The sequence below is a fragment of the Pseudoflavonifractor sp. MSJ-37 genome (genome assembly GCF_018917965.1).
Classification (GTDB): Bacteria; Bacillota; Clostridia; order Oscillospirales; family Oscillospiraceae; genus Pseudoflavonifractor_A.
Genome location: NZ_JAHLPP010000005.1, coordinates 1 through 113929, shown reverse-complemented (window position 1 = coordinate 113929; position 113929 = coordinate 1). Strand labels below are relative to the sequence as shown.

Below are 113929 nucleotides of genomic sequence, written 5' to 3'. Positions count from 1 at the left end.
AGATGTCGGTGGAGGGGTTCTTGATGCCGGCCTCGAACTTGCTGTACCGCTGGCGCACATCGGCCCAGTAGTCGGAGAGGCTCTGGAGCTTGACGGGATCCAGGCCCGTGTCCCGCTCCTGGCCCTGGAGGGCGGAGACCACCGCGTTCAGGGAGGGCTGGCTGGTCATGGAGGACATGGAGTCGATGGCGCAGTCCACGATGTCCACGCCGGCCTCGGCGGCCATCAGATAGGCGGCCACCTGGTTGCCGGAGGTGTCGTGGGTGTGCAGGTGGATGGGCAGGGACACCTCGTTCTTCAGGGCGGTGACCAGCTTCTTGGCCGCGTAGGGCTTCAGCAGGCCGGACATATCCTTGATGCACAGCAGGTGGGCGCCACGGCGCTCCAGTTCCTTGGCCATCTTCACATAGTAATCCAGAGTGTACTTGTCCCGCTTGGGATCCAGGATATCGCCGGTGTAGCACAGGGTGGCCTCACAGAGCTTGCCCTGGTTCAGCACCTCGTCCATGGCGACCTCCATACCGGGGATCCAGTTCAGAGAGTCGAAGACGCGGAACACGTCGATGCCGGTCTTGGCGGCCTCCTTCACGAAGGCGCGGATCAGATTGTCGGGGTAGTTGGTGTAGCCCACGGCGTTGGCGCCCCGGAGGAGCATCTGGAAGGGGATGTTGGGGATCTTCTCCCGCAGGAGCTCCAGCCGCTCCCAGGGGGACTCGTGCAGGAAGCGGTAGGCCACGTCGAAGGTGGCGCCGCCCCACATCTCCAGAGAGAAGCAGTCGTTCAGGATCTCAGCGGTGCCCTCGGCGCCCTTCAGCATATCGCGGGTACGCACCCGGGTGGAGAGGAGGGACTGATGGGCATCCCGCATGGTGGTGTCGGTGATGAGGAGCTTCTTCTGATCCCGCACCCAGTCCCGCACGGCCTCGGGCCCCTTCTGGTCCAGAAGCTGCTTGAGGCCGGTAGTCTGGGGCGGCGTGTGCGCGAAGGCGGGGAAGCGGGGGATGTCCAGCTGCTTCCGCTCGGCGGAGGGATCGTCCACCTGGATCTGGGCGATGTACTTGAGCACCTTGGTGGCGCGGTCGCGGCTGTTCTCCAGCTCGAAGAGCTCGGGCGTCTCATCGATGAACTTGGTGTGGCACTTGCCGGCCCGGAAGGTGGGGTGGTTCAGGATGTTGGTGACGAAGGGGATGTTGGTCTTGACGCCCCGGACGTGCTCCTCGCTGATGGCGCGGAGGGCCTTGCGGCACACGGCGTCGAAGGTCCGGTCCCAGGAGGTGACCTTGACCAGCAGGGAGTCATAGTAGGGGGAGATCACCGCGCCGGTGTAGGCGTTGCCGCCGTCCAGACGGACGCCGAAGCCGCCGCTGGAGCGGTAGGAGGTGATCTTGCCGGTGTCGGGGGCAAAGTTGTTGGCCGGGTCCTCGGTGGTGACGCGGCACTGGATCGCGAAGCCGTCCATCTTCAGGTCGGACTGCTTGGCCATGCCGATCTCAGGCACGGAGAGGGGCTGGCCCTCGGCGATCAGGATCTGGGCCCGGACCAGGTCCACACCGGTGACCATCTCGGTGACGGTGTGTTCCACCTGGATGCGGGGGTTCATCTCGATGAAGTAGTGGTCGCCGTTCTTGTCCACCAGGAACTCCACGGTGCCGGCGGAGACGTAGCCCACGTGCTTGGCCACCTTCACAGCGTCCTCATACAGGGCCTGGCGGGTCTTTTCGGACACGGACCAGGCGGGGGCGAACTCCACGACCTTCTGATAGCGGCGCTGGAGAGAGCAGTCACGCTCGCCCAGATGGACCACGTTGCCGTACTGGTCGGCCAGGATCTGGACCTCGATATGCTTGGGCTCCACCAGATACTTCTCGATGAAGATGTCCTCGTTGCCGAAGGCTTTCTTGGCCTCGCTCTTCACCAGCTCGAAGGCGGGCTTGACCTCCTCCGGCGTGTCACAGCGGCGCATACCGCGGCCGCCGCCGCCGCCGGCGGCCTTCAGGATCACGGGGAAGCCGTAGGAGACGGCCTTCTCCAGCGCCTCGTCTCCATCCTTCAGAGGGGCGGAGGAGCCGGGGATGGTGGGCACGCCGCAGGCGTGGGCGATGGCCTTGGCGGTGAGCTTGTCGCCCATCTGGGCCAGGATCTTGGAGGAAGGACCGATGAAGGCGATGCCCGCGTCCTCACAGGCCTTGGCGAAATCGGCGTTCTCGCTCAGGAAGCCGTAGCCGGGATGGATGGCGTCCACATGGCGCCGCTTGGCCAGGTCGATGATGGCGGGGATGTCCAGATAAGCGCCCAGAGGGCTCTTGTTCTTGCCGATGAGATAGGCCTCGTCCGCACGGGTGCGGAAGAGACTGTAGGTGTCCTCGTTGGAGTAGATCGCGACCGTGTGGAGGCCAAGATCGTAGCAGGCCCGGAACACGCGGATGGCGATCTCGCCGCGGTTCGCCACGAGCACTTTGTCGAAGGAATGTCCAGCCATGGGAGATACCGTCCTTTCTCGTACTAAAATGAAGGGATCCCTGCGAAAAACTGCGGGGCGGGAGCGCCCGACGAAGGAAAACAGCCGCAGGGGCCTTGAAAACGGCGGTCTAAGTGATTCCGATTATAATACACGGGCTTTGATTTTGCAATCGTTTTTGCTGTAAATTGCATTTTTGGCGGAAGGGACAGGAAAACAGCGGGCGCTCTGCGCTCCCCTCGGCAGACTTGACAAGGGGGACTTGCAGGGTCCTCTTAAGACTCGGACTCCCCCTCCGCCGGGAGGGGCCGGTCCAGGCCGGAGATATGGATCCACCGGCCCCGGTGCCAGCGCAGGGCGCACAGCACGCCCCGGAGCATCAGGTCGATGCTCATGGCGGTCCAGACGCCTGCCAGCCCCAGATGGAAGCGGTGGACGAAGATGGGAGCCAGCACGATCCGCACGCCCCACATACACACCAGCCCGACGATCATGGGATAGCCCACGTCGTGGGCCCCCCGCAGGTTGCTGGACAGGACGATGGAGACGGCGAACAGTGGCTCGGCGAAGCAGACGATCCGCAGCATCCGGGCGGACTCGGCCACTACGGCGGCATCGGAGTTGAACAGGGCAGCCAGGGCGGGCGCGCCCAGATAGAGCAGAGCGGCCAGCACGGCGCACATCCCGGCCCCGGTCCAGGCGGTGAGAGAGCCATAGGCCCTGGCGCTCTCCCTGTCCCGTGCCCCCACCGACTGGCCCACCAGGGCCACGCTGGCGTAGGAGATGCCGTAGGCCGGGAGATAGCACAGGCCCTCGGCGGTGTTGGCGATCTGATGGGCGGCCAGGGCCACGGTGCCGATGGAGGCCACCAGAGCGGTGACGGCCAGCTGGCCCAGATTGATCGTGGCCCGCTCCAGCGCGGAGGGGACGCCCAGCTCCACCGCCTTGCGGATGATGGTGGCGTCGGGCCGGAAGCCCTCCCGGAACCGGACCCGATAGCGGTCTCCCTGATGGATGCCGATATAGAGGAGCATGATGCCGGCGAAGGTCCAGGCGATGGCGGAGGCGATGGCCGCACCGGCCACCCCGAGCCCCGCCCCCGGCACCGTCACAGCCGCCCCGAACAGGGAGACGGTGCGGGTCTCATAGATCAGGAGGAAGTTGAAGACCAGGTTGATCAGATTGGCGGAGAAGTTGAAGACCAGCGGCGTCTTGGTGTTGCCCATGCACCGGAGGATGGCGGAGAAGATCGCGCTGGAGGCACAGAACGGCAGACAAAGGGCGTAGCAGCGCAGATAGGCGGTGGCGGCAGGGCGCACGGAGGCCTCCGCCCCCAGCCAGACGGGGATATGTCCCGCTAGGAGCTGGAACAGCACCAGAGAGAGGAGGCCGCACACGGCGGAGGCCAGGATCCCCTGCCGGATGACCCGGCGGGCCCGGTGGTCATCCTGGGCGCCGATGGCGTTGGACACCTGCACGGAGTAGCCCACCCCCACCCCGGCCAGGATGCCGTTGACGAGCCAGATGGAGGAGGCGTTCACCGACACGGCGGCGGTGGCCTCCGCCCCCAGAGCGCCCACCATAGCGGTATCCGCATAGCTGACCATGGTAGCCAGGAGCTGTTCGATGATGGCGGGCCAGGAGAGCTGCCACATGGTGCGCATCCGGTGCTCGCGGTCCAGAAGTCCAGAGGGCATAAACGCATTCCTCCTCGTTGAAGTCGCGGGGAAAATGACGAAACGTTATCGGGAACGGGGGTCAAACGCCGGTCAGATCGAAGGCAGGGATGAAGGCGCTCTCAGCGGAGGCCGGCTCCTGGACGAAGCCCTCCAGCCCCAGATCGGACATATAGGCCGCCGCCGCCCGGGCCTCGGAGGGGCGGACCCGCCGGTCGATCTCCGGGAACTCCTGAGCCCGGGCCCAGGGGACGTACTGGCTCATGAGGGAGAAGAGGACCTCCCCCGGCTGGAACTGCTCGGAGATCCAGTCCATGACCTCCTTGGCCTCCGCCAGCCGGCCGGGGAGGAGGAGGTGGCGGACGATCACGCCCCGCTCCAGCAGACCGTCCGGCCCGTAGACGCAGGGACCGGTCTGGCGAAACATCTCCAGGATGGCGGCCTTGGCGGCCTCCGGATAGTCCGCCGCGCCGGAGTAGCGCTCCGCCGTCTCGGACCGGCTGTATTTCAGGTCGGGCAGGTAGATCTGGACCAGGCCCTCCATGGAGCGGAGGGTCTCCACCCGGTCGTAGCCGCCGGAGTTCCAGATCACCGGCACGGGCAGGGGCTCGGCCAGTACCCGCCGCAGGACATGGGCGAAGTGGGTGGGGTCCACCAGGTCGATGTTGTGGGCCCCCTGGGCGATCAGCTCCAGGAAGATGGCCCGGAGCCGCTCCTCGGAGACAGCTTTGCCGAAGTCCTGATGGCTGATGGCGTCGTTCTGGCAGAACACGCACCCCAGAGAACAGCCGGAGAAGAACACGGTCCCGGCCCCGCGGGTGCCGGAGAGGGGCGGCTCCTCCCACATATGGAGGGCGGCCCGGGCCACCACCGGCCGGGCGGGCATCCGGCACAGGCCCTCCCCTTCGGTCTCGGTCCGCAGGGCCCGGCACCGGCGGGGACATTGTTCACAGATCATAAAAGACACCTCTTGGCACTTCGGGCATGGAGCCGGTCCGCGCAGTCGTATGGGAAAGATAGCAGGACGCCGGCCTCAGGGCTCTGTCGCGGGACACTCGAAACAGGGCCGGGAGACCGGCGTCCAAGAGGGATGGGGGGTCAGTCCATCGCGTAGAGCATGGCGGCCACCTCAGCCCGGGTGATGGTCTTGTTGGGAGAGATCTTCCCGCCGTAGCCGGAGACCACGCCCTGCCCCACCAGGGAGCGGACATAGTCCGCCGCCCAGGCGGGCACGCTGGAGGCGTCCGAGGCGGTGAGGGCAGGGGTGGGATAGCCCTTGGCCTGCGTGCGGCCCAGGATGGTCATGACCTCCACCCGGCTGATGTTGGCCCCGGCGTTCAGATAGAGCTTCCCGCCGCTCTCACTGCCGCTGAGGATGCCCAGAGCGTACATGGCCCGGATCTCGGGCAGGGCCCAGGCAGGGGCCTGGTCCGCGTCGGCGAAGGGGAGGGCCGTGCCGGCGTACTGGTCCAGATCCAGCCCGAGCCAGCGGGCAGTCAGGGCGAAGAACTCGCCCCGGGTGATGTTCCGGTCGGGGGCGTAGGTCAGGGTAGAGCCCGCCTCGCCGGTGCCGGAGGTGACGCCGGAGGTGTAGAGGTAGGAGGCGGCCTTGGCACCCCAGTGGCCGTCCATGTCGGCGAACACGTTGGCATAGTCCGCGTCGGGGGCGATGTCCACCGAGGACCGGGCCAGGTTGCCGGCGGCATCGCTGGCGGTGACGGTGATCCGGTGGGCCTTCCCCTCGGAGGCGGGGAGCGTGGCGGTGAGGGAAGCGGTCCCGGCGTTCCAGGTCTTGTCGATGGCCTTGCCGTCATAAGTGACGGTCACATAGGAGGCGGGGACATATTTGGTCAAGTTGTCGGAGACGGAGGCGGTGAGCTGGGTGCCGGAGCGCTTCACCGTCACAGTGGGAGCGGTGGTGTCCGTCACCTGCTGGTTGGCGGTGGCGAGCTGATCCAGCCACACCGTGCCGGTGGGAGTGGAGCCGCCTCCGGTGACGCCGATCCCGGACAGGGTGGACGCCCCGGCGGGGATCGGGACGCTGACGGCCTTCCAGCCGGAGAAGTCCAGAGCGGTCAGGGGGACGCTCTGCTCCCCGTCGCTGCCGGTGAACTGGGCGCTGAGGACGTTACCGGACCGATCGCCGTACACCCACAGGCTGAGCTGGGTCTCGCCGTCGGCCAGCTCCAGGGCGCTGTCCACCCGGACGGAGCCGGAGGAGACATCATAGGTGAGCCTGGCGCTCTGGCGGCCGTATTTCACATAGCTCTGGGCCGTCTCCACGGAGAGGGAGGCGGAGCTGGTGGAGGAGAAGGCGGACACGCCCTCCTCGAAGTTCTCCAGTCCACGGGTGTGTCCGGCGATGCTGACGGGGATGGAGATGCTCTTGCCGCCGGCGCTGACGGTGATGGAACCGGAGGCGGCGCTGCTGGCGGCGGTGAACACACCGTTGGGGTCGATGGTGCCCACCGCTGGGGTGCAGGTCCAGGTATAGCTGGTGTCCTGGGAGACCAGGGCCAGCTTCCGGTAGGTGGCGCTGGCCTTCAGGTCCACCTGCTGTTTGGGGGCGGCGTCGAGGCTGGTGACGGTCTTGCCGGTGGCGGCATTGCTGACGGTGATGGTCTGGGGGGTCTTGACCACGGTCATGGTGGTGGTGCCGGATACCTTGCCGCTGGCGGCGGTGACCTGAGTGGTGCCGCTCTCGCTCCCGGCGGTGAAGAGACCGTCGGCAGTGACGATGCCGTCTCCGTTTTGGATATACCAGTCCACCGGCTCAGAGCTGGTCATGGGATAGTAGGCGGTGTCCAGCGGCGTGGCCGAGAGCTGGACGGAGCTGCCGGACAGGACCATGGCGTCGCTGGGCTTCACATAGTAGGACCCCAGCGTCCCGGTGGCGGAGAGGGTGGTGGTCAGGAAGAGGGCGGTGCTGTTGGAGCGCTGGCTCCCGCCGGATGGCTTGTTGACCACCCCCAGGGTGCTCTGGCCGGGATAGGTAGCGCCCAGAGTGGTGGAGCCGCCGCCGTCCAGGGCCACGGCCTCAGTACAGCCCAGCTCGATCAGGCGCATGGCCACCTGCTGGAGGGTACAGCCCACGCTGTAGCCGGACTGTTCGCCGTCGATGGTGTAGAAAAGGACGGTGCCGTCGGGCTTGATGCCGATGGCGGTGCGGGCCCGGCGGGTCTTGGCGTTGGAGTCGCCGCTGAAGCTGGCGGAGTCCACGGCGCCGTCCTTCACCAGACGGCTGGGGGCGCCGGTGGCCTCCACCGCGTCGGCCCAGCGGCTGTCCGGAGAGGTGAAGTCGATGTCTACTGTGTCGCCGGGGCTGAGGGCCTTCAGGGCGGAGGTGGAGGCGGCGCCGCTCTTGTTGTTGACGGTGAGGACATACTTGCCCGCCGGGATGGCGATGGCGGAGCTGGAGTCCTGTACCTTGTCCACGGTGAAGCTCATGCGGCCCATGACCGTAGGGGCGTCAGACTGGGTGAGCTGGATCCCGTCCTCCCGGGCCACGGTCTGGCCCACGTTGGTGGTGACGGGGGTGAGGATCACGTCCACGCCGGGGCTGGTGTTCTGGGTGGTGGTGGCGAAGTCACTGTTCAGCAGGACATAGCCGTTGGTCTCGCCCCGGACCTTGTTCAGACCGCCGGTGACGCTGTGGGCGGCGCCGTGGAAGGTAGCCCGGATCGAGATCTTGGGCTGGCCGATGAAGGCGGAACCGTCCTCCTGGAAGCCGATGCCCCAGTACCAGCCGCCGCTGCCGGAGGCGCTGTCCGCCGAGGGGGCGGAGCGGAGGACCCCGTCGGAGATGACGATCCCGTCCGGGGCGCCGGTGGAGAAGGAGTAGTAGCCACCGTTGATGCCGCCCACCACTCGCTTGCCCTGATCTTCCAGCCGTTTGGCCATGCCGGTGAGGGTGTCCCGGCTGGTCAGGTACCAGCCGTAGGCCATGGTGGGGATCACGTCCCGGCTGGGGGCATAGCTGAGGTAGTTCTCGGTGCGCAGGTCGGAATAGGTGTCGCTCCAGAAGATATCGAAATCGACGCCGGTGCCGGGGGCCAGCCCCACGCCGCCGCTGTGGATATCGTGGCCCAGTGCGTCCGAGGCCGAGGCGGCGGTGCCGGTCAGCATGGTCAGGGCCAGGAACGCGGCCGCCGCCCGCTTCATCCGTTTCGTCATATGTAAAAAGACCTCCTTGGTGCCTATGTGCCGGAACGGTCCGGCACATATCTCAGAAATGACATCCTCCTGCCCTCTCCGGGCAGACAGGACCGGCCGCCTGAGGGCTCACGCGGGAGACAGACGGCCGGCTTTCGCTCATGTTAACATAAACGTCCCGCAATGTAAACAGGACCGTTTTTTTCAGTTTTTTCCACCGGGCCCATCCTCCTGATGATGGAGGTCGCCGGGGGCGGTGCGGCGGAGACGGGGCAGGAGGGTGTCCAGCGCCGCCTTCTCCTGGATCTCCAGCAGCTCACCGATGAGCTGGTTGGAGACCAGGAAGCCGGTGGGGGTGAAGTACCACCGGCGGTCCTGGCGGGCCGCCCAGCCGTGGTGCTCGTATTCCTCCAGCTTCTGCTCGATGGGGTCGAAGTTCATGAAGTACTCCCGGCGGTATTCCCACTCCTCGATGCCCCGGGTGGTGCGGAGGCGGAGCATCAGATATTCGCCGCCCCGCTCCCGCTGGGGGATCAGCTCGGACTCGTCCACGATGTTCCCGCCGTGGAGGATCCCGTCGATATAAGCGTCCAGGTCCCGGACGAAGGAGTAGCGCCGCCCGCCGAAATCGGAGTGCGCGCCGGGGCCGAGACCGATGTAGGGCCGGCCCATCCAGTATTTCAGATTGTGCCGGGACTGGAAGCCGGGCCGGGCGAAGTTGGAGATCTCGTACTGCTTATAGCCCGCCTGGGCCAGCCGGTCTACCATCCAGAGGTACATATCCGCCTGCTGGTCGTCATCGGGCATGGCCTCGCCCCGTTCGACCCGGCGGAAGAGAGGGGTGCCCTCCTCCACCTTCAGGCCGTAGCAGGAGAGATGCTCCGGCTCCAGAGCGATGGCGGCCTCCACGTTGGCCTTCCAGCGCTCCATGTCCTGATGGGGGAGGCCGTAGATGAAGTCCAGACTCACATTGCGGATCTTAGCCTCCCGGGCGGCCTGGACGGCGGCCCTGGCCTGGGCGAAGTCGTGGGGGCGGTGCAGATCGGCCAGATCCTCGTCCCGGCAGGACTGGACGCCCAGAGAGATCCGGCCGACCCCCGCCCGGCGGAGCCGGCTGAGCATCTTCTTGTCCACGCTGTCCGGGTTGCACTCCACGGTGATCTCGGCCTCCCGGGACAGATCGAAGCGGCGGCCGATCTCGCTGAGGATGGCCCGCAGACGTTTCTCCCCGAAATAGCTGGGAGTGCCCCCGCCGAAGTAGACCGTGTCCACCTGATAGCCGCGGGCCAGAGCGGCGGTCTCCCGGATGTGGACCAGGAGCGCCTTGAGATAGTCGTCCATCCGTCCCTCCCGGCCGGCCAGGGAGTAGAAATCGCAGTAATCGCATTTACTGCGGCAGAAAGGGATATGGATGTAGATACCGAGCTTTCCGGGCATAAGGTCCACCTCATCGCTGTGTTTTGCGTTTCTATAACTAAGATATTATAGTCCTTTCCGGCGAGATTGAAAATAGGGGGAGCGGGATTTTCCGTCCTTTATCATGAAACTTGACATCCGGGCCCGGCGTGATATGCTGGTGACATCGACCCAAAACAAGGAGGAGGGGATGGTGATGGAGCGATGGACAGAGCCCCGGCGGCTGACGCTGACAGTGGAGGAGGAACAGGATGGACAGACGGTGGATACGCTCCTCCGGCGGACGCTCCGGCTGTCCGGCACCTCGGTGAAGCGGGTTAAGCGGGCGGAGGACGGCATCCGGCTGGACGGCGTGCCGGTCTATGTGACGGCCCGGGCGGCGGCGGGGCAGATCCTCTCCGTGCTGGTGGGGGACACGGAGGGGGAGACCGGCCTCACGCCTACGCCGGGGGACCTGCCCATCGTCTATGAGGACGGGGACCTCCTGCTCCTGGACAAGCCCGCCGGGAGGCCCGTCCATCCGGGACCGGGCCATTTCGACGATACGATCGGGAATCTTTTGACCTATTATTACAAAAAGACCGGACAGACCGTCAAATTTCGGCCGGTGAATCGGCTGGACCGGGGGACCTCCGGCCTCATGTGCGCGGCCAAGCACGCCCACGCCCACGAGCGGCTGAAGGAGCAGCTCCACAGCTCCGCCTTCCGGCGGATCTATCTGGCGGTGTGCGACGGCGTTCCGCCGGAGGAGGCGGGGACGGTGGACGCCCCCATCGGCCGGGCGGAGGGCTCTCTCCTGGCCCGGGAGGTGCGTCCCGACGGCGCGCCCGCCCGGACCCGGTATCAGGTGCTGGGCCGGCATCAGGGCCGGAGCCTGCTCCGGCTGGAGCTGGACACCGGGCGGACCCATCAGATCCGGGTCCATATGGCGTGGCTGGGCTGTCCCCTCACTGGGGACTTCCTGTACGGCACCGAGGACAGGGCCCTGATCGGCCGGACGGCCCTCCACTCGGCCGGTCTGTCCCTGATCCACCCGGTGACGGGAGCACCCGTCATCCGGACCAGCCTGCTCCCGGCGGATATGGCCGCCCTGATCGGTCCGCTGGCGCTTGAAGCGGCTGGGCGTATATGGTAGAATGGCAGACGAACGACACCCACCGAAAACGGAGGTCCCCAGTGAACGAACTCGAACAGCTCCCCATCCCTCTGCTCCAATGGTTCCAGGAGCACGCCCGGACCCTGCCCTGGCGGTCCGACCCCACCCCCTACCACGTCTGGGTCTCGGAGATCATGCTCCAGCAGACCCGGGTGGCGGCGGTGCTGGACTACTACCGCCGGTTCATGGAGGCCCTCCCCACGGTGGCCGACCTGGCGGCGGTGGACGACGACCGGCTCATGAAGCTCTGGCAGGGGCTGGGCTATTACAGCCGGGCCCGGAACCTGAAAAAAGCGGCGGGCCAGATCATGGACCGCTTCGGAGGGCGGTTCCCCGACACCTATGAGGACATCCTCAGTCTGTCTGGAGTGGGAGAGTATACCGCCGGGGCCATCTCCGCCATCGCCTTCGGCATCCCGGTGCCGGCGGTGGACGGCAACGTCCTCCGGGTGGTGGCCCGGATCACCGGCGACCGGGGGGACATCGGGAAGCCCGACACCAAGGCCCGGATGCGGCAGGCCCTGCTGGAGACCATGCCCAGGCAGTTCCCCGGGGCCTACGATCAGGCCCTCATGGAGCTGGGAGCTCTGGTATGCCTCCCCAACGGCGCGCCTCTGTGCGCCCAGTGTCCGGCGGCGGACTTCTGCACCGCCTGCCGGGAGGGACTGACCGCCGAGATCCCGGTGAAGGCGCCCAAGAAGGCACGGCGGGTCGAGGAGCGCACGGTCTATCTCATCCTCCGGGCGGGGCGGATCGCCCTCCGCCGCCGGGCGGCCAGAGGTCTGCTGGCGTGCCTGTGGGAGTTCCCCAACGAGCTCCGGGGGGACCGGGGAGCCCTGGACCGCTGGGGCATCGCGCCCCTCCACATGGACCATGGAGGGAGCGGGAAGCATATCTTCAGCCACATCGAGTGGCGCATGGAGGGCTTGGTGGTCCACACGGACACCGAGGTCCTGCCGGAGGGCTGGGTGTGGGCGGACCGCGCCGCCCTGGCCGAGACCTACGCCGTGCCCAACGCATTCCAGTCCTTCCTGCCCCTGGCGATAGGGGCACTGGAGGGGGAACAGGAGTCTCTATGGAACTGACCAGCCAGATCGACGCCCAGCGGAGCTTCTTCCATCTGGGCTATACCCGAAGCGTGTCCTTCCGCAGGACCATGCTCCACCGGCTCAAACAGGGCCTGGACCGGCACGAGGCCGCCCTGCTGGCGGCGCTGGAGCAGGATCTGGGCAAGTCCCGCTTCGAGGCCTATGAGACCGAGCTGGCGGTGGTCCGCTCCGAGCTGAAGGATGCCTGGGAGCATCTGGAGCGATGGGCCAGGCCCCGGAAGGTCCGCACGCCTCTGGCCCTGGCCCCCGGCTCCAGCCGGATATACCGGGAGCCATACGGCGTGGCCTTGATCATGGCCCCCTGGAACTATCCGGTCCAGCTGACGCTGGTACCGCTGATCTCCGCTCTGGCGGCGGGGTGTACCGCCGTGGTGAAGCCGTCGGCCTATGCCCCGGCATCGTCACAGGCGGTGGCGGACCTGATCGCCGACGTGTTCGAGTCCAACTATGTCTGTGCCGTCCAGGGGGGACGGGCGGAGAACACCGCTCTTTTGAAGGAGCGGTTCAACTTCCTCTTCTTCACCGGCAGCACGGCGGTGGGGCGGACCGTCATGGCCGCGGCGGCGGAGCGGCTGACCCCCGTGGCCTTGGAGCTGGGGGGCAAGTCCCCGGCGATCCTGGCTCCGGACGCGGACATGGATCTGGCCGCCCGGCGGATCGTGTGGGGCAAGGGCCTGAACGCCGGACAGACCTGCGTGGCCCCGGACCATGTGTGGGTGCCGGAGGAGGCCCGTGACTACTTCGTGGAGCGTCTGGGCCGGTATATCCGGCAGTTCTATGGAGAACAGCCGCTGGAGAGCCCGGACCTGCCCCGGATCGTGAACGAAAAGCACTTCCGGCGGCTGGAGGGCCTGATGGCCTCCGGGCGCGTCGCGCTGGGGGGCGGGCGGGACGCGTCACGCCTCAAGATCGCCCCCACGGTGCTGGTGGATGTGGACGAGGGCGACCCGGTGATGGGGGAGGAGATCTTCGGCCCGATCCTGCCGGTGCTGACCTACGACGGGGACATGGAGGCGCTGATCGGCCGCCTCCAGCAGAAGCCCAGGCCCCTGGCGCTGTATCTGTTCACCAAGGACAGCGCCCTCATGCGGGAGGTCCGGGAGCGGATCCCCTTCGGCGGAGGGTGCGTCAATGACACGGTGATCCATCTGGCCAACAGCGCCCTGCCCTTCGGGGGTACCGGAGAGAGCGGCATGGGCCGCTGTCACGGAGAGGCGGGCTTCCGTACCTTCTCCTATGAGAAGTCGGTCTACCGGAAGTTCCCGCCGGATGTGCCCGTCCGCTATCCGCCCCACGGAGGGAAGGGGCTGGGCCTGCTGAAGCGGCTCATGGGCTGATCACGATACCGAACACGAGGAGAGAGAACGGATGGCAAAGCTGTATTTCCGCTATGGGGTCATGGGGTCCAGCAAGACCGCCAATGCCCTGATGGTGCGATATAATTATGAGGAGCGGGGGCAGGACGCCCTGCTGGTGAAGCCGGAGCTGGACCAGCGGGACGGGGCCCGCTTCGTGGCTTCCCGGGCGGGGCTGAGCCACCCCTGCATCTATTTCAGCGATCTGAGGAAGATGAGCCCGGAGGACCTGCGGGCCTATGCCTGCGTCATCGTGGATGAGGCCCAGTTCCTCACCCGGGAGGAGGTCCGGTATCTGACCGACCTGGTGGACGAGCACAACGTCCCGGTGATCTGCTACGGCCTGCGGGCCGACTTCAAGGGGGAGCTTTTCCCCGGCTCTCAGGAGCTGCTGGCCTGCGCCGACATCATCGAGGAGATCAAGACGATCTGCTGGTGCGGCAAGAAGGCCACCTGCAACGCCCGCTTCGACGCCCACGGCCGGGTGCTGAAGGAGGGGGCTCAGGTGGAACTGGGGGCCAACGACCGCTATATCGGCCTGTGCCGCAAGCATTGGAAGGCCGGCGACTTGGGCCCCGGTCCCCACGGGGACGGTCCCGACACGGCTGAATGAGGAGGAGATCCATGTACCGGCTCATCGCATTGGATATCGACGGGACCCTGATCCCGCCCCACGGGACCTCTGTGAGTCCCGCCGTCCGGGAGGCCATCGCCGCCGCCCGGGCCGCGGGAGTGAAGGTGGTCCTCTGTACCGGCCGCTCCTGGCAGGAGTCGGAGGAGCTGGCTGACGAGGCCGGCTGTGACCGGGTCATGGTGGCCCAGGGCGGCGCGGCTCTGGCCGATCTGGACCTGCGGCGCAACACCCGCCTGTGGGAGTTCCCCACGGAGGTGGGCCGGGCCCTGGTGGCTGAGCTGGAGGACGCGCCGGTGGGTCTCATGCTCTTCGCCGGGAGCCGCCTGCTGGTGAACGAGATGGGGGTAGAGGTGTTCAAGACCTACCCCAGCCAGGGGTTCCACCGGTGCAAGGAGATCGTGGAGCGGCCCTCGGACTATCTGCGGGCGGAGGATCTGCCGCTGAGCAAGGTATACGCCCAGGGAGATCCGGCGGTGTTCCCGCCCCTGATGGAGCGGGTGCGGCAGTTCCCGGAGGTGGAGCTGACCACCTCGGCCCCCTACAACTTCGAGATGGTCCCCGTGGGGGTGGACAAAGGCACCGGTCTGACCGTGCTGGCCGGAGAGCTGGGGATCCCCATGGAGGAGGTCATCGCCATCGGCGACAGCGACAACGACCGGGGGATGCTCACCGCCGTGGGGATGCCGGTGGCCATGGGCAACGCCACGGACCAGATCAAGGCCATCGCCCGGCACATCACCGCCTCCGCCTGGGAGGACGGCGTGGCCCGGGCCATCCGCGATCTGCTGGAGCTGTGACCGTGTCTTTCCCCGGGATCTCTTCCACTGCGTGTTTGGGCATCCCCACGCTTCCGATCCTACACTACACTTGTAATTCCCCGAAAATATGGTATACTGGAGCATAGACGTTTACATCTGCGCCCGCTGGTCCGTCCAGCGGGCGCAGGTGCGTACCGGGCTCTGCCCGGTGAAATAAAAGAGCAAAGGATCCGAGAAATTATGACATTCCGTGAACTCGGCCTGATCGAGCCCATCCTGGGGGCCCTGGCCGAACTGGGCTATGAACAGCCCTCCCCCATCCAGGAAAAAGCCATCCCGCCGGCGCTGTCCGGGCGGGACGTGCTGGGCTGTGCCCAGACCGGCACCGGCAAGACCTGTGCCTTCGCATCCCCCATCCTCCAGCGGCTCTCCGCCGCAAAGCCCCAGGGCCGGCCGATCCGCGCCCTGATCCTCACTCCCACCCGTGAGCTGGCCCTTCAGATCCAGGAGAGCTTCGAGGCCTATGGCAAGCATCTGCCCCTGCGCTCCACCGTCATCTTCGGCGGCGTGGGCCAGGCCCCGCAGGTGGAGCGCCTCAAGCGGGGCGTGGACGTGCTGGTGGCCACACCCGGCCGTCTGGCCGACCTCTACCAACAGAAACTGCTGGACTTCTCCCATCTGGAGATCTTCGTCCTGGACGAGGCCGACCGGATGCTGGACATGGGCTTCATCCACGACGTGAAGAAGATCCTCCGGTGGCTCCCCGCCCAGAAGCAGACTCTCTTCTTCTCCGCCACCATGCCCCGTGAGATCTCCGACCTGGTGGACTCCCTCCTCCATGACCCTGTGAAGGTGGCCGTGGACCCGGTGTCCTCCCCGGTGGAGGTCATCGACCAGAAGCTCTACTATGTGGACCGGGGCAACAAGACCAAGCTCCTGGCCTCCCTCCTGGGCGACGACGTGAAGAACGCGCTGGTGTTCACCCGCACCAAGCATGGCGCCAACAAGGTGGCCGGCGACCTGGTGAAGAGCGGCATCACCGCCGCCGCCATCCACGGCAACAAGAGCCAGACCGCCCGCCAGCAGGCGCTGGCCGACTTCAAGAGCGGCAGAGTCAAGGTCCTGGTGGCCACCGACATCGCCGCCCGGGGCCTAGACATCGAGGAGCTCTCCCATGTGTTCAACTACAACCTGCCCGATGTGCCTGAGACCTATGTCCACCGCATCGGCCGTACCGGCCGGGCCGGGCACGGCGGCACCGCGATCTCCTTCTGCGACATCAACGAGAAGAGCGACCTGAAGAGCATCGAGAAGCTCCTCCAGCGTTCCATCCCCGTGGTGGAGGACCATCCCTGGCCCATGGAGATCTTCGAGCCCCTGCCCAAGGATAAAAAGGGCCGGGTGGTCAACCCCGAGGATGCCGAGGCCCGCGCCGCCGCTAAGGAGCGCCGCCGCGCCCGGGATGCCGCCAACAAGGCCGCCGCGGAGGAGCGCAAGGCCCGCGCCGCCCAGAAGATCATGGGATCGGACGCCGAGTCCGCCCCTCGGAAGAAAGCGTCCGCCCAGGAGGAGGTCCCTGCCGCCGCCCGGAAGAAGCGGGCCCGCGGCTATCGGGCCAGCGCCACGCTGGAGGAGGCCCTCACGGCCACCGCTCCCGCGCAGCCGGTCCGGGAGGCGCGGAGCCGCCGGACGGAGGACTTCCACCACGCCGACCCTCTGGCCGGCGACACCATCATGGACGCCACCGCCCGCCTTCTGGCGCCCCGTCCCCGGACCCTGAGCCAGAAGCAGGAGCGCGATCATGGCGGCCGGGACCGCCGGCGCAAGTCCGCCCGGGGCCATGAGCCCCGAAAGGCCGAGACCGTCCATGAGGCCCCTAAGAGCGAGGAGCGCTCCGGCCGGAAGAAGGGCTCCACTCCCGTGAAGGCTCTGGACGTGCTCAACGGCGGCAACGCGCGGAAGAAACGCAAGGCTCGCGGCAGCGGCGGCGGCCGTCCCCGTGAGACGGTCCTCCGTACCGATGGCGTGAAGGACTCCACGGAGCTCTCCGCCAGCCTCATGAAGCCCTATTACCTCAGCGACGAGGACTGATCGAAACGATGACGCCCGCCCAGCTCCATTCCGGAGCAGGGCGGGCGGTCAGCGTATGGGCCGAGTTCGGCATGCTCCTCAGGAACGCTGGCCCGTCCTCTCTCCCCCCGACGTTCCTTGACCGCACGTTTGGACGTTCCATTTCCTTGACTTTTGTTGCTTTTTGCCCAAAGATCCGGTATACTGAAAGCACCGTTTCAGTCATACTGAGATCTGGGGGAACCTTCCAGCCCGCTCCGTCGTCTACGGAGGAGAAGGGCGAAACAGACCTTTCATCATGATGGAGGTGCAGATATATGAAGAAACAACGACTGCTGGCTGCGGCTCTGACGGTCTCCATGACCGTGGGCATGGGGGCGGTCCCCGCCTCGGCGGCGAGCTTCAAGGACCTGAAGGGCCACTGGGCCAAGACGGACGTGGAATATCTGGCGGACCAGGGACTGGTCAGCGGATACAGCGACGGGAGCTTCAAGCCGGACGCCGCCATGAGCGCGGTGGAGGCACTCCTCTTCTGCGCCCGGGTGGCGCGGATCGACGCCGCTGTCAAGGCCAAGATCGCCAATGCCTGGTCGGACACGCTGGCGGACATCATCCCCTATGATATGCGCTCCTGGGCGGGTCCCGACCTGTCCGTCTGTCTGGAGATCGGCGTGGTGTCGGTGTCGGAGCTCCAGAGCCTGGCCAACAACAACGGCCTGCTCGGCGCCATCCCCCGGGAGAAAGTGGCCCTCTATCTGGCCCGGGCCATGCAGCTCTCCGACGCGGCAGACAGCCTGGACGGCTACTCCCTGAGCTTTCGGGACAAGGACGAGATCGACCGCTCCCTCCGGCCCTATGTCTACCTGTTGAGCCAGTACGGCATCGTGAAGGGCGATGAGCAGGACCGCTTCCTGCCCAAGAGCAGTGTGAACCGGGCCTCCATGACCTCTCTCATGCGCCGGGCCATGGACTTCATGACCCTCCACGGCATCACGATGGATCTGGCGGACTACACGGATTATGAGTGGACCGGCGGCACGATCACCAGCGTGTCCGCCAACGCCAGCGGCTCCGCGCGGATCGGCCTCACCGATCCGGTGAACGGGGCTCGGACCCTGACGGTGCCCAGCTACGCGGTGATCTATCAGAACAACATGAGGGCGGACCAGAGCGCCCTCAAGACCGGAGTATACGCCAAGGTGGAGCTCAATAAGAGCGGCACCCCCACTGCCGTGCGTCTGGGCAGGCAGCCCTCCACCGTCACCGGCACGATCAGCAGTCTGTCCAAGACGGCGGTGGTCCTGAAGGTGGACGGCTCCGCCAAGACCTACAAGGCGGACCGCTTCACCGCTGTGAAGGCCGGGGACAAGACCGGCGGCACCGAGCTGCTGGACAAGAGCAGGGACTACACCGGCGCGGTGTGTCTGGTGGACCGGGACGACCATCTGGCCGCCGTCCAGCTCACCGGCGGCACCAAGACCACCGTGGGCCTGATCGCCGATGTGAAGGCCAGCGGGAGCAGCTCCATGAAGCTCCAGGTCCTGGCCATGGACGGTACCAAGACCAGCTACACGATCCCCGGCTCCGCGGCGGTGTCGGTGAACGGCTCCAAGGGCAAGCTCAGCTCCACACAGGTGGGCGACTACGTGGTCCTGACCGTCTCCAACGAGGACGAGAGCAAGATCACCGGCGTGGAGGTGGACACCAAGACCACCTATGTCCGGGGTTCTGTGCGGAGCACCAGCAAGAGCCGGGACGAGATCACCATCCAGGATTTCGACAAGCGGAAGAACGTGACCTATAAGGTCCCCAGCGGCATCGACATCACCTATGAGGGGGAGAAGATCAGCCTCTCCAAGCTGGACAGGGACGACTATGTGACCATGCAGGTCTCCAAGACCGAAGCCGTGTCCATCATGGCCTATCCCGGCTCCACCAGCGATGAGGGCACCATCCGCTCCATCACCTACGGCACCACCACCGTGCTGGAGATCGTCCGGGATGACGGTACTGTGGTGAGCTACGACATCGACATGGATGACCTGCCCACGATCTACCGGGGAGATGAGAAGAGCACCATCGACCGGCTCAAGAGCGGCGATGAGGTGGAGATCACCATCCGGTACAACGAGGTCAGCGCCATCGACGCCACCCCCCAGAGCGCCAACGCCAAGGGCACCATCCAGAAGGTGAGCCTGGACACCTCCGGCACCACTCTGGATGTCCAGCTCTCCGACGGCTCCACCGTCTCCTACCGGGTGAGCTCCAGCGTGTCCGTGACCCAGGACGGCAAGTCCGTGTCCATCGACACCCTGAAGCCCGGCTTCAAGGTCAGTCTGGTGCTGGAGGGGGATCAGATCCTCTCCATCGAGGTGGACAAGAGCGCCGCCATGGCCAACCAGGTCCAGGGCGAGGTGCTCTATGTGAACCGCTCCGCCGGGGAACTGCTGATCCAGAAGAGCAGCGACAGCAGTGTGGTGACGGTGAACGTGGCCAGCGCCAGCATCCTCACCTCCGGCGGCAAGACTCTGGCACTGAAGGAGCTGTCCAGCGGCGACTACATCACCCTCTACGGCGCGTATGACGGCCTGACCTTCAAGGCCACTCTGATCATCCGGCCTTGACTTTCACCGGATGAATGGATAAAATGAGAACAAATACTGTCGGAACGACAGAAAAAGGATCGAGGTAACTTATGGCACAGGACAAGAAGCAGGTGGAGCAGATCACCGACATGGAGGTGGACTTCACCCAGTGGTACACGGACGTGTGCAAGAAGGCGGAGCTGATCGACTACTCCTCCATCAAGGGCATGTTCATCTATCGTCCCTATGGCTATGCCATCTGGGAGAACATCCAGAAGGAGCTGGACGCGAAGTTCAAGGAGACCGGGCATGAGAACGTGTATCTGCCTGTGCTGATCCCGGAGTCCCTGCTCCAGAAGGAGAAGGACCATGTGGAGGGCTTCGCCCCTGAGTGCGCCTGGGTCACCATGGGCGGCGGCGAGAAGCTGGAGGAGCGCTACTGCATCCGGCCCACCTCCGAGACGCTGTTCTGTGAGCACTATAAGAACATCATCCACTCCCACCGGGACCTGCCCAAGCTGTACAACCAGTGGTGCTCCGTCCTGCGCTGGGAAAAGACCAGCCGTCCCTTCCTGCGCCACCGGGAGTTCCTGTGGCAGGAGGGCCACACCATGCACGCCACCGCCGAGGAGGCCCGGGAAGAGACCATGCGGATGCTGAACATCTACGCGGACTTCCTGGAGAACGTGCTGGCCATGCCCGTGGTCAAGGGCCGCAAGACCGATAAGGAGAAGTTCAACGGCGCGGAGGAGACCTACACCGTGGAGTGCATGATGCACGACCGGAAGGCCCTCCAGTCCGGCACCAGCCACTACTTCGGCGACGGCTTCGCCAAGGCCTTCGGCATCACCTTCACCGGAAAGGACAACCAGCTCCATTATCCCCATCAGACCTCCTGGGGCGTGTCCACCCGCATGATCGGCGGCATCATCATGACCCACGGCGACAACAACGGTCTGGTCCTGCCTCCCCGCATCGCCCCCATCCAGGCCATGGTCATCCCCGTGGCACAGCACAAGCCCGGCGTCCTGGAGGCCGCTGGCGCCCTGCTGGACCGCCTGAAGGCCGCCGGCATCCGGGCTCAGATGGACGACTCCGATCAGTCCATGGGCTGGAAGGCCGCCCAGTATGAGATGAAGGGCGTGCCCCTGCGGGTGGAGATCGGCCCCAAGGACATGGAGAAGGGCCAGTGCTGTATCTGCCGCCGGGACTCCGGGGAAAAGATCTTCGTGTCTCTGGATCAGCTGGAGACCGTGGTGCCCCAGCTGCTGGACGCGGTCCACGAGGGCCTGTACGAGCGGGCCAAGAAGAACCTGGAGGCCCACACCAAAGTGTGCCGCACGCTGGAGGAGGTCAAGGAGTTCGAGGCCAGCGAGGGCGGCTTCGCCAAGACCATGTGGTGCGGCGACCTGGAGTGTGAGCTCAAAATGAAGGAGCAGGCGGGCGTCACCTCCCGCTGTATGCCTCTGGAGCAGGAGAGCGTGGGCGACACCTGCGTCTGCTGCGGCAAGCCCGCCAAGCACATGATCTACTGGGGCGTGGCGTACTAAAAAACGCAAAGCGAAAAATGGGACCGGGCGGAGTGATGCTCTGCCCGGTCCTTTTCCTACTTCCGCTTAGTTTTCCGCCCACGGGGCGGGACGGGGGATATGTCCTCGCCGGACGGGCCGCCTGCTCGGCGGGAGCCCCATTTCTTTTTCTGAACGTCAGAAAAAGAAATGGGGGAAAGAAAAAGAACGCCAGAGGGGGCGGACCTCCCCTCTGGACACCCCCTATGCCCTCGCTCGGACCATATCCGTATGGGATGCTCTTCCAACGCCGCAGTCTCCACGCATACCTGTGGGGGCCGAACCACCGATGCCCGCCGCGTACGGGGCGGCGTCCCTGCCGCCCCTCGGAGGGCCATCGGTAGGACGCTCCACGCGACTGCCGGAGGAACGGGCGACCACAGAGGCCTGCCCTTGCGCCGGAAGCGGAGAACGGCGCGATAGGGGGAGTCCAGAGGGGAGGCCCGCCCTCTCTGGGCCTTTCTTTCGACCCTTTCTTTGGCAAAGAAAGGGTCCGCCGCCCGCGCAGGGCGCCCGTCCGGCGAGGACATATCCCCCGTCCGCCTGTGGGCGGAAACAAAGATCCCGCCCGCTGACGGAGAAAACTATAATAGTGGGTTGAAGATCCGCTGAGACTATGATACGATAGCGACGGAAAATGGATGATGCGGCAGGCCGATACTGCACCGAAGGACTGTGCCGCACGCTCCATCACCTCGTCTCTCCCGGCCCGCCGGGGTGGACAACGAAAAAAGAGGAGGAACCTGACATGAAACTGCACCGGGCGCGCGATTTTGCGGCCGGAGTCCTCGTGGCGACTCTGGCCATGGGCGTGGCCGTCCCCGCCGGGGCGGCGGCGCTGACCGGGAAGAAGATCGACGTCCTCCAGGGGATCGAGATCTTCGTGGACGGGGTCCGTCTGGACCCCAAGGACGCCAACGGCAAGAGCGTGGAGACCTTCGTCTACAACGGCACCACCTACATCCCCCTCCGGGCTGTGAGCCAGGCCCTGGGCAAGGCCGTCAACTACGACGGGAACACCAAGCGGGCCTACATCGGAAGCTCTCCCATGACCACCGGGAGCTACCGGATGGAGGACGTCTGCAAGCCGTATCAGAAATCGGGCTATGTGCAGATGCTCACAGCCAGCCAAACTGTAAAAATGGGCGGAAACGAGTACGGGAACGGGCTTAGCGTGTATGCCTATGGTGGTAGTGATCAATATGCTCTATTCAATCTCAATGGCGCCTATAACAGCCTGACGCTGGACCTCGGGCATATCGACGGTGGAGGCAGTTCCAATACCGAGGTGGTCTTCTACGTGGATGACGTGCGGGTAGCCAGTTACACAGTGGAACCGGAAGCCCTTCCCCGGAAGATCACGGTCCCCCTGAACCACGGGCTACAGATGAAAATCGAGACGAAGGGTGCATGGCTTACGACTGTCGGCCTCGGCAACATGATGTTCCAGTAAACGGAAAACGACAGACCAACGAAAACGGCCTCTCCCGGTGTCGGGAGAGGCCGTCAGTCTGTCAAAAAAGTGATCTCTCACGGGGAACGATGCAAGAGCCTCGCAGAGTTCCGTCACCCGCAGGTGACGGAATAAGATACAAGGCGTTTTTTCTGGGGACATGCGCCTCAGAAAAAACTCTTCTCAGGCCGCAAGTGTGCGAGCGCAGCGAGTGCGCGTGGCGGTCTGCATCTCCCTCGAAGAAATGCCAGTTCGTTCTTCACAAAGAACGAACTGGCATTTCTGAGAAGCGTGTCGAACTTTTTCGACACGCTGAACGGCCTCTCCCGACACCGGGAGAGGCCGTTTTTTACACCTGTCAGGCTGTTCTTGTGGAAAAGTCCGGGATCACTCCAGCACCGCGCCCCGGGCGGCGGAGGTGACCAGCTTGGCGTAGCGGACCAGATAGCCGGTCTTGACGCGGGGCTCGGGGCAGACCCACTTGGCCTTCCGGGCGGCCAGAGTGGCGTCATCCACCTGAAGCTCGATCTTGCAGGCGGGGATATCGATGGAGATGATGTCGCCCTCCTCCACCAGCGCGATGGGGCCGCCCTGAGCGGCCTCGGGGCAGACATGGCCGATGGAGGCACCGCGGGTGGCGCCGGAGAACCGGCCGTCGGTGATCAGAGCCACGCTCTCGCCCAAGCCCATGCCGCAGATGGCGGAGGTGGGGTTGAGCATCTCGCGCATGCCGGGGCCGCCCTTGGGGCCCTCGTAGCGGATGACCACCACGTCGCCGGCCACGATCTTGCCCTCGTAGATGGCGGCGATGGCGTCGTCCTCGCAGTCGAACACACGGGCGGGACCGGTGTGGTGCATCATCTCGGGAGCCACGGCGGAGCGCTTGACCACGCAGCCCTCGGGAGCCAGATTGCCCTTCAGCACGGCGATGCCGCCGTCCTGAGAGTAGGGATGGTCGATGGGGCGGATCAGCTCGGGATCCAGGTTGTCCACGCCCTCCAGGTTCTCGGCCATGGTCTTGCCGGTGCAGGTCAGGACGCTGGTGTCCAGCAGACCCTTCTTGGTCAGCTCCTTCATGACGGCGTAGACGCCGCCCGCGCTCTCCAGGTCCTCCATGTAGGTGTCGCCGGCGGGGGCCAGGTGGCACAGGTTGGGGGTCTTGGCGGAGATCTCGTTGGACATATCCAAATCCAGCTCGATGCCGCACTCATGGGCGATGGCGGGCAGGTGGAGCATGGTGTTGGTGGAACAGCCCAGGGCCATATCCACGGTCTCGGCGTTGTGGAAGGCGGCGGGAGTCATGATGTCCCGGGGGCGGATGTCCTTCTTCACCAGTTCCATGACCTGCATGCCGGCGTGCTTGGCCAGACGGAGCCGGGCGGACCAGACGGCGGGGATGGTGCCGTTGCCCCGCAGGCCCATGCCGATGGCCTCAGTCAGGCAGTTCATGGAGTTGGCGGTGTACATGCCGGAACAGGAGCCGCAGGTGGGGCAGGCGTTGTGCTCATAGTCGGCCACGCCCTCCTCGTCCAGCTTGCCGGCCTTGTAGGCGCCCACGGCCTCGAACATATGGGAGAGGCAGGAGCGGCGGCCGTCCTTCAGCCGGCCGGCCAGCATGGGACCGCCGGAGCAGAAAATGGTGGGGATGTTCACCCGGGCGGCGGCCATCAGCAGGCCGGGCACGTTCTTGTCGCAGTTGGGAATCATGACCAGGCCGTCGAACTGGTGGGCCATAGCCATGGCCTCGGTGGAGTCGGCGATCAGGTCGCGGGTGACCAGGGAGTACTTCATGCCCACATGGCCCATGGCAATGCCGTCGCACACGGCGATGGCGGGGAACATGATGGGGGTGCCGCCGGCGGCCCGGATGCCGGCCTTGACGGCCTCAGCGATCTTGTTCAGGTCCATATGGCCGGGCACGATCTCGTTGTAGGAGCTGACCACGCCGATCAGGGGACGCTCCATCTCCTCCTCGGTCAGGCCCAGAGCGTAGAAGAGAGAGCGGTTGGGCGCGCGCTCCACTCCTTTGGTCACGTTGTCGCTTCGCATAAAAAAGCCTCCTTGCGGTATCCAAACAAGCTGTGTGATGACACTTGCGTTGTATGATGTAATATTATATAATAGGGGCAAAAGCACTGTCAAGTATTCGGTGAGGTGATGATCGTGGAAAAGAAGAGTCTGGCCCAGCAGACAGCGGAACGGCTGTATACCAAGATCGTGGTGGAGGGCCGCCCGGGGCCGGGGAAGAAGCTCCCCAATGAGCTGGAGCTCTCGCAGGAGCTGGGGGTCAGCCGCACCACTCTGCGGGAGGCCATCCGCACCCTGACCGCCCAGGGGATCCTGGAGGTCCGGCGGGGCAAGGGTACCTTCGTCTCCCAGAAGGTGGAGGCGATCGACGACTTCGGCTTCCGGGACCTGAGCCGGGTGAAGGGCCAGCTCAAGGACCTCTTCGAGCTGCGGATGATCTTCGAGCCGTCGGCGGCCCGGCTGGCCTGTGAGCGGGCCACCGATGAGGAGATCACCGACATTCTGGAGAAGGGGAGAGCCGTGGAGCGGTACATCCAGACCGGTGTGGACCGGGTGGCGGCGGACGGCGCGTTCCACGCGGCCATCGTCCGGGCAGCCCACAACGAGTTCATGATGCGCCTCCTGCCGGTGATCAACCGGGCGATCTCCACCTCGGTGGTGGCCGGGGAGCACCGGGAGCAGATGGCGGACGACACCTGCCAGGACCATGCCCTGATCATGTACTTCCTGGCCCGGCGGGACGGAGCCGGCGCGGAACACGCCGTGGCCATCCATATGCGCCGGACCATGGACGTGATGGGTCTGGAATGAGCAGAAACAGCCGCCGCAACGAAAGGTTGCGGGATAGTTGGTGGCTGCCGCGGGCCGGATGAGCTAGGATAGGACCATCCCAAACAGAAAGGAAGATCCATATGACGATCGTGACAGCGGCGACGGTGGCGGGGCTCCTGTGGGTGCTGGCCTCGACGGCGGCGGGTATCGTGCTGGTGGTCCTGCTGATCCGGGCCCTCCTCAAGTATCTGCGCTCCGGCCCGGCGCGGGCGGAGAACGCGGCGGTGCGCCGCTCTCTGGGGGAGTGCCTCAAGGCGGAGCGGACCCGGTGCAAGATGACGCAGGAGTTCGTGGCTGAGGCGGTGGGCGTCAGCCGGCAGGCCGTCTCCAAATGGGAGAACGGCACCTCGGACCCCAGCACCGCCAACCTGCTGGCCCTGGCCAGGCTCTACGGCATCTCCGCCGAGGAGCTCCTCCGACAGGTCACGGGAGGAGAGGCGTGACAGAGCGCCGTTCCTGAGAAGAAAGACCGGAGGGCCATTGGCCCTCCGGTCTTTTTGTGTACAGGGTCTGTACAGATGGGACTTGTTTTTAGTTGGAAGCGGTGTCCAGATCGGTGTCGCCGCCCCAGATCATGTTCTTGCGCAGCTCGGCGCCCACGATCTCCATGGGATGCTTGGCCAGCTGGGCGCGCTTGGAGTTGAAGAAGGTACGGCCGTTCTTGTTCTCGGCGATCCACTTGCCGGCGAAGGTGCCGTCCTGGATGTCGGCGAGGACCGCCTTCATGTTCTTCTTGGTCTCCTCGTAGGGCAGGACACGGGGGCCGGAGACATACTCGCCATACTCAGCGGTGTCGGAGATGGAGTAGTTCATCGCGGCCACGCCGCCCTTGTTGATCAGGTCGATGATCAGCTTCATCTCATGGATGCACTCGAAGTAGGCGTTCTCGGGCTCATAGCCGGCCTCGACCAGAGTCTCGAAGCCGCAGCGCATCAGGTCCACCACGCCGCCGCACAGGACGGTCTGCTCGCCGAACAGGTCGGTCTCGGTCTCGTCGTGGAAGGTGGTCTCCATGACGCCGGCGCGGGCGCCGCCGATGCCGGCGATGTAGGCCAGAGCGATCTTATAGGCGTTGCCGGTGGCGTTCTGCTCCACGGCGACCAGGCAGGGCACGCCCTTGCCGTTCACATAGGTGGAACGGACGGTGTGGCCGGGGCCCTTGGGGGCAGCCATGAACACGTCCACGCCCTTGGGGGGAACGATCTGGCCATAGCGGATGTTGAAGCCGTGCGCGAAGGCCAGAGCCTTGCCCTCGGTCATGTAGGGGGCGATGTCCTTCTTGTAGACATCGGCCTGGGCCTCGTCGTTGATGAGGATCATCACGATGTCGCCCCACTCAGCGGCCTCAGCCACGGTCTTGACGGCCAGGCCGGCCTTCTCGGCCTCCGCCCAGCGCTTGGAGCCCTTCCGCAGGCCGACGCACACGTCGCAGCCGGAATCCTTCAGGTTCAGGGCGTGGGCGTGGCCCTGAGAGCCATAACCGATGATGGCGATCTTCTTGCCGTCCAGGTAGCTGAGCTCACAGTCTTTCTCATAGTACATCTTTGCCATGATCCAAAACACTCCTTTGATGTGTTGGTTTTATTTCTTCCAGCCCATGATAGCACAGGCAGGGAAAAAAGAATGATAAGTATGTTACGATCTGAACGAAAAAATGCGGAACTTCATCGCGTCCGCCGGCTCGGATCCCGCGATACGGCGACGCCGGTCCGCGAAGGACGGTATGCTTCGTCACATGACGTTCTTGCCCAGATCGAACTCCGTCTTTTCCTTGTTGTCGTCGCTGATGGTGTAGGCGCCGCGCTCCAGAGCGACCATGCCGGTGCGGACCAGCTCCAGGATGCCGAAGGCCTCCAGCAGGCCCTGCATGGCCTCGGCTTTGCGCTCGTCGCCGATCAGGGCCAGGGTCAGGGACTTCAGGGACACGTCGATGATTGAGGCCCGGAAGATGTTGGCGATCTGGATGACCTCATTGCGGATGTCCGGGGTCTCGGCCTTGACCTTGAACATGACCAGCTCCCGACGGATGGAGCGCTCCGGCTTCAGCTCCTGCACCGAGTAGACGCAGAAGAGCTTGCGGAGCTGGTTCATCACGGTCTGGATGGTCTTGTCCTCCACCATGACTTCGATGGTGATGCGGGAGACGGCCGGATCGTCGGTGGTGCCCACGGCCAGGGATTCGATGTTATAGCCCTTGCGGGAGAAGAGCCGGGAGACCTGGGAGAGGACGCCGGCGGCATTTTCCACCAGCACGGACAGCGTGTGCCGGCTGACGGAGCTTGGATCGTTCTTCATAGCTGTTCCATCCTTTCTATCAGTCGAGCAGGAAGTCGGTGGCCGCGGCGCCGCCGGGGACCATGGGATGGACCATGGCATCCTTGTCGATGGCGCAGTCGATCACACAGGCGGTGCCCCGGTCCAGCGCGTCCTGGAAGGCGGCGCGGAACTCCTCCACGCTCTTGGCCCGGGCCCCGTGGAGGCCATAGGCCTCGGCCAGCTTCACGAAGTCGGGGCCCCGGTCCAGGTCGGTCTGGGAGTAGCGCTCGCCGTAGATCAGGTGCTGCCACTGGCGGACCATGCCCAGAGTACCGTTGTCGAACACCACGATGACCACCGGGATGTGATAGTGCTCCAGCGTGGCCAGCTCGTGGCAGTTCATGCGGAAACAGCCGTCGCCGGTGCAGAGGACCACGGTCTGGTCCGGGCAGCCCGTCTTGGCGCCCATGGCGGCGCCCAGGCCGAAGCCCATGGTGCCGAAGCCGCCGGAGGTGATGAGCTGGCCGGGACGGGAGAAGTGGTAGTACTGAGCGGACCACATCTGATGCTGGCCCACGTCGGTGGCGATGATGGCCTGCCCGCCGGTGAGCTCGGAGATGGCGTCCAGGATGTGGTGGGGATGGAGCTTGCCGTCCTCGGCGGGGATGAGTTCCTTGTGGGAGAACACATCGGCCTTCCAGGCGGGGTAGTCGTGAGCGGGGAGCTTCTCGTTGATCAGCTCCAGCACCCGGCGGGCGTCGCCGATGATATGGTGGTCGGTCTCCACGTTCTTGTCGATCTCAGAGCGGTCGATGTCGATCTGGACGATCTTGGCCTGAGCGGCGAAGGAGACGGGATCGGTGGCCACCCGGTCGGAGAAGCGGCAGCCGATGGCGATCAGCAGGTCGCAGGCGCTGGAGGCGTAGTTGGAGGCGTGGGAGCCGTGCATGCCGATCATGCCGGTGAAGAGGGGGTGGTTCCCGGGGCAGGCGCCGCCGCCCATGATAGTGGAGGCCACCGGGGCGTTCAGCGTCTCGAAGAAGCGGCGGAACTCGGGCACTGCGCCCTTGGAGCGGATCACGCCGCCGCCCACCAGGATCAGAGGCCGCTGGGCCTCTTCGATCATGCCCAGGAGCTTGTCGATGTCGCTGTGGTCGGGCTCGGGGGTGCGCAGATCATGGCTGGACCGGCGGAGCATGGCCCCCAGCCGGCCGTGGCGGCCGTGCTCGGACACGGGCAGGTACTCATAGTCGGCCTCGGAGGAGGTGACGTTCTTGGTGATGTCGATCAGGACGGGGCCGGGGCGGCCGGACCGGGCGATGGCGAAGGCCTCGCGGATCACGTCCGCCAGCTGGTCCGGGTCCTTCACCAGATAATTGCACTTGGTGATGGGCATGGAGATGCCGGTCATGTCCACCTCCTGGAAGGTGTCCTTGCCCATGAGGGACTCGGCCACGTTGACGGTGATGAACACCGTGGGGGAGGAATCATAGTAGGCGGTGGCGATGCCGGTGGTCAGGTTGGTGGCGCCGGGGCCGGAGGTGGCGAAGCAGACGCCCACCTTGCCGGTGGCGCGGGCATAGCCGTCGGCGGCGTGGGACGCGCCCTGCTCGTGGCTGGTCAGGATATGGCGGATCTTGTTCTTGTAGCCATGGAGCTCCAGCTCGTCATAGATGTTCAGGATCGTGCCGCCGGGATAGCCGAACACGGTATCCACGCCCTGCTCCAGCAGGCACTCCATCAGGATCTGGGAACACTTCATTCTCATAGGGTCATGGGCCTCCTTCTACATGGGACGGTAGGTATCCGATCGCGGGGGATGAAAAACGGCCCCGTCCTCTCATCGCTGAAAGGACGGGGCCGTGTACGCTCCGTGGTACCACCTAACTTCGCGGACGGCGATGTCTCGTGACCATCTTGCCCGCGCACTCGATGCCCTGTTAACGGTGGGCGGCCGGCGGGGCCTACTGACCGGAACGGATCCGGCGTTCTGCGCCGCGGCTCTTGGGTGATGTTCGATGTCCGGCGTTCCCAGGGGCTTTCACCAGCCGCCCCTTCTCTGTGCGTTCCCGCCGCATCTACTGGTCCAGTCACTGCCTTTGGACAGTATCCAAAACTCGCTCCCCGACTGGGGACGGGGACTGGATACAGATGCCCCATCGCGCTGCCGGCAAGTGAAATTATGGATGATGATACACCCGGACCGCGGATTTGTCAATGGGGATCCGCTTCGGAAAGTATGGTGCAGAACGACGAAATTCGTGCGGGATGGCCGCTGGTCTTTGATGAGGTGTTGAAAAACAAAGAGTTCGATCATAATACTGATCGGATAGTTCTGAAAACGATAAAATGGCGGAAACGGCTGGTCCATGCCTTGAATGGAGGAAAACGGAACGAAAAAAGGAAATATAAGCCTAAACTAACTGGTACAATGAAAAAAAGAGAATTTTTAAACAGAATCACTAGACTTTTTTCAAAACCTGCGATATGATAATAGACGTTTGAATGCGCGGACTGCGCAGAAAAGAGAAAGGGTGGAGGCGTGCCACAGCCCCCGCCCGAAACTGGCCCCGGACCGGGGCCTGATTTGTGAGGTGGACCTATGAAACTATCCTTTTATGGCGGCGTGCACCCCAACGAGCACAAGGAGCTGACCTGCGCCAAGCCCGTGGAGGCGCTCCGCAAGGCTCCCGCCCAGGTGTGCATGTCCATGTCCATGCACCTTGGCGCGCCCTGCGCCCCCATCGTCAAGGTGGGCGACCAGGTGACCGTGGGCCAGAAGATCGCCGAGATCACCGGCCTGGGTGCCCCCATCCATGCCAGCGTGTCCGGCAAGGTGGTGGCCGTGGAGCCCCGCCCCTCCTGCGGCGGCGGAAAGGCCATGTCCGTGGTGATCGAGAACGATTTCCGGGACACGTTCGGCTCCGAGCTGACGCCCCATCCCGACTATGAGACGCTGACCCCCGGGGAGATCATCGGCATCGTGAAAGAGGCCGGCATCACCGGTATGGGCGGCGCCGGCTTCCCGACCCATGTGAAGATCAGCTCCGGCATCGGCAAGGTGGACACCGTGATCGTGAACGCCGCCGAGTGCGAGCCCTATCTGACCTCCGACCACCGGCTCATGCTGGAGCAGGGCGAGAAGATCGTGAAGGGCCTGAAGATCCTCATGAAGACCTTTGGTCTGGACAAGGGCTACATCGGCATCGAGGACAACAAGCCCGACGCCATCGCCAAGATGCAGAGCCTGGCGGATGGCGGCATCGAGGTCGTGGTCTGCCGCACCCGGTACCCCCAGGGCGCTGAGAAGCAGCTCATCCAGCGGGTCACCGGCCGTGAGGTGCCCCCCGGCGGTCTGCCCGCCCATGTGGGCTGCGCCGTGTTCAACGCCAGCACCACCGCCGCCGTGTACGAGGCTGTGGTGGAGGGCCGGCCCCTGACCCAGCGCATCGTCACTCTGACCGGCGGCGCCCTGAACGAGCCCCGCAACGTGCTGGCGCCCTTCGGCACTCCCATCTCCCATCTGATCGAGGAGGCCGGCGGCTTCAAGGAGACCCCCGACCGCATCCTGATGGGCGGCCCCATGATGGGCATCGCCGTGTACGACCTGTCCGCCTGCACCATCAAGGGCAACAACGGCGTCCTGTGCATGACCAAGGCCGAGGCCGCCGAGCACGTGGAGCACGCCGAGTGCATCCGGTGCGGCCGGTGCGTCAATGTGTGCCCCATGCACCTGACCCCCGTCTATATGCATCTCTACGCCGAGAAGCGCCGCTGGGACGACGCCGAGGCGATGCACCTGATGGACTGCATCGAGTGCGGTTCCTGCAACTACATCTGTCCCGCCCGTGTGCCGCTGGTCCAGTCCTTCCGTATGGCTAAGTTCGAGATCCGCGGTCTGGCCATGAAGCGGAAGGCCGCGGCGGAGAAGGAGGCGAAAAAGGCATGATCGATACGAAAGACCTGAAGCTCTCTGTGGCTTCCTCACCCCATGTCTGTTCCCCGGTGAACACCAGCCGGCTCATGCTGGACGTGCTCATCGCGCTGGTGCCCGCTCTGGCCATGGCCGTCTATGTGTTCGGACCCCGGGCCCTGAGCCTGACGGTGGTGTCCGTCCTGGGCTGTGAGTTCTTCGAGTGGGGCTATCGCAAGCTCCTGAAGAAGCCCGATTCCTACGGCGACTTCTCTGCCGCCGTCACCGGTGTCCTGCTGGCCTTCGTGTGCCCCGTGACCCTGCCCTACTGGACCATCCTGATCGGCGACTTCTTCGCTATCGTCGTGGTCAAGCAGCTCTTCGGCGGCCTGGGCCAGAACTTCATGAACCCCGCGCTGGGCGGCCGTGCCTTCCTGATGATGTGCTACCCCGTGGCCATGACCACCTGGGTCCAGCCCGGCAAGTGGGCCGGCCTGATCTCCGCCGCGGACGCGGTGACCGGCGCCACCCCCATGTCCTCTCTGCATAAGCATCTGGATGCCGCCACCGGCGCCTATGTCCATACCCTGCCCGACGGCGTGAGCCTGGCGGATATGTTCGTGGGCAACATCGGCGGCTGTGTGGGCGAGATCTCCGCCCTCCTGCTCCTGCTGGGCGGCCTGTACCTGATCTGGCGCGGCGTGATCCGGGCCCGGATCCCCGTGGCCTACATCGCCACCGTGGCGGTGCTGTGCTTCGTGTTCCCCCAGGGCGGCATGGACCGCATCCCCTGGACCCTGTACAACCTGTGCGGCGGCGGCCTGATGCTGGGCGCCTTCTTCATGGCCACCGACTATGTGACCAGCCCCGTCACCAAGAACGGTGAGATCTACTTCGGCATCGGCTGTGGTCTGCTGACCGTCTTCATCCGCTACTTTGGCGGCTATCCCGAGGGCGTCAGCTACGCCATCCTGCTGATGAACATCTGCGTGTGGCTGCTGGATAAGGCCGGCGCTCCTGAGCGCTTTGGCGTGACCAAGGAAATGAAGGCCAAGGCCAAGGCGGACAAGAAAGCGGCAAAGGAGGGCGCGTCCAAATGAGCGAAGTCGTGAACAAGAAAGAGCCCAGCTCTGCCATGCTGGTGATCGTCCTGACGGCGATCAGCGTGGTGACCGCGCTCCTGCTGGGCCTGGTGGATCAGGTCACTGCCCCTCAGATCGCGGCCAACGACGCGGCCACCACGGCCGCGGCCATGGAGGCCGTGCTCCCCGCGGACTCCTATGAGGACGTCACCGATCAGTACACCGGCGGCGACGCTACCATCCAGTCCATCGCCAAGGCCGGCGACGAGGGCTATGTGGTCCGCGTGAAGCCCTCCACCTCCTTCAGCGGCACGCTGGGCGTGATGGTGGGCGTGTCCAACGACGGCACCTGCACCGGCATCTCCATCGTGGAGACCGGCGAGACCTCCGGCCTGGGCTCCAATGCCAGCAAGCCTGAGTGGCAGGAGCAGTTCAAGGGCAAGAGCGGCACCGTCTCCGTCATCAAGGACGGCGGCGACGTCCAGGCGCTGACCGGCGCCACCATCACCTCCCGCGGCGTGTGCGAGAGCGTCACCAACGCTCTGGCCGCCGCGGCCACCATGGGCTAAGGAGGAAACGGATATGAACATCAAAAAGCAATTCTTGGACGGCATGATCTATCAGAACCCCGTCACCGTCCAGCTCCTGGGCATGTGCTCCACTCTGGCCATCAGCACCACCCTGTTCAACGGCCTGGGCATGGGCGTGTCCGTCCTGGTCATCCTGACGCTGGCCAACATCTTCATCTCTCTGCTGCGGAACATCATCCCCAGCAAGGTCCGCATCGCCTGCTACATCGTCGTGATCGCCGGCTTCGTGACCATCGTGGACCTTCTGCTGAAGGCCTACATCCCGTCCCTGTCCGCCAGCCTGGGCCTGTTCATCCCGCTGATCGTGGTGAACTGCATCATCCTGGGCCGCGCTGAGTCCTTCGCCTCCAAGAACGGCATCCTGGCCTCCGCGCTGGACGGCATCTTCCAGGGCCTTGGCTACACCGTGATCCTGGTCGTCATGTGCGTCATCCGTGAGCTGCTGGGCAACGGCACCTTCGGCGGTGGCATCCTGAACAACGGAGAGGGCATCCGCATCATCCCCGAGGGCATCCCCGCGCTGGGCATGATCCTGCCTGTGGGCGGCTTCCTGACCCTGGCCTGCGTCATCGCCGCCATGCAGTACTTCCTGAGCAAGCCCAAGAAGGACGCGAAGAATGAGGAGGTGGCGAAGTAATGGACTTTACCGGACTGTTCAGCATCGCCCTGGGCGCGATCCTGGTCAACAACTTCATCTTTGCCCAGTTCCTGGGCATCTGCCCCTTCATGGGCGTGTCCAAGAAGATCGACACCGCTCTGGGCATGGGCATGGCCGTCATCTTCGTCATGGGCGTGGCCAGCGCCGTGTGCTGGCCCATCAACCAGCTCCTGCTGAAGCTGGGCCTGGACTTCATGCAGACCGTGACCTTCATCCTGGTCATCGCCTCTCTGGTCCAGTTCGTGGAGATGTTCCTGCAGAAGGCCATGCCCGCTCTGTATGAGTCCTTGGGCGTGTACCTGCCCCTGATCACCACCAACTGCGCCGTGCTGGGCGTGGTGCTCCAGAACACCCAGAACAGCTACGACTTCATCCAGAGCGTGGTGTACGGCGTGACCGGCGGCATCGGCTTCCTGATCGCCATCGTGCTCTTCGCCAGCGTGCGGGAGCGCCTGGAGTTCTCCGAGTGCCCCAAGTCCTTCGAGGGCTTCCCCATCGCGCTGGTGACCGCCGGTCTGCTGGCGCTGGCCTTCCTGGGCTTCTCCGGCCTGAAGGTCTTTTAAGGAGGGCTGGAAAGAATGAATACTGTTATTGCTGCTGTCATCGTGCTCGGCGTTCTGGGCGCGGTCTTTAGTATGATCCTGGCCTTCGCCGCCAAGGCGTTCGCCGTGGAGAAGGATCCCCGTGAAGAAGCCATCGCCGCCAGCCTGCCCGGCGCCAACTGCGGCGGCTGCGGCTTCCCTGGCTGCGGCGGCTATGCCGCCGCCGTGGCCGCCGGCAAGGCGCCCACCAACTGCTGTGCCGCCGGCGGTGAGGCCGTCGCCGCCAAGATCGCCGAGATCATGGGCGTCAAGGTCGAGGCCGGCGTCCGCCAGGTGGCCCAGGTCCAGTGTACCGGCGGCTGCCGCGGCCACGAGCAGTACGAGTACGTGGGCATCCAGGACTGTCTGGCCGCCTCCCGCGTGCCCGGCGGCGGACCGGCCGGCTGTTCCTTCGGCTGCCTGGGCTTTGGCACCTGTGAGTCTGTCTGCCCCTTCGACGCGATCCATGTGATCGACGGCGTGGCCAAGGTGGACGAGGAGAAGTGCAAGGCCTGCAAGAAGTGCGTGGACATCTGCCCCCGTCACATCATCCTCCTGGCCCCCTACAAGACCAAGCGCCATGTGGCGATCACCTGTTCCTCCAAGGACAAGGGCGCCGACGTGCGCAAGATCTGCGACAACGGCTGTATCGGCTGTGGTCTGTGCGCCAAGGCCTGCCCCAAGGAAGCCATCACCGTGGACAAGAACCTGGCCGTGATCGACTACGACAAGTGCGTGGGCTGTGGCCTCTGCGCCCAGAAGTGCCCCCGCAAGCTGATCACCGTGGACGGCAAGGTCCCCGAGATCAAGCCCGCCGCCCCGAAGCCCGCGGCTCCTGCGGCGGCAGCCGCTCCGGCCGCCAAGCCTGCTGAGGCCCCCGCGGCCGCTCCCGCCGCCCCCAAGGCGGAGGAGACTAAGGCTCCCGAGCAGAAGTAAAGCGACCTGATATGCGAACGCCCGGCTCCCCTCGAAGGGAGCCGGGCGTTCGTGCGTTTGGAGGCCGGGTCAGATCATCAGCGGGCGCGGAGCTGGAAGGACGCGCACTCGGTGGAGTCACAGCTCTTGGCCGGAGCGCCGCAGGAGCAGCCCACCTTGATCTCGTTCAGGGCACAGTGGTCGTGGGCGCAGTGGTGGGTACAGCTCTCCACGGAGCATTTGACACTATGGTTCATCTGGTCGTTCATATCGCATTTCCTCCTTTGCGGTGATGCCTCCAGTATGCCCGCGGAGGAGGGCGCTGATACACGGTCAGCGCGGATCTTTTTCGTCCCCGCCGGCGGGAGGCGTCTCCTCCGCCGGAAGGACCTGGGGGATGAACCGCCGGGCGAAGCGGCCCTGTCCCCGGCTCTTCACATAGAAGTAGCCGATCACCGAGAACACCACCGCGCCGATGAAATTGACGAACAGGTCCTTCATGGTGTCCAGCAGGCCGATGTCCAGATAGCCGCCCAGCCCCAGAGAGATCGGTTCCCCGGAGGCAGTGACCACCACCGTGTCCACGATGTCCCGGACGCCGGTGGGCGTGTTCCCGCCGGCGGGGTCCAGCATGACGGAGGAGATGGCGTGGACCACCGTGTCCTTCTGCATATCCAGCAGGAAGAGCTGATCCATCAGGCACTCGAAGAATTCCCACAGCACGCCGATGGTCATGGAGAAGCAGAAGGCCATCACCGCCAGATAGACCGGGGACAGAGAGAAGGAGAGACGCTCGCTCCGGTTCAAAATGTCCAGCAGAGAGAACCCGATGGCGGCGCACAGGAAGCCGTTGAGGGTATGGAGCATGGTGTCCCAGTAAGGGAAACGGACGTAGAAGGCCTGGATCTCCCCCAGGATCTCCGCGGAGTAGATGAAGAGGAGGATGATGATCTCCAGCGTGTCCGGCAGGTCCACCTTGATCTTCCGCTCGATGAAGCTGGGGAGCAGGAAGAGGATGAGGGTCAGCACGCAGAGGAACACATTTTCGAAATTGCCGTTGAAGAACTGGGCTACGGCTATCAGGATGACCAGTCCCCGGAGGATCTGATAGAGCCGGGCCGCCCGGGGCGAGTCGGCCATCCAGGCCCGGAGGTGGTCCCGTCTCCGGCCCCTCATCCCTCGTCCCCGGCGAGCTGTTCCGACAGCTCCCGGTACTCCTGAGCAGAGGCCAGATGCTCCGCCATCTCCGCCTCAGTCAGCGGACGGCGGACCTTGGCGGGGACGCCCACCACCAAGCTCCCCGGCGGGATGATGGCGCCCTGGGTCACCAGCGCGCCGGCGGCCACCAGGGACCCGGCCCCGATCACACAGCCGTTGAGCAGAGTGGCCCCCATGCCGATGAGACACCGGTCCTCCACCGTACAGCCGTGGAGGATCGCGCCGTGGCCCACGGTCACGTCCTGGCCCACGGTGACGGGATAGCCCTCGTCTCCGTGGAGGAGACAGCCGTCCTGGATGTTGGAGCCCTGTCCGATATGGATGGAAGTGGTGTCGGCCCGGAGCACGGCTCCGTACCAGACGCTGGACTGGGCCTCCAGCGTCACCTGGCCCACCAGCGTGGCGCTGGAGGCCGTGCGGGCGGCGGGATGGATGGACGGCGCATGGCCGCGGAACGATTTGATCATGTCAGGTCCCTCCAAAGATCAGGTTGCAAAATAGGGTCATATCAGATATTATACCCGTATGGATACGAGACCGTCAATTTTGAATTTCAGCCGCATAGGATGACCATAGATGCCGACAGCCGTGTACAAGGAGGGACCCATATGGACTTGAAAGATGATAAGATCACCGTAGGAGAACTGCTGGACGACCCGCGCTCTCGGGCGGTGCTGTACCGAAAGATCCCCATGCTGGCGGGGCGCCAGCTGACCGGGGCGTCCCGGACCGTGACGCTGGAACAGCTCCTCTCCTTCACCGAGGCGTTTTTGCCCAAGTGGAGGATCGTCGAAGTGCTGGAGGCTCTGCGCCGGGCCTGAGCCGCAAAAACGTTTGAACGCCGTCCCTTCCGGCGATACTCGAAGTATCGTTGTGGAAAGGACGGCGTTCTTATGCGTGTTCGAGAATTGATGCATCCATATGTGGTCACCATCGCCCCCATGGAGAGCGCGGCCCTGGCGGCCCGGCTTCTGTCCCGGTACGATCTGGGGGCGCTGCCGGTCTGTCAGGGGGACGGACGGCTGAGGGGCGTAGTGACGGACCGGGACCTGGTCCTGCGCTGTATGGCGGCGGGGGAGGACCCGGACCAGCTTCCGGTGGGGGACATCATGACCCGCTCCTGTACCTGGGTGGGGCCGGACGCCGGGATCGGCGAGGCGGCGGCCCTCATGGCCAGAGCCCAGGTCCGGCGTCTGCCGGTGGTAGAGGACCAACGGGTGATCGGGATGGTCTCTCTGGGGGATCTGGCCCGCTGCGGGCGGTACGAGATGGAGGCGGGCACAGCCCTCGCCCGCATCTCCCGCCGCGTCAGCCGGGCCGGAGGGGATACGGAGGACCGTCAGTGATGGTCGTGGTCGTGGCAGTGGTCGGGGAGAGCCGCGTCGCAGTAGGCACAGCAGTCCACGCCGCCGTTCTGCTTCACCAGAGGAGGCAGGTAGGGGTCGGTCTGAGTGATGCACCGGGGATTGGCGCACAGGGGCGTGGTGCCGATCTCCACGGGCTCGGGCTTCATCCGGGGCTGGTTGGCCAGATCGGACAAGATCGCCATGCGGGAGAACATACCGTAGCGGGCCTGCTCGAAGTAGGCGGCGCGGGGATCGTCGTCCACGTCCAGTGTGATCTCATCCACCCGGGGCAGGGGATGCATGACCAGCATATGGTCCCGGGCCCGCTCCAGCTTCCGGCGGGTCAGGACATAGATGCCCTTGTTGCGCTCATACTCCAGGGGGTCCACGAAGCGCTCCCGCTGGATGCGGGTCATGTAGAGCACGTCCAGCTGGGGGATCACGTTCTCCAGACCGGTGACCTCCACGCTCCAGAGCTTGTGCTCCTTCATGAAAGCGCGGATGTACTCGGGCACGGCCAGCTCACGGGGGGAGATCAGGTAGAACTTCACGTTGTCGAACTTGGCCAGCGCCTTGATGAGGGAGTGGACGGTGCGGCCGTTCTTCAGGTCGCCGCACAGGCCGATGGAGATGCCGTCTACCTTGCCCAGCTTCTTGGTGATGGTGGTCAGGTCCGTGGTGGTCTGGGTGGGGTGCATATGGCCGCCGTCGCCCGCGTTGATCACAGGGACGTCGGAGTAGAGGGAAGCGGCCTTGGCCGCGCCCTCGCGGGGGTTCCGCATGATGACCACGTCAGCGTAGCCGGAGACCATCTTGATGGTGTCCTTCAGACACTCGCCCTTGGCCACGGAGGAGGACTTGGGATCGGCGAAGCCGAACACCGTGCCGCCCACCCGGAGCATCGCGGTCTGGAAGGAAAAATTGGTACGGGTGGACGGCTCGAAGAACAGAGTGGAGGCCACTCGTCCCCGGCAGATGTCCATAAAATCGGCGGGGTGGTCGATAATATCACTGGTACGCTTGTACAGTGCTTCCCACTCCGCCCTTGACAGGTCCCCAAAATCGATCAGATGCCGCATTCCCATCTTCTCCATTCCTTGTCGTATTTTTTTCGTATCATCTTACCACATTTTTCGATGGGGGACAAGATGGAGAATGGCATTTCTACAAATCTGGACAATCGAAATGGGGGCCGTATTTTGACCGAAGATCATATGATCTGCCCAAATGACGGAGGATGAGGCCGTCAGGCCGCGTCCTCCAATTCCTTCAGGGCCTCCCGCTCGCTGTCAGCGGAGAAGCAGAAGCGCCCCGCCGCGTCATAGACCTCCACGTGTCCGCACACCCAACGAAATTCATGCTCCATCATGATGAGCCGCCTCCTTGTCCGCCGCGTTCTGTCCTGCTGTCTGTGCCCATAGGATACCAGAAGAAAAGTCCGATAGATCGGACTTTCACAATGGATGGCAATCTTTAGGGTTTCTTCATGTTTTCTTAAAGTACAGGACAGCCTTTCGTGCTATCCTCTTATTCGTACGAACGAGATACGATGACCGATCAGGTCAGGATGGAGGCAGTGATATGTTGACATTGACGTTTTGCGCGGCGGTCCTGTTTTTGCTGGCGGTGGGCGGAGCCGTGCTTTTGCTGACGGGGCTCTCTCTGGCGGCGCTGTTCTGCGCGCTCCTGCCGTTCGGCCTGCTGGCCGTGGGGACCGTGCTCCTGGTGCGGGTCCTCATGCGACCCGCCTGGCAGCGGGAGGATCTGCTGCCAGGGGGCCTGGTGATGGCCGCGGCGGTGCTCCTGCTCCTGCGCTGAGTTCCTGACGGTTTTCTGACGATCCGCCGGGACCGCTTGACAGGACCGGCAGGGGAAGGGTATGATCAGAGAAAAGGGACGGTATCAGAGGAGGGATGGGCATGGAGACCCATATCTTAGTGGTGGATGACGAGCCGGAGATCGCAGATCTGGTGGAGGTCTATCTCCAGAGCGAGGGCTATCAGGTCCACAAGTGCGGCACGGGCACGGCGGCCCTGGCGGTGGTGGAGCAGGTGCCCATCGACCTGGCGATCCTGGACGTGATGCTGCCGGACATCTCCGGCTTCACCCTCTGTACGGAGATCCGGAAGGAGCACCACTTCCCGGTGCTCATGCTCACCGCCAAGACTGAGGACACCGACAAGATCGCCGGCCTGACCATCGGGGCGGACGACTACCTCACCAAGCCCTTCAACCCGCTGGAGCTCATGGCCCGGGTGAAGGCCCAGCTCCGACGGTATACCCGGTACAACGAGACCGGGAAGGGGGACCGGGAGGTGATCGACTTCAACGGTCTGACCATCGACCGGGGGACCCATGAGTGCTGGCTCTATGACAAGAAGCTGGCCCTGACGCCGATCGAGTTCGACATCCTGTGGATGCTGTGCGAGAACCGGGGGCAGGTGATCTCCGCGGAACGCCTTTTCGAGACTGTGTGGAAGGAGAAGTATCTGGACCGGAACAATACGGTCATGGTCCATATCCGCCGCCTGCGGGAAAAGATGGGCGAGCCCTCCCGGAACCCGCGCTTCATCAAGACCGTTTGGGGCGTAGGGTATAAGATCGACTGAATCGGCCTATATAGGAGTGATAAACTGAGAAAAGCTGCCCCGAGCGGGGCAGCTTTTCTCAGCTTATAGGAGATCCATTTTCGGAAAGGCAGGTCACGCCTTCCCCACGGCCGCTTTCATTTCCGCCACATACTCCTTGATCGGGCGCGCCGCGTCCCGGCCATACTGGGCGGCCAGCTTCACGATGGCACTGCCCACGATGGCGCCGTCGGACAGGGCGGCCATCTCCGCCGCCTGGGCGGGGGTGGAGATGCCGAAGCCCACGGCGCAGGGGATGTGGGGGTTCGCGTCCTTCACCAGCCGGACCATGTGGCCGATGTCGGTGGTGATTTGGCTCCGGGTGCCGGTGACGCCCAGAGAGGACACACAGTAGACGAAGCCCTCGGCCTCCCGGGCAATCATGGCCACCCGGTCCTCGGAGGTGGGCGCGATCAGAGAGATGAAGTCCAGCCCGTGGGCCCGACAGGGGGCGGCGAACTCCTCCTTCTCCTCGAAGGGCACGTCGGGGAGGATTAGGCCGTCAATCCCCACCTCCGAGGCGGTGGACACGAAGCGGTCCGTGCCATAGGAGAACACCACGTTGGCGTAAGTCATGAACACCAGCGGGACGGTCACGTCCCGGCGCAGGTCCCGGACCAGGTCGAAGATCTGGTCGGTGGTGATGCCGCCGGACAGGGCCCGCAGGTCGGCGGCCTGGATCACAGGGCCCTCCGCCGTGGGGTCGGAGAAGGGGATGCCCAGCTCGATCACGTCGGCCCCGGCCTCCGCCATGGCGCGGACGATGGCCGCCGTGGTCTCTAGATCAGGGTCTCCGCAGGTGAGGAAGGGGATGAAGGCCTTCCCCTTGGAAAACGCGGCTTGGATACGGCTCATTCGGAAATGTCCTCCCCTCGATAGCGGGCGATGGCGGCACAGTCCTTGTCGCCCCGGCCGGAGATGTTGATGACGACGATCTGGTCCTTGTCCATGGCGGGCACCAGCTTCCGGGCATAGGCCACCGCGTGGGAGGACTCGATCGCCGGGATGATGCCCTCCAGCTTGGACAGGTACTCGAAGGCGCTGACGGCTTCTTCATCGGTGATGGCCACATACTCGGCCCGGCCGATGTCGTGGAGCCAGGCGTGCTCCGGCCCGACGCCGGGGTAGTCCAGCCCGGCGGAGATGGACCACACCGGCGCGATCTGGCCGTACTGGTCCTGACAGAAATAGCTCTTCATGCCGTGGAAGATGCCCAACTTCCCAGTGGAGATGGTGGCGGCGGTCTCTGCCGTGTGGATGCCGTGGCCCGCCGCCTCACATCCGATCAGCCGGACGGAGGGATCGCCGATGAAGTGATAGAAGGCGCCGATGGCGTTGGAGCCGCCGCCCACGCAGGCCAGCACCGCGTCGGGGAGCCGTCCCTCCTTCTCCTGGAGCTGGCTCTTGATCTCCTGAGAGATCACGGCCTGGAAGTCCCGGACGATGGTGGGGAAGGGGTGGGGCCCCATGACGGAGCCCAGGCAGTAGTGGGTGTCGCGGATGCGGCTGGTCCACTCCCGCATGGCCTCGGAGACCGCGTCCTTCAGGGTGGCGGTGCCGGTGGTGACGGGGACCACCTCCGCGCCCAGCAGACGCATCTTGTAGACGTTCAGGGCCTGGCGGCGGGTGTCCTCCGCCCCCATGAACACCACGCACTCCATGCCCAGCAGGGCGGCGGCGGTGGCGGTGGCGACGCCGTGCTGGCCGGCGCCGGTCTCGGCGATGAGGCGGGTCTTGCCCATCTTCTTGGCCAGAAGGGCCTGGCCCAGCACGTTGTTGATCTTGTGGGCGCCGGTGTGGTTCAGGTCCTCCCGCTTGAGGTAGATCTTGGCGCCGCCCAGATCCTCCGTCATGCGTTTGGCGTAGTAGAGCCGGGAGGGACGGCCCGCGTACTCGTTCAGCAGCTCGGAGAGCTCCGCCCGGAAGGCCGGATCCTCCTTATAATAATCGTAAGCCTCCTCCAGCTCGATGACCGCGTTCATCAGGGTCTCGGGGATATACTGGCCCCCGTGCCGGCCGAAGCGGCCCTTGGATATGGGGTCTGACATGGGTGTCACTCCTTCTTCGCGGCGGCCACAGCCGCCCGCATCTTGTCGGGGTCTTTTTCCTTGTCGGTCTCCACGCCGCTGGACAGGTCCAGCCCATAGGGGTGGAGAGCGGCGATGGCCTGGGGGATGTTCTCCGGCGTCAGGCCGCCGGCCAGCAGGAAGGGCCGGGACACGCCGCCGGCCAGAGACCAGTCGAAGGTCTCGCCGGTGCCGTAGCCGTTGTCCAGGATCACCAGATCCGCCGTAGAGGCGTTGGCCGCCTCCAGATCCGCCGCGGAGCGGACCTTGAAGGCTTTCCAGACCACACAGCCGGGGACGGCCGACCGGAGGGCGGCGATGTAGGCGGCGTCCTCGTGGCCGTGGAGCTGGGCCACGGAGAGGGTCCCGTCCCGGAGGAGGGCGGCCACGTCCTCCACGGGCCGGTCCACGAACACGCCCACCGGCGTCACCGCCGGGTCCAGACCGGCCCGGAGGGCTCGGACCTGATCCGGCGACACGTTCCGGTGGCTCTTGGGGAAGTCGATGATGAAGCCGCACCAGTCGGGCCGGGCCTCGTTCACATATCGGATGTCGCAGGGCCGGTACAGCCCGCAGATCTTGATCTTGGTCATTTGGATGCCTCCCGCATGGCGGCCAGCATGGCCCCCTTGTCCTTCGCGCGCATGAGCACCTCGCCCATGAGCACCGCGTCGGCTCCGATGGACCGCAGGGCGGCCACGTCCTCGGGGCGGGCCACGCCGCTCTCCGCCACATAGACGGCCTCCGGCGGGATCAGGTCCCGGAGCCGGGCGGCGTTGGAGAAGTCCACGGAGAAATCCTTCAAATTCCGGTTGTTCACACCGATCAGCTTCGCCCCGGCGGACACGGCGGAGCGGATCTCATCCGCGTCGTGGGCCTCCACCAGAGCGGAGAGGCCCAGCTCCTCACAGAGCCCCAGATACCGGGCGATGGTGTCCGTGTCCAGCAGGGCGCAGATCAGCAAAACGCAGTCCGCCCCCATGAGCCGGGCCTGCCGGATCTGGTACTCGTCCACGGTGAAGTCCTTGCGGAGCATGGGGGTGGGGACCGCCGCCCGGATGTCCCGGAAGATCTGGTCGGAGCCCAGGAACCACTTGGGCTCCGTCAGGCAGGAGATGGCATCGGCCCCGGCGGCGGCGTAGTCCCGGGCGATGTCCCGGTAGGGGAAGTCCGGCGCGATCAGCCCCTTGGAGGGGGAGGCCTTCTTCACCTCGCAGATGAAGGCCATCCCCGGCTGGGACAGGGCGTCATAGAAGCGCCTGCCGTTGGCCGGGCCCGCCTGCCGGCAGAGCTCCCGGAGCTCCTCCGGGCTGTGCTCCGCCTGGTCGGCGGCCACCCGCTCCCGGGCGTGGGCGGCGATGGTCTCTAAGATCGTAGCGGCCATGGCTCACTCCTGAGAGGCGGCGATGAAGGCGTCCAGCTTTCGGTCCGCCGCGCCGGAGTCGATGATCTCGCCGGCCAGCCGGATGCCGTCGGCCAGAGAGTCCGCCTTGCCGCCGATGTACAGGGCCGCGCCGCCGTTCATCAGCACCGTGTCCCGGCGGGGACCGGTCTCGCCCCGGAGGATGCTCCGGGTGATCTGGGCGTTGTCGGCGGGGGCGCCGCCCACCAGGTCCTCCTTGGAACAGCGGGAGAGGCCGAAGTCCTCCGGCTGGATCACATAGGAGCGGTACGTCCCGTCCGTGAACTCACAGACGGAGGTGGGGGCGCTGAGGGAGATCTCATCCAGCTTGTCCTGACCGTAGACCACCATGCCCCGGCGGACGCCCAGGCTGGTGAGCACCTGGGCCAAAGGCTCCACCAGGGAGGCGTCGTAGACGCCCAGCACCTGCCGCTTGGGGGCGGCGGGATTGGTCAGGGGCCCCAGGATGTTGAACACGGTGCGGATGCCCAGCTCCTTGCGGATGGGGCCCACATATTTCATGGAGGTGTGGTACTTCTGGGCGAAGAAGAAGCAGATGCCCACCTCGTCCAGGAGCTGGAGGCACTTCTCCGGGCACAGGTCCAAGTTGACGCCCAGAGCCTCCAGGCAGTCGGCGGTGCCGCAGCTGGAGGAGGCGGCCCGGTTGCCATGCTTGGCCACCTTCACGCCGCCGGCGGCGGCCACCAGCGCGGCGGTGGTGGAGATGTTGAAGCTGTGGGCTCCGTCGCCGCCGGTGCCCACGATCTCCAGCAGGTCCAGGTCGTTGGGGACCTTCCGTGCGTGGTCCCGCATGGCGGCGGCGCAGCCGGCGATCTCGTCGATGGTCTCGGCCTTGGTGCTTTTAGTGGACAGGGCCGCCAGGAAGGCGGCGTTCTGGGTGGGCGTGGTGGTCCCGCTCATGATCTCGTTGATGACCTGATAGGCCTCGTCATAGCTCAGGTCCTGCTTATCCACGATCTTGATGATGGCTTCCTTGATCATAATTCAGCCCTCCAAAAAGTTCTTCAGGATGACGCCGCCCTGGGGCGTCAGGATGGATTCGGGATGCAACTGTAGCCCGTAGACCGGCGCACCCTTGAGCTGGACGGCCATGACCTCGCCGTCGTCCGAGCGGGCGGTGACGGACAGGCAGTCCGGCAGGCTGGCCTCCACGGCGGAGAGGGAGTGGTAGCGGGCGGCTGGGATCTGCTCCGGCAGGCCCCGGAAGATGGGACAGCTCCGGTCCAGCGTCACCATGGACTGCTTGCCGTGCATGAGCTGCTTGGCGTAGGACACGGTGCCGCCGTAGACCTCGCAGATGGCCTGATGGCCCAGGCAGACCCCCAGGATGGGGATCTCGCCGGCCAGCTCTTTGGCGGCGGCCTCGCACACGCCGGCGTCGGCGGGGCGGCCGGGGCCGGGGGAGAGGATCAGGCGGCGGGGGGCCATGCGGCGGATGTCCTCCACCGTCACGGCGTCGTTACGGACCACTTCGATGTCCGGATCCAGGCTCCCAACCAGCTGATAGAGGTTATAGGAAAAGCTGTCATAGTTGTCGATCAGCAGGATCATAGGTCCCTCTCTTTCTGGGCCAGCTCCAGGGCCCGCACCACGGCCTTCGCCTTGTTGATGCACTCCTGATATTCCTTCGCCGGGTCGGAGTCGGCCACGATGCCGGCGCCGGAGCGGATGAACACCTTCCCGTTCTTCTGGAAGGCCAGCCGGATGGCGATGCAGGTGTCCAGATTGCCGGTGAAGTCCAGATAGCCCACCGCGCCGCCGTAGACGCCCCGCTTGTTGTCCTCCAGCTCGTCGATGATCTCCATGGCCCGGAGCTTGGGCGCGCCGGAGAGGGTCCCGGCGGGGAGGACCGCGTCCACCGCGTCCACCGCGTCCTTCCCCTCCGCCAGCTGGCCCCGGACGGTGGAGCCGATGTGCATCACGCAGGAGAAGCGCTGGATCTCGTGGTACTTCTCCACCTGCACGGTGCCGAAGCGGCTGATCTTGCCGATGTCGTTCCGGCCCAGGTCCACCAGCATATCGTGCTCGGAGAGCTCCTTCTCATCGGCGAGGAGGCCCTCCTCCAGCGCCTTGTCCTCCTCGGGGGTGGCGCCCCGGGGACGGGTGCCCGCCAGCGGGAAGGTGTGGAGGACGCCGTCCTCCAGCTTCACCAGCGTCTCCGGGGAGGCGCCGGCCAGCTCCATGTCGTCGCTGGTGAAATAGAAGAGGTAGGGGGAGGGGTTCGTGGTCCGGAGGATCCGGTATACATCCAGCAGGGAGCCCTCGAACCCGGCCTCCAGCCGGTTGGAGAGGACCACCTGGAAGATGTCGCCCTCGTGGATGTAGTGCTTGGCCCGCTCCACCATGGAGCAGTAGGCCGCCTCGTCGAAGAGGGGCGTCACCGGCGTGGTGAGCCGGGCGGGCTGATGGGGGAGGGGCGCGCCGTGGCGGAGGAGCTCCGCCATCCGGTCCAACTGGGCGCAGGCGGCGGGATAGGAGCTGTCCAGGTCGGAGGCGTCGGCGTTGGTGATCAGCACCAGCTTCTGCCGGTAGTTGTCGAAGGCGATGACGCTCCGGAAGAGCATCAGGTCCATGTCCTTGAAGCCCTCCTCGTCCTGGGCCCTGAGGGCCAGAGAGGGCTCGGCGTACTTGGTGTAGTCATAGGAGAAGTAGCCCACCAGACCGCCGGTGAAGGGGGGCAGGCCGGGGACCCTGGGACTCCGGTGCTCCGCCAGGATGGCCCGCAGGGCCTCGCCGGGGCAGGCGGTGGGGGCGGTGCGCTCGCCCTCCTCCGAGCGGGTGCGGAGCATACCGTCCTTGCAGACCACCTCCAGCGTGGGCTCGAAGCCCAGGAAGGACCAGCGGCCCCAGCCCTCGCTGTCGGCGGCGGACTCCAGCAGGAAGCAGTGGCTGTCCTGGGCCCGCAGGATCCGCAGGGCCTGGATCGGGGTGATGAAGTCGGACATGAGTTCCCGGGAGACGGGGATCTCCCGATAGGGGCCGGAGGCGGCGATGGTCCGGGCCTCCTTCAACGTGGGCTGATACATGAGTGTGACCTCCCTTTGCTCTGGGGACGGAAACAGAAAACGCCCGTCCCTGACATGATCGTCAAGGACGAGCGTGATGCTCGCGGTGCCACCTTGATTCACGGCGTGAGCCGTGCGCTTTGCGGGATACGGACATATCCCCGGCAACTGACGTATGCCTCCACGTCGCGGAATACTGAGTCGAAGCCGTTCCCCGCGCCCTCCGTGATCCATTTACCTGCCCGTATCCTGCCCGGCTCTCAGCGGTCCCGGACTCTCTGTGAGGGCGATGACAGGCGTTATCTCCACATCATCGGTTTAATGTATCAAATTATGGGCCTATGATACACCGTTCCGCCCCCGCTGTCAACCCCTTTTTTGGCGGGGAAATGGCCCGGACCGCGGGCAGTTGACGATAACCTATTTTCCTGATAAAATATACCGATAAGTTCAAAAAAACGGTGAAAGACTGCGGTGCGCAACCGGAAGTTGTGGGGATGTCACGCAAAAATGGTAGCTCTGCGCACCGCGCTTTGGTATGATCGGAGGCAGAAGAAGATGAGGCTCCACGAAAAACTCGCGGACCTGCGGAAGCGGGCCGGCCTGTCCCAGATGGCCGTGGCGGACCGGCTGGACACCACCCGTCAGGCGGTGTCCAAATGGGAGAACGGGCTCACGGCCCCGGCCACGGAGAAGCTGGCGGCCCTGTGCCAGCTCTATCACGTCACCATGGACTTCCTGACGGACGACAGCCGGGACCTGACAGAGCTGGACGGCCCGCCGATGCGGGAGCCCGCCCGGCCCCAGCCCAAGCCGGCGGAGCCCCAAAGGGGCCGGAGGTGGCTCGTGGCCGCCGCGGTCCTGGCGGCGCTGGCGGTGGGGATCGGAGCGGGAGCTTTGACCATGGACCGACTCCATGCGAAAGAAAATGAAGATGAGATCATCCCGCTGGAAGAGATGCAGCAGGGAAGATTGGACCCGGAACTGGTAGATAGCTTCTCCTTTGAAGAGGAAAAGTAAGAGCGGAATGGGAAGTAAATGCCGATTTGACCGATATGGACAGAACGGCGTGTGATATATCTTTCAAGGCGGTATTTACGAAAAAGAAAAGAGATGAGCAAAACGCAAGTTTTGTAAAGCTGAGACACAATATATGGATTTTAAGTAAGCTGGACGGAACTGTTTATTGTGTTCCCTCTTGAGCAAATCGGAGTTTTGCTCATCCCTGAAAAAGAACGGAGTAGTAGTAGAAGTATGGAAAAAAGATATGCTTTGACGACGACGGCAGCGTCTATGGCACTGCTGATGCTCCTGACGGCATGTTCCAGCGGCGGATCGGCATCTGAAACGGTGACACCGACGGTATTGCCCACGTCCACGAACGTCGTAGAGGCAAAGGATGATCATGTGGAAGAGGCCCGGGCGTTGATCCAGAAAGCCTTTTCCTATGATGCGTCTGGGCTCGAGCCGGTCGTAGAGGAGGACCAGGCATCGTTCCGCTTTGAAGCGGGAGAAAAGGATTACTACATCGTCGAATTCCATAATGGATACCAATACCCGGCCACCTTGTATCATTTCGAACACTTGGGTGAAGATCAGGACTTCGATTTGGCGCAGGAGGATGACTCTTATTTCGATGAGGGACTGATCGAGACCGCAAAAACATTCGTGAAGGACATCTATGGCGTAGACTGCACCGAGGCCACAGTACACGCATATGGTTATAAGAACAAAATAGCGGTACAGATGGAGACGGCACCTGATGAGGTGTTCTCGGTCCGATATTATTACAAAGATACGGAGCCGACCGGAGTACTGTTCTGCAAAGATGTAAAAGCACTTGAACAGGTGATGGAGAAAAACGAGGCAAAGCAGTATCTTTGATGCCGACTGCCCAGCCCTGCCCGCCTTCTGAGGCGGACAGGGCTGGGCTCATCGTTATTTCTGCCTTATCTCCATAGAAACGCGCTGTCAAGATAGACCAAACCACGAAAAACACCTGATATCAGGCTTCCGCAACCAAAAGTTGCGGGGCCTGCAACGAAAAGGTGGTGGCATTTTCCGTCCGCATCGGGTAAGATCGAAGCGGGAACGACGACAGGAACGGAGGCGGAGCGATGAGACTCCACGAGAAACTCGCGGCCCTGCGGAAGCGGGCGGGGCTGTCCCCGCCGGATCATAGAGAAAGCGGATAGACAGGACCATGGAAGATCCGTATAATGCATTATGTAAAATGAATGAAGGAGGATATCTGCCATGAAGACGCGGAAAACACGCTGGATTGCCCTGATCGCGGTCTGCCTCGCGGCCGTGGCGGTCGTCCTCCTGTTCCGCTGGCCTCAGCGGCCGGACCCGATGGATCGTGCGCCGACAGCGGACGCGTCCGCCGTGGTGGAGACCTATGTGGCGGCGCTGGGCCGTCAGGACTGGGATACGGCCGCCGCCCTTGCGGACGGGGCCGCACAGGAGGCATCCGCCGCCTGGCCTGCCGGATCCTCCGCCGAGCGGAAGGGCCTCCGGGAGCTGTCGGTGGACGAGCTGGACCAGGTCACGGCCCTGCGGTACTATAACGATACCTTCTATTCGGACCAGAGGCTCTATCTGGTGGACGTGGACCTGACGCCGGCAGAGCCCGGCGCCGAGCGTCCTGACGGCGCCGCCTTCCTGGCCTATCTGGGCCGGACCGGCGAGGACGCCGACTGGCGGGTGGTCCTCTTCCAGCCCGCGCCGAAGGACTTTGAAGCATGAGTGCAGTCAGCCATCGCTATCATCCAAATACATCACAAAAAGGAGCGAACGACATGAAGTCTTATCAGATCGTCCCCGGCACGCTGATGCTGGCGGCGGCGCTGGCCGCCTGTTCCAGTCAGGCGGTGGTCGCGGAGCCCCAGCCCTCTCCCAGCGCGGACCCCACGGATACGGCGGGACCCAAGGTCTACACGTCCCAGATCACGGAGGAAGCCCAGGCCCGGCTGCTGCTGGACACGGCCTTCTCCTTCGACTCCACGGGCCTGGAGCCCCAGATCGAGGAGGACGAGCACCAGACCTCCATCCGCTTCGACGGCGCTGGGGAGGACTTCTATCTGGTGGAGTTCTCGGAGCGCTATGACTATCCGGCCACGGTGTACCACATGGACCCGACGGGGACGGACCCGGCTGACGACGGCTGGTTCGACGAGGGCATGATCGCCGTCGCCCAGGACTTCGTGTCCGAGGTCTATGGCGTGGACTGCGCCGAGGCGGCGGTGACCGCTTACAGCTACGGGGGCAAGACCGCGGTGGAGCTGGCTCCGGCGGAGGGAGGATCGTTCGCCGTCAGCTTCGATGGGCAGAGCGAGACCCCCTGCGGCGTCCGCTTCGCCACCGAGGCGGGGGCCTTCCGCAGGGCCGCCGAGCGGCAGTTCCAGGTGAAGGACTACCTGTGACAGATCCATACAGATGATGAAACGGCCGCGCCTCTCCCTCTCCGGGAAAGGCGCGGCCGTTCGGTCTGCTATGGGCGGTCAGATCTTCTGGGCCTTGATCAGGTTGGTGGAGCCGGTCTGGCCGATGGGGACGCCGGCGGTGATGACCACCGTGTCGCCGGAGGCGACGGCCCCCTCTTTCACGGCCATCTCCACGGACATGGAGAACAGCCGGTCGGTGGAGTCCACATGGCCGGTCAGGCAGGTGTGGACGCCCCAGGAGATCGCCAGCTGGCGGCGGGTCCGGTCGCTCTGGCACATGGCCAGGATCGGGCAGGCGGGGCGGTACCGGGAGATCGTCCGGGCGGTGTAGCCGGACTGGGTGGGGGTCAGGATGGCGGCGGCGTCCAGGTCCATGGCGGTCAGACAGCAGGAGTGGGTGATCGCGTCGTTGATGTTCTGGATGCCGTTGAGGCTCTGGCGCTGACGGAAGCGGTTCCAGTAGTTGATGGAGTCCTCGGCGGCGGTGACGGTGTCCACCATGGTCTCCAGCGCCTCCACCGGGTACTTGCCGGAGGCGGTCTCGCCGGAGAGCATCACGCAGGAGGCCCCATCGAACACGGCGTTGGCCACGTCGGAGACCTCGGCCCGGGTGGGCCGGGGGTTGCGGATCATGGAGTCCAGCATCTGGGTGGCGATGATGACGGGCTTGCTCTGGGCGATTGTGACCTTGATCATCTCCTTCTGGAGGATGGGGACCTCATAGGCGGGGATCTCCACGCCCAGGTCGCCCCGGGCCACCATGATGCCGTCGGCGGCGTCGATGATCTCGGCGAGATGGTCCACGCCCTCCCGGTTCTCGATCTTGGCGATGATGCGGATCCGCTCGCCGCCGTGCTCCTTCAGACAGGCCCGGATGTCCTCCACGTCGCTGGCCTTGCGGATGAAGGAGGCGGCGATGAAGTCGAAGTCGTGCTCCGCGGCGAATTGCAGGTCGGAGCGGTCCTTCTCCGTCAGGGAGGGGAGCAGGATGCTCACATCGGGGATGTTGATGCTCTTGTTATTGGAGAGGGGACCGCCATTCTCCACGGTGCAGTGGATGTCGTGGCCCTCCACCCGCTCCACCCGGAGCTCCACCAGACCGTCGTCCACCAGGATGCGGCAGCCGGGGCCCACCTCCTTGTGCAGATCGGCATAGGTGACGGAGACCCGGTGGGCGTCGCCCTCCACGTCGTCGGTGGTCAGGGTGAACTCCGCCCCCCGCTCCAGCTGGACGGGGCACTGGGCAAAGCTGCGGATGCGGATCTCAGGGCCCTTGGTGTCCAGGATGGCGGCCACCGGGACGCACATCTCGTCCCGGACGTGCTTGAGCATATTGAACTGGGCCAGATGGCTCTCATGGGTGCCGTGGGAGAAATTGAAGCGGGCGGCGTCCATGCCGGCGGCCACCAGACGGCGGATCATCTCTTCGCTGTTGACGGCGGGGCCCAGGGTACAGATCACTTTGGTCTTTCTCAAAACAGTTTACCTCCTTCCCCGCGGTCCGTCGGACGGCGGGACTGTCTCTCATCACTATTTTCACTCATCGATCCTATTATACCCTACCGGACCGATCGGAGAGAAGGAGCAAAACGCACAAGATCCGACGGTTTGGGGAAAAGTTCCCGCACACAGAGGAAAAAGGAGGCCGGCTCCAGCCCTCAAGAGGTACCTTGGCCGAAGGAGAACAGGGCGGAGTTCCCCAGAGAGCTGACGCAGTAGAGCACCACGACGAGGTCGGGATCCACGTCCCGGATGGTGGCCATCAGATCCCCCTGGAACTGGCGCAGATCCACGGTGGTGAGCTGATCACAGGACAGGGCCAGGAAGGGCGTCAGGGCACAGGAGAAGGACTCCCGCAGGAGCAGGATCTTTTTGCCGTTGGGATGGAGCCCATTGTCGATGGTGGCCAGAGCGTAGTCGCCGCCGGCATAGAGGGTGTAGGGGTTGCCGTTGAACCAGTCCCGTTCCGCCACCCGCTCCGGGAAGAGGAGGGACGTGCCGAAGGGGCCGGTCCGGGGGGCCTGGAAGGAGGCGGAGGAGTAAGTGAAGTCGGTGTCGAACCGGGGAACATATTCGGTGATGCTGTCCACCCCGGCGTAGAGGGAGCCGGTGCGCTTGCCCTGACTGCCCAGGAAGATGTCCTCATAGACCGTCTTGTCATAGCTCCCCTCATCGGTGCGGCTCGGCTCGGTGGAGATGCCGTAGTCGGCATCCAGGACCCGGGCCAGTTCCTGCCAGGCCAGGAAGGCGGCCTCCGGCTTCCAGTGATGGTCGGTGCGGAAGAACAGGTCCTCATAGTCGCTCCGGCCGTCGAACAGGGGCCGCAGGTCCAGCGTGTCCGTCCCGTGGTCCCGCAGGGCGGCGAGGAGCCGGTCGGCGTTGTCGTTGGCGTAGTCATGGATGCCGGGGGGCAGGAGCTCCGCCTCGCGGCCCTGCTGGAGCTTCTGGGGCGCCGCCGCGTAGAGCAGGGAGATCCCCTCCGCCGCCAGCGCGTCGGACAGGTCCTCCACCGCCTCCGCCAGAGGAGCGGTGTCCAGGGGCTCCGCGTGTGGATAGGAGAAGTTCAGGGCTCCGTCGGAGAGCTTCACCACCCGGGCAGACTGGTCCACGTCCTCCAGCACCCGCCGGCCGGTGAGCCGCTGGAAGCCGCCGTAGAGCTGGATGAAGCCGTGTGCCCGGTCCAGATCGTCGTTCAGGTCCCCCTCCGCCTCGGAGACGAAGGCGGGGAAGCTGGCCGGGTCCCGGCGGAGGGCCCCCAGAGCGGTCCGAAGGGCGCTGTCCCCGGTCAGGAACGGGAAGGCCAGCCAGACCAGCGCCGCCCCCATGGCCAGCAGGAAGAGGAGGGCCGTGACGGTCTCTTTTCGCTGTCTCATATGCCCGCCTCCTTAGAAATTCGAGTAGATGAAGGGGTCATAGGTCCCCTTGATGATGAAGGCGGCGGACACAGCGTAGACCGCCATCAGCAGGAGGGGATAGGCCAGGTCCCGGAGGACGGCCCCGGCCCCGGTGAGCCGGTCCGCCCGCCCGCCGATCCACTTGGAGACCGGGAGGGCGAACAGCATGGCCAGCGGCAGGAGGATCCGTCCCTCGGATAGATAGAGGAGGGCGTCGTCTCCCAGCCCGCCCGCCGCCGGGACGAACATGGCCTTGATGTGGGCCAGAGCGTCCCCCAGACTATCCGCCCGGAAAAAGACCCAGCCCACGTTCACCAAAAACAGGGTATAGAGCCACTGACACCAGCCGGGCCAGCCCTTCCCCATACCGCAGAACTTCTCCAGCACCAGCAGGACGAAGTAGTAGAGGCCCCAGAACAGGAAGGTCCAGTTGGCCCCGTGCCAGATGCCGGTCAGGAGCCAGACGGCCAGCAGATTGCGGATGTGCTTCCAGCGCCGGTCCACCCGGCTGCCGCCCAGAGGGAAATACACATAGTCCCGGAACCAGGTGGACAGAGAGATGTGCCACCGCCGCCAAAACTCCGTCACCGAGCGGGAGGAATAGGGATAGTCGAAGTTTTCGAGGAAGTGGAAGCCGAACATCCGGCCCAAGCCGATCGCCATATCGGAGTAGCCGGAGAAATCGTAATAGATCTGGAGGGTGTAGCAGACAGCCCCCAGCCAAGCCAGACCGGTGGTGAGGGCCGAGTGGTCCACGGAGTAGGCCGCGTCCGCGGCCAGCGCCAACTGGTTGGAGAGGATGACCTTCTTCCCCAGACCGACAAGGAAGCGGCAGACGCCGGCGGAGAAGTCGGTCCAGTTCTCCTGTCGGTGGTCGATCTCATCCGCCACCGTCTCATACTTCACGATAGGGCCGGCGATGAGCTGGGGGAAAAAGGAGATGTACAGGGCCACCTTCAGCGGGTCCCGCTGGACCTTGCCCCGGCCCCGCGCTACGTCCAGCACATAGGAAAGCGCCTGGAAGGTGAAGAAGGAGATGCCCAGCGGGAGCCGGATCACGGGGATGGTCATCGAAAGGCCCAGCCGCCCCAGCTGGCTCAGCACGAAGGTCAGATACTTGAACACGAACATGAGCCCCAGGTCAGAGATCAGCGCCAGCACGATGGGGAGCCGGGCGCTCTGGCCCAGCCGTCTGCGGGCGTCCACCCACAGGCCGAAGCCGTAGTTGAGCAGGATGGAAGCCATCATCACCAGTACGAACCAGGGCTCGCCCCAGGCGTAGAAGAACAGAGAGGCGGCCAGCAGGAGCAGGTTCTGAGCGGAGCGGCGCAAGGGGCCCAGCCAGGCACAGAGCCCATAGTAGCCGATCAGGACCAGCGGCAGGAACAGGAACAGGAAGATGGAACTGGAGAAGAGCACGGCAAGATCTCCTTTGGGACAGAGGATGGGATGGGACAGACGAGCCGGACACCCGCCCGTCCCGATGGGGGGACGGGACCGATGCCCGGCGTCCGATTCAGGTGAGCCAGCGGCCCGCCAGCGGCACCTTGGAGAGGAGCCAGGCCAGCAGAGCGGCGCAGAGGAACACCCCAAGCGACAGCACCGGGACCGAGACCGCCGGAGGGAAGGTCAGGGTGGAGATGCCGAGATGCCGCAGGAGCATGATGAAGAGATCGTGGCACAGGTAGATGCCGAAGGTGATCCCGGACAGGCCGGTGATCCGGCCCTGACGGGAGCGCTCGTCGCTGACGCCCAGCAGGTAGCGGAACAGCACGAACACCGCGATGGCCATGAAAGCCACGTTGGGGGTGAAGTATCCATAGAGAGTGAGGACCGTGCTCCCCGCCCGGCGGGAGAGGAGGGCGGTGCCCCACACAGTGGCCCCGGCCCCCAGCAGGCCCAGCAGATAGACGATCCACTCGGCGGGGCGGCTGAGAGTGTGGTCCCGCAGGTACCAGCCCAGCAGATAGTAGCCCGTGTAGCCCAGCACCAGCCGGATGTCCAGGCGGCCCACCCAGGTGGAGACCGTCTCGCTGGGCCGCAGGGCCAACAGGGTGGGCAGGACCATGGCGAAGAGGAACACCAGCAGGAGAGCCCAGCGCAGGTCCGCCTGGCTGGCCCCCCGAACGAAGGCCCGGAGGAGGGGCGTCACCAGATAGAGTCCCATGATCATGGGCAGGAACCACAGGTGATAGTGGAGTTTCCCCCACAGCAGGTCCAGGAGGATCTCCCGGCAGGCGGCCAGACTGAGCGGTCCCCCGGAGGGCACGATCCCAGCCAGACCGTAGATCACGCTCCACACGATCAGGGCCGCCGCGATCCGCAGGATATGCCGCAGGAGGGAGCCGGCGGACAGGTCCTTCTTGGGGTCCAGCAGGAACATCCCGGAGAGCATGACGAACACCGGCACGCACCAGCGCATGAGCCCGTCATAGACGTTGAACACCGACCAGGCGGCGGAGCCCACCGGCTGGTCCGTCAGCCAGCCCCCGGAGATGTGGAGCATCACCACCGCCAGCGTGGCGGCCACACGGAGCAGGTCGGCATAGACCAGCCGTCCTCCCTCGCCCCGGGCCATGGGTCAGTCCCTCTGGGGGACGATCTCGATCCAATAGCCGTCCGGATCCTGGATGAAATAGACCCCCATGTCATGGTTCTCGAAGCAGATGCACCCCATGGCTTTGTGGCGCTGGTACATCCCGTCGAAGTCGTCGGTGGTGAAGGCCAGATGGAATTCACACTCGCCCAGGTCGTAGGGCTTCTCCCGGCCCCGGACCTCGGTGAGCTCCAGACAGAAGTCGGACGCGCCGTCCCCTAGGAACACCAGGCGGAAGTCTCCGTTGGGCCCCTCCTTCGTGCGGACGGGGCGCAGGTCCAGAGCTTTGTCATAAAAATCCAGCGAGCGGGCGATGCTCACCACATTGAAGTTGAAATGGTCGAATCGAAACATGGAACGATACCTCTCAGGATAGGGGATTTTTGGGGACTCAGATGGCGCGCTCTTTGGAGCGCATGAGCTCGGCCACGCGGCGGCCGGTGGGGGTGGCGGCCAGTCCGCCCTCGCCGGTCTCCCGGATGGCAGAGGGGAGGCTGGAGCCGATCGCGCCCATGGCGTCGATCACCTCGTCGCAGGGGATCTGGCTCACCAGCCCGGACAGGGCCATCTCGGCACAGGACAGGGCGTTGGAAGCGCCCATCACGTTGCGCTTGATGCAGGGGACCTCCACCAGACCGGCCACCGGATCGCAGGCCAGACCCAGGATGTTGGACAGGGCCATGGCGCAGGCGTGGGCCATCTGCTCCGCCGTGCCGCCCATCAGGTGGACGATGGCGGCGGCGGCCATGCCGGAGGCGGAGCCCACCTCCGCCTGACAGCCGCCCTCGGCCCCGGCGATGGAGGCCCGGCTGGCGATCACCTGGCCGAAGCCGGCGGCCACGTAAAGAGCCTGGATGATGACCTCGTCGGAGAGCTCATAGCGCCGCTTCATGGGCAGGAGGACCGCCGGCAGGACGCCGCAGGCTCCTGCGGTGGGGGCGGCCACGATGCGCCGCATACAGGCGTTGCACTCGCCCATCTTCAGGGCGGTGCCGATGATGTCCCGAAGGAAGGGACCGCACAGGCCGGGGCCATCCCCGGCCATCTTGGCGCCCTCGCCGCCCACCAGCCCGCTGGGGGAGCGGCGGTCGGCGGAGTAGTCGGCCTCAGCGGCCTGCATGGCGGCCCAGAGGGTGCCCATCTTGGCCCAGGAGGCCTGGGCCTTGACGCTGCGGTCGGCCATATCGTCCTCCTGGATGGCCTCCCAGAGCGCTTTACCGTTCTTGGCGGCGGTGGAAAGCATGAAATCGACAGATGTGAACATGGTCAGTCAATGCCTCCTACATCCAGATAGATGACCTGATCGATGCCGACACAGGCCCGCAGGGCTTCGACCGTGATGCGGGGGATGGGGTCGTCGCTCTCCACGATCATCATCTCATAGCTGCCCTTGGCGCCCCGGTAGAGCTGCATGGAGGCGATGCTCACGTTCCCGGCGGTGAGCATATTGGCGATGAGAGCCACTTGGCCCACCCGGTCCTCACTGCGGACGATGAGGGTGTCCTTCTCGCCGGAGAACACGGCGGGGAGTCCGTCCACGGAGCTGACCCGGATCCGGCCGCCGCCCAGAGAGGCGGCCACCACGGTGATGGAATGCAGGTCTTTGGACATGACCCGGATCCGCACGGAGTTGGGATGGGCGTCCTTGAGCACGCCGTTGCGGAACTGGAAGGAGAAGCCCTCGTCCTCCGCTACCTCGAAGCTCTGGGGGATGCGGGGATCGTCGGGCTCCATGCCCAGCAGGCCGGCCACCAGGGCCCGGTCGGTGCCATGGCCGCTGCCGGTGGCGGCGAAGGAGCCGTGCAGGGTGAGCTCCGCGCCGATGGGGGGCGCGCCGAGCAGCTTGCGGCAGATCAGCCCGATGCGCACCGCGCCCGCGGTATGGGAGCTGGAGGGGCCCACCATGATGGGTCCCATGATGTCAAAGATGGTCATAGGGATAGGATGCCTCCTCAAACGCATTTTCTCACGCTGGGATACTGGGGAAACGCAAGGAAACAGGGGATGCGGGGATCAGTCGGCTTCATCCTCATTGGCTTTCCGGTCGATGAAGACGGGGCGGAACTTGCTGTAGACGATCTTCTGCTCACTGTACAGGCCGGAGTAGCCGGACAGGGTATAGGACACGGCGATGCACAGGGCGAAGAGGACCAGGCTCTGGCCGGTGAAGAGGCCATAGCTCCCGCCGGCGAAGAGCTCCAAAGCCAGCAGGAGAGAGGTCATGGGACAGTTGGTCACGCCGCAGAACACACATACCATGCCAAGACCCGCTCCGAAGGAGGGGGAGAGGCCCAGCAGAGGGGCAGCGGTACAGCCGAAGGTGGCTCCGACGAAGAAGGAGGGCACGATCTCACCGCCCTTGAAGCCGGCGCCCAGGGTGACGGCGGTGAAGAGGATCTTCAGCAGGAAGGCCTCCGGGCGGGCCGTGCCGCTGACAGCGGCCTGGATCACGCCGCCGCCGGCCCCATTGTAGTCGAAGGTGAAGGGAGCCCAGATCCATACCAGCATGGTCAGCAGGATCACCAGTCCGCCGCCGGCTGCCGCGCGGACATAGGCGTTGGGGAGATACCGCTGATAGAGCCGGCCCGCCAGATGCATCACCCGGCAGAAGAGGATGGACAGTCCGGCGAAGAGGATGCCCAGGATCAGTACCCGGACCAGCACCGACAGGCTCATGTCGGGGATGCCCGTGAGCTGGAAGGCGGTGGGCGTCACCCGGAAGGACTGTGCCATCCGGAGACCGATCAGGGACGCGACCACACAGGGGACGATCGCGGCGTAGTAGAACACGCCCACGCTGACCACCTCCATGGCGAAGAGCGCCGAGGTGAGCGGGGTGCCGAAGAGCGCGGAGAAGGCGGCGGCCATGCCGCAGAGGGTGATGATCCGGCTGTCCTTGTCGTCCAGACGCATCCACTGGCCGATCGTCGAGGAGATGGACCCGCCGATCTGGAGGATGGCCCCCTCCCGTCCGGAGGAACCGCCGAAGAGATGGGTGATGGCGGTGGACAAAAAGACCAGCGGAGCGGTGCGCAGACGCATGGGCTCGTTCTCCCGGACGGCCGTCAGCACGAAGTTGGTGCCCCGGTCCTTCTCCAGTCCGCAGACCCGGTAGAGCCCCACGATGGCGATGCCGGCCGCCGGGAGCAGGGCCAGCAGCCAGGGATGTCCCTCCCGCGCGGCGGTGACCCACAGGAGGGCGTGATAGAAGGCGGAGCTGACACAGCCCACCACGACACCGATGATGGCCGCGAACAGAAGCCATTTCAGGAAGCCGCAGGCGTGCTCCCACATGAGACGGTGTTTCCCGGTGTGCATGAGACCATCCTCCTCAGTTCAAAAAGGCCAGATATCCACATTATAACATGATCCTCCGCGGATCGCGCTCTTTTTGTAGATTTTTTTTCGGATCGTGGTATACTGGACGAGATACATCGCCGTCTATCCGGAAAGGAGCGATCGCCGTGCAGGCTCCCATATGGCCCCAGGTCCTGTTCCAGGCTCTGTTCATCACGTCCATGGCGGTCTCCAGTGCCGCGGAGACCGCCGTCAGCGGGCTCAATGAGTCCGCACTCCGCCGCCAGGGGGAGGGGGGAGACCGGAAAGCCGCCGCGCTCCTGGCCCTGCTGGGCCGGGTGGAGCGGGTACATACCGCCCTGCGGACGGCCGTCGTCCTGTCCAGTTCCCTGAGCACCGCCTGTGCCGCCGCCGTCTGGGCGGGACCGCTGGCCCGATGGGCGGAGACGGCCCTGGGCCTCCCTCCGGGCATGGTCCTGGACGGGGCCGCCGTGGCGGTGACGGCTCTGGCCGCCGCCCTGCTCCTGCTGGTGCTGGGCGAGCTGGCCCCCCGGCGGATCGGTCTGGTCCGGCCGGAGGAGACCGCCCGGGCCCTCTGCGGCCTGATCCGGGCGGAGACGGCCCTCCTGCGGCCTCTGGGCTGGGTGCTGGACCAGTGCGGCAAGCCAGTGCTCCGGCTCTTTCGGATCGACCCGTCGGAGCGGCGGGACCGGGCCTCGGAGGAGAACATCCGCATGATGATGGATCTGGGCGAGGAGCGGGGCACCATCGACGCCGCGGAGAAGAAGCTGATCGACAACGTGTTCGACTTCAACGACCTGACGGCGGAGGACGTGATGATCCACCGGACCGAGATCGTGAGCATCTGGGTGGAGGACACCGAGGACGAGATCGCCCGGACAATCGAGGAGAGCGGCCTCTCCCGGTTCCCGGTGTACGACGAGGACCTGGACGACGTGATCGGCATCCTGTTCAGCCGGGACTACTTCCTGAATGCCCGGCGGGACCGGCCTCTGCCCTTGCGGAAGCTCCTGCGTAAGACCTATTTCGTGCCGGAGTCGGTCCCGGCGGGGAAGCTCTTCCGGGATATGCAGAGCAGGAAGATGCATCTGGCCGTCGTGGTGGACGAGTACGGCGGGACCTCCGGCCTGCTGACCATGGAGGATCTGCTGGAGGAGATCGTGGGCAAGATCTACGACGAGTTCGACCCCCAGGACGAGCAGGAGATCATCCGGCTGGGGGAGGACAAGTGGCGGGTGGCTGGCTCAGCGGATCTGGACGATCTGGCCGAGGCTCTGGAAATGGAGTTCCCGGAGGACGAGGAGGCCGAGACATTGGGCGGCCTGGTGTTCGCCCAGCTCTCTGTGATCCCCGAGGACGGCAGCCGCCCTGTGGTGGACGCGGACGGTCTCCACATCCAGGTGGAGGAGCTCTCAGACCATCGGGTGGAGTGGGCCATCGTCACGAAGCTCCCGCCGGAACGGCTGGAGGATGATGACTGATCGTAATAAACGGGCCTGTGATATCGTTTTCGATATCACAGGCCCGTCTTGTTTCGGGGGGATCAGTTCTTCAGGCTCTGCATGGGGGCGGGGATACGGCCGCCCCGGGCGATGAAGTCCTGGCTGGAGAAGGGATGGACCGGCATGACCGGGGCGGAGCCCAGCAGACCGCCGAACTCCACCGTATCGCCCACGGTCTTGCCGGGAGCGGGGATCAGGCGCACGGCGGTGGTCTTGGAGTTGACCATGCCGATGGCCGCCTCGTCGGCGATGATGGCGGAGAGAGTCTCAGCGGAGGTGTCACCGGGGACGGCGATCATGTCCAGACCCACGGAGCAAACGCAGGTCATGGCCTCCAGCTTGTCCAGGTGGAGAGCGCCGCTCCGGGCGGCGGCGATCATGCCCTCATCCTCGCTGACGGGGATGAAGGCGCCGGACAGGCCGCCCACATGGGAGGAGGCCATGACGCCGCCCTTCTTCACCGCGTCGTTCAGCAGGGCCAGCGCGGCGGTGGTCCCGTGGGTGCCGCAGACCTCCAGGCCCATCTCCTCCAGGATCCGGGCCACGCTGTCGCCGATGGCGGGGGTGGGGGCCAGAGACAGGTCCACGATGCCGAAGGGCACGCCCAGGCGGCGGCTGGCCTCCTGAGCCACCAGCTGGCCCATGCGGGTGATGCGGAAAGCGGTCTTTTTGATGGTCTCGGCCACCTGGTCGAAGGGCTGGCCCTTCACGGACTGGAGGGCGTGGTGGACCACGCCCGGGCCGGAGACGCCCACGTTGATCACGCAGTCCCCCTCGCCCACGCCGTGGAAGGCGCCGGCCATGAAGGGGTTGTCCTCCACGGCGTTGCAGAACACCACCAGCTTGGCACAGCCGAAGCCGCCCTGGTCGGCGGTGCGCTGGGCGCAGTCCTTGATGGCGCGGCCCATGGCGGCCACGGCGTCCATGTTGATGCCGGCCTTGGTGGAGCCCACGTTCACGGAGGAGCAGACATACTCGGTCCGGGCCAGGGCCTCGGGGATGGATGCGATCAGATCCCGGTCGGCCTGAGTGGTGCCCTTCTGGACCAGGGCGGAGAAGCCGCCGATGAAGTTGACGCCGGTGGTCTTGGCCGCCTCGTCCATGGCTATGGCGAAGGGCACATAGTCGTGGGTCTCCGACGCGCCGGCCACCAGGGCCATGGGGGTGACGGAGATCCGCTTGTTGACGATGGGGATACCGTACTCCCGCTCGATGGCCTCGCCGGTGGCCACCAGATGCTCGGCCCGGCGGCAGATCTTGTCGTAGATCTTGCGGCAGGCGGCTTTGGCGTCGGGGTCGGCGCAGTCCAGCAGGGAGATGCCCATGGTGATGGTGCGGACATCCAGATGCTGCTGGTCGATCATGTGGATGGTGTCCAGGATCTCAGTGGTATTGATCATTCGTCCCGGACCTCCTCAAATGCGGTGCATGGCGTTGAAGATGTCCTCCCGCTGGATGCGGATGGACACGGCATATTCCCGGCCCTTCTCCTCCAGCAGAGCCGCCAGCTCCGCAAAGGGGATGGCGGTCTTGGCGCAGTCCACCAGCATGACCATGGTGAAGTACTCCTTCAGGATGGTCTGGCTGATGTCCAGGATGGTGACGTTCTGCTGGGCCAGCAGAGTGGTGACGAAGCTCATGATGCCGATGTCGTCCTTGCCCAGGACGGTGACGATGGCGCGCATAGACAGGTCCTCCTCTTTCATGTCTCTTCTTGATGGATCGATGGAGATCGAAATGATAGTCTCAAATCAGGCTCCGATGATCTGACCGATCAGCCGGGAACCATTCCGTTCTGTTATCTTGACCGATCTTTCTACGTTGTGGAGCGCCTCTCCGGAGGCGAACACCTCCACATAGTTGGGGGCGTGGCCCCGCCAGAGGCCGTCCTTCTCCTCCTCGAAAAGGACGGGGAGCTCCTGACCGATCCAGCTGTCCAGATAGGCCTCCTCCATCTCACGAGCCACAGCGGCAGCCCGGTGGGCCCGCTCCTCCTTCTGAGCCTTGGAGAGCTGTCCCGGCATCTTGTCCGCGGGGGTGCCTTCCCGGCGGGAGTAGGGGAAGATGTGCATGGCGGTGAACCGGCACCGGCGCAGGAAGTCCAGCGTCTCGGAGAACTCCTCCTCGGTCTCTCCGGGGAAGCCCACGATCAGATCGGTGGTGATGCCCGGCCGGTGGAACCAGGTCCGCAGGAGCTCCACACTCTCTAGGAAGCGGGCGGTGTCGTACTTCCGGTTCATGCGCTGGAGCACCGTGTCGGAGCCCGACTGCATGGACAGGTGGAAGTGGGGACAAAGGTTGGGGAGGGCCGACACCCGGCGGCAGAACTCCTCCGTGATGGTCCGGGGCTCCAGACTGCCCAGGCGGATCCGGCAGGCGGGGGCGGCCTGACATACCGCTTCGATCAGGTCGGCGGGACCCTGGCCGTTCTTCAGGTCCTGGCCCCAGGAGGAGATCTCGATGCCGGTGAGGACCAGCTCGTGATAGCCCTCTGCCATGAGCCGCGCCGCCTCGGCGGCGGCCCGGTCCAGGGACAGGGAGCGCACCGGTCCCCGGGCGAAGGGGATGATGCAGTAAGTGCAGAAGTTGACACAGCCGTCCTCCACCTTGAGCATGGCCCGGGTACGGCCCATGAGCCCGCCGGCGGGGAGCTCTTCGAAGGTGCGGACGGACATGATGCTGCCGGTGGTGACCAGAGGCTCGGGCCCGGCGTCTCCGCTCCGGTCCTGCCTGGCGGCGGCCAGAGCCTCCAGGTCGTCCAGGAACTTCATCCGGTCAGAGGCTCCGCCCACCAGGTCCACGCCTAGGGCGGCCACCTCCTCCGGGTCGGTCTGGGCGTAGCAGCCGCAGACAGCCACCACTGCGCGGGGGCTTTTCTTCTGGGCCCGGTGGATGGACTGGCGGGACTTCTGGTCGCTGACCGCGGTGACGGTGCAGGTGTTGATGATATAGGCGTCGGCCTCCTCCTGGAACCCCACGATGGTGTGCCCCCGGCGGACCAGCTCGGTCTCGATGGCCTGGGTCTCGTACTGGTTGACCTTACAGCCCAGGGTGTAGATGGCAATCTTCATGCGGCGCTGACAGCTCCTTTTTATCCAGACGCTCCCCCGGGCTTTCCTCTTGTCTTTTGCGGGGGAACTGCTATAATATGCTCCGTACGTTCTCATTATTATATTTCATAGAGCGGCTGACGGCAAGGGGAGATCTGCCGTCCCGCTGGATCGGAGATGGAGATCATGCGTTCTTTCCTCATCGACCTTCCCTCATTGGAGGATGTGAGACGGTTCTGCACGGCGGCCAACCGGTGTCCCTGCAAGATCGAAGTCGTGTCTGACCCATATGTGGTCAACGCCAAGTCCATCATGGCTCTGTTCACGCTGGACTGGGACAAGCCCGTGAAGGTAGAGTTCCACGGCACGGACAGCCAGTATGAGGAGCTGTGCCGGGAACTGGGCGGTCTGGCCCCGAAGGAGAACTGACCAGATCGGGAAAGGAGGATCGGCATGAGCCGTGCTGACGAGCTGTTCATCCAAAACTGCCGGGACATCCTGGCCAACGGCGTGTGGGACACCGACCGGGAGGTCCGCCCCCGCTGGGAGGACGGGACGCCCGCCCACACCATCAAGCGATTCGGGATCGTGGACCGCTACGATCTGCGGGAGGAGTTCCCGGCCCTGACCATCCGAAAGATGGCCTTCCGGAACGCCGTGGACGAGCTGCTGTGGATCTGGCAGAAGCGGTCCAATGATATCCATGACCTCCACAGCCATATCTGGGACGCCTGGGCCGACGAGAACGGCTCCATCGGCAAGGCCTACGGCTATCAGCTTGGGGTGAAGCACCAGTATCCCGAGGGGGAGTTCGACCAGGTGGAACGGGTGCTCTACGACCTGAAGCATGACCCTGCCTCCCGGCGGATCGTGACCAGTCTCTACAACCACGCCGACCTCCACGAGATGCGGCTCTATCCCTGCGCCTGGTCCGTGACCTTCAACGTCAGCGGGAACACCCTCAACGCGATCCTGAACCAGCGCAGTCAGGATATGCTCACCGCCAATGGCTGGAACGTGATGCAGTATGCGGCTCTGGTCCACATGATGGCCCAGGTGTCCGGCCTGGTGCCCGGAGAGCTGGTCCATGTGATCGCAGACGCCCATATCTATGACCGTCATGTGCCGCTGGTGGAGGAGCTGATCCGGCGGGAGCCTCTGGACGGCCCGCGGCTTTGGATCGACCCTTCTGTGGAGGATTTCTGGTCCTTCGGCCCGGACAGCCTCCGGCTGGAGGGGTATCGATATCAGCCTTGGGACAAAAAGATCCCCGTGGCGGTGTGAATGTGCAAAAATACGAGAGAAGGGCCCCCGGTGGACGCATGATCTGCGTCCACCGGGGGCCCTTTTCCTCATTTTCGGAGGGCAGTGTGGATATAGCTGAGCTGACGCTGGATCAGCTCCCGGTCGTCCAGCGCATCGCCCCGCTGGAGCTTCTGGCCCAGCAGCCCCTTGAAGCAATAGAGGATGATGTCGTTGATGTCCCGCCCCTCCTGCGGGGAGAAGCCGCCCTCCTCCAGCACCGGCCGGAGCATCTGCTCGTTCCGCTCATGGAGGGAGCCGCAGTAGAGCATCTCCACCACGCTGTCGTCCAGCTCGCCCAGCTCGTCCGGAAAGATGTCGTAGTAAGTGCGGACGATCTCGCCCAGCTCCTCGCTGTATTTGCCATAGAAAAGGTCATAATAGGCACGGGGATGACGGAAGGCGGAGGCGCAGAAGAACCGCCACATGAACAGGAAGCGCTGGAGCGGATCGCGCTCGTCCGCCAGATACCGGGCCAGGTTCCGGTTGTAATCCTCGAAGTACTTCATAGAGGCATAGACCGTCAGATGGTCCAGGTCCTTGAAGTAGTTATAGAGGGTGGCGCTGTTGTAGCCTGCCTTCTGAGCGATGCGGCGGAGGGTGAGGGAGTCCATGCCGTCGCGCTCCATCAGCTCGCTGGCGGCGTTGATGAAGCAGGCGAAGATCTGTTTGCGCTGTTCGGCATCATAGGGTGGTCTGGCCATACGGACATCTCCTTTTTCTTCCGAATACTCCGCCACTGACGGACAGAGAGCGGGTCGGACGATCAGCATTCAAGCCTGAATATAAAACTTTGAAGTGTAGTTTTGTAGTGCGTCATACTTTACAGGGACATCATAACGCAAAGAACAAAAATAATCAAGATGATTATAAATGTTTTGTGGAGATGGGATAGAAAAATGTCGGCACAGGGCTGGAGGGGGCCAAAAATATCTCTTGACATTCCTGTGAGAGCGTTATAAAATCACGGTGAAAGAATCGAAGTTCTCGATAAAATGAACAGTCTAAAATCGACGGTATCCAATATTGACGCCGATGGGATGGAGGACTGGATCGTTCATGAGAGACGTACGTTTTGCTCTGTGATATTCAAAGCAGGAGGCATATAGAGATGGACAAGATCTATGATGTGATCGTTCTGGGTGCCGGCCCCGCCGGCCTGGCCGCCGGGCTCTACGCCGGGCGCAGCCGTCTGAGCACCCTGATCATCGAGAAGGGCAAGGATGGCGGCCAGATCGCCATCACCGATGAGATCGAGAACTACCCCGGCCAGATCGTAGAGGGCGAGAGCGGCCCCAGCCTGATCGCCCGCATGACGGAGCAGGCCAAGAAGTTCGGCGCCGAGCGCGCCAACGACACCATCCTCAGCGTGGAGCTGGACGGGGACGTGAAGGTCCTCAAGAGCGCTAAGGCCGAGTACCGGGCCAAGGCAGTCATCGTGGCCACCGGCGCGTTCCCCAAGCCCATCGGCTGTGAGAACGAGGCCAAGTTCATCGGCAAGGGCATCTCCTTCTGCGCCACCTGCGACGCGGCTTTCTTCGAGGACTTCGAGGTCTTCGTGGTGGGCGGCGGCGACTCCGCTGTGGAAGAGGCCATGTACCTGACCAAGTTCGCCCGGAAAGTGACCATCATCCACCGTCGCGATGAGCTCCGGGCCGCTAAGAGCATCCAGGAGAAGGCGTTCGCCAACCCCAAGCTCCACTTCATGTGGGACACTGTGGTCCAGTCCGTGGACGGCGATGAGCTCCTCAGCAAGATGACCGTGAAGAACGTCAAGACCGGTGAGCTCACCACCATCGAGGCGGACCCCGACGACGGCCTGTTCGGTGTGTTCGGCTTCATCGGCTACAACCCCAACTCCAAGCTCTTCGACGGGATCCTGGATCTGGAGCACGGCTATATCAAGACCGATGAGAACATGCACACCAACATCCCCGGCGTGTTCGCCGCCGGCGACATCCGGGTGAAGAGCCTGCGCCAGGTGGTCACTGCCGCCGCGGACGGCGCTATCGCCGCTATGCAGGCGGAGAAGTTCATCAACGCGTGATCGTTATCTGATATCTATAAAAACAGCGCCCGGCGCGTTTCGCCGCGGCGCGCATCGAAAGGGGTATATCGAAATGCTGGAACTGACGAAAGAGACCTTTGAAGAGGAAGTGCTCAAGGCCCCCGGCAAGATCCTGGTGGACTTCTATGGGGACGGCTGCGTGCCCTGTCAGGCTCTGATGCCTCACGTCCACGCGCTGGCCGACCAGTACGGCGACAAGATCAAGTTCTGCGCCCTCAATACCACCAAGGCCCGCCGGCTGGCCATCTCTCAGAAGGTCCTGGGTCTGCCCGTGATCGCCATCTATGAGAATGGCGCTCAGATCGCCTCCTGCGTGAAGGAGGAGGCCACTCCTGAGGCCGTCAAGGCCATGGTCGAGGCCAACCTCTAACTCTGCTGTAGTCTGGGCATCCGCCCTCGCTATAAATCTATGAAGGAAAGGAGAGAAACACCATGGGAATGCTGGAAGGCAAGAAGGCCATCATCATCGGTGACCGCGACGGTATCCCCGGTCCCGCCATCGCCGAGTGCGTGAAGACTGCCGGTGCTGAGGTCGTGTTCAGCTCCACCGAGTGCTTTGTGTGAACCAGCGCTGGTGCAATGGATCTGGAGAATCAGAAGCGGGTCAAGGACTTCGCCGAGGAGTATGGCCCGGAGAACGTGATCGTTATCCTGGGCGCTTCTGAAGCGGAGGCCTCCGGTCTGGCGGCTGAGACCGTCACCGCAGGCGACCCCACTTTCGCCGGTCCGTTGACTGGAGTCTCGTTGGGACTCAAGGTTTATCATGTGTGCGAGCCCGAGATCAAGGATGAAGTTGATCCCGCCGTATACGATGAGCAGGTCAGCATGATGGAAATGGTCCTGGACGTGGATGAGATCATCAGTGAGATGACCTCTATCCGCGAGCAGTACTGCAAGTATTGATCTGTGACACAAGAGTGGTGGCAGGGCGCGGCGCGTTCCTGTCACCACTTTTGCTTTTTTCCGCACAGTACCCCGCGCTCCGGCCCGAAAAGACGGACAGAGCGCTCCTATATACACGGCGCGGCCCCGGAGATGGGGACGGCGCCCTATTTTGGAAAGGCGGTCATCCACATGAACAGTGTTGTCAAGGGGACTGGTTATATCCTGGTCCACACTCCCGACATGGTCATCCACAACGGCACCACCCAGACCACCGAGCGGGTGGTCAATCCCGACAGCGAATATCTGAAGGCCCTGCCCAGCCATCTGCGCAGCTTCGAGGACGTGCTGGCCTACTGGCCCAACCAGACCTATATCGGCAACGTGACTCCCGCGCAGCTGGCCGAGCAGGGCACCTCCTGGGTGGATCTGAAGTGCCCCATCACCGACCGCCACGGCAAGTACGGCGAGATCATGCCTCAGGCCGAGTTCCTGCTTCTGATGCAGATCTGTGACTGCTTCGACGTGGTCAAGCTGGAGGCCGCTTTCGTGGCCGAGCACAAGGCCGCCATTGCCGAGCATCCTCTCTTTGACGCCGAGATGGTCGGCCGTCTCGTTGACGGTGTGGAGCTCTCCGAGATCGAGCACCTGGTGAATGAAGAGCACGCTGAGGGGCTCTATCACAACAACAAGCTCGTCGGCTGCGTCAAGCGCGCCCACGACATCGACGTGAACCTCTCCGCCCACGTGATGCACGAGAACCTGGTCTCCAAGGCCTCCAGCGTGCTGGCTCTGCTGCACGCCGTGAAGAACGCCGGCATCGACAAGTCCGAGGTGGAATACGTCATCGACTGCTGCGAGGAGGCCTGCGGCGACATGAACCAGCGCGGCGGCGGCAACTTCGCCAAGGCGGCCGCTGAGATCGCCGGGCTGCCCAATGCCACCGGTTCCGATACCCGCGGCTTCTGCGCCGGTCCCGCCCACGCCATCGTGGAGGCCGCCTCTCTCGTGAAGGCCGGCACCTACAAGACCGTCATCGTCACCGCCGGCGGCTGCACCGCCAAGCTGGGCATGAACGGTAAGGACCATGTGAAGAAGGGCCTGCCCATCCTGGAGGATATGCTGGGCGGCTTTGCCGTGGTCATCAGCCAGAACAACGGCGTGGATCCCGAGATCGACCTGTCCATCCTGGGCCGCCACACCGTGGGCACCGGTTCCGCCCCTCAGGCCGTGATCGGTTCCCTGGTGGCCGATCCTCTGGCCCGCGCCGGTCTGAAGATCACCGATATCGACAAGTTCTCCCCCGAGATGCAGAACCCCGACATCACCAAGCCCGCCGGCGCCGGCGACGTGCCCCTGGCCAACTACAAGATGATCGCGGCCATGGCCGTCAAGAACGGCGACCTGGAGAAGAAGGCCATGCCCGAGTTCCTGACCAAGCACGGTCTGGTGGGCTGGGCGCCCACGCAGGGCCACATCCCCTCCGGCGTGCCCTTCATCGGCCCCGCCCGGGACCAGATGCTGGCCGGTGAGCTGGAGACCGCGATGATCATCGGCAAGGGCTCCCTGTTCCTGGGCCGCATGACCAACCTCTTCGACGGCGTGTCCTTCGTCATCCGCAAGAACAGCGGAGAGACCGAGGAGGGCGGCGTCTCCACCGAGAAGGTGAAGAAGCTGATCGCCGAGTCCTTCCGTCAGTTCGCCGCCACCCTGGCCGCGGATGGTGAGTAAGGGAGGGAGCGACATGGCTGACAAGACCAAAAAGCTGATCGCCGACACCTTCCTGGCCATCGCCGAGGGTCTGGAGACCGGAAGCTTCGCACCCCGTCCCAAGATCGCCGTCACCGCCATGGGCAGTGAGCATGGGGAAGAGACCGTCATGGAGGGCGCCGTCAAGGCCGCCCGGGCGGGCGCGGATGTGTATTTCATCGGCACCCTGACCCATCCCGAGGTCACCACCGTGACCGTGGCCGACGAGGACGCCGCCCACAAGAAGATGGAGGAGCTGCTGGAGACCGGCGCCGTGGACGGCGCGGTGACGATGCACTATCCGTTCCCCATCGGCGTGTCCACTGTGGGCCGCTCCGTCACCCCCGGCAAGGGCCATGAGATGTATCTGGCCAACACCACCGGCACCTCCTCCACCGACCGGATCGAAGGCATGGTGAAGAACGCCATCTATGGCATCATCGCCGCAAAAGCCTGCGGCGTGGCCGATCCCACTGTGGGCATCCTGAACGTGGACGGCGCCCGCCAGACCGAGGGCATCCTCAAGACCCTGAAGGAGAACGGCTATCCCATCACCTTCGCCGAGTCCGCCCGGGCCGACGGCGGCTGTGTCATGCGTGGCAACGACGTGCTCATGGGCTCTGCCGACGTGATGGTCATGGACTCCCTCACCGGCAACGTGCTGTCCAAGATGCTCTCCTCCGCCTGCACCGGCGGGAGCTACGAGGCCGTGGGCTGCGGCTATGGCCCCGGCATCGGCAAGGGCTATGACCGTCTGGTCATGATCATCTCCCGGGCCTCCGGCGCGCCCGTCATCGCGGGCGCCATCGGCTATGCCGCCCAGTTGGTCCGGGGCAAGGTGTTCGAGGTGGCGGCCGCTGAGTTCGCCGCCGCCGAGAAGGCTGGCCTGGATAAGCTCCTGGCCGACCGGAAGGCCGCCGCGGCCAAGTCTGCCGCCCCCTCCGAGGAGGTCTCCGCGCCGCCCAAGGAGGTCGTCACGGCCCAGATCCCCGGCATCGAGGTCATGGATCTGGAGGACGCTGTGAAGGCCCTCTGGAAAGAGAAGATCTACGCCGAGGACGGCATGGGCTGTACCGGCCCCATCGTCCGGGTGTCCGAGGCCAACAAGGCTAAGGCCCTGGAGATCCTCAAGGCCGCCGGCTTCGTGTCCTGAAGCGAGTCCTGTTTTCTGGATAGACTGGAATGAGAAGAGCCCCTCCCCCGCAGATGCCGGGGGAGGGGCTCTTTCTGCCGTTTGGATAGGCAGCCGTTTACAGCAGTTCCTTGTACATGGCGGCGGCGTCGGCCTTGCCCACGTGTTCGGCCACGGCCAGGACCTGTACCTTCACGGAGCGCTCGCCGAAGCGGAGCTCCAGCACATCGCCCTCCTTCACGTCGTAGGAGGCCTTCACTGGCCGGCCGTTGGCAGTGACCCGCTGGTTGTCGCAGGCCTCGTTGGCCACGGTGCGCCGCTTGATCAGGCGGGAGACCTTCAGCCATTTGTCCAGTCGCATCCCGGACACCTCCTTCCTGCTTTGAGATCGGAGATGGAAAAGGCCCCGGACGCTCCGGTCCGGGGCCTTTTCATATCGCGGTCACTTGGAGACCGCGTCCTTCAGAGCCTTGCCGGGCTTGAACATGGGCAGCTTGGAGGCGGGGATCTCGATGGGCTCCTTGGTCTTGGGGTTACGGCCAGTGCGGGCGGCGCGGTCCTTCACCTCGAAGGAGCCGAAGCCCACGAGCTGGATCTTGTCACCATCGGCCAGAGCGGCGGTGATGGTCTCCAGAGCGGCGTTCAGAGCGGTCTCAGTATCCTTCTTGGACAGGCCGGCCTTCTCAGCGGCGGCGGCAACGAGTTCAGTCTTGTTCATGATGTTTTCCTCCTGTACATTTGGGGCGTGACGCCCGGTATATCCTAAAAGCGGCTTCCCGCTCCGTGCCTTGAGCACGGCTCTCCCCCAGTGGAAGTCGATCCGCTTTTATGCGTGTTTGGCCCGCTCCCAGAGCTGGTCCAGCTCTGCCGGGGACATCTCCTTCATGGAGCGGCCCTCAGCGTCGGCCTGGGCCTCGACCTTGCGGAAGCGGTCGATGAATTTGTCGGTGGCTTTGGTGAGGGCCTCCTCCGGGTCCACCTGGACGAAGCGGGAGACGTTGACGGCGGAGAAGAGCAGATCGCCCAGTTCCTCCTCGATGTTGGAGCCCTCGGCGATGGCGCTTTTGAGTTCGGAGAGCTCCTCGGTGAGCTTGTCCAGCGCGCCGGAAACTTCGGACCAGTCGAACCCGGCCTTTTGGGCCTTTTTCTGGACTTTCTCCGCCCGCCACAGGGCAGGCAGGCTCCGGGCCACAGCGGTGAGGGCGTCGGTGTCGCTCTTCTGGCCCTTCTCCTTCCGCTTGAGGTCCTCCCAGTTAGAGAGGACCTCGCCGGTGCCGGAGACATGGACGTCACCGAACACATGGGGATGACGGTAGATCAGCTTTTTGCATACCCCGTCGGCCACGCGGTCCAGATCGGACCGGCCGGCATCCTGCTCGATCCCAGCGTGGAACACCACCTGAAGGAGCACGTCCCCCAGCTCTTCCTGGAGATGGTCTGGGTCGCCCTCGTCGATGGCCTCTACAGCTTCGTAGGATTCCTCCAGCAGGTTGCGGCGGAGGGATCCGTGGGTCTGCTCCGCGTCCCAGGGACATCCGCCCGGGGCGCGGAGGATCCGGACGATCTCCTCCAGATCCTTGACGCCGTAATGGTCCTTATACTCAAAATTTATCATATCTCGTTCCTCTATGCAAGCGGTAAAGCGGATCTTTCAGCGGATATGCAGGATCTTGGCGATCTTTGCGCCCTTGGGCATGAGCTCCAGGTCCTCCTTGGAGATGACCCGCAGGGCCAGGACCAGGATGGCATAGACGATCACGCCCACGCCGATGCTGGCGGCGGTGGCCATGGCGTTGCCCAGGAAGCTGAGCGTTCCGCCGCCGCAGAGGATCCGGGAGGCGGTCTGATAGACGGCCCACACGGCGCCGCCCATGACCACAGAGGCGATGAGGGGCTTGCAGAAAGCCTTCAGATAGCTGGGGGCGCTGGGCACCCGGGCCTTGATGATAGACAGGTTCAGCACCGCCGCGATGGCGAAGCAGCACAGGGTGCCCACGGGGGCGCCGTAGACCATGATATCGGGGTCCCCCACCAGGGTGTAATTGACGATGATCTTCACTACGCCGCCGATGATGACGGTCAGGATCGGCAGGTTCACGATGCCGTTGGCCTGAAGGATCGAGGTGGCGATCAGCTGAAGGCACACGAAGATGGAGGCCAGGCCCAGGATGGACAGCAGGGGACCGGCGATGGTGTAGTCGGTGTTGCCGCCGGTGAGCAGGCGGATGATCGGGCCGCCCAGCACGAAGAGGCCGATGCCGGCGGGCAGGGCGATCAGGGTGCTGAACCGGAGGGCGGACTCAGAGACCTTCCGGGCCTCCAGATCGTCCCGTCGGGCCCGGGCGGCGGACACCGCCGGGATGATGCTGGCCGTCAGAGGCACCATCAGGTTGAAGGGCAGGTTATAGATGCTCATACACTTCTGATAAGCGCCGTACAGGCCGCGGGCGGAGTCCAGCACGGGCACCACCTGCGGATCCGCGGCCGCGGCGGCGATGTTCTGCTGAAGGATCAGTGCGGCCTTGTTGCCGATGTCGAAGAGGCCCCGGGCCTGCTCCGTCACCACCACGCCGGAGTCCAAGATGCTCTGGAACACGTTCTGGAGCTGGCCGTTCACCAGATTGGTGTCGATCAGGGTGACGATGGCGCTGGTGGAGGAGCTGATCGTGATGGGGATGGCCAGCTTCAGGAGGCGGATCAGGATGGACTTGGCGCTGTCCGGCCGGTCGGTGAAGGGACCGGGCTGGAGCCGCTCCGCCCGCTTATGGTCGAAGAACAGGTAGACCACGGACAGGATGCTGCCCACAGACACGCCGGCGATGGCGCCCACGGCCATCATCCGGTCGCCGAAGTCGTCGGGCTTCAGAGCCAGAGAGCCGATGAACAGGGCCAGGCCCATGCCAATGACAAGCTTGGACACGTTCTCCATGATCTGGGACACGGCGGTGGGCATCATGTTCAGATGGCCCTGGGCGTAGCCCCGGAAGGCGGAACAGCAGCAGGTACAGAGCACCGCCGGGGACAGGGCCACCACGCACCAGACCGCCTTCTGGTTCTGGAGAGCATAGGTGGCCACCGGGAGGGCGAACACGGACATACAGATGAAGCTGAACACGCCCATGGTCAGGAAAGCCAGGAAGGCCACCCGGAACACCCGCCGGACCTGATTATAGCGGCCCAGAGCGTTGGCCTCCGAGACGGTCTTGGACAGGGCCACCGGGAGGCCCGCCGTGGAGATGGTGAGGAAGAAGGTATAGATATTGTAGGCGGCGCCGAAATCGCCGTAAGCCTCATCGGACAGGATGATGCCCAGAGGGATCTTGTAGATGGCGCCGATGATCTTGATGATGATGGTGCTCATCATCAGGACAGCGACGCCGCCGAAAAAGGTGTTTTTCTTTTGCTGACTGGACAACGCGGTCCCTCCTTATTTGCCGAACAGGAGCGGCAGGGCGTAGTCCTGGACCTCCCGTTTGACCCGGTCGATGTCGATGGTGAGGAACTCACCGTTTTGGTATATGACCTGGCCGCGGGCCATATTCATGATGACGTTGCTCCCGTGGGCCGCATAGACCAGGTGGGAGACCACATCGTGGCAGGGGGTCAGGTTGAGGGCGTGGAAGTCCACCAGGATCAGGTCGGCCTCATAGCCCGGCTGGATCCGTCCGGTCTGGCGGCCCAGGGCTTTGCCGCCGTCGGCCGTGGCCATGGCCAGCGCCTGCCCGGGCAGGAGGGCCAGCGGGTCGCAGTTGACGCCGTTCTGGAGGATCGCGGCGGTCTTCATCTCACCGAACAGGTCGGTGCAGTTGTTGGAGGACACGCCGTCGGTGCCCAGAGCCACATTGACGCCGGCCTTCTTCATGGCCGCCACCGGAGCGATGCCGGAGCCCAGCTTCAGATTGGAGATCGGATCATGGACGGCGGTGACGCCCTTTTCGGCCATGATGGCCCAGTCCTCGGGGGTGGTCCAGACGCAGTGGGCGGCGATGGCCCGGCAGTCCCACACGCCGTGCCGGTCCAGCACCTGGATGGGGGTCAGGCCGCCGTGGCGGGCCTTGCAGGCCTCATGCTCTGTGCGGGTCTCAGAGATATGGACGTGCATCCCCAGGCCCTTTTCTTTGGCGTAGTCCGCCATCCAGTCCCACAGGTCGGCCCGGGAGGTATACTCCCCGTGGATGGAGGCGTCCACCAGGATCCGGCCGTCATCGTAGCCGTGCCACTCCTCGGTGAGGGCCCGCTGGACGATGCACTCGCTGTACGTGTCCGGGTCGAACTCCGGGGCGAAGAGCACGCCGCCGCAGCTCAGGTTGGCGCTGATCCCGGCACGGGCCACCCGCTGGGCCACGACGCCGGTGCGCATATACATATCGGCGATGCAGGTGACGCCCGACGCGATCATCTCCGCCAGGCCCAGATCGGCACAGCAGGCCATGGCCCGGTCGTCCCATTTGGCCTCCACGGGGAAGATGAACTTCTCCAGCCAGTCCTGGAGGGCGTTGCCGTCGCCATAGCCCCGCATGGCCACCATGGGGACGTGGGTGTGGGCGTTGACGAACCCGGGCATGAGCACGTCGCCGCCGCCGTCGATCTCCAGGTCGAAGGGGCCATCGGGGCGCTCGGCGCCCACGGAGCGGATCTTGTGGCCCTCCACCAGTACATAGGCATCGGGAAGGACGGTGCCCGCCTCATCCATGAGGACGGCGCAGACGTGAAAGATGAGAGTCCGTTTCATAGGTCCCTCCCTCACAGCGTCCGGAGGCAGGCCAGCACCAGACGGGAGAACTTGTCCCGGCAGGCGGCGGCGGCGTCCAGCACCTCCTGCTCGCTGAGCGGCTGGTCCAGGATGCCGGCGGCCATGTTGGACAGCAGGGTGAAGCCCAGCACCTGCATCCCGCAGTGGCCGGCGGTGATGACCTCGGGAGCGGTGGACATGCCGACCGCGTCGGCCCCGGCGATCCGGGCGAAGCGCACCTCCGCGGGGGTCTCGTACTGAGGCCCGGGGAAGTACATATAGACGCCCTCCTTCAGGTCGATGTCCAGCTCATAGGCGGCCTTCCGGGCCACCTCGCGCAGAGCGGGGGTGTAGAGATGGGAGGAGTCGGGGAAGCGGGGGCCGAATTCCGACAGGTTCTCGCCCCGCAGGGGGGACTCCATGAAGATCTTGATCTGGTCGGTGATGAGCATCAGGTCGCCGGCCTGCCACTCAGTGTTCACACAGCCGGCGGCATTGGTGACCACCAGCGTGTCGCAGCCCAGGAGCCGCAGGACGCGGACAGCGTAGGAGACCTCTTCGTAGGAGTAGCCCTCATAGTGGTGCGTCCGGCCCTGCATGACGGCCACCGGCTTGCCCTCCAGGGTGCCGAAGACCAGCTGGCCCTTGTGGCCGGGGGCAGTGGAGGCCTTGAAGTGGGGGATGTCGGGATAGGGGACGACGATGGGATCCTTCACCACATCGCCCAGGAAGCCCAGGCCGGAGCCCAGGACCATCGCGACTCTGGGCTGGAAGCTGCCGATGCGGCCGCGGATATAGTCCGCGCTCTCCTGATACTGGGCAAAGGGATAGCTCATGGCGGATTCCTCCTTAAATGACGGATATTGGTCCAAAACGTGGGACGACACGGGACGCCGGACGGGGGCCCGTCCGGCGTCCGTTGGATATGGTCCGAAAGCGGCGGCTCAAAGGACTGCGCCGCAGTGCTTGCAGTAGCGGTCCTCGTGGGCGCAGACGGTGCCGCAGGCGGGGCACTTCTTCGCGTCCCGCAGGACGGCGGCCTGTTCCTTCAGGCCGCTGATGGCGGCATAGAGATGCTCCAGCTCCTCCGTGCGGGCATCCAGGAGCTCCTCCCGGCTCTCGCCGGTCTGGATGGCCTCATAGACAGCCTGGCCGATGTCCCGCAGGATGTTCTGGGTCTGACGCTCCAGCTCCGCGGTCTTGAGGCTGAGGCGGGCGGTACCGATGGCCTCACCGGATTTTTTCCCGGCATAGCGGACCGTGGCTCCGGCCACCGTGCCGATGGCAGAGGCGGCGGCTTTGGTACGGTCCAGGAATCCCTGCATACGGTCATCCATAGGAAGCGCTCCTTTCACAGTGAGATCGGGGAAACACGATCGCCCATCATTTTACACCGATCCCATGGAAAAAGCAATTGAGAAAAGCCGAGAGGCCTAGAAAACAGGGCGGTCCGGGCGCCGGGGGCCTTTCCGCCGGAGGCGGGGAGATGCTATAATGGGTGACAGGAAAGACGACTTGGAAAGGAGCGGGCCTCATGGGAGATGGAAAACGCGGCCGGACCGGCACACGGCGCACGACACTCAAGGTGCTGGGGATCCTGAAGGACAGCACGAGCCGGAGCGGCCCCATTTCGATCGCCAAGCTGGTGGAACGTCTGGAGACGGAGCACGGCATCCATACCAGCCGGGATTCCGTCAAGGACATCCTGAACGATCTGATAGACTACTACCCCGGGCCGGGCGAGATCCGTTGCAGTACGTCCCAAAAGGGACGCCTCTATCAGTATGACTATTATTACCAGCCGGAGCTGCCCGAGGAGCTTCAGGAGAACATCCGGACGATCGAACAGACCATCCGGAAGGATCGCGATCGGCGGAACAGGGAATACCGCCTCTCGTTCCGGTTCAGCGGCTATGGCTCGGACCATCAGCTCCACCCGACGGAGAGTCAGTTGACCCATATCCTGCCCGTGAGGATCATACGGGCCTATGGGCACTATTACCTGATCGGATCGTTCCCCGGGCGATGGGACGCGGCGCATTTCCGGATCGACCTGATGTCGCTCATCCGGGAGGAAGAGACGACCTGCTCGGCCTCGGACAGGGAAGCGCGTGAGTTCCACATCAATAGGATCAGGTCGGAGGACTATCTGCGTTCTCACCTTTATATGTCCTATGAGCGGGGAGAGACACCGCGGCACATCCGCCTGCTGGTCAAAAAGATCAGAGGGAAGCCGAACGCCAGCCTGACATTTTTGCAGGACACCTTCGGCGACGCCTGGCGGCCGGTGGGCGGCACGGAGACGGACGAGCAGCTGGTGGTCGAAGTCGAATGTCTGCCCTATGCCATCCAGTGTTTCGTCCGGCGCTATCTCGACCGCGTGCGTGTGCTGGAGCCGGAGGACATCGCTCGGGCGGTGGAGGAAGACCTGAAACGCGATCTCGAGGCGTATTTTGCGGATCGTTGACGGGAACTTTTTGAGATGCGGATAATTATCGTGCCTCTGCGTGGTATATCTATGATAGATGACAGAGAAAGGAAGCGGGACAGATGGCGAAGGATAGTCGGGTGGATCCGGGCGGGAAGATCCGGGAACTGCTGGAAGCGAGGGAACTGGGCGCGTTCGATGTGCGGATGTATGAGCTGAACGATATTGTCGCGATTGGGAAGGAACGATTCGAGAGAGAGCTGGAATATCTTAGAAGGCCAATTAGAGAGCCAAATGACATCCTGGTCAAAACTGCGATCGGGAAAAAGTGGGCTCAGAGGGAGTGGTTCGATTTCGATTACGACGCGTCGAAATTCACCAATACGATCTTCCAGAAAACGATGGTCCCGGACGGCGAGATCAAATGGAACCATGGATATGAATTTGTGATCGAAATCGAAAAGAATGGGATTCGGTCCCGCTTCCGCGGCGATACCATGAATTCGTGGCAGACGACACTGAATGAGTTTGTACGCCGATATGCCGATACATATCTAAAAGAAAGCGTATTATGTGGGAAAGCGAAAAATGGGAAATGGCAACGCCCAGAGGACTCGCCATGGTATATCGTATTGAGCGATCCGGACAATTACACAGGGGTCCAGTTCCCTTCATATATCACGGACTTTATGGAAGTCGTATATACCATCGGAAACTTCATTCCTGCTCCTTCCGCATTCCAAAGCAGAGGGAGTGGACCTTCGAAGGATTACTGGGATCTGGCACTTATGTGTATTTACAATTATTATCAGAGGAAAAGTGGGGATGATCGCAAGAACGAAGCGTCCACCCAAACGTATAGTCTGGAGTGGCTACTGGTCCATGGTGAGAAGACTTCGAACAACGCAGAAGAATGCAAATCGTGGCTGGAACGCTTCAAGACTTGGGAGGGGTTCGTCGAACAGTATTTCATGCAGCCGTTCTTGGAGAATGATAAAAAACCCGGCAGTCCTCCGAAAGAGCTTTGGGAGGGACACTTTACTGGTGTTGCCGAGCCGAAAGAAGACAAACACTTCAAGCAGTTCTTTGAAAACGCGGCCAAAGGGATCCAAAAGCGAGGCGCGCTGATCGCAAAAGAATATGAGAAGCGCAGTAAGGAGGTCCCATGATCTATGTCTGTTCCGATATCCATGGGCGCTATGACAAGTGGCGGGCCCTTTTGGCCGCGCTGGACCTGAAGCCGGATGACGAGCTGATCGTGCTCGGAGATGTGATCGACCGTGGGGAGGACGGCATCCGGATTTTGCGGGAGATGCTCCAGCACCCCAATGTGGTCCCGCTCCTCGGCAACCACGAGCTGAATGCGGCGCTGTGCATCCCGAAGCTGCTGCGGGAGATCACGGATGAGAGCCTGGCCGCGCTGGACGGCAGGGACATCGCGGCGCTGTCGGAATGGCTCCAAAACGGCGGCGGGCCGACCCTCCGGGGCCTTCGGGAGATATCGCCGGACGAGCGGGAGGAAGTGCTCGACTATCTGCGTGATATGGAGCTCTATCTGGAGGTGGAGGCCGGCGGCAGGAGCTTCGTCCTCACCCACGCGGGGCTGGATCATTTTGAGCCGGACAAGCCGCTGGAGGACTACGAACTGCTGGACTTCCTGCTTGGCCGGCCAGACCCGGCCGCGGAGATCTGGCCGGACAAATACCTGATCTACGGACACACGCCCACCCGACTGCTGCGGGAACAGATGGGAGAGCCCATATCGGACGAGATCCTGCGCCGGGGGAACCAGATCGCGATCGATTGCGGCTGTGGGTATGACGGCAGACTGGGCTGTTTGTGTCTGGACACACTGGAAGAGCGGTATGTATAACGGAGCTGGAAGGATAGACTGGGGTCTGGACGCCCCAAGCCGAAAGGCCTGGAAAACAAGCCAGCCCCGGCGGCAAGGGGATGGGCGGGGATCGTATGCCCCGTGTAAAGCGGGAAAAGTTTCCGGGATACCATAGCACTGCGGCGGAAAACGTGCTATAGTTGGCCCAAGCGAAAGGTGGTATGTTTATGGACCGGGTCGATCTCAACAGCAAAAAGGGCTTCCTCTGCGATATGGACGGTGTGATCTATCACGGCAACCGGATCTTGCCGGGCGTGCCGGAGTTCATCCAGTGGCTTCAGGAGGAGAAGAAGGAGTACCTCTTCCTGACCAACAACAGCGGATACACGCCCAGAGAGCTGAAGCAGAAGCTGGCGCGCATGGGGTTGGATGTCCCGGAGGAGCACTTCTATACCAGCGCGCTGGCTACCGCCGCGTTCTTGAAGGAGCAGGCCCCCGGATGCTCCGTGTTCGCGATCGGCGAGGCGGGACTGCTGAACGCGCTCTACGATGCGGGCCTCACCATGAACGATGTGGACCCGGACTATGTGGTGATGGGCGAGGGGCGTACGTATTCCCTGGATACCCTGACCAAGGCGACCAACCTGGTGATGGCTGGAGCCAAGCTCATCGGGGCCAACTCGGATGTGTCCGGTCCAATCGAGAACGGAATCGCCCCGGCCTGCCGGGCGCTGGTGGCGCCGATCGAGATGGCCACCGGCAAGCAGGCCTATTTCTGCGGCAAGCCCAACCCCCTGATGATGCGCACCGGCCTGCGTCTGCTGGGTTGTCACTCTGCGGAGGCGGTGATGGTGGGCGACCGGATGGACACGGATGTGATCTCCGGTTTGGAGAGCGGCATGTCAACGGTCCTGGTCCTCTCCGGCGTGTCCACACGGGCGACAGTGGACACCTATGCGTACCGGCCCAGTCTGATCTTGAACGGCGTGGGAGATATCCCAGTGCTGGCCCACAAAGCCGGGCAGGAGGCATGCTCCTGATCGAGAAATGCGGTCCGGAGCCTCATTGGAGGCTCCGGGCTCAGCGTGTCGAACAAGTTCGACACGCTTCTCAGAAATGCTGGTTCGTTCTTCGCAAAGAACGAACCAGCATTTCTTCGATGGGATGCAGGCCGCCGCGCGCACTCGCTATGCTCGCACACTAGCGGCCTGAGAAGAGTTTTTTCTGAGGCACATGTCCTCAGAAAAAACGCCTTATATTTTATTCCGTCACCTGCGGGTGACGGAACTCTGCGAGGCTCCTGCATCACTCAACGGGCGAAATGACTTTTTTGACAGTCTGGGCTCGGAGCCTCATTGGAGGCTCCGGGCTTTTTTTATGGTCCGGTAAAAGAAGCGCGGGACGGAAATGCGGTCGATGTCTCGGAGCTTCTGAGACATTGGCCTGATCTTATGTATTTCTGAACGAGCTCTTGTCAACCGCGCAAGGCTGTGTTATTATTTTTTATAAGTAGATCGCAGGCAAAACAGGTGCAAAGCGAAAGGGAGCCGCCGGGTCAGCCAGCCGACGACGGGCCGCCGTCATTTTTTGCTGGGTCCGGCCGCTTTGCGGATCTTTGAAACGCAGGAGCTGACAGGCGTGGAGCTATTGACGGCAGGATCGATCAAAGCGGCGCAGAGACCTCTCTGCGTGCTTGCGGTGTCCAAAATCGGATAGCTTGAGAACAAAACACGTTCGGATGTGGGTGCTCCACCTCCTGAAGGTGTTTTTTTTGAAGGCAGAAATGAGCGGGATAGAACTGAATTTTTTGAAGGGACGATGGCCTATGAGAGAAAGAGCATGGGGACGTATGGCTGCGTTGCTGCTGACGCTGGCGATGAGCGTTTCCCTCCTGGCAGGCTGCGCCGGGAGGACCGCGAAGGATGAGGGGGGACCCATCCGGGTGTATTTGTGGACCACGAACCTGTATGACAAGTACGCCCCCTACGTCCAGGCCCAGCTTCCGGACGTGAATATTGAATTTGTGGTGGGAAACAACGATCTGGACTTCTACAAATTCCTCAATGAAAACGACGGGCTGCCGGATGTGATCACCTGTTGCCGATTTTCTCTCCACGATGCAAGTCCGCTGAAAGACAGCCTGCTGGACTTGTCCACGACGAATGAGGCTGGCGCTGTTTACAATACCTATCTGAACAGCTTCATGAATGAGGACGGCAGCGTAAACTGGCTGCCGGTCAGCGCGGACGCCCATGGAATTATTGTTGACCGGGGATTGTTCGAGCAGTATGATATCCCCCTGCCCACGGATTACGACAGCTTTGTCTCCGCTTGCGAGGCATTTGAGGAAGTGGGGATCCGCGGGTTTACGGCGGATTACATGTATGACTACACCTGCATGGAAACCTTGCAGGGCGTGTCTGCCGGGGAGCTTGCCTCTTCGGCGGGGCGGAAGTGGCGCACCGCTTACAGCGACCCGCGCAATGATGAGCCGGTGGGGCTGGACGATACCGTTTGGCCGGGGGTCTTTGAACGCATGGAGCAGTTCATTCAGGATACTCATCTCACCGCGGAGGACTTGAACAACAACTATGACGCGGTGACCGAGCTGTTTCAAAACGGACAGGTCGCCATGTACTTCGGCTCTTCTGCCGGCGTAAAAATGTTCCGGGAGCAGGGCATCGACGCGATATTCCAGCCGTTCTTCGATCAGAACGGGGAGAAGTGGATCGTGACCACACCGTATTTTCAGGTGGCGCTGAACCGGGAGCTGGAACAGGATGAGGCGCGCCGGGAAAAGGCCATGAGGGTGCTGAAGGTGATGCTGTCGGCAGAGGCCCAGAACATCGTCTGCGACGGGCAGGATACATTGAGCTACAGTCAGGACGTGCCCCTCCGCTTTACCGAATATCTGAGCGATGTCAGACCGGTGGTGGAGGAGAACCACATGTACATCCGCATCGCCTCCAATGCGTTCTTTTCCGCCTCTAAAGAAGTGGTCTCCAAAATGATCGCGGGAACATACGATGGGGAGCAGGCTTACAAGGCGTTCGACAGCTTGCTGCGTCAGACGGAGGAAAGCGAGGAAGACGTGGTTTTGACGCCGGAACGAACGTACTCCAATGTGTTCGAAAACGAGGGCGGAAATGCCGCCTATTCCGTGATGGCAAATTCCCTGCGCGGCTGCTATGGGACCGATGTGCTGATCGCCGCGGGCGACAGCTTTACGGGAAATGTGCGGAAAGCGGAGTATACCAAAAAAATGGCCGGTCAAATGGTCATGCCCAACGACTTGAGAGCTTACAGCCGGGAAATGACCGGCGGGGAGCTGAAGGAGACCGTGCAAGCCTTTGTGGCGGGATATGAGGGCGGTCTGGTGCCGTTCAATGCCGGCTCTCTGCCCATCGTCAGCGGGATCGCCATGGAAGTGACGGAAAACAACGGGGCATACACGCTGACCGCCCTGACGAAGGACGGAAAAGCGGTGCGGGATGATGATGTATTCACCGTCACCTGTCTTGCCGCCCCGAAATGCATGGCGCACTTCCTTGCGGACGAAAGCCGTCCGTTTGCAGAGAGCAGCGCATCGGTGAGAACGGATTGGACGCAGTACGTCACCGAGGGTCACACGGCGCCCCTCGCGGCGCCCGAAAAATATATCACTTTGAGGTAAACGATGGACGAAACGAATTCAAAGATCAAAGGTCAACGCCTCGGCGGGAGAAAAACGATCCATGCTTTGGCGGCGGCTGTCATCTTGCTTGTCGTCCTTGTCTCGAGCGGCGTTTGGTACTTTCGATTCGTCTCTCGGACCATCTATGACGAAAGCACGTCCCATTTGTCGGAGATACTCCATCAATCCAACAATATGCTGAACGAGGTCGTGGAAAAAAACCTGGCCTATCTGCGCATGTGGACGACCACGGTGCGGGATCGTTCCGATGAGGAGGACGTTCAGAAGTATGTTGAGGCGGTCCGGCAGGAGACCGGAGCGACCGAATTCTATTTCCTTTCTGCCGAGGGCAATTACATGACCCCGGCGGGGGAGACGGGATACCTTGGCTTGCAGGGAGATCCGGGGGAATTTATTTCCCAAGGGGAAGACATGGTGATGAATGCCACTCTGCCGGGCAGACCGCAGCTGTTGGTATTTGCCAGCACGGTAGCCCACGGGGAATATCGGGACTTTGGATACGATGCCATCGCGATCGCTTTTTTTAACGAGGACATCATCAAGGGATTGGACATTTCCTCCTTTCAGGAAAATGCCAGCCGCTATGTGATCCATTCCGACGGCAGGATCATCATCGACCGTGAGGTACATCAAAAAGAGACGTACTACAATTTCTTCGCGCTTTTGCGGGAGCATTCCGACATCACCGAAAAGGGGATCCAGGCGCTGTCCGAGGATCTCGAGCAAGGAGACCGCGGCAGCCGGCTCGTGGAGTTAGATGGCGATCCATACTACATGACCTATGAAAGCGTGGGCATTCAGGATTGGACGATGGTGGGCCTGGTCCCGGCGGCGATCGTCAACGAGAGCATCCATGCGCTGCAAACCAGCACCATCGCGATCGTGAGCATCGTTTTAGCCGCGGCAGCCGGGCTCATCATCGTGACGATCCTGCGCCGGAGCAAAATCAGTCTGAGACGGAAGGACACGGAGATCCTGTACCGGGATGAGCTGTTCATGAAGCTCTCCATGAACGTGGACGATGTGTTCCTGATGCTGGACGCCCAAACGGCTCGGGCGGATTATGTCAGCCCGAACGTGGAAAAGCTGCTGGGAATTTCCGTGGAGGAAATTCGTGCGGACGTTCATGTGCTGTCCAAGCTGCACCCGAAGGCTCATCCGGACGCCGATAAAAATTATTTGGTCGGGATGCAGAACGGGGAACAGCGGGAATGGGACGAGGAATACGTGCATCAGAAGAGCGGGGAGCACCGTTGGTTCCATAGCATTGCAATGAGCAGCGACGTGGAGGGCAGAACGAAGTACATTCTGGTCTTGTCGGACCGGACTGCCGACAAGAAGATCAATCAGGCCCTTTCGGAGGCTGTCCGCGCCGCGGAGACCGCCAACCGGGCCAAGAGCACGTTCCTTTCCAATATGTCCCATGATATCCGCACGCCTATGAACGCCATCATCGGCTTCACCACGCTGGCGGTGAGCAATATGGATGACAAGGAGCGGGTCCAGGACTATCTGAGCAAGATCCTGGCCTCCGGCAGCCATCTGCTCTCCCTCATCAATGACATCCTGGATATGAGCCGCATCGAAAGCGGCAAGATCCATCTGGAGGAGACGGAGGTCAACCTGTCCGATGTCCTGCATGACTTAAAGACCATCGTCAGCGGGCAGATCTACGCAAAGCAGCTGGAGCTTTATATGGACGCCATGGACGTCACCGATGAGGACGTCTATTGCGACAAGACGCGGCTGAACCAGGTGCTGCTGAATCTGCTGTCCAACGCCATCAAGTTCACCCCGGCGGGCGGAACGGTCTCCGTCCGGCTCAGACAGTTTCCGGGGACCCGGAAGGGCCGGGAGCAGTATGAGATCCGGGTCAAGGATAACGGCATCGGCATGAGCCCGGAGTTCGCGAAAAAGATCTTCGATCCCTTTGAGCGGGAGCGGAGCTCCACCGTGAGCCGGATCCAGGGCACCGGTCTGGGCATGGCCATCACCAAGAATATCGTGGATATGATGGGCGGCACCATCGAGATCCGGACAGAGCCGGGCAAGGGCACCGAGTTTATCATCCGTGTGGCGCTGCGCGTCCAGCCGGAGCACCACCGCGCGGAGCGGATCGCGGAGCTGGAGGGCCTGAAGGCCCTAGTGGTGGATGACGATTTCAACACCTGCGACAGCGTGACCAAAATGCTGGTCCGGGTGGGGATGCGCTCGGAGTGGACGCTCTCTGGCAAGGAGGCCGTCCTCCGGGCCCGGCAGTCCATGGAGCTGGGGGATGCGTTCCACGCCTATATCATCGACTGGCGTCTGCCGGATATGAACGGCATTGAAGTGACCCGCCAGATCCGCAGTCTGGGGGACGGGACCCCCATCATCATCCTGACGGCCTATGACTGGTCGGATATCGAGGTGGAGGCCAAGGCCGCCGGCGTCACGGCGTTCTGCTCCAAGCCCATGTTCATGTCCGACCTGCGGGAGACCCTGCTGACGGCTCTGGGTCAGAGCCGGACGGAGAACGACGACAGCATCCTCTCCGGCGGCAGTCCGGATCTCCGCGGCAAGCACATCCTGCTGGCGGAGGACAACGAGCTGAACCGGGAGATCGCCGTGGAGATCCTCAGCAAATACGGCTTCGTGGTGGATACGGCGGAAAACGGCGTGGAAGCCGTGGAAAAGATCAAGGAGTCCAAGCCCGGAGACTACGATCTGGTGCTGATGGACGTGCAGATGCCCCTTATGGACGGCGGAGAGGCCGCCAGACAGATCCGGGCGCTGTCTGACCCTGCACTGGCGAAGATCCCGATCCTTGCCATGACGGCCAACGCCTTCGAGGAGGACCGGAAGAACGCGCTGGAATGCGGCATGAACGGCTTCCTGTCCAAGCCCATCGACATCGAGGAGCTGATCGCCGCGCTCAGCAGCCATCTTGCCGGGTAAGCACGGCCCCTCCCAGCGTTCCGTCCGGCTCTGCTTCCTTACGTACAGGTACGGGGCATCCAGCCGATCGAAAGCGATGAAAAAGCTCCCCCGGCCACGTTGCTGTGGCTGGGGGAGCTTCTTTGCATGGATATCGTGGTTGCCGGTCATTTGCCTGCGTACAGTCTCCACAGGAAGGTCACGATCTGCGCTCTCGTGCAGTGGGCGTCAGGACCGAAGCGGTCCTTGCCGATGCCGCTGGTGATGCCGTTGTCCGCGGCCCATTTGACCGCTTCCGCATAGTAAGCGTGATCCGGTACATCGCGGAAGCCGACACTGCCGGAAGCGGCGGCCTTGGCCGCGCGGGCCAGGAAGGTGACGGCCTGCGCACGGGTGCAGGGGGCGTCCGGACGGAAGGCCGTGGCGCTGGCGCCGGCGGTGATGCCGTTCTCGATGGCCCACGCGACTGCCTTCTCATAGTAACTGCCGGAGACGACATCGCGGAAGGGGCCCGCGGCCTTCGGCTCAGGCGCGCCCGCCGCGCGCCACAGGAAGGTGACGATCTGGGCGCGGGTGCAGGGCTGGTCCGACCCAAAGAGGCCCTTGCCGGTGCCGCCGGTGATGCCCTGTTCCTTCGCCCACTTGACCGCCTCATAGTAGTAGGCATCGGCCGCCACATCGGCGAAGGGGCTGGTCTCGACCTCCGGGGCGAAGACGGCCTTGATCTCGACCTTGCTCCCGGGCATGGTGAAGGTGTACTTGCCGCCGCCCTTGTCGGTCAGCTTCCGCTCGTTGCCGTCCTTGTCGGTCACGGTGAGGCCAGTCAGCTGGAAGCCGTCCTCGGGCTGGACGGTGATGGTCACGGTACTGCCCCTGGAGGCGTTCCTGGGGCTGACGGTCACGGCGCCGTTCTCCACCTTGCTGGGAGCGGCCACAGGGTAGGTCGGAGTCGAGGAGCCGCCGCCGCCACCACCGCCGCCGGAGGAGGAAGTGGAGCGGCCAGCGATGGTCAGGGCGCCGATAGTGGCCTTGGCCACGTTGTAGTTGCCGTCAGCAAATGTCGTACTCTCGGCATTCGTCCAGGTGATGGTGTAAGTACCAGCCGCTGTGCTGGTGTTGACAGCCGTAGTGCCATCGCTCTCAAAACAGGTGAACGCAGGCGCGGTACTCGGCGTCAGCATCTCGCCCGCGACCAAGCCGTCGTAGGCCAACTCAAAAGCGGGGATAGCGGCACCTTTGGTGATGGACACGTTCTTAGGCGCGACAGTGACTGCCTTCGGAGAAATCGTAAAGGGATATACCGCCTCGCCGATATAGCTCTCGTTGCTGTCCGCGACCTTGTACGTCACCTTGTAGGTGCCGGCGTTCTTGGGCGCGACCACGCTGTCGTAGACCGTGCTGCCAGTGCCTTCATAGTTTACTTCCAGTCCACTGACCGGGACCTTGTCGCCGGAAACGGTCAGCGTACCAGCAGGGGCGATGGGCTGACCGTCATAGGTCTTGTCGGCATAAGTCAGGCCGGAAATGGTCACGGTCTCCTTATCCGAGGGACGGAACGTCAGCGTCGCTGTGATGTCCTCGTAGTTCGTGGTGGCGATGGTGACGGTGTAGGTCTCATCATCTGCCGTGGTGGTGATGTTCGTTTTGCTGCGGTATTTCAGAACGTGCGTAGCAGCGTCCACGGTCACGCCTTCCATCATCGTGCCACTGCCGGGGGCCACGCTGGCGATCGCGGCGTCATCAGGCATCTGTCCAGCCGGGAAGAAGTCCGCCGCCGTCAGGGTACCGGTCTGCGCCGTGGCGCGGCCCTTGACGATGGTCACGATCTTGGGGGTCAGGGAGACACGGTAGTCTCCCTTCTCGATGGCAAACGTCCAGTCATTCGCCGTCAGTTCGGTTTCGGCAGCTTTGTAGTTTGAACCCTCGCCTACGGTGATCTTGACGGTGTAGGTGCCCACATTCTTGGGAGCTTCTGTCGTACCGCTCGGATAGTACTTGACCGTGAAGCTGCCCATGCCGGTCTTGGCGGAAGTGACCGATGCGACCTTGTCGGTGCCGTCGTAGGCCAGGGGAGACGGAGCGGCAAAGGTGAAGTCGCTCGCCTGCGGGGTGGCTTTGTCGATGGTATAGTCCACATAGGCGGTCTTATCGCCTACGGTGATGCTGGCGGTGTACTTACCGGCGTCGGTGGGGGCGGCGGAGAGAGGGGGAGCGTCCCCTACATATTTTTTATAGGTGATGCCGCTTACATCGCCCGCGATCCAATCGTACGTTGTCGACTTGGCGTCCGCAGACTTGCCATCGCCGTAGACTTCATGTTCCGGCTTGCAGATGACCACCCTGCCGCCGTTTTTGCTGGTGCAGTCTGTGCCTTTGCACGTAGCAACGATGGTCGTATCGTCCGCACTCACCGCATACTCCCAGTCGTGCTGGTGTGTGCTGAGGTAGAGGTTTCCGTCCTCCTGGGTGATCGTGTAGCCCTTGTCCGTCACGTCCGGGGTGAAGAATTTGGTGTAGTCCTGATCCGTCGGCGCACTGGTGGCGATTTGGATCTTGCCGCTCGAGGGCTCACTAGCCGTGGTCACGCCGATGCTGGCACCGGTCAGACCGCCCTTGCCGATGGTGACGGTTTTCGGGTCCTTTCCGTTACTACCGCTGAACAGATAGAGGTTGTTGGCGTTGCCTTCGCTGCTCAGTGAGCCGTTTTTCCAGTTATCCTTGATCTGCACGCTTCCGGAAACAGTCATAGAGGCCTTTTGACCCACATACACGCCGCCGCCGTAGCTGCTGGCGGTGTTGTTGGAGATGGCCGCGTCGCCGCTCATGTTGAACGCGCCGCCGACATACACACCGCCGCCGTTGCCGGCGTTGTTGGTAGCCATGTTACCGGCGACCTTACCACCGTACATATTGAACGTGCTGCCGCTGTACACATACACGCCGCCGCCATCGAAGTTGCTGTTGCCGCAGATGGTGCCGCCGTACATGGTGAACGTACCGCTGCGCACCTCCACACCGCCGCTACTCTTGTTGCTTTTGTGGGTGATGACGCCGCCGGGGACGATGATTTCTCCGTTGGTGTTCTGCACCCACAGGCCGGTGCGGTCTTTCGTGAATTTCTTCGAGCCATTGCTGCCGTTGCAGTCGGTCAGGGTGAACGTTTTGCCTTCGTCGACTTTGATGGCGTCAAAATTGCCGCCCGCCGTGATGCTGTAGCCGTTCAGGCAGAGCTTCACATCATAAACGCACGTCCATGTTTTGCTGATCGTCACATCCTGCGTCAGATAGTAGTTGCCGTTGCCTTTGATATCCCCCAGACTGTCAACGCTCGTCCAGGTCAGGGGGGCGGTGTGCGTGCCGTCGGCGCAGGTCTTGCCGCAGATGGGGTGGGAGTGAGCGGATCTTTCCCCCAGTACCACGGTGTTCCCGTTGAGCTTGCCTTCATATTTGCCGTCGTCGCTGACGAATTTCGCCGCGTCGGCATCGGTCAGCGTCACGCCCTCCGCCACATTGGCGACGACAGCGTTCTCTACGAGACCGGTCACGCCGATGCGCGCGCCGGACTTCAGCTCGCCGCCGACGGTGATGGTCTTGCCGCTGGGCAGATAGACGTTGTTTGCCGTTGTTGCCGTGGCTACCGTTTTTCCTACCTTGTTATCGGTGATTTTTGCGCTGCCGGAGACCGTGAACGTGCCGCTGGCCACATACACGCCGCCGCCGTTGCCCTTGCTGTTTGGATCGTTGGCCGTGTTGCCGGAGATCGTGCCGCCGGTCATCTCGAACGTGCCGCCGGACACATACACGCCGCCGCCGGAGCCGCCGAGCTCTTGTGTGTCACCATTTCCCCCTGTGGCAGCGACTCTGTTTCCACTGATGCTGCCGCCGCTCATGGTGAACGCGCCATCTTTGGCCACATACACGCCGCCACCATTGCTGCCGTGTCCGGCCGGATAGTTGTCGGTGATGCTGCCACCGGTCATGTTGAACGTGCCTTTGTACACATACACGCCGCCGCCATTCTCGGGGATGCCGCCCGCGCAGTTTTTGGTGATGCTGCCGCCGGTCATGTTGAACACGCCGCCGGACACATACACGCCGCCGCCCTTGCCGGCGGAGAGGTTGCCGCGGATGGTGCCGCCGTACATATCGAACGTGCCGCCGCTCACATGCACGCCGTTCGTGTTTGCGCTATCTCTTGCTTCTCTGGTGATGGTGCCGCCGTACAGATCGAATGTGCCGCCGTCTACCTTCACGCCGCCGCTATTCGTGCTCTGCTGGATGATCTGGCCGCCGCCGCAGTCGCAGAGCGTGAACGTCTTGCTTTTTTCTTTGGTAACGGTGATGACGGGATCGCTACTACTCGGGCCCTTGATAGTGTGGCCGTTCAGACAGAGCACTACGTACTCAAAAGGCGTCCAGCTATCACTAAGCAGTTCGATATCTTCCGTCAGATAGCAATAACAGGGTTTATCCGCGGTGCCAAGTATCTCACGGGGGCTGCTGCTATCCCCGCCACGCGTCCCCGCATAAAACAGTTCATATCCATCGCTGATGGCTATCCACGTCGCATCCTTCCCGCCGTGGTCGGAACAGCTTTCATCGCCGCAGATGTCGTGAGCGGTGTGCTCGGTCTCGCCGCTGTACGCGGCGATGCCATTTGCCACCGCCAGCGGGGCAGATGTCTCTTGGAAAGCTCTCTCCTGTTCATCCTTGGCAGAGGGGTCCGCCTCCGCGTCGGGGCTCTCCATGTCTTGTTCGAGTTCCTCTGAAACAGGCTCGCTCTGCCCCGGCTCCGGCGTCAGTTCCTGCGCACCCTCCGCCAGCGCCGCCGTGGGCAGCAGCGACAGGCACAGGGTCAGCGCGAGGAAGAGACTCAAGATTTTTTTCTTCACCGCATCTTACCTCCTGTATTTCATGTCTCTCGATTCTCCACCGGCCGAGCAGAGAAGGTTTGTCCTCCGTATACGGAGGACAAAGGGGGGCCCCCCTTTGTCGAACGATCTCTCCTCGACCGCTGTGGGCAGACAAACGTGGGAGCCTGAAAACGCCTGCATGTCTGCCCGTGTCCTATATGATGATATCATACACCGTACATCGATGTACGGTGCAAGACTTTTTTGCGCTTTCGGGCGTATTTTTATGAAAAAGATCAAGCTCTGTAATAACCGCTTCTGCGGACTTCTTGTTCACAGTGTTTCTGAGTTTGGAAAGCTCTGGAAGCAGTTTGCTTTTAGCTATACTTCGGAGCATATTCGATTCCTTTTGAACCTGACGCATAAAACCGTTTCCTTTATTGATGCGTATGGTTTCTTCAAGTTCTTTGAAAAAGGCCACACAGCCGACATTGTAGTCAGCTGTGTGGCCTTTCTGTTAGTACCGCTTGAGGATGTCACTCAAAAATAATCGTTGCTTTCGATAATCCCTAACTGCAGCTACTGACATTTGCCAGCATCTGCGGTTTGAATTTTCCAATGATTAGATTTCAGGCAGGTACACACTGCGTAACACCTGAAGAATGTCTTCATTATGTACGCCCCGCAAATGCAGGTTCTTGACATCAACAGGGGATTCCTCCAAATGCGCGAGAAATGCCTGCATCTCTCGCTGAATGGCGGGCGGGAGCGGACAGCGTTCCTCACCGGTCAGCAGCGAGGTCAGACGGGCGACATCGTTTTTGTGCTTGCGGATGTCTTTTTCATCCACCTGCTCGCCCTGCTGTTTCCGGGTGCTCAGGTCGAGCCACGCCTTTGCCTTGAAGGGAATCAAATACTGGGGCGAGAGGATAGAAACACCGTCGATTTCCGTTCGACCTTGGAGGAGCAGAGTGTAATAATCTTCGTTCAGCAGGATAGCGGACAGACTGGAGACTTCATCACCCAAGGGAATCGGGACGCACGGACCTACCGTTTCATTCTCAAAAATATCGCCCTTTCGGGAAAACAACTCCAGCATATAGGGAAATTCCGGCTGGGTCGGACGGTCAAAGCGGTAAAACTGCGGGGTGCCGCTGCTTTTTGCTCGGTGCTCATATCCGCCGGCTTTGATGAGATCCCAGAATTTGCGGCCAAAGTCCGGGGTCAGAGTTTCCACCAGAAGGACGATGTCCAAGTCCTTAGTGGCACGGAAGGCAGTGTCCTGCGCCTCAAAAATCAGGTCGCAGGCGGCGCCGCCAATCAGGACATATTGGTCTTGGAAGTCCTGAAAGTAGTTGCGAAATACAGAGATCCCTTTCATGGCAAGTAGTTCGCCTCTATCTCTTGAATGGCTCCCTCTACCCGGGGGTCTTTTTGTTCCTCCGGTGTGAGGGATAGAATGGCAGTCAAAGGGTCAACCGCATTGTAGTTCTGGAAGGGCAATTCATAGCCCAGGACTTGGACGATGGCTACGGGAATCTCATCGGAGGGGACCTGTGGCTGCGTGGATAGCTTCCTGTCTGCCGCCATCTTTTTTGTCATTCCATAGACACGGGTATGCCCTTCGTCCAGCATGGAATAATGGCAGACTGCGCTGATGCCGCTGAAGGGCAGAGACAAGTTCAGAGGCTCATCCAAGCGGTATTCCCGAACAACGGGATTCCGTAGGCTAGGTCTTATGAGTATCCAATACGCCTTCCATTCGCCATCCCAAGCGAATACGCGCCGCCGCCCGTTCTTTTGGATGAGAGTCGGGAATAAGCCTTCGACTTCATCCATACACCGCGTCCCGGACATCCGGCTGACGCCCAGCAGGTTGGCCATTTGAGCGGCGCTGGCACTGCGGATCTGTTGATAGATCGCAATCAATAAAAACTTCTGCGTCAGCATGGAGCATTCCAACTTTTTTTCCGGCAGTTCCCGTGCCTGTGCGGATAGAGCTACGCCCAAAAATGGAAGAAATACCTCTGTTGTGCCTAATATGAATGGGATACCGCCCTCCACCAGCTTTTCTTTTTTATACGGCTGCAAGGTGTCAAAGTAAAACGCACAGGTCAGACCGCTCTGCTTCGTCAGTGCGGCCCAGTGCTTTCGCAGGGTGGGCAGGGGGATATTCTCGATAGGCTGTGCAGCCAGAAAAGTAGTATGTTCGGTCTTTATTTCGTAGAAATCATAGCTGCCACGCAGGTAAAGCGGCAGGTGTGCAGCATCTTCATAGGGAACAACAGTACATGGGATATGCAGCAGAGGTTCCAATAGATCGTCGTGCATAGCAACCCCTCCAGTTTAGAATGTAACTTGATTTTTAGAATTATAACATCAACTATGTTATAAGTCAAATTTTTGAGTTATATTCTGTGACTGCCTGAAGTTCAGAATGTTTGACGCTCCTTTGCGGCCAATTTATAGAAACTGGTCCGCTTCAGGTTGGTCAATTCCATCGCTTTCTTCGCTGTAATGTCACCACGCTGCCAAGCGTTATAAAACGAGTTCCAGTTTTCAGGCCGAACTAAAATGGGGCGGCCGAATTTCCTCCCATTTTCTCGGGCAGCAGCAATACCTTCCGCCTGCCGCTGCTTGATGGTGATACGCTCCTGCTCCGCAATCGTGCCAAGCACTTCGATCAAAATATTATTGACCATCTCAAAGACCCATTCCTGACCTTCCGGCAAGTCCATCATGGTCGTAGGCAGGTCGATGACCTTCAGACGGATGCCCTGTTCTTTGAAATAGCGCAGTTCATTGTAAATATCAGACTTATTGCGGGAAAGGCGGTCTAAGGATTTTACAACCAGTGTATCACCCCGGCGGAGAATGGTGCTCTTCAAAGCCTGATACCCTACACGGTCCAAGTCCTTGCCGCTTTCCTTGTCGGTGATGATTTCTCGCTCCTGTGCCCCCAGAGACCGGAACGCAGAAAGCTGCCTGTCCAAGTTTTGCCCCTTGGTGGACACACGGGCATAGTAGTAGGTTCGGCTGTCCATATTTAACCCCTTTCTGTTCACAAATGTTGTTTCGGGTGGTGAATATGTTCACAAAATATTTTTAGAGCTTTACGAATACGAAAATATCCGCAACAAATCTATCCGCAAAAGTGTACTTTTGTGGATAGTAATAGGTAGAACGATGGAAGCGAAGGACTATATCCCGGGTGGTTTGATGAGAGTGTCTGTATTGCCAAGGGCCAGAAACACGCGACTGGACACATTGAGACAGCATTTGGCAGAGAGAGCCACATATAAGCATAATATATATGGCTTCGATTTTTGAAAAGTAGCTTTCAAAGCAGCGACTGCCGCACGAATTCGCTGCTTGCGGATATTATGCAACTCTTTTTCAGAGAAGATTTCACTCAGACGATTCGTATATTTGCGGATAACGGAACGAATAGTATTATAGGCATGTTTGATTTTCTCAGCGATGGCGGTGGGAGACAAGCCGAGTAAATGTAGCCGCATGATTACACGGTCGCGTTTTTGTCGTTTGGCTGCAACCCGGGCATTGCGTGCGCGGTTGCTGTCCCTTTTCCCCCTTGTATGCAAGCCAATAGCTTCCTGCTCAGATAGAGCAATATCTAGATCAGATATTACTCTAGATAAAGTAAACTTGTAGTGCTTGCGAGCAGCAGAAGACAAGTAACATTCAACCTCTCGCTCAGATAGAGGAACATCAAAAGAATGATTTACCGATTGAACCAACGCCAAGGCATCCTGATTAGACATACCCGCATATTGAGCTGCAGAAAAAAGGTGTAGACAGTATACATCACGCTGGGAAACTTGAATGGGACGAACAATGTGAAGACGCAGCAGTGCTTCCAAACGCTTAGATGTAGTGGCGTTTGTTGATGATATAGAGTAAGCATTCGATTTATAATGGGGAATAGAGTCGAAAGCCTTTGGAATATCCAGACGGCTGTGGTGAAGTATTTGATAGCTGGAATAAGTACCACTGGCAGTGTTACGGGTGCCAGGAATGCGTGTTAGACCTGCGATATTGCGGGCGTAGCTGGTATCCACACAATACCCATTTGCGTTAAGCAGTCCTTGAATCGTCTGGGCAAAATGGGCAGAAACCGCTTCTACCATCCAGTTTAATGATGCCGCAATCTGCTCAGCATACCATATCAAATGATAGCCCCTGCCACTCAGTTCCACAACATTGGGCGTGGGGATGCCCTCATCGGGGAGGGCATAGCAGATTGCATTGATGGTGGTATCTCCATCAATGCAATCTGCATTATGAGCATCAATATCCACATAGATAGCATTATAGCAGAATGCGCCATCCATACCCCAAGTGGCACTGCCGCGATGCTGTGCCTTACTATAATAATAGTTCGTACGGGGAGAAACATGCATTTTGCTTGCCCATGTTCCCATTTCTGCAGCGGGGACCACGGCAACAATTGTAGGTGTGGGGGCTCCCTCTTTAATTGTAGCGACGGTGACCATACCCTTGTACTCACTATGGTCTGCGTTGAAAAGATTATCAAAGTAGGCCTTTAAATCAGCATGCGGACTATTATGGTTAGGTTGGCACACGGGCATAATGCAGGGGTGCGCATTGCGGAAATTCTGTTTTTCTTCTGCGGTCCAAACGGCCATAAGGCTCCTCCTTGCGTCAAAAGAATCCCGGTGCAATCGCGGATACACGATTACACCGGGATTCTTCATGCAAGAAACAGGAGCTGCCTAGATTTAACTCATTTATTAACTCTTTTTATCTCATTTCCGTGTCTGCGTGTGACAGAAAACGGCAATGACTGGCAGCGGCTGTCTACAAACAAGAAAACCCGGGAATCCTTGGGATTCCCGGGTTTGAGGCTTGTAAACCAGATAAATCAGCGCTTGCTGAACTGAGGCGCGCGACGGGCGGCCTTCAGACCGTACTTCTTGCGCTCCTTCATACGAGGATCGCGGGTCAGGAAGCCGGCGCTCTTCAGAGCGGCGCGGTACTCAGGATCCATGGCCAGCAGGGCGCGGGACAGACCGTGACGGATGGCGCCGGCCTGGCCGGTCACGCCGCCGCCGGTGACGGTAGCGACGATGTCCACCTTGCCCAGCAGGTCGGTGGTGGCCAGAGGCTGACGGACCAGGAGCTTCAGGGTCTCCAGGCCGAAGTACTCGTCGATGTCGCGGCCATTGATGGTGATGGAGCCGGTGCCGTTGGGGAACAGGTGGACACGGGCCACGGAGGACTTACGGCGGCCGGTGCCGTACAGGTAAGGCTTCTTGCTCTTATACATTCTCGATTACCTCCTGCTTAGTTGAAAGCCCAGGACTCGGGCTTCTGAGCGGTCTGCTGATGCTCCGCGCCGCGGTAGATGTGCAGGCGGGTCAGGCTGTCCTTGGTCACGATGTTGCGGGGCATCATGCCGCGGATGGCCAGCTTCATGGCCAGCTCAGGCTTCTCCTGCATCAGCAGGCGGTACTTGGTCTCCTTCAGGCCGCCGGGATAGCCGGAATGGGTGCGGTAGAACTTCTGCTCGCCCTTCTTGCCGGTCAGGACAGCCTTCTCAGCGTTGATGATGACGACGAAATCGCCGCAGTCGGCATGGGGAGTATACTCGGGCTTGTGCTTGCCGCGCAGCAGGACAGCGGCGGCAGCGGCGGTCTTGCCCAGGGGCTTACCGGCCGCATCGAGGATATACCACTTGCGGACGATGTTTCCCTTGTTTGCCATAAAAGTGGACATGGTGAAACCTCCAATTGCTTTTAAGCTCTATGATAAATTTGGCTTTACAGAACACATGCCCCGCGTGTAGAATAGACTCTATCGGCGGAGCAGTGTGTATTATATTACAGCCGTTTGCCGCTGTCAAGGCATTTTTGACCGGTTTTTATTTAGAAAGCTGGATCCTCGTTTTTTCGCTTCCATACTCGTTCAAGCTCACGAAAGCTCGATTTCGATTTTTGTTTTGAAACAGCGGAAAAGTTGCGGATCCGTTCCGGGAGGGAGCATATGGATAAGATATTGTCCTATGTCCGCCGCTGTGTGGAGGACTACGACATGATACAGACCGGGGACCGGGTGGCCGTGGGCGTCTCCGGCGGGAAGGACTCTCTGGTCCTCCTCACGGCTCTGGCCCGCCTGCGGGAGTTCTACCCCAAGCGCTTCACCGTGGAGGCCCTGACGCTGGACATGGGCACAGGCATGGACTTCGCGCCGGTGGTGGACTACTGCGTGAAGATCGGCGTGCCCTACACGGTGATCCCCACCGAGATCGCCCATGTGGTGTTCGACGTGCGGAAGGAGAAGAACCCCTGCTCCATGTGCGCCAAGATGCGCCGGGGGGCCCTCCACAGCGCCATGAAGGAGCGGGGGCTCCACAAGATCGCGCTGGGGCACCATTTCGACGACGCGGTGGAGACGTTCTTCCTGTCCCTTTTCTATGAGGGGCGGCTGTCCTGCTTCCAGCCGGTGACCTGGCTGGACCGGACGGAGATCACCCAGATCCGGCCTCTCCTCTACTGTGGGGAGGGCCACATCCGCAATGTGGCGGAGCGGGAGGGCCTGCCGGTCCTGTTCAACCCCTGCCCCGCCGACGGCTATACCAAGCGGCAGGAGGTCAAGGAGCTGATCCGGGAGCTGAGCGAACGCTGGCCGGACCTGAAGAGCCGGGTGTTCGGCGCCATGCAGCGCCTGCCTCTGCCTGAGTGGGGCCCGGTGGAGCACCGCCGGATGCCTCCGCTCGGATAAAAGAAGAACGTCCCGCCATATCGGGGGACGAAAAGAGGGAACTTGATCATGCTGAACGTGATACACGGGGCGGACTTCCATCTGGACGCCCCTTTCCATGCCCTGCCGCCGGAGCAGGCCGCCCAGCGTCGGGAGGAACAGCGGGAGCTCCTCTTCCGCCTGGCCCGGCTGGCGGAGGAGGAGCGGGCCGACCTGGTCCTCCTGTCCGGTGACCTGTTCGACGGGCGGCAGGTCTACAGCGAGACGCTGGAGGCCCTGGAGAAAGCCCTGGGCTCCATGAAGGCGCAGGTGTTCATCGCCCCGGGCAACCATGATCTCTGGTCCGCCCGGTCCCCCTATGCGGGACTGGTGTGGCCGGACAACGTACATATCTTCACGGAACCTCAGATCGAGACGGTGGAGCTGCCGGAGCTGGGGTGTGTGGTCCACGGGGCCGCTTTCACCGCGCCCCACCGGGAGGACCGGGCCCTGGCGGGCTTCCAGGTGCCAAACGACGGGAAGATCCATCTGCTGGTCCTCCATGCCGACGGCACGCCTAACAGCCAGTATGGGCCCATCACTGAGGAGGACCTGGCGGCCAGTGGACTGGACTACGCCGCTCTGGGCCATATCCACGGGCGGATCGGTCCCCAGCGGGCGGGCCGCACGGTCTGGGCCTGGCCCGGCTGCCCGGAGGGACGGGGCTTCGACGAGCTGGGCGACAAGGGCGTCCTCTGCGGCACCGTCGGGAAGGGCGAGGCGCGGATGCGCTTCGTGCCTCTGTGCGGCCGCCGGTATCTGATCCGGGAGGTGGACGTCACCGGCCAGGACCCGGAGGCGGCCCTGACCGCCGCCCTGCCGGAGGACGAGAGCCCGGACCTGTGCCGGATCGTGCTCACGGGCGAGCGGGGCGCGGAGCCGCTGGCGCTGGAGAAGCTGGAGGCCCTGGCCCGTCCCCACTATTACAATGTATCCCTCCGGGACCGGACCCACATCCGGCGGGACCTGTGGGACCGGATGGAGGAGGACACGCTGACCGGGCTGTTCCTGCGGGGGATGCGCCGCCGGATGGAGGAGGCCCCGGATGAGGAGGCCCGTCTGGCTGTGGAGCGGGCCGTCCGCTTCGGTCTGTCAGCGCTGGAAAGTCGGGAGGATCCCCAATGAAGATCATACGTATGACCGCTGCCTTCGGCCGTCTCCAGAACGAGACTCTGGAGCTGGGAGACGGCCTCAACATCATCCAGGCCCCCAACGAGTCGGGCAAATCCACCTGGTCGGCCTTCATCCGGGCCATGCTCTACGGCATCCCCACCAAGGAACGGGACAAGCAGGGCTCCATCGCGGAGAAGAACCGCTATCAGCCCTGGAGCGGCGCCGCTATGGAGGGCCGCATGGAGATCGAGTGGAAGGGCCGCCGGATCGCCCTCCTGCGGGGCCAGAACAAGTCCACGCCCTTCGGCCGCTTCGAGGCCATCGATCTGGACACCGGCGAGGCCGTGCCGGAACTGACTGCGGAGAACGTGGGCGAGACCCTGATCGGCGCGCCCCGGGAGGTGTTCGAGCGCTCCGCCTTCGTGGGGCAGGGCGCCGCCGCCGTGGACGGGGCTCCGGCTTTGGAGAAGCGGATCGCCGCGCTGGTGTCCTCCGGCGAGGAGGACGTGGCCTTCTCTCAGGTGGAGCGCCGTCTGAAGGACTGGCAGAACCGCCGCCGCCACAACAAGACCGGTCTCATCCCGGAGCTGGAGGGGAAGCTGGCGGAGCTGGAGCAGGCCGCCGTCCAGCAGGACAAGGCGCACCGGACCGCGCAGGAGGCGCTGCTCGCCATGGACGGCCTCCAGCGGGAGCGGGACACCCTGTCGGCGGAGCTGGAATGGCACAAGGCCGCCGCGGAGGACAAGAAGCGGACCGCCTGGCAGCAGGCCTCCGACGAGCTGGCCCAGGCCAGGGCCCTGGAGGACAAGTATCGCACCGAGCTGGAGAAGGACGGAGTCCCGCCGGAGCGGGAGGCTCTGCGCAGGACTCAGGATGAGCTCAATGCCCTCCGGGGAGTGGAGCAGAAGCTCAAGCAGGCCGAACGGGACTATGAGGCCGCCATCGAGCGGGCCAACGAGGCCCGGGAGGCCGCCAACGATCCCCTCTTCGCCGGCATGGGACCGGACGAGGCCTGGGAGAAGGCCAACGAGGACGCGGACGAGGTGGACCGGCCGGAGCCCCGGTCCGGCGGCCTGCTGGCCGGCGGGCTGGTGAGCCTACTGGCGGCGGGCGGTGCGGCGGTGTGCGGCGTGCTGTTCACGCCGATCGCGTTCGCCGGCACCGCGGTGCTGGGACTGGCGGGCCTGATCCTGCTGATCCTCAGCGCCGGCCGGCGGAAGAGAGCCGCCGGTATCCGGGAACGCCGGGACGAGCTCTTGGACTGGTACGGCGTGGACGAGGCCGAGGACATCCTGGAGCTGGCCCGGCGGTGCCGGGAGGGCTGGGACAAGGCCAAGGATGCCCAGCGGGACCGGGAACGGGCCGAGCAGGAGCAGATCGACCTGATGAACCAGCGCGACCAGCTCCGGGGCCGGGTCACCGGGATGGTCCAGGGCTTCGCGCCCACGGCCAGGGATGCCTTCACCCTGTCCGCGGCGATCTCCAAGGCTCTGTTCCTCCAGGAGAAGCTGGGCCAGGCCGCCCTCCAGCGGGAGAGCGCGGAGAAGATGCTCCAGCGTCTGCCCCGGCCTCAGGAGGGCCCGGCGGCGGATCCCAGCCTGACGCCCCGCTATGACGGGACCTATACCGCCGTGCGGCTCAGCGCGGTGGAGAACGAGATCGGCCGTCTGCGGGGCGTGGTGGCCATGGCCCAGGGCGAGCTCAAGACGCTGGGCGACCCGGCGGAGACCCGCGCGGCCCAGGAGAAGCTCCAAGAGGAGCTGGAGCGTCGGAGACAGGAGCATGAGGCCATCGGGATGGCGCTGGAGGTGCTCCAGGAGGCTGACCGGGACCTACGGGCCCGCTTTGCCCCCGCGCTGAACCAGCGGGCCGGCGAGCTGATGGAACAGCTCACCGGCGGACGATATGACAAAGTCCTGCTGACCCGGGACTTCGAGGCCATGGCCGAGGAGGCCCGGGGCATGACGCCCCGGCGGGTGCTGACTCTCTCCCGGGGCGCGGCGGACCAGCTCTATCTGGCGGTGCGGCTGGCAGTATGTGAATTGGCCCTCCCGGAGGAGGACCCGGCGCCCCTGGTGCTGGACGATGCCCTCACCGACTTCGACGACGGCCGCATGGCGCTGGCTCTGGACCTGCTCCGGGCCATGGGCCGGGAGCGGCAGATCGTGCTCTTCACCTGCCACAGCAGAGAGAGCCGCTATCTGGAGGACGCCTTCGACGTCCACCGGGGCACGCTCCCCGGCCCGGAGCAGGGCTGATGGGCGAGGGGAAGCGCACGGCGGCCCAGGCGCTGAAGCTGGATCTGTATACCTGGCTCCAGGCCCTGACGGCGGCCCTGCTCCTGCTGGTGGCGCTGTTCACCTTCGTGGGCCGCGTGGTGGGGGTGGAGGGCATCTCCATGGAGCCCACCCTCCGGGACGGGGATACGATCCTCCTGCGGAGCCTGGGCTATACGCCCGCCCAGGGGGATGTGGTGGTGCTCACCAAACCCTTCGGCACCGTGTCCGGTCCCATCGTGAAGCGGGTGGTGGCCGTGGCGGGCCAGCGGGTCCAGATCGACTATGACAGCGGCACCGTCTCCGTGGATGGGGCGGTGCTGGAGGAGCCCTATCTGGACAGCCCCATGCGCTGGCCGGCCGGGACGACGGAGACCCTCACGGATCTGACGGTCCCTGAGGGGAGCGTCTTCGTCATGGGGGACAACCGGGAGCACTCTGCCGACAGCCGGGACGAGCGGCTGGGGCCGGTGGACGTCCGGTACATCCTGGGCAAGGCGGAATGGATCCTCCTGCCGGCGGGGCACTTCGGCCCCATCGGGTGAAGGACAGAACGAGAGAAAGGAAGCGATGCGATGAGAGCCATCGTTGCGGCGGACCGGGATTGGGGCATCGGGAAGGACGGGGACCAGCTGGTCTACCTCTCCCAGGACCTGAAGCGGTTCAAGGCCCTGACCACGGGCCATCCGGTGATCCTGGGGCGGAGGACGCTGGCCACCTTCCCCGGCGGGCGGCCCCTTCCCAGGCGGCGGAATCTGATCCTCTCCCGGGACCCGGCCTTCCGGCCGGAAGGGGCGGAGGTGTTCCACAGCGTGGAGGCCCTGCGGGCCGCCGCTCCGGAGGATGCCTTCGTGATCGGGGGCGGGAGCGTGTATGAGGCCCTCCTGCCCTGGTGTGACACGGTGTATGTGACCAGGATCGACGCCCACTGGCCGGCAGACACCTTTTTCCCGGATCTGGACCGGGATCCTGACTGGACCGGCGTCCCGGAGGGAGAGCCGCTGGAGCAGGACGGGATCCGCTATCAGTATGTGACCTACCGCCGAAGGGGGCATGACGATGTATCTGGATGAGATCCAGGCCTACCGGCCGGAGGACGAGCAGGAGGAGGCGGACCGGCGGATGATGCTGGAATACATCCGGCGCTTCCCGGATGACATCCTGGAGCGCTCCAACGAGATCGCCCACTTCACCAGCTCCGGCTTCGTGGTGAATGCCGACGCCACCAAGGTCCTCATGGCGCATCATGATATCTTTCGGGCATGGGCCTGGACCGGCGGACACGCCGATGGGGAAGCGGACCTGCGGTCCGTGGCCCTCCGGGAGGCCCGGGAGGAGACCGGCGCGGCCCACATCCGGCCGCTCTCGGATACGATCGCCTCGCTGGAGATCCTGCCGGTGTGGGGCCATGTGAAGCGGGGGAAGTACGTCCCATCCCACCAGCATCTGAACGTGAGCTATCTGCTGGTGGCCGATGAGAGGGATCCCCTGACGGTCCGGGAGGGGGAGAACTCCCAGGTGGGCTGGCTCCCGGCAGAGGATCTGCTGACCATCACCAACGAGTGGCAGATGGACTTCGTATACACCAAGCTCCTGCGGCGGGCCAGGGCCCTGTTGGAGAAATGAGGCGGCCCCGTCAAAATAGACTGGGAAAAGCCGTCCGGCGGGTGTATACTCGAAAAGAATACGATCCCCATCCATGGGACGAAGGAGAGATCCGAACATGATCCGAATCGACACATCCAATTTGAAGGGTTTCCTGCCGCAGGACTGGCTGAGCGCCCGGGCAGAGAAGCTGGCTCAGGCCCGGACCTGGCTGAAGGAGGGCACAGGCGCCGGAGGTACGTTCACCGGCTGGGTGCATCTGCCCCGGGACTACGATAGAGAGGAATTCGCCCGCATCAAGAAAGCGGCGGCCAAGATCCGCTCCGATTCTCAGGCCCTGGTGGTGGTGGGCATCGGCGGCTCCTATCTGGGGGCCAGAGCGGTGGTGGAGCTCCTCCGCTCCTCCAACTACAACTTGAAGCATGAGGACGGACCGGACATCTTCTTCGCGGGCAACGGCCTGTCCACCGATGCCCTGCTGGAGACGATCGAGCTGGTGAAGGACCGGGACTTCTCGGTGAACGTGATCTCCAAGTCGGGCACCACCACCGAGCCCGCCGTAACCTTCCGCATCTTCAAGGGACTGCTGGAGGAGAAGTACGGCAAGGAGGAGGCGAGGAAGCGGATCTACGCCACCACCGACGCCCACAAGGGGGCGCTGAAGGGCCTGGCCGACCGGGAGGGCTATGAGACCTTCGTGGTGCCCGACGCGGTGGGCGGACGTTACTCCGTCCTCACGGCCGTGGGCCTGCTGCCCATCGCGGCGGCGGGGATCGATCTGGATGCCCTCATGGGCGGCGCGGCGGAGGCCATGGAGGCCCTGTCCGTCCCCGGGCTGGACAACCCTGCCTGGCAGTATGCCGCCGCCCGGAACGCCCTCTATGACGGCGGGAAGAGCATCGAGATCCTGGTGGGCTATGAGCCCTCCTTCCGGTCTTTTGCCGAGTGGTGGAAGCAGCTCTACGGCGAGAGCGAGGGCAAGGACGGCAAGGGCCTCTTCCCCGCCAGCGTGGAGTTCACTGCGGATCTGCACTCCATGGGCCAGTACATCCAGCAGGGCGAGCGGCTCATGTTCGAGAGCGTGGTCCGCTTCGGCTCCTCTCTGGGATCCTTCACCATCCCGGAGGATCCAGAGGACGCGGACGGCCTGAACTTCCTGGCGGGCAAGCCTCTGTCCTTCGTGGCGGAACAGGCCATGCGGGGCACTCTGCTGGCCCATGTGGACGGCGGCGTGCCCAACCTGATCCTGGAGGCCGACCGCCGGGACGAGCGTACCGTGGGCCAGCTCATCTATTTCTTCGAGTATGCCTGCGGCCTGTCCGGCTACCTGCTGGGGGTGGATCCCTTCGATCAGCCAGGCGTGGAGGCCTATAAGAAGAATATGTATGCTCTGCTGGGCAAGCCCGGCTATGAGGACCGCCGGGCGGAGCTGGAAGCCCGGCTTTGAGGGCAGACCTCCATATCAGCGGACGACTGCGGGAGACTGATTTTCGGACTGAATAGTTTCGTGGGCAAAGTTCTGCAAATCAGTTGCAATCGAACGCCTGATATGGTAATATGATACAAAGACCGGGAGAGTCCCGGCGGACAAATAAGGAGTGATAATTATGGTGAGAGTGATCATGGGCGTCAAGGGCACCGGCAAGACCAAGCAGATGATCGACCTCATTAATTCCGCTGTCGACAGCGAGCACGGCAACGTGGTCTGCATCGAGCGCGGCGCCAAGTTGACCTACGATATCCATTCCAAGATCCGTCTGGTGGAATCCAGCCAGTACGATATGGGTACTTATGAGTTCCTGCGCGGCTTCATCAGCGGCCTGTACGCGGGCAACTACGACATCACCCATGTGTTCATCGACAGCCTGACCAAGATCGTGAACGCCGATGTCACCGATCACGCGCTGGAGGAGTTCCTGGATTGGCTGAACAACTTCTCCGACAAGAACAACATCAAGTTCACCGTGACCATCAGCGCGGACAAGGATCTGGCCTCTGAGGGCGTGCGCAAGTATTTCTAAGTCCACCGGGTCGATACAGACAAGCGAAAATGAGCCGCCCAGTCTTTTGGAGACTGGGCGGCTCTTGCTGTGCCGTTCGATCACTGGAACGGTCCCAGGACCTGGAGGAGATCGGCGGTCAGAGGAGCGGAGGCCTCATCGTTCAAGACGACATATCCGGGAGCGCCGCCGGCGGGGAGGACGATGTAGAGGTCCCGCCCATGGTTGGAGAGGGTGATGTCATCCCGCTGGAAGGCATCCGAGAGGCGGGCGTCCGGGACGAAGGGACGGCGGAAGGCGAGGGTCTCGCATGGGGCGGCGATCTGGGCGAAGACGTCCGGATCCCTGTGACCGTCGATCATCTGATGAGGGCCGTCCGCGGGGGAGATCAGGATGAGACCGTCCGGGTCGAAGCGGATGTGGAAGGGGAGATAGTAGGCTCCGAACACGAGATGAGGGCGGCCATCGCGGCGGCGGCCCATCCGCAGGCGGCCCTCCGCGCCCGGCCCAGGAACAGCCGGACCGACCAGACGGCGGCGATGAGGAAGATCAGCAGGGAAAGCGTGTTCAGGATGCGGAGCATGGCACGTTCCTCCTTTTGGCTTTTTGGAGCGGGATGGCCGTGGAGCGCGCAAAAAACAGGCCCCCACAGCAAAACGCGATGGGAGCCCATTTTTCTATGTTGAAATTTACTTCCGGCCGCCGCGGCGGGAGCCGCCCCGCTTGTCCATGTAGCGCAGTTCGGACAGCTTGCTGTCCGAGGCCTGCATGAACTGCTTGAGACGATCCTCGAACGTGGCAGGCTCCTGAGGAGCCTGCCGGCGGAAGCCGCCGCCCTGCCGGGGCCCGCGGTCAGACCGGCCGCCCTGCCGGGGGCCGCCCGCCGGACGCGGAGGAGGATCCATAGCCTTTTTGATGGAGAGATTGATCCGGCCATTCTCATCGATGCCGATGACCTTGACCTTGACCTCCTGCCCCTCCTTCAGATGATCCTTGACATCGTTGACGTACGTATAGGCGATCTCCGAGATGTGGACCAGGCCGGACTTGTTGTCCGGCAGAGAGACAAAAGCGCCGAATTTCGTGATCCCTGTCACTTTTCCTTCCAGGATAGAACCAACACCGAACTCCATACTAACTGAAAAATCCTCCTCATACAAGTTGCGCACACGCGATGGCGCCCATCAGTCGGTGAACAGGATGACCTGGTCGCCGGGGGCCGTCAGCCCCAGCTTGGAGCGGGCGATGTCCGCCTGCCGGTCCGGATCGCCGCTGTGGTCCACGGCATCCTGCAGATCCGCGTTCACCTGGAGCTGGGCGTCACGGGCGGCGGTCCACTGGGCCTTCTCCGCCTCGGCGCTCAGGATCTGGCTGCGCATATCCAGCAGGGCGGTGGCGGTGACCACCAGCAGAGAGAGGATGACCAGCTTGGTCAGGAACCCTGCTCGCTTCGTCTTCATCGGTACCGCCTCCTCTCCGGTCCGGGTCCGCTTGAGGCCCGGTGTTCTCCATATGTCTGATGTGCGACTTTATTTTATACCATTTACGGCCATAAGAAAAGCCCTTTTTTCCAACCAGAGCGGTTTTTTTCAGGATGCGGAGGAACGTCTCCGGCGGGAGGGCGGCCAGACGGAGGAGGAACGCCGCCAAGTCGGCCAGCCGATAGCCCAGGAAGAGGAAGAATGGGCTCAGGACCCAGAAGTAGCACGCGCAGCCGCCGAACAGGGCGGCTACCATGTAGAAGCGCAGGACGCCGCCCCCGGTCTCCAGCGCGTGGAGGAACAGGGCCAGTGTGACGCAGAGCCAGAACAACAGGTCCAGCAGGCCGCCCAGCAGAGGCCAGCGGACCCGGCACCGGAGGACTCGGAAGCAGTCGTAGAGCAGGCCCACGGCCCCGCCCAGCAGGAGGGCGGCGGCCAGCGCCATGAGCTGCCCGGGGATCGAGACGGCCATCTCAGCGGAAGAGGCGGGCGAAGAAGCTGCCCTGGGCCCGGCGGCTCTCTTCGTAGGTCAGGGAGTCGATGGTCCCTTCCACCTTCAGATCGCCCCCGTCCAGGCTCAGACGCTCGATGTGGAGACCGGAGCCCCGGATCACCAGCGCGCCTCGGGCGGTCTCCAGCAGGATGGACTCCTCGTCGAAGCTCTCCACGTCCTCTACGCCGGAGACGGTGAGGCTGGTACGCTCTTCTAGGATGATGTGATGGGCGCTGTCGCCGCCGGGGCGGCTCTCATCATAGGCCATGGCCGTTCCTCCTTTCCAGATCGTCCTGCTGACAAGGTTATGCCGCCGGGGGGCGGGATATGCCGGGAGAAGCGGCGGCGGGCTTGACGATGGAGCGGGAGAGCGGGTACAATGGGGCTGAAACATGACATGAGGAGGGACTGCGGATGCTCCAGGATGAGGTGCTGAAGCTGTTGAAGGAGGCGGACGGCCCATGCTCCGGCGAGGCCATGAGCCGCCGCCTGGGCGTGAGCCGGGCCGCCGTGTGGAAAGCCATCGGCGCACTGCGGGAGGAGGGCTATCAGATCGCCTCCGCCCCCAACCGGGGATACGCGCTGGAGCGATCGCCGGACCGGATCTCGGCGGGAGAGCTGTCCGGCGCGCTGACGGGCTGCGTCGTGGGGCGGGAGCTCCTGTGTCTGGACACGGTGGACTCGACCAACAATGTGGTCAAGCGCCGTGCCATGGAGGGGGCGCCGGAGGGGCTGGCGGTGATCGCCGACCAGCAGACCGCCGGACGGGGCCGCCGCGGCCGGAGCTTCGTCTCTCCGGCGGGGAAGGGACTCTATCTGTCCGTGCTCCTGCGGCCGGACTGCCCCATGCGGGAGCTGATGTGGCTGACAGCCTGGACCGGACGGGCGGTGTGCGACGCCATCGAGGAGGTCTGCGGCATCCGGCCCGGTATCAAGTGGCCCAACGACATCATCTGGGAGGGGCGGAAGCTCTGCGGGATCCTCACCGAGCTGGGGATGGAGGGGGAGACCGCCCAGGGGCAGTATGTGGTGATCGGCATCGGGATCAATGTGTCCCAGACGGCAGAGGACTTCGGAGCGGAGGTGGCGCCGGTGGCGGTGTCGCTGGCAGAGCTGATGGAGCGGCCGCCCCGCCGGGCAGAGCTGGCCGAGGCCCTGCTCCGGGCACTGGACCGTCTGCGCCGGGACTTCCCGGAAAAAAGAGCGGAGTATCTGGAGCAGTATCGGAAGGACTGTGTGACCCTGGGCCGGGAGGTGGCACTGGTGAAGGGAGAGGAGCGCCGGAGCGCCCACGCCGAGACGATCGACGAGGACTTCCAGCTGGTGGTCCGCCGTCTGGATGGGGAACTGGAGACCGTCTATGCCGGAGAGGTGTCGGTGCGTGGGATGCTGGGGTACGCTTGACCTCTGGTTTTGACAGGACCGCCCTCTGGGTGTATAATGCCGCTCTTGGAATGAACGTGACCCAATGAAGGACAAGGAGCGCAGACCCATGAGAGCATCACCCACATCCCCTATCATCACCATCGAGACCCGGAGGACCGGACAGGCCAGACAGCGGCAGGACCGCCTGAGCCGGACCGCCCTCCTGCTGCTCCCGCCGCTGACTGCCTTCTGGCTCATGCAGTTCGTACTGGGCGCCATGCCTTGGGAGATGAGCGTGGGCGCGGCGGCCGCCAACTGGCTGGTGCTGGGCGGACTGTACTGGACCGCATCCGCCGTGACGGGCCGTGCGGCGGTGTGCTGTGTGGTCCTCCATCTGCTGGCGGGCCTGTGGGGCGCGGCCAACTACTTCGTCTCCGTGTTCCGGGGGACGCCGATCCTGCCCTGGGATTTCACCGCTTTGGGCACCGCCGCCGCGGTAGCGGGGAGCTACCGCTTCTTCCTGACCTGGCGGATGGGAACGGCGGTCGTCCTGTGGGTCCTGCTGGCCGCAGGCCTGCGGCATCAGTACCGGCGGGAACGCTTCCGCCCGGCGGAGGGAGACCTGCGGAGGCGGGGGAGCCTGCTCCTGGCAGGACTGGTATGCCTGATCCCAGTGTTCCGGCCGCAGCTCCTGGGGGCGCTGGGCGTCGAGACGGACGTATGGGACCAGATCGGGGCCTACCGCTCCGGCGGAGCCGCGGCGGAGTTCCTGCGCAACATGGAGTTCATGAAGATCCAGGCTCCGGCGGACACCACGCCCGAGCGGGCAGCGGAGATCGTGGAGGACGTGGGGACGGATCCGGCTCCCGCGGCCGATGTGGACCGGCCCAACATCGTGGCCATCATGAACGAGTCTTGGGCGGACTTCGAGGACTATGGGAATTTGTCCCTGAGCGAGAGCGTCATGGACTACATCGACGGTCTGGAGGGAGCGGTGAGGGGACACGCCTACACCTCTGTGTTCGGCGCGGGCACCAGCGCCAGCGAGTTCGAATTCCTGACCGGAGATTCCATGGCCTTCCTGCCCTCAGGCAGCATCCCCTATCAGCAGTATGTCCTAGGGCCGTCAGACTCTCTAGCCACACTGCTCAAGGGATATGGCTACGATACGCTGGCCTTCCATCCCGGAGAGCGGACCTCCTGGCAGCGGAACAGCGCCTATCCCCGGCTGGGCTTCGATGCCTTCAAGTGCGGGGAGGATATGGACGTGCCGCAGACGGAGGAGCACGGCTATGTGAGCGATGACTCCGACTTCAAGCAGATCATCTGGGAGTTCGAGCATAAGGAGGCGGGCAAGCCCCTCTTCCTGTTCAACGTGACGATCCAGAACCACGGGAGCTACACCGTGGAGGACTATCCGGCCCAGGTCCATCTCACGGACGAGCCGGGGAGATATCCCAAGGCGGAGCAGTACCTGACCTTGGCCAATAAGACCGACGAGGCGTTCCATCTGCTGGTGGACTACTTCAAACAGCAGGAGGAGCCCACGATCATCGTCATGTTCGGCGACCATCAGCCTTCTGTGGAACAGGAGTTCCTGGACAAGGCCTACGGCGTCACACAGGACCAGATGACCATGGAGCAGTACATGGGCAAGTTCAAGGTCCCCTTCGTGATCTGGGCCAACTATCCGCTGGAGGGGGAGGCGCCGGAGATCACCAGCCTGAACTTCCTGGCGCAGTACGTCCTGCGGGATGCAGGCATCCAGACCAGCCTGTTCGGGTCTTATCTGTGGGATCTGCAAAAGACTCTGCCGGCGGTGACTTTCGCAGGATACTGGGACGCGGAGGGGAACGCTCACAGCCATTTGGAGGAGAATGGACGCTTCGATGCCCTGATCCAGGACTACGAGCGGGTACAGTACAACGAGCTCTTCGGCGGGAAGGACCGGGTGGACCGGCTCTTCGCCTCGCCGGGGAACGGACGATAGAAGCTCAGAGCGCGCCTTCCCCGGATCTCCGGGGGCGGCGCGCTCATGTTGTCCTGCGATAAAACGCGGTGTTTTGGAGATACTGGAAGGGAGGAGGACGATTGGATGGATATGACGAATGAGGAATACGGGAGATATGTGGCAGGAAAGGCAAAGAAGTCACCGGTGTGGAAGGATATGGCGTGGGCCTTCCTGGTGGGCGGCCTGATCTGCGCGGGGGGACAGGCCGTCCGCCACTTCTGCCTGGCCAAAGGGCTGGAGGAGGATGTGGCCGGCGGGGCCGTCTCCATCCTGCTGATCGGGCTGGCGGCTTTGCTGACTGGGCTGGGGGGCTTCGATAAGATCGCCAAGCGGGCCGGAGCTGGGACGCTGGTGCCGATCACCGGCTTTGCGAACGCCATGGTATCTCCGGCGCTGGAATTCAAGCATGAGGGATGGATCACGGGGACGGCGGCCAAGATGTTCACCATTGCCGGACCGGTATTGGTCTTTGGGATCAGTGCCAGCGTGATCTATGGGCTGATCTTGGTGCTGTTCGGCTTGGGCGGATGAACGAACGTCCCCCGCTGTCTCGATGGAAAAGGACAGCGGGGGACGTTTGCTTTGGGGCGGATCAGTGGCCGCAGTGGCCGCCGCAATGGCTGTCGTCGTGGTCGGAACAGTCATGACCTTCCCCATGGTGATGGGCGCAGACGGTGTTCGGGTCGAAGGCGAGCGTGTCCGCCAACAGGGCGGCGACGCTCTCGTCGGCGCTTCCGGTGACGCCGGGATAGAGCTGGATCCCGGCCTGGGCCAGCGCGGTCCGGGCGCCGCCGCCGATGCCGCCGCAGATCAGGGCCTCCACCCCATGAGCCTGGAGGAGACCGGCCAGAGCGCCGTGTCCGCTGCCGTTGGTGTCCACGACCTGGGAGGAGATGACTTTGCCGTCCTCCACATCATAGAGCTTGAACTGTGTACTGTGGCCGAAGTGCTGGAACACCTGGCCCGCTTCGTATGTGACTGCGATCCGCATGATGATGCCTCCTGTCGATCTCGATGCTCTGATGATACACCTATTTATGGCATAAGTCAATAATGATAAGGCATTACTTTTTAGGAGACTGCGCTTGACAGCGGCGGCAGCAGGGCTTGCCGGGGCAGCTGTGGGCCTTGGGACAGAGATCGTAGCTTCCGCCCTGGATCAGAAGGCGCTTGCCGTTCACCAGAGCGTCGGCCAACTTGCGCCGGGCGGAGCCGTAGACGGCCTGGGCCGTGGTGCGGGCCACACCCATCTGGGCGGCGCACTCCTCTTGAGAGAGGCCCAGATGATCGATGAGCCGGATCGTCTCATACTCGTCCACCGCCATCTCCACCTGTCCGGCACAGGGGAGGAGCGGAGCAAACTCCGCGATGGCTGGCATCGCGCACACGCGCCGGGGCTTCACAGGTCGTGCCATGAGAGGACCTCCTTTTCTGGTCGATCCCATTATAAGAAGCGGGGAAGGCACCCGTCAACTGTCCAAGGGACTGATGAGAAAAAACTTATGCCAAATTACTAAAAAGCACTTGACAAACACGAAATCGAATAGTACAATATAGCCAGAAAGAAAGGAGCGAGCCCGATGTACTAAGAACAGAACGGCACCCTTTCAGCAGACGAAACTGGACGTCTGCGGGACACACGTGAGACACAGAGGAAGATTCGGACCCAACAACAGTTCCAGACGAAGCGAGTTCCAGACCAGCTCATATGTATGAGAAAGACGCAAAGCCCCTGATGTGAGATATCACGGCAGGAAGTGCGCAACGAGGTCTAAGGCAACGGCAGACGCGAGGGACCGTACCAGAGGGGAAGATCCTGAGGCAAGCGTGAATCTGTAGAAAGCATGAGGTTGAAACATGGTAGAGATCCAGCACCAGAAGTGATCCCCCAGCCACGATGGATGGCTGGGGGATCGGTGTTTTTATGGGATGCTGCCGATCAGATGCTGCCGATGTCGTAGGGCGTGGTCTGATACACATAGTAGTTGAGCCAGTTGGTGTAGAAGAGCTGCCCGGCGGAGCGCCAGCGGACCACAGGCTTGCGGCTGGGATCGTCATTGGGGAAGTAATGCGCGGGGACTGCGATATCCAGCCCCTTATCGACATCCCGCTGATATTCCCGAGCCAGAGTATCGGAGTCATACTCCAGATGGCCCATCACATAGAAGAAGCGGCTGTCCTGGGTCTTGACGGCAAAAACACCGGCTTCGTCAGAGTCGGCGATCAGCTCCAGCTCCGGGCGGGCCAGGATGTCCTTGGCCCAGACCTCCGTATAGCGGGAGTTGGGGGCGAAAAACACATCGTCGAACCCGCGGAAGAGGGGCGAACTGGGTTTGAGCACCCGGTGCTCATAGACGCCGAAGAGCTTTTGAGGGAGCGAGCGCTTCTGGATGCCGTGATGATAGTAGAGGCCGGCCTGGGCGCCCCAGCAGATATGGAGCGTGGAATGGACGTGGGTCTTAGTCCACTCCATGATCTCACAGAGCTCCGGCCAGTAGTCTACCTGATCGAAGTCCATGTTCTCCACCGGAGCGCCGGTGATGATCATGCCGTCGAACTTCCGGTCCTTCACCTTATCGAAGGTCGTATAGAAGGAGTCGAGATGGCTCTCGTCGGTATGGCGGGAAACATAGCTGCTGGTCTGGAGAAGCTCCACCTGGATTTGGAGGGGGGTGTTGGAGAGCTTCCGCAGGATCTGCGTCTCTGTGACGATCTTGGTGGGCATGAGATTCAGGATAAGGACGTTGAGGGGACGGATGTCCTGATGCATGGCCCGGTGTTCCGTCATAACGAAGATATTCTCACCCTCCAGCACCGCGCGCGCCGGCAGGGAATCTGGGATCCGAATAGGCATAGCCTTGCATCTTCCTTTCTGCGTCCATGAGAAACAGGACATATATATGTTGTGTTCGTGTCTTTTAGAGTAGCACAATTCAGAGAGGCCTGCAACGTCCTTTTCGATGAACGGTGGAGATCTTTGCGAAAAGAGGTGAAAAAATAGGAAAAAGGAGTTGACAAATGGGCTTGGGCTTGGTATCATAATCGAGCGCCTTGCGAGAGGGGTACTTTTGGAAGCCGAAAGCTTTGGGGGAGACCAGGCGGAAGCCGGACGGACCCGCGGGGCTGGATGAAAAAGTGCTTGACAAACGTGAGAGCGCGTGGTAAACTGAATGAGTTCGCTCGAACAGAGCAGACCACTTCAAAAAGGACGGAGTTTTGAGGTACGAAGGCGGAAAGCCTTGAAAAACCTCGAAAAAAGTTCTTGACAGGCTCGAAAGAGTGTGGTAAAATGAGCGGGTCGCTCGAGAGGGCGGACAGCTTGGATGAGAGCACTGAGAGCTGGAAAGCTCTGAAAAAAGTACTTGACAAGCGAACGAGAGTGTGCTAAAATATAGCGCACTGGACAGCGGAAGCTGTCGAGCGTGTACCTTGTAAATTAAACAACGTGAAAGTAACACGAAGCACCAGAAGGACAAATCG

At 63.1% G+C, this 113929-nt stretch carries 109 protein-coding genes (1 of these 109 cut by a window edge); 52 read left to right on the top strand and 57 right to left on the bottom strand.

The genetic code is table 11. The features are described from left to right. The 5 genes from KQI12_RS10330 to hemW form a co-directional block, all read right to left on the bottom strand. Positions 1-2479, bottom strand: the 5' portion of a protein-coding gene (locus KQI12_RS10330) for a pyruvate carboxylase (RefSeq protein WP_216573115.1). 956 nt of this gene lie to the left of the window's left edge; only the first 2479 of its 3435 coding nucleotides appear in the window; the start codon lies at positions 2477-2479; its stop codon lies beyond the left edge, outside the window. A gap of 254 nt (positions 2480-2733) precedes the next feature. After that, positions 2734-4155 carry an MATE family efflux transporter gene (locus KQI12_RS10325; protein ID WP_216573113.1) on the bottom strand — a complete coding sequence of 474 codons (1422 nt, stop codon included), beginning with the start codon at positions 4153-4155 and terminating at the stop codon, positions 2734-2736. Between the two features lie 61 nt (positions 4156-4216). After that, on the bottom strand, positions 4217-5092 hold the full coding sequence (locus KQI12_RS10320; protein WP_216573111.1) for a 4Fe-4S cluster-binding domain-containing protein: 876 nt from the start codon (positions 5090-5092) through the stop codon (positions 4217-4219). 140 nt (positions 5093-5232) lie between these two features. Further along, positions 5233-8307, bottom strand: coding sequence for a phosphodiester glycosidase family protein (locus KQI12_RS12715; RefSeq protein WP_216573109.1), 3075 nt, complete (start codon positions 8305-8307; stop codon positions 5233-5235). Positions 8308-8490: 183 nt separating this feature from the next. Beyond that, positions 8491-9723 carry a radical SAM family heme chaperone HemW gene (gene hemW, locus KQI12_RS10310; protein WP_216573107.1) on the bottom strand — a complete coding sequence of 411 codons (1233 nt, stop codon included), beginning with the start codon at positions 9721-9723 and terminating at the stop codon, positions 8491-8493. A 103-nt stretch (positions 9724-9826) separates the two neighbouring features. Between hemW and KQI12_RS10305 the strand changes: the two genes are divergently transcribed. From KQI12_RS10305 to KQI12_RS10265, 9 genes are all read left to right on the top strand, one after another. After that, a complete protein-coding gene (locus tag KQI12_RS10305; RefSeq protein ID WP_253290999.1) occupies positions 9827-10837 on the top strand; it encodes an RluA family pseudouridine synthase in 1011 nt (336 codons plus the stop codon). A gap of 41 nt (positions 10838-10878) precedes the next feature. Further along, complete coding sequence (mutY, locus tag KQI12_RS10300; protein ID WP_216573105.1) at positions 10879-11943, top strand: A/G-specific adenine glycosylase; 1065 nt, start codon at positions 10879-10881, stop codon at positions 11941-11943. After that, positions 11934-13304 carry an aldehyde dehydrogenase gene (locus tag KQI12_RS10295; protein ID WP_216573103.1) on the top strand — a complete coding sequence of 457 codons (1371 nt, stop codon included), beginning with the start codon at positions 11934-11936 and terminating at the stop codon, positions 13302-13304. The genes mutY and KQI12_RS10295 overlap by 10 nt, the downstream gene beginning before the upstream one ends. Positions 13305-13335: 31 nt before the next feature. Next, entirely contained in the window at positions 13336-13935 is a 600-nt protein-coding gene (locus tag KQI12_RS10290; protein ID WP_216573101.1) for a thymidine kinase, read from the top strand. An 11-nt stretch (positions 13936-13946) separates the two neighbouring features. Then, complete coding sequence (locus KQI12_RS10285) at positions 13947-14753, top strand: Cof-type HAD-IIB family hydrolase (RefSeq protein WP_216573099.1); 807 nt, start codon at positions 13947-13949, stop codon at positions 14751-14753. A gap of 201 nt (positions 14754-14954) precedes the next feature. Beyond that, entirely contained in the window at positions 14955-16805 is a 1851-nt protein-coding gene (locus tag KQI12_RS10280) for a DEAD/DEAH box helicase (protein WP_216573097.1), read from the top strand. Positions 16806-17101: 296 nt separating this feature from the next. Continuing rightward, positions 17102-19408 carry an S-layer homology domain-containing protein gene (locus tag KQI12_RS10275; RefSeq protein ID WP_216573095.1) on the top strand — a complete coding sequence of 769 codons (2307 nt, stop codon included), beginning with the start codon at positions 17102-17104 and terminating at the stop codon, positions 19406-19408. A 71-nt stretch (positions 19409-19479) separates the two neighbouring features. Further along, positions 19480-20919: a proline--tRNA ligase gene (proS, locus tag KQI12_RS10270; RefSeq protein WP_216573093.1), complete on the top strand. Its 1440-nt coding sequence runs from the start codon at positions 19480-19482 to the stop codon at positions 20917-20919. 766 nt (positions 20920-21685) lie between these two features. Next, positions 21686-22390 carry a stalk domain-containing protein gene (locus KQI12_RS10265; RefSeq protein ID WP_253290997.1) on the top strand — a complete coding sequence of 235 codons (705 nt, stop codon included), beginning with the start codon at positions 21686-21688 and terminating at the stop codon, positions 22388-22390. A 387-nt stretch (positions 22391-22777) separates the two neighbouring features. Here the strand turns inward: KQI12_RS10265 and ilvD are convergent, their stop codons facing one another. After that, positions 22778-24439 carry a dihydroxy-acid dehydratase gene (gene ilvD, locus KQI12_RS10260; protein ID WP_216573091.1) on the bottom strand — a complete coding sequence of 554 codons (1662 nt, stop codon included), beginning with the start codon at positions 24437-24439 and terminating at the stop codon, positions 22778-22780. Positions 24440-24553: 114 nt separating this feature from the next. Between ilvD and KQI12_RS10255 the strand changes: the two genes are divergently transcribed. Beyond that, entirely contained in the window at positions 24554-25228 is a 675-nt protein-coding gene (locus tag KQI12_RS10255) for a FadR/GntR family transcriptional regulator (protein WP_371818014.1), read from the top strand. A 101-nt stretch (positions 25229-25329) separates the two neighbouring features. Next, positions 25330-25692, top strand: coding sequence for a helix-turn-helix transcriptional regulator (locus tag KQI12_RS10250; protein WP_216573089.1), 363 nt, complete (start codon positions 25330-25332; stop codon positions 25690-25692). A gap of 88 nt (positions 25693-25780) precedes the next feature. Here the strand turns inward: KQI12_RS10250 and ilvC are convergent, their stop codons facing one another. The 3 genes from ilvC to ilvB all read right to left on the bottom strand — a co-directional run bounded on the left by ilvC (position 25781) and on the right by ilvB (position 29273). Continuing rightward, positions 25781-26800: a ketol-acid reductoisomerase gene (gene ilvC, locus KQI12_RS10245; protein WP_216573087.1), complete on the bottom strand. Its 1020-nt coding sequence runs from the start codon at positions 26798-26800 to the stop codon at positions 25781-25783. A 180-nt stretch (positions 26801-26980) separates the two neighbouring features. Beyond that, a complete protein-coding gene (gene ilvN / locus KQI12_RS10240; protein WP_216573085.1) occupies positions 26981-27544 on the bottom strand; it encodes an acetolactate synthase small subunit in 564 nt (187 codons plus the stop codon). 19 nt (positions 27545-27563) lie between these two features. Then, positions 27564-29273 (bottom strand): biosynthetic-type acetolactate synthase large subunit, encoded by a 1710-nt coding sequence (gene ilvB / locus KQI12_RS10235; RefSeq protein WP_216573083.1) that lies wholly within the window; start codon positions 29271-29273, stop codon positions 27564-27566. A 243-nt stretch (positions 29274-29516) separates the two neighbouring features. On the opposite strand from ilvB, the gene KQI12_RS10230 reads away from it, so the two are divergent. The 7 genes from KQI12_RS10230 (at position 29517) to KQI12_RS10200 (ending at position 35265) form a co-directional block, all read left to right on the top strand. Further along, positions 29517-29996, top strand: coding sequence for a hypothetical protein (locus tag KQI12_RS10230; protein WP_216573081.1), 480 nt, complete (start codon positions 29517-29519; stop codon positions 29994-29996). 111 nt (positions 29997-30107) lie between these two features. Continuing rightward, positions 30108-31454: an electron transport complex subunit RsxC gene (gene rsxC, locus KQI12_RS10225; RefSeq protein WP_216573079.1), complete on the top strand. Its 1347-nt coding sequence runs from the start codon at positions 30108-30110 to the stop codon at positions 31452-31454. Next, complete coding sequence (locus KQI12_RS10220) at positions 31451-32518, top strand: RnfABCDGE type electron transport complex subunit D (RefSeq protein WP_216573076.1); 1068 nt, start codon at positions 31451-31453, stop codon at positions 32516-32518. The genes rsxC and KQI12_RS10220 overlap by 4 nt, the downstream gene beginning before the upstream one ends. Next, positions 32515-33069: an FMN-binding protein gene (locus KQI12_RS10215; protein WP_216573075.1), complete on the top strand. Its 555-nt coding sequence runs from the start codon at positions 32515-32517 to the stop codon at positions 33067-33069. The genes KQI12_RS10220 and KQI12_RS10215 overlap by 4 nt, the downstream gene beginning before the upstream one ends. A gap of 13 nt (positions 33070-33082) precedes the next feature. After that, positions 33083-33727, top strand: a complete 645-nt coding sequence (gene rsxE, locus KQI12_RS10210) for an electron transport complex subunit RsxE (RefSeq protein ID WP_216573073.1) — start codon at positions 33083-33085, stop codon at positions 33725-33727. Continuing rightward, positions 33727-34311 (top strand): electron transport complex protein RnfA, encoded by a 585-nt coding sequence (locus KQI12_RS10205; protein WP_216573071.1) that lies wholly within the window; start codon positions 33727-33729, stop codon positions 34309-34311. Before rsxE ends, KQI12_RS10205 begins: the two co-directional genes overlap by 1 nt. Before the next feature lie 15 nt (positions 34312-34326). After that, positions 34327-35265, top strand: coding sequence for an RnfABCDGE type electron transport complex subunit B (locus KQI12_RS10200; RefSeq protein WP_216573069.1), 939 nt, complete (start codon positions 34327-34329; stop codon positions 35263-35265). A gap of 77 nt (positions 35266-35342) precedes the next feature. Here KQI12_RS10200 and KQI12_RS10195 read toward each other — a convergent pair whose 3' ends face one another. The 3 genes from KQI12_RS10195 to KQI12_RS10185 all read right to left on the bottom strand — a co-directional run bounded on the left by KQI12_RS10195 (position 35343) and on the right by KQI12_RS10185 (position 36929). Beyond that, the gene (locus tag KQI12_RS10195; protein ID WP_216573067.1) at positions 35343-35513 is read right to left on the bottom strand and encodes a DUF1540 domain-containing protein; all 171 of its coding nucleotides are present in this window, start codon (positions 35511-35513) and stop codon (positions 35343-35345) included. Positions 35514-35577: 64 nt separating this feature from the next. Beyond that, positions 35578-36384: a hypothetical protein gene (locus tag KQI12_RS10190; protein ID WP_253290995.1), complete on the bottom strand. Its 807-nt coding sequence runs from the start codon at positions 36382-36384 to the stop codon at positions 35578-35580. A 32-nt stretch (positions 36385-36416) separates the two neighbouring features. Beyond that, the gene (locus KQI12_RS10185) at positions 36417-36929 is read right to left on the bottom strand and encodes a gamma carbonic anhydrase family protein (protein WP_216573064.1); all 513 of its coding nucleotides are present in this window, start codon (positions 36927-36929) and stop codon (positions 36417-36419) included. Positions 36930-37070: 141 nt separating this feature from the next. Between KQI12_RS10185 and KQI12_RS10180 the strand changes: the two genes are divergently transcribed. Beyond that, on the top strand, positions 37071-37283 hold the full coding sequence (locus KQI12_RS10180) for a hypothetical protein (protein ID WP_216573062.1): 213 nt from the start codon (positions 37071-37073) through the stop codon (positions 37281-37283). A 90-nt stretch (positions 37284-37373) separates the two neighbouring features. After that, positions 37374-37808 carry a CBS domain-containing protein gene (locus KQI12_RS10175; RefSeq protein WP_253290993.1) on the top strand — a complete coding sequence of 145 codons (435 nt, stop codon included), beginning with the start codon at positions 37374-37376 and terminating at the stop codon, positions 37806-37808. Here KQI12_RS10175 and pyrB read toward each other — a convergent pair. Together pyrB and KQI12_RS12655 are read right to left on the bottom strand one after the other, a co-directional pair. Continuing rightward, positions 37802-38893, bottom strand: a complete 1092-nt coding sequence (gene pyrB, locus KQI12_RS10170) for an aspartate carbamoyltransferase (protein WP_371818020.1) — start codon at positions 38891-38893, stop codon at positions 37802-37804. The genes KQI12_RS10175 and pyrB overlap by 7 nt on opposite strands. Before the next feature lie 161 nt (positions 38894-39054). After that, a complete protein-coding gene (locus tag KQI12_RS12655; RefSeq protein WP_256445868.1) occupies positions 39055-39177 on the bottom strand; it encodes a hypothetical protein in 123 nt (40 codons plus the stop codon). A gap of 212 nt (positions 39178-39389) precedes the next feature. Between KQI12_RS12655 and KQI12_RS10165 the strand changes: the two genes are divergently transcribed. Then, positions 39390-39626: a hypothetical protein gene (locus KQI12_RS10165; RefSeq protein ID WP_216573058.1), complete on the top strand. Its 237-nt coding sequence runs from the start codon at positions 39390-39392 to the stop codon at positions 39624-39626. A gap of 101 nt (positions 39627-39727) precedes the next feature. Continuing rightward, a complete protein-coding gene (gene vanR, locus KQI12_RS10160) occupies positions 39728-40417 on the top strand; it encodes a VanR-ABDEGLN family response regulator transcription factor (protein WP_216573056.1) in 690 nt (229 codons plus the stop codon). 93 nt (positions 40418-40510) lie between these two features. Here vanR and trpA read toward each other — a convergent pair whose 3' ends face one another. Genes trpA through trpE form a run of 7 tightly spaced genes read right to left on the bottom strand, consistent with a single transcriptional unit; the run spans position 40511 to position 46950 of the window. Continuing rightward, positions 40511-41290, bottom strand: a complete 780-nt coding sequence (gene trpA / locus KQI12_RS10155; protein WP_216573055.1) for a tryptophan synthase subunit alpha — start codon at positions 41288-41290, stop codon at positions 40511-40513. Beyond that, positions 41287-42471 (bottom strand): tryptophan synthase subunit beta, encoded by a 1185-nt coding sequence (gene trpB / locus KQI12_RS10150; protein ID WP_371818019.1) that lies wholly within the window; start codon positions 42469-42471, stop codon positions 41287-41289. The genes trpA and trpB overlap by 4 nt, the downstream gene beginning before the upstream one ends. Positions 42472-42488: 17 nt before the next feature. Then, positions 42489-43094 carry a phosphoribosylanthranilate isomerase gene (locus KQI12_RS10145; protein ID WP_216573051.1) on the bottom strand — a complete coding sequence of 202 codons (606 nt, stop codon included), beginning with the start codon at positions 43092-43094 and terminating at the stop codon, positions 42489-42491. Beyond that, positions 43091-43885, bottom strand: coding sequence for an indole-3-glycerol phosphate synthase TrpC (gene trpC, locus KQI12_RS10140; RefSeq protein WP_216573050.1), 795 nt, complete (start codon positions 43883-43885; stop codon positions 43091-43093). The genes KQI12_RS10145 and trpC overlap by 4 nt, the downstream gene beginning before the upstream one ends. 3 nt (positions 43886-43888) lie before the next feature. Beyond that, positions 43889-44905 (bottom strand): anthranilate phosphoribosyltransferase, encoded by a 1017-nt coding sequence (gene trpD, locus KQI12_RS10135; RefSeq protein WP_216573048.1) that lies wholly within the window; start codon positions 44903-44905, stop codon positions 43889-43891. Positions 44906-44908: 3 nt separating this feature from the next. Beyond that, positions 44909-45475 (bottom strand): aminodeoxychorismate/anthranilate synthase component II, encoded by a 567-nt coding sequence (locus tag KQI12_RS10130; RefSeq protein ID WP_216573045.1) that lies wholly within the window; start codon positions 45473-45475, stop codon positions 44909-44911. Continuing rightward, positions 45472-46950 carry an anthranilate synthase component I gene (trpE, locus tag KQI12_RS10125; RefSeq protein ID WP_216573043.1) on the bottom strand — a complete coding sequence of 493 codons (1479 nt, stop codon included), beginning with the start codon at positions 46948-46950 and terminating at the stop codon, positions 45472-45474. Before trpE ends, KQI12_RS10130 begins: the two co-directional genes overlap by 4 nt. A gap of 537 nt (positions 46951-47487) precedes the next feature. Here trpE and KQI12_RS10120 point away from each other — a divergent pair. The 4 genes from KQI12_RS10120 to KQI12_RS10105 all read left to right on the top strand — a co-directional run bounded on the left by KQI12_RS10120 (position 47488) and on the right by KQI12_RS10105 (position 50354). Further along, positions 47488-47949, top strand: a complete 462-nt coding sequence (locus tag KQI12_RS10120; RefSeq protein ID WP_216573041.1) for a helix-turn-helix domain-containing protein — start codon at positions 47488-47490, stop codon at positions 47947-47949. Between the two features lie 273 nt (positions 47950-48222). After that, on the top strand, positions 48223-48813 hold the full coding sequence (locus tag KQI12_RS10115; protein WP_216573040.1) for a hypothetical protein: 591 nt from the start codon (positions 48223-48225) through the stop codon (positions 48811-48813). A gap of 372 nt (positions 48814-49185) precedes the next feature. Further along, positions 49186-49677: a hypothetical protein gene (locus KQI12_RS10110; RefSeq protein WP_216573039.1), complete on the top strand. Its 492-nt coding sequence runs from the start codon at positions 49186-49188 to the stop codon at positions 49675-49677. A gap of 53 nt (positions 49678-49730) precedes the next feature. After that, positions 49731-50354, top strand: a complete 624-nt coding sequence (locus tag KQI12_RS10105; protein WP_216573038.1) for a hypothetical protein — start codon at positions 49731-49733, stop codon at positions 50352-50354. A 78-nt stretch (positions 50355-50432) separates the two neighbouring features. Here the strand turns inward: KQI12_RS10105 and pyk are convergent, their stop codons facing one another. The 8 genes from pyk to KQI12_RS10065 form a co-directional block, all read right to left on the bottom strand. Beyond that, a complete protein-coding gene (gene pyk, locus KQI12_RS10100) occupies positions 50433-51851 on the bottom strand; it encodes a pyruvate kinase (protein ID WP_216573037.1) in 1419 nt (472 codons plus the stop codon). 182 nt (positions 51852-52033) lie between these two features. Further along, a complete protein-coding gene (locus tag KQI12_RS10095; RefSeq protein ID WP_216573035.1) occupies positions 52034-53248 on the bottom strand; it encodes a DHHW family protein in 1215 nt (404 codons plus the stop codon). Positions 53249-53260: 12 nt separating this feature from the next. Further along, the gene (locus KQI12_RS10090; RefSeq protein WP_216573034.1) at positions 53261-54688 is read right to left on the bottom strand and encodes an MBOAT family O-acyltransferase; all 1428 of its coding nucleotides are present in this window, start codon (positions 54686-54688) and stop codon (positions 53261-53263) included. A gap of 97 nt (positions 54689-54785) precedes the next feature. Then, positions 54786-55847 carry an acyltransferase gene (locus KQI12_RS10085; protein ID WP_216573032.1) on the bottom strand — a complete coding sequence of 354 codons (1062 nt, stop codon included), beginning with the start codon at positions 55845-55847 and terminating at the stop codon, positions 54786-54788. Between the two features lie 3 nt (positions 55848-55850). Next, positions 55851-56219: a VOC family protein gene (locus KQI12_RS10080; protein ID WP_216573030.1), complete on the bottom strand. Its 369-nt coding sequence runs from the start codon at positions 56217-56219 to the stop codon at positions 55851-55853. Positions 56220-56256: 37 nt separating this feature from the next. Next, on the bottom strand, positions 56257-57129 hold the full coding sequence (gene sdaAA, locus KQI12_RS10075; protein WP_216573028.1) for an L-serine ammonia-lyase, iron-sulfur-dependent, subunit alpha: 873 nt from the start codon (positions 57127-57129) through the stop codon (positions 56257-56259). 2 nt (positions 57130-57131) lie between these two features. Further along, positions 57132-57800, bottom strand: a complete 669-nt coding sequence (sdaAB, locus tag KQI12_RS10070; RefSeq protein ID WP_216573026.1) for an L-serine ammonia-lyase, iron-sulfur-dependent subunit beta — start codon at positions 57798-57800, stop codon at positions 57132-57134. Positions 57801-57878: 78 nt separating this feature from the next. Continuing rightward, positions 57879-59183, bottom strand: coding sequence for a chloride channel protein (locus KQI12_RS10065; RefSeq protein ID WP_216573024.1), 1305 nt, complete (start codon positions 59181-59183; stop codon positions 57879-57881). 146 nt (positions 59184-59329) lie between these two features. On the opposite strand from KQI12_RS10065, the gene KQI12_RS10060 reads away from it, so the two are divergent. Beyond that, positions 59330-60664: a hemolysin family protein gene (locus tag KQI12_RS10060; protein WP_371818013.1), complete on the top strand. Its 1335-nt coding sequence runs from the start codon at positions 59330-59332 to the stop codon at positions 60662-60664. 62 nt (positions 60665-60726) lie between these two features. Here KQI12_RS10060 and KQI12_RS10055 read toward each other — a convergent pair whose 3' ends face one another. From KQI12_RS10055 to mtaB, 3 genes are all read right to left on the bottom strand, one after another. Then, a complete protein-coding gene (locus tag KQI12_RS10055; protein WP_216573022.1) occupies positions 60727-62085 on the bottom strand; it encodes a PFL family protein in 1359 nt (452 codons plus the stop codon). A 15-nt stretch (positions 62086-62100) separates the two neighbouring features. Further along, positions 62101-62370 (bottom strand): ACT domain-containing protein, encoded by a 270-nt coding sequence (locus tag KQI12_RS10050; RefSeq protein WP_216573020.1) that lies wholly within the window; start codon positions 62368-62370, stop codon positions 62101-62103. A gap of 66 nt (positions 62371-62436) precedes the next feature. Then, entirely contained in the window at positions 62437-63756 is a 1320-nt protein-coding gene (gene mtaB, locus KQI12_RS10045; RefSeq protein WP_216573018.1) for a tRNA (N(6)-L-threonylcarbamoyladenosine(37)-C(2))-methylthiotransferase MtaB, read from the bottom strand. Positions 63757-63921: 165 nt separating this feature from the next. Here mtaB and KQI12_RS10040 point away from each other — a divergent pair, with 165 nt between their 5' ends. After that, on the top strand, positions 63922-64164 hold the full coding sequence (locus KQI12_RS10040; protein WP_216573016.1) for an HPr family phosphocarrier protein: 243 nt from the start codon (positions 63922-63924) through the stop codon (positions 64162-64164). A 24-nt stretch (positions 64165-64188) separates the two neighbouring features. Further along, positions 64189-65019 carry a thymidylate synthase gene (gene thyA / locus KQI12_RS10035; RefSeq protein ID WP_216573014.1) on the top strand — a complete coding sequence of 277 codons (831 nt, stop codon included), beginning with the start codon at positions 64189-64191 and terminating at the stop codon, positions 65017-65019. A 68-nt stretch (positions 65020-65087) separates the two neighbouring features. Here thyA and KQI12_RS10030 read toward each other — a convergent pair whose 3' ends face one another. Next, a complete protein-coding gene (locus KQI12_RS10030) occupies positions 65088-65741 on the bottom strand; it encodes a TetR/AcrR family transcriptional regulator (protein ID WP_216573012.1) in 654 nt (217 codons plus the stop codon). Between the two features lie 407 nt (positions 65742-66148). On the opposite strand from KQI12_RS10030, the gene trxB reads away from it, so the two are divergent. The 5 genes from trxB (at position 66149) to grdD (ending at position 70889) form a co-directional block, all read left to right on the top strand. After that, positions 66149-67084, top strand: coding sequence for a thioredoxin-disulfide reductase (trxB, locus tag KQI12_RS10025; protein WP_216573010.1), 936 nt, complete (start codon positions 66149-66151; stop codon positions 67082-67084). Between the two features lie 73 nt (positions 67085-67157). Then, entirely contained in the window at positions 67158-67475 is a 318-nt protein-coding gene (locus tag KQI12_RS10020; protein WP_216573008.1) for a co-chaperone YbbN, read from the top strand. A gap of 62 nt (positions 67476-67537) precedes the next feature. Further along, positions 67538-68008 carry a glycine/sarcosine/betaine reductase complex selenoprotein A gene (grdA, locus tag KQI12_RS10015; RefSeq protein WP_216573006.1) on the top strand — a complete coding sequence of 157 codons (471 nt, stop codon included), beginning with the start codon at positions 67538-67540 and terminating at the stop codon, positions 68006-68008. Between the two features lie 171 nt (positions 68009-68179). Continuing rightward, positions 68180-69718, top strand: coding sequence for a glycine/sarcosine/betaine reductase complex component C subunit beta (gene grdC / locus KQI12_RS10010; RefSeq protein ID WP_216573004.1), 1539 nt, complete (start codon positions 68180-68182; stop codon positions 69716-69718). A gap of 13 nt (positions 69719-69731) precedes the next feature. Then, positions 69732-70889: a glycine/sarcosine/betaine reductase complex component C subunit alpha gene (gene grdD, locus KQI12_RS10005; protein ID WP_216573002.1), complete on the top strand. Its 1158-nt coding sequence runs from the start codon at positions 69732-69734 to the stop codon at positions 70887-70889. A 97-nt stretch (positions 70890-70986) separates the two neighbouring features. Here the strand turns inward: grdD and KQI12_RS10000 are convergent, their stop codons facing one another. The 7 genes from KQI12_RS10000 to KQI12_RS09970 all read right to left on the bottom strand — a co-directional run bounded on the left by KQI12_RS10000 (position 70987) and on the right by KQI12_RS09970 (position 76937). After that, on the bottom strand, positions 70987-71229 hold the full coding sequence (locus tag KQI12_RS10000) for an RNA-binding S4 domain-containing protein (RefSeq protein WP_216573000.1): 243 nt from the start codon (positions 71227-71229) through the stop codon (positions 70987-70989). A gap of 81 nt (positions 71230-71310) precedes the next feature. After that, positions 71311-71664: an HU family DNA-binding protein gene (locus tag KQI12_RS09995; protein ID WP_371818012.1), complete on the bottom strand. Its 354-nt coding sequence runs from the start codon at positions 71662-71664 to the stop codon at positions 71311-71313. Positions 71665-71694: 30 nt separating this feature from the next. Next, positions 71695-72483 (bottom strand): nucleoside triphosphate pyrophosphohydrolase, encoded by a 789-nt coding sequence (gene mazG, locus KQI12_RS09990; RefSeq protein ID WP_216572997.1) that lies wholly within the window; start codon positions 72481-72483, stop codon positions 71695-71697. A gap of 36 nt (positions 72484-72519) precedes the next feature. Then, positions 72520-74283 carry a polysaccharide biosynthesis protein gene (locus KQI12_RS09985; protein ID WP_216572995.1) on the bottom strand — a complete coding sequence of 588 codons (1764 nt, stop codon included), beginning with the start codon at positions 74281-74283 and terminating at the stop codon, positions 72520-72522. A 12-nt stretch (positions 74284-74295) separates the two neighbouring features. Then, positions 74296-75600: an amidohydrolase family protein gene (locus KQI12_RS09980; protein ID WP_216572993.1), complete on the bottom strand. Its 1305-nt coding sequence runs from the start codon at positions 75598-75600 to the stop codon at positions 74296-74298. An 11-nt stretch (positions 75601-75611) separates the two neighbouring features. Further along, positions 75612-76436, bottom strand: coding sequence for a purine-nucleoside phosphorylase (locus tag KQI12_RS09975; RefSeq protein ID WP_216572991.1), 825 nt, complete (start codon positions 76434-76436; stop codon positions 75612-75614). Between the two features lie 108 nt (positions 76437-76544). Next, entirely contained in the window at positions 76545-76937 is a 393-nt protein-coding gene (locus tag KQI12_RS09970; protein WP_216572989.1) for a zinc ribbon domain-containing protein, read from the bottom strand. Between the two features lie 197 nt (positions 76938-77134). Here KQI12_RS09970 and KQI12_RS09965 point away from each other — a divergent pair, with 197 nt between their 5' ends. From KQI12_RS09965 to KQI12_RS09945, 5 genes are all read left to right on the top strand, one after another. Further along, positions 77135-78067: a WYL domain-containing protein gene (locus KQI12_RS09965; RefSeq protein ID WP_216572987.1), complete on the top strand. Its 933-nt coding sequence runs from the start codon at positions 77135-77137 to the stop codon at positions 78065-78067. Between the two features lie 83 nt (positions 78068-78150). Further along, positions 78151-79197 (top strand): hypothetical protein, encoded by a 1047-nt coding sequence (locus tag KQI12_RS09960; protein ID WP_216572986.1) that lies wholly within the window; start codon positions 78151-78153, stop codon positions 79195-79197. Then, a complete protein-coding gene (locus tag KQI12_RS09955; protein ID WP_216572984.1) occupies positions 79194-79901 on the top strand; it encodes a metallophosphoesterase in 708 nt (235 codons plus the stop codon). The genes KQI12_RS09960 and KQI12_RS09955 overlap by 4 nt, the downstream gene beginning before the upstream one ends. 188 nt (positions 79902-80089) lie before the next feature. Beyond that, positions 80090-80902 carry an HAD-IIA family hydrolase gene (locus KQI12_RS09950; RefSeq protein WP_253290989.1) on the top strand — a complete coding sequence of 271 codons (813 nt, stop codon included), beginning with the start codon at positions 80090-80092 and terminating at the stop codon, positions 80900-80902. 809 nt (positions 80903-81711) lie between these two features. Continuing rightward, entirely contained in the window at positions 81712-83535 is a 1824-nt protein-coding gene (locus KQI12_RS09945) for an extracellular solute-binding protein (protein WP_371818011.1), read from the top strand. Between the two features lie 18 nt (positions 83536-83553). Here the strand turns inward: KQI12_RS09945 and KQI12_RS12530 are convergent, their stop codons facing one another. Further along, entirely contained in the window at positions 83554-84282 is a 729-nt protein-coding gene (locus tag KQI12_RS12530; protein ID WP_253290988.1) for a hypothetical protein, read from the bottom strand. A gap of 48 nt (positions 84283-84330) precedes the next feature. On the opposite strand from KQI12_RS12530, the gene KQI12_RS09940 reads away from it, so the two are divergent. Further along, a complete protein-coding gene (locus KQI12_RS09940; protein ID WP_253290986.1) occupies positions 84331-86493 on the top strand; it encodes a response regulator in 2163 nt (720 codons plus the stop codon). Positions 86494-86639: 146 nt separating this feature from the next. Here the strand turns inward: KQI12_RS09940 and KQI12_RS12810 are convergent, their stop codons facing one another. Next, positions 86640-91364, bottom strand: coding sequence for an S-layer homology domain-containing protein (locus KQI12_RS12810; protein WP_216572978.1), 4725 nt, complete (start codon positions 91362-91364; stop codon positions 86640-86642). Between the two features lie 97 nt (positions 91365-91461). Here KQI12_RS12810 and KQI12_RS09930 point away from each other — a divergent pair, with 97 nt between their 5' ends. After that, positions 91462-91875, top strand: coding sequence for a hypothetical protein (locus tag KQI12_RS09930; protein ID WP_216572977.1), 414 nt, complete (start codon positions 91462-91464; stop codon positions 91873-91875). Between the two features lie 72 nt (positions 91876-91947). Here the strand turns inward: KQI12_RS09930 and KQI12_RS09925 are convergent, their stop codons facing one another. The 6 genes from KQI12_RS09925 to rplM form a co-directional block, all read right to left on the bottom strand. Continuing rightward, complete coding sequence (locus tag KQI12_RS09925) at positions 91948-92706, bottom strand: hypothetical protein (protein WP_216572975.1); 759 nt, start codon at positions 92704-92706, stop codon at positions 91948-91950. Next, on the bottom strand, positions 92703-93656 hold the full coding sequence (locus KQI12_RS09920) for a hypothetical protein (protein WP_216572971.1): 954 nt from the start codon (positions 93654-93656) through the stop codon (positions 92703-92705). The genes KQI12_RS09925 and KQI12_RS09920 overlap by 4 nt, the downstream gene beginning before the upstream one ends. A 101-nt stretch (positions 93657-93757) precedes the next feature. Further along, the gene (locus KQI12_RS09915) at positions 93758-94369 is read right to left on the bottom strand and encodes a recombinase family protein (RefSeq protein WP_216572969.1); all 612 of its coding nucleotides are present in this window, start codon (positions 94367-94369) and stop codon (positions 93758-93760) included. 156 nt (positions 94370-94525) lie between these two features. Beyond that, on the bottom strand, positions 94526-95992 hold the full coding sequence (locus tag KQI12_RS09910) for a primase C-terminal domain-containing protein (RefSeq protein WP_216572968.1): 1467 nt from the start codon (positions 95990-95992) through the stop codon (positions 94526-94528). A 236-nt stretch (positions 95993-96228) separates the two neighbouring features. Then, positions 96229-96633 carry a 30S ribosomal protein S9 gene (gene rpsI, locus KQI12_RS09905; RefSeq protein ID WP_216572966.1) on the bottom strand — a complete coding sequence of 135 codons (405 nt, stop codon included), beginning with the start codon at positions 96631-96633 and terminating at the stop codon, positions 96229-96231. Positions 96634-96650: 17 nt separating this feature from the next. Beyond that, positions 96651-97082 carry a 50S ribosomal protein L13 gene (gene rplM, locus KQI12_RS09900; protein ID WP_216572964.1) on the bottom strand — a complete coding sequence of 144 codons (432 nt, stop codon included), beginning with the start codon at positions 97080-97082 and terminating at the stop codon, positions 96651-96653. Between the two features lie 267 nt (positions 97083-97349). Here rplM and KQI12_RS09895 point away from each other — a divergent pair, with 267 nt between their 5' ends. The 8 genes from KQI12_RS09895 (at position 97350) to KQI12_RS09860 (ending at position 105120) form a co-directional block, all read left to right on the top strand. Continuing rightward, a complete protein-coding gene (locus tag KQI12_RS09895; RefSeq protein WP_216572962.1) occupies positions 97350-98087 on the top strand; it encodes an ATP-binding protein in 738 nt (245 codons plus the stop codon). A gap of 48 nt (positions 98088-98135) precedes the next feature. After that, on the top strand, positions 98136-99230 hold the full coding sequence (locus KQI12_RS09890) for a DNA repair exonuclease (protein ID WP_216572961.1): 1095 nt from the start codon (positions 98136-98138) through the stop codon (positions 99228-99230). Then, positions 99227-101476, top strand: a complete 2250-nt coding sequence (locus tag KQI12_RS09885) for an ATP-binding protein (protein WP_216572959.1) — start codon at positions 99227-99229, stop codon at positions 101474-101476. Before KQI12_RS09890 ends, KQI12_RS09885 begins: the two co-directional genes overlap by 4 nt. Further along, entirely contained in the window at positions 101476-102039 is a 564-nt protein-coding gene (gene lepB, locus KQI12_RS09880; protein ID WP_216572957.1) for a signal peptidase I, read from the top strand. The genes KQI12_RS09885 and lepB overlap by 1 nt, the downstream gene beginning before the upstream one ends. A 30-nt stretch (positions 102040-102069) precedes the next feature. Continuing rightward, entirely contained in the window at positions 102070-102567 is a 498-nt protein-coding gene (locus KQI12_RS09875) for a dihydrofolate reductase (RefSeq protein WP_216572956.1), read from the top strand. Continuing rightward, positions 102554-103120, top strand: coding sequence for an NUDIX hydrolase (locus KQI12_RS09870; RefSeq protein ID WP_216572954.1), 567 nt, complete (start codon positions 102554-102556; stop codon positions 103118-103120). Before KQI12_RS09875 ends, KQI12_RS09870 begins: the two co-directional genes overlap by 14 nt. A 97-nt stretch (positions 103121-103217) precedes the next feature. Then, positions 103218-104546, top strand: a complete 1329-nt coding sequence (locus tag KQI12_RS09865) for a glucose-6-phosphate isomerase (RefSeq protein WP_216572952.1) — start codon at positions 103218-103220, stop codon at positions 104544-104546. 160 nt (positions 104547-104706) lie between these two features. Continuing rightward, positions 104707-105120: a hypothetical protein gene (locus tag KQI12_RS09860; RefSeq protein ID WP_216572950.1), complete on the top strand. Its 414-nt coding sequence runs from the start codon at positions 104707-104709 to the stop codon at positions 105118-105120. Positions 105121-105200: 80 nt separating this feature from the next. Here KQI12_RS09860 and KQI12_RS09855 read toward each other — a convergent pair whose 3' ends face one another. The 6 genes from KQI12_RS09855 to yabP all read right to left on the bottom strand — a co-directional run bounded on the left by KQI12_RS09855 (position 105201) and on the right by yabP (position 107341). Beyond that, the gene (locus tag KQI12_RS09855) at positions 105201-105548 is read right to left on the bottom strand and encodes a hypothetical protein (RefSeq protein WP_216572948.1); all 348 of its coding nucleotides are present in this window, start codon (positions 105546-105548) and stop codon (positions 105201-105203) included. Then, positions 105488-105682, bottom strand: coding sequence for a hypothetical protein (locus KQI12_RS09850; RefSeq protein ID WP_216572946.1), 195 nt, complete (start codon positions 105680-105682; stop codon positions 105488-105490). Before KQI12_RS09850 ends, KQI12_RS09855 begins: the two co-directional genes overlap by 61 nt. A gap of 106 nt (positions 105683-105788) precedes the next feature. Further along, positions 105789-106232: a S1 RNA-binding domain-containing protein gene (locus tag KQI12_RS09845; RefSeq protein WP_216572944.1), complete on the bottom strand. Its 444-nt coding sequence runs from the start codon at positions 106230-106232 to the stop codon at positions 105789-105791. Between the two features lie 51 nt (positions 106233-106283). Next, the gene (locus KQI12_RS09840; protein WP_253290984.1) at positions 106284-106478 is read right to left on the bottom strand and encodes a septum formation initiator family protein; all 195 of its coding nucleotides are present in this window, start codon (positions 106476-106478) and stop codon (positions 106284-106286) included. After that, positions 106420-107052: a spore cortex biosynthesis protein YabQ gene (gene yabQ / locus KQI12_RS12520; protein WP_253290982.1), complete on the bottom strand. Its 633-nt coding sequence runs from the start codon at positions 107050-107052 to the stop codon at positions 106420-106422. The genes KQI12_RS09840 and yabQ overlap by 59 nt, the downstream gene beginning before the upstream one ends. A gap of 1 nt (position 107053) precedes the next feature. Beyond that, on the bottom strand, positions 107054-107341 hold the full coding sequence (gene yabP, locus KQI12_RS09835) for a sporulation protein YabP (RefSeq protein WP_216572941.1): 288 nt from the start codon (positions 107339-107341) through the stop codon (positions 107054-107056). Between the two features lie 146 nt (positions 107342-107487). Between yabP and KQI12_RS09830 the strand changes: the two genes are divergently transcribed. The 3 genes from KQI12_RS09830 to KQI12_RS09820 all read left to right on the top strand — a co-directional run bounded on the left by KQI12_RS09830 (position 107488) and on the right by KQI12_RS09820 (position 110980). Continuing rightward, positions 107488-108477: a biotin--[acetyl-CoA-carboxylase] ligase gene (locus KQI12_RS09830; RefSeq protein WP_216572939.1), complete on the top strand. Its 990-nt coding sequence runs from the start codon at positions 107488-107490 to the stop codon at positions 108475-108477. A gap of 88 nt (positions 108478-108565) precedes the next feature. Then, the gene (locus KQI12_RS09825; protein ID WP_216572937.1) at positions 108566-110428 is read left to right on the top strand and encodes an LTA synthase family protein; all 1863 of its coding nucleotides are present in this window, start codon (positions 108566-108568) and stop codon (positions 110426-110428) included. A 105-nt stretch (positions 110429-110533) separates the two neighbouring features. Further along, a complete protein-coding gene (locus KQI12_RS09820; protein ID WP_216572935.1) occupies positions 110534-110980 on the top strand; it encodes a SpoVA/SpoVAEb family sporulation membrane protein in 447 nt (148 codons plus the stop codon). A 61-nt stretch (positions 110981-111041) separates the two neighbouring features. Here KQI12_RS09820 and KQI12_RS09815 read toward each other — a convergent pair whose 3' ends face one another. From KQI12_RS09815 to metA, 3 genes are all read right to left on the bottom strand, one after another. Continuing rightward, the gene (locus KQI12_RS09815; RefSeq protein WP_216572933.1) at positions 111042-111440 is read right to left on the bottom strand and encodes a NifB/NifX family molybdenum-iron cluster-binding protein; all 399 of its coding nucleotides are present in this window, start codon (positions 111438-111440) and stop codon (positions 111042-111044) included. A 73-nt stretch (positions 111441-111513) separates the two neighbouring features. Continuing rightward, on the bottom strand, positions 111514-111864 hold the full coding sequence (locus tag KQI12_RS09810; RefSeq protein WP_216572931.1) for a DUF134 domain-containing protein: 351 nt from the start codon (positions 111862-111864) through the stop codon (positions 111514-111516). Between the two features lie 524 nt (positions 111865-112388). Further along, positions 112389-113303 carry a homoserine O-succinyltransferase gene (metA, locus tag KQI12_RS09805; RefSeq protein ID WP_216572930.1) on the bottom strand — a complete coding sequence of 305 codons (915 nt, stop codon included), beginning with the start codon at positions 113301-113303 and terminating at the stop codon, positions 112389-112391. Positions 113304-113929 lie beyond the last annotated feature (626 nt).

Coding starts and splice junctions, on each gene's coding strand:
- KQI12_RS10325 (WP_216573113.1), bottom strand. CDS start 4,155: ATGCCCTCTGGACTTCTGGACCGCGAGCACCGGATGCGCACCATGTGG.
- KQI12_RS10320 (WP_216573111.1), bottom strand. CDS start 5,092: ATGATCTGTGAACAATGTCCCCGCCGGTGCCGGGCCCTGCGGACCGAG.
- KQI12_RS12715 (WP_216573109.1), bottom strand. CDS start 8,307: ATGACGAAACGGATGAAGCGGGCGGCGGCCGCGTTCCTGGCCCTGACC.
- hemW (WP_216573107.1), bottom strand. CDS start 9,723: ATGCCCGGAAAGCTCGGTATCTACATCCATATCCCTTTCTGCCGCAGT.
- KQI12_RS10305 (WP_253290999.1), top strand. CDS start 9,827: ATGAAACTTGACATCCGGGCCCGGCGTGATATGCTGGTGACATCGACC.
- KQI12_RS10295 (WP_216573103.1), top strand. CDS start 11,934: ATGGAACTGACCAGCCAGATCGACGCCCAGCGGAGCTTCTTCCATCTG.
- KQI12_RS10290 (WP_216573101.1), top strand. CDS start 13,336: ATGGCAAAGCTGTATTTCCGCTATGGGGTCATGGGGTCCAGCAAGACC.
- KQI12_RS10285 (WP_216573099.1), top strand. CDS start 13,947: ATGTACCGGCTCATCGCATTGGATATCGACGGGACCCTGATCCCGCCC.
- KQI12_RS10280 (WP_216573097.1), top strand. CDS start 14,955: ATGACATTCCGTGAACTCGGCCTGATCGAGCCCATCCTGGGGGCCCTG.
- KQI12_RS10275 (WP_216573095.1), top strand. CDS start 17,102: ATGAAGAAACAACGACTGCTGGCTGCGGCTCTGACGGTCTCCATGACC.
- proS (WP_216573093.1), top strand. CDS start 19,480: ATGGCACAGGACAAGAAGCAGGTGGAGCAGATCACCGACATGGAGGTG.
- KQI12_RS10265 (WP_253290997.1), top strand. CDS start 21,686: ATGAAACTGCACCGGGCGCGCGATTTTGCGGCCGGAGTCCTCGTGGCG.
- ilvD (WP_216573091.1), bottom strand. CDS start 24,439: ATGCGAAGCGACAACGTGACCAAAGGAGTGGAGCGCGCGCCCAACCGC.
- KQI12_RS10250 (WP_216573089.1), top strand. CDS start 25,330: ATGACGATCGTGACAGCGGCGACGGTGGCGGGGCTCCTGTGGGTGCTG.
- ilvC (WP_216573087.1), bottom strand. CDS start 26,800: ATGGCAAAGATGTACTATGAGAAAGACTGTGAGCTCAGCTACCTGGAC.
- ilvN (WP_216573085.1), bottom strand. CDS start 27,544: ATGAAGAACGATCCAAGCTCCGTCAGCCGGCACACGCTGTCCGTGCTG.
- ilvB (WP_216573083.1), bottom strand. CDS start 29,273: ATGAGAATGAAGTGTTCCCAGATCCTGATGGAGTGCCTGCTGGAGCAG.
- KQI12_RS10230 (WP_216573081.1), top strand. CDS start 29,517: ATGTTCGATGTCCGGCGTTCCCAGGGGCTTTCACCAGCCGCCCCTTCT.
- rsxC (WP_216573079.1), top strand. CDS start 30,108: ATGAAACTATCCTTTTATGGCGGCGTGCACCCCAACGAGCACAAGGAG.
- KQI12_RS10220 (WP_216573076.1), top strand. CDS start 31,451: ATGATCGATACGAAAGACCTGAAGCTCTCTGTGGCTTCCTCACCCCAT.
- KQI12_RS10215 (WP_216573075.1), top strand. CDS start 32,515: ATGAGCGAAGTCGTGAACAAGAAAGAGCCCAGCTCTGCCATGCTGGTG.
- rsxE (WP_216573073.1), top strand. CDS start 33,083: ATGAACATCAAAAAGCAATTCTTGGACGGCATGATCTATCAGAACCCC.
- KQI12_RS10205 (WP_216573071.1), top strand. CDS start 33,727: ATGGACTTTACCGGACTGTTCAGCATCGCCCTGGGCGCGATCCTGGTC.
- KQI12_RS10200 (WP_216573069.1), top strand. CDS start 34,327: ATGAATACTGTTATTGCTGCTGTCATCGTGCTCGGCGTTCTGGGCGCG.
- KQI12_RS10195 (WP_216573067.1), bottom strand. CDS start 35,513: ATGAACGACCAGATGAACCATAGTGTCAAATGCTCCGTGGAGAGCTGT.
- KQI12_RS10190 (WP_253290995.1), bottom strand. CDS start 36,384: ATGGCCGACTCGCCCCGGGCGGCCCGGCTCTATCAGATCCTCCGGGGA.
- KQI12_RS10185 (WP_216573064.1), bottom strand. CDS start 36,929: ATGATCAAATCGTTCCGCGGCCATGCGCCGTCCATCCATCCCGCCGCC.
- KQI12_RS10180 (WP_216573062.1), top strand. CDS start 37,071: ATGGACTTGAAAGATGATAAGATCACCGTAGGAGAACTGCTGGACGAC.
- KQI12_RS10175 (WP_253290993.1), top strand. CDS start 37,374: ATGCATCCATATGTGGTCACCATCGCCCCCATGGAGAGCGCGGCCCTG.
- pyrB (WP_371818020.1), bottom strand. CDS start 38,893: ATGGGAATGCGGCATCTGATCGATTTTGGGGACCTGTCAAGGGCGGAG.
- KQI12_RS12655 (WP_256445868.1), bottom strand. CDS start 39,177: ATGATGGAGCATGAATTTCGTTGGGTGTGCGGACACGTGGAGGTCTAT.
- KQI12_RS10165 (WP_216573058.1), top strand. CDS start 39,390: ATGTTGACATTGACGTTTTGCGCGGCGGTCCTGTTTTTGCTGGCGGTG.
- vanR (WP_216573056.1), top strand. CDS start 39,728: ATGGAGACCCATATCTTAGTGGTGGATGACGAGCCGGAGATCGCAGAT.
- trpA (WP_216573055.1), bottom strand. CDS start 41,290: ATGAGCCGTATCCAAGCCGCGTTTTCCAAGGGGAAGGCCTTCATCCCC.
- KQI12_RS10145 (WP_216573051.1), bottom strand. CDS start 43,094: ATGACCAAGATCAAGATCTGCGGGCTGTACCGGCCCTGCGACATCCGA.
- trpC (WP_216573050.1), bottom strand. CDS start 43,885: ATGGCCGCTACGATCTTAGAGACCATCGCCGCCCACGCCCGGGAGCGG.
- trpD (WP_216573048.1), bottom strand. CDS start 44,905: ATGATCAAGGAAGCCATCATCAAGATCGTGGATAAGCAGGACCTGAGC.
- KQI12_RS10130 (WP_216573045.1), bottom strand. CDS start 45,475: ATGATCCTGCTGATCGACAACTATGACAGCTTTTCCTATAACCTCTAT.
- trpE (WP_216573043.1), bottom strand. CDS start 46,950: ATGTATCAGCCCACGTTGAAGGAGGCCCGGACCATCGCCGCCTCCGGC.
- KQI12_RS10120 (WP_216573041.1), top strand. CDS start 47,488: ATGAGGCTCCACGAAAAACTCGCGGACCTGCGGAAGCGGGCCGGCCTG.
- KQI12_RS10115 (WP_216573040.1), top strand. CDS start 48,223: ATGGCACTGCTGATGCTCCTGACGGCATGTTCCAGCGGCGGATCGGCA.
- KQI12_RS10110 (WP_216573039.1), top strand. CDS start 49,186: ATGAAGACGCGGAAAACACGCTGGATTGCCCTGATCGCGGTCTGCCTC.
- KQI12_RS10105 (WP_216573038.1), top strand. CDS start 49,731: ATGAAGTCTTATCAGATCGTCCCCGGCACGCTGATGCTGGCGGCGGCG.
- KQI12_RS10095 (WP_216573035.1), bottom strand. CDS start 53,248: ATGAGACAGCGAAAAGAGACCGTCACGGCCCTCCTCTTCCTGCTGGCC.
- KQI12_RS10085 (WP_216573032.1), bottom strand. CDS start 55,847: ATGGCCCGGGGCGAGGGAGGACGGCTGGTCTATGCCGACCTGCTCCGT.
- KQI12_RS10080 (WP_216573030.1), bottom strand. CDS start 56,219: ATGTTTCGATTCGACCATTTCAACTTCAATGTGGTGAGCATCGCCCGC.
- sdaAA (WP_216573028.1), bottom strand. CDS start 57,129: ATGTTCACATCTGTCGATTTCATGCTTTCCACCGCCGCCAAGAACGGT.
- sdaAB (WP_216573026.1), bottom strand. CDS start 57,800: ATGACCATCTTTGACATCATGGGACCCATCATGGTGGGCCCCTCCAGC.
- KQI12_RS10065 (WP_216573024.1), bottom strand. CDS start 59,183: ATGCACACCGGGAAACACCGTCTCATGTGGGAGCACGCCTGCGGCTTC.
- KQI12_RS10055 (WP_216573022.1), bottom strand. CDS start 62,085: ATGATCAATACCACTGAGATCCTGGACACCATCCACATGATCGACCAG.
- KQI12_RS10050 (WP_216573020.1), bottom strand. CDS start 62,370: ATGCGCGCCATCGTCACCGTCCTGGGCAAGGACGACATCGGCATCATG.
- mtaB (WP_216573018.1), bottom strand. CDS start 63,756: ATGAAGATTGCCATCTACACCCTGGGCTGTAAGGTCAACCAGTACGAG.
- KQI12_RS10040 (WP_216573016.1), top strand. CDS start 63,922: ATGCGTTCTTTCCTCATCGACCTTCCCTCATTGGAGGATGTGAGACGG.
- thyA (WP_216573014.1), top strand. CDS start 64,189: ATGAGCCGTGCTGACGAGCTGTTCATCCAAAACTGCCGGGACATCCTG.
- KQI12_RS10030 (WP_216573012.1), bottom strand. CDS start 65,741: ATGGCCAGACCACCCTATGATGCCGAACAGCGCAAACAGATCTTCGCC.
- trxB (WP_216573010.1), top strand. CDS start 66,149: ATGGACAAGATCTATGATGTGATCGTTCTGGGTGCCGGCCCCGCCGGC.
- KQI12_RS10020 (WP_216573008.1), top strand. CDS start 67,158: ATGCTGGAACTGACGAAAGAGACCTTTGAAGAGGAAGTGCTCAAGGCC.
- grdC (WP_216573004.1), top strand. CDS start 68,180: ATGAACAGTGTTGTCAAGGGGACTGGTTATATCCTGGTCCACACTCCC.
- grdD (WP_216573002.1), top strand. CDS start 69,732: ATGGCTGACAAGACCAAAAAGCTGATCGCCGACACCTTCCTGGCCATC.
- KQI12_RS10000 (WP_216573000.1), bottom strand. CDS start 71,229: ATGCGACTGGACAAATGGCTGAAGGTCTCCCGCCTGATCAAGCGGCGC.
- mazG (WP_216572997.1), bottom strand. CDS start 72,483: ATGATAAATTTTGAGTATAAGGACCATTACGGCGTCAAGGATCTGGAG.
- KQI12_RS09980 (WP_216572993.1), bottom strand. CDS start 75,600: ATGAAACGGACTCTCATCTTTCACGTCTGCGCCGTCCTCATGGATGAG.
- KQI12_RS09975 (WP_216572991.1), bottom strand. CDS start 76,436: ATGAGCTATCCCTTTGCCCAGTATCAGGAGAGCGCGGACTATATCCGC.
- KQI12_RS09970 (WP_216572989.1), bottom strand. CDS start 76,937: ATGGATGACCGTATGCAGGGATTCCTGGACCGTACCAAAGCCGCCGCC.
- KQI12_RS09965 (WP_216572987.1), top strand. CDS start 77,135: ATGGGAGATGGAAAACGCGGCCGGACCGGCACACGGCGCACGACACTC.
- KQI12_RS09960 (WP_216572986.1), top strand. CDS start 78,151: ATGGCGAAGGATAGTCGGGTGGATCCGGGCGGGAAGATCCGGGAACTG.
- KQI12_RS09955 (WP_216572984.1), top strand. CDS start 79,194: ATGATCTATGTCTGTTCCGATATCCATGGGCGCTATGACAAGTGGCGG.
- KQI12_RS09950 (WP_253290989.1), top strand. CDS start 80,090: ATGGACCGGGTCGATCTCAACAGCAAAAAGGGCTTCCTCTGCGATATG.
- KQI12_RS09945 (WP_371818011.1), top strand. CDS start 81,712: ATGGCTGCGTTGCTGCTGACGCTGGCGATGAGCGTTTCCCTCCTGGCA.
- KQI12_RS09940 (WP_253290986.1), top strand. CDS start 84,331: ATGACCTATGAAAGCGTGGGCATTCAGGATTGGACGATGGTGGGCCTG.
- KQI12_RS09925 (WP_216572975.1), bottom strand. CDS start 92,706: ATGAAAGGGATCTCTGTATTTCGCAACTACTTTCAGGACTTCCAAGAC.
- KQI12_RS09920 (WP_216572971.1), bottom strand. CDS start 93,656: ATGCACGACGATCTATTGGAACCTCTGCTGCATATCCCATGTACTGTT.
- KQI12_RS09915 (WP_216572969.1), bottom strand. CDS start 94,369: ATGGACAGCCGAACCTACTACTATGCCCGTGTGTCCACCAAGGGGCAA.
- KQI12_RS09910 (WP_216572968.1), bottom strand. CDS start 95,992: ATGGCCGTTTGGACCGCAGAAGAAAAACAGAATTTCCGCAATGCGCAC.
- rpsI (WP_216572966.1), bottom strand. CDS start 96,633: ATGTATAAGAGCAAGAAGCCTTACCTGTACGGCACCGGCCGCCGTAAG.
- rplM (WP_216572964.1), bottom strand. CDS start 97,082: ATGTCCACTTTTATGGCAAACAAGGGAAACATCGTCCGCAAGTGGTAT.
- KQI12_RS09895 (WP_216572962.1), top strand. CDS start 97,350: ATGGATAAGATATTGTCCTATGTCCGCCGCTGTGTGGAGGACTACGAC.
- KQI12_RS09890 (WP_216572961.1), top strand. CDS start 98,136: ATGCTGAACGTGATACACGGGGCGGACTTCCATCTGGACGCCCCTTTC.
- KQI12_RS09885 (WP_216572959.1), top strand. CDS start 99,227: ATGAAGATCATACGTATGACCGCTGCCTTCGGCCGTCTCCAGAACGAG.
- lepB (WP_216572957.1), top strand. CDS start 101,476: ATGGGCGAGGGGAAGCGCACGGCGGCCCAGGCGCTGAAGCTGGATCTG.
- KQI12_RS09875 (WP_216572956.1), top strand. CDS start 102,070: ATGAGAGCCATCGTTGCGGCGGACCGGGATTGGGGCATCGGGAAGGAC.
- KQI12_RS09870 (WP_216572954.1), top strand. CDS start 102,554: ATGTATCTGGATGAGATCCAGGCCTACCGGCCGGAGGACGAGCAGGAG.
- KQI12_RS09865 (WP_216572952.1), top strand. CDS start 103,218: ATGATCCGAATCGACACATCCAATTTGAAGGGTTTCCTGCCGCAGGAC.
- KQI12_RS09860 (WP_216572950.1), top strand. CDS start 104,707: ATGGTGAGAGTGATCATGGGCGTCAAGGGCACCGGCAAGACCAAGCAG.
- KQI12_RS09850 (WP_216572946.1), bottom strand. CDS start 105,682: ATGCTCCGCATCCTGAACACGCTTTCCCTGCTGATCTTCCTCATCGCC.
- KQI12_RS09845 (WP_216572944.1), bottom strand. CDS start 106,232: ATGGAGTTCGGTGTTGGTTCTATCCTGGAAGGAAAAGTGACAGGGATC.
- KQI12_RS09840 (WP_253290984.1), bottom strand. CDS start 106,478: ATGCGCAGCCAGATCCTGAGCGCCGAGGCGGAGAAGGCCCAGTGGACC.
- yabQ (WP_253290982.1), bottom strand. CDS start 107,052: ATGGCCGTCTCGATCCCCGGGCAGCTCATGGCGCTGGCCGCCGCCCTC.
- yabP (WP_216572941.1), bottom strand. CDS start 107,341: ATGGCCTATGATGAGAGCCGCCCCGGCGGCGACAGCGCCCATCACATC.
- KQI12_RS09830 (WP_216572939.1), top strand. CDS start 107,488: ATGCTCCAGGATGAGGTGCTGAAGCTGTTGAAGGAGGCGGACGGCCCA.
- KQI12_RS09825 (WP_216572937.1), top strand. CDS start 108,566: ATGAGAGCATCACCCACATCCCCTATCATCACCATCGAGACCCGGAGG.
- KQI12_RS09820 (WP_216572935.1), top strand. CDS start 110,534: ATGGATATGACGAATGAGGAATACGGGAGATATGTGGCAGGAAAGGCA.
- KQI12_RS09815 (WP_216572933.1), bottom strand. CDS start 111,440: ATGCGGATCGCAGTCACATACGAAGCGGGCCAGGTGTTCCAGCACTTC.
- KQI12_RS09810 (WP_216572931.1), bottom strand. CDS start 111,864: ATGGCACGACCTGTGAAGCCCCGGCGCGTGTGCGCGATGCCAGCCATC.
- metA (WP_216572930.1), bottom strand. CDS start 113,303: ATGCCTATTCGGATCCCAGATTCCCTGCCGGCGCGCGCGGTGCTGGAG.